Source organism: Flavobacterium pisciphilum (assembly GCF_020905345.1).
In the GTDB taxonomy this organism is placed as follows: Bacteria; Bacteroidota; Bacteroidia; order Flavobacteriales; family Flavobacteriaceae; genus Flavobacterium; species Flavobacterium pisciphilum.
On the sequence record NZ_JAJJMO010000001.1, the window covers coordinates 5,190,437 to 5,305,779 of the forward strand.

The window sequence follows — 115,343 nt, forward strand, 5'->3', positions numbered from 1 at the left end:
TTGCCCAAAATAAAGTCTTCGACATTCTTACTTCCTTTGGTTTTCCATGAGCCGTAACCAACAATAAATAAAAGTGTAACTATGAGTACAATCCAATCAAATAGTTGCATATGTTATGAGTATAATTGCATTATTAAGTAAAAAACTAGAATGTAAATGGCGTTGGCTACAAGCACATAGGTGTAGCTTTTTTTCCATGTTTTTATTTTTTTCGTTGCCATATTAAAAAGCTTTTAATTCTTAATTTTTTTATTTGGGACTTGTACTGGTTGCTTTAAAGAGATTATATTCGAGAATAATCTATAGGCACCAGGAACCCCTTCAGGTAATTCTCTAAAAAAGCTTAAACCAGTGTAAATGTAATATCCTTTTCCGTAAGGAGCGACTAACAAAGCGCCTTTTTTAGCCGATTCTCCTTTGTCATGGGAGGATAGGATAGGAGTGAAGGCTTTATCGTATTCGTTAGGATAATATAATCCTTGTTCTTGTTTCCAACCTTCAAAATCTTTAGATGTGATTTTATTAGGAGTGCTTAAAACGGGGTGATTTGGTGCTAAAAATGTAACTTCAGCATTCTCCTCGGTTACTCTTTCTGCTGAGATTTTTAGAGGATATGGTGCAATACTATCTGTTACAACATCGCCAGCTGTATTGTATTGGACAATCATTGTTTTTCCGTTTTTGACAAAATCAAAAAGTACAACTTGCTTATTGGCTAGTGCCTGAATAGTATTGTAGGCACGTACTCCAGTAATTACCACATCAAAATCATCAAGTCGGGTTGGAGTAATTTCTTCAGGCTTTAAGATAGTAACCTTATAACCCATTTGTGCTAGACTGTTTGGTACTTCGTCACCAGCCCCCATAATATAGGCGATTGAATCTCCTGTTGTCTTTAAGTCTAATCGTATGGATTTGGCTTCAGACGTAGATAAAACTTGTTGTTTGGCGATATGGCTATAATCTATAATTGTTTGGTCTTTATCATAGCGTTTATTGTCCATGATTGCAACGCTTTTTAGTGTGGCATTTTCAGGGTTCACAGGAGGTGTAACTTCAAAATAAACCGTTTGTTCCATCCCCTTTTTAGCTAAGCTAAAAGGAATTTGTTTTGGAGATATCATCCAGCTTTTTGGTAATTCTAATTGTAGATTTCCATTTGCAGTATCTTTTCCTGCTTTAATTTTTACAGCGACAGTTTTGGTTTGAGTATCTTTAAACAACAATACCTTTTCAAGGATTGTAGTAGTTACCTCAGGAACAATGTCTAGAAAATCATACATTTCTCCTTTTACATCATCATTGTATTTATAGACTACAGTGCGCTCAAACGGAATCTCAACATTGTTTATCTTGATATTAAAAATGACTTTTACATTACGAATAATATCTGGAATCCCAATGTTTTCCTGATTAGAAACAGTATACATTCCTGTAGTAGCTTTCTCGGCCAACCAATACGGTTGTGTGTAGGGAATTGTAGTTGGTAATTCGATTTTTAAGTTGAATTTTTGATTTTTATTATTGACTAAATCAATATGCTGAGGTGTGTTTCTTTGATCTGGTAAAGTGGTTACATCTATTAATTGCATAGGAACAGAGCTGCGATTAATAGCTTCTAGCTTAAGGTTTACAGTACCTCCCTGTATTGTTTCTTGCTGTTGTGCAACTGCTTCTAGATATAAACCAGAGCTGGCTGCTATGATTTTTTTTATTTCTTCTGATTTTATGGCTTTCCAATGATTTTCGTCTAATGCTTGAATCATTGTATATGCTTTTACCAAATTAGGAATGCTTGCTGAAGGATTATTAAAATTGTAATGTACTAAGATTGTATTAATTAATTCTCCAATAGGTTTTCCGCCCTTAATACGGTTCCAAGTGGTATCAATTCCATCAAAAATGTTAGTTGGGGCTTTTGGAGTATCACCATTAATAAGTTCTAAATATTCAGTATCCTGACCACGACTTCCAGTACTTCCGAATCCTTGTGATTGGTGGCGACTGCGGCTTAAGGCTGCAATTTCTTGATTAGATTTTCCTATTCCAGCATAATAAACACCAGTTTCTAATGTTGTGAATTTTGATTTATTGGCTGCTTCAAATTTATCTTGACTACCATAAAACCACCATGAAGTATTAAAAAATTGACGTTTAGGTTGCCAAGGAGTTGTGTATTTTAATTGTTCCGGATATATATTAGGATTGTTAGTTAAATTAAAGCTCTCCACACTCAACATCGCCGATGCGGTATGATGCCCGTGAGTTGTGCCAGGAGTGCGATGATCAAAACGATTGATGATTACATCAGGCTGAAATTTGCGAACTGTCCATATTATATCTGCAAGAACTTTTTCTTTATCCCAAATTGTCAATGTTTCATCTGGAGTTTTGGAGTATCCAAAATCATTGGCGCGTGAGAAGAACTGTTCACCACCATCAATTTTTCTAGCTTCAATAAGTTCTTGTGTTCTAATTACTCCTAATAATTCTCTTAGTTGTGGGCCTATTAAATTTTGACCTCCATCGCCTCTAGTTAAAGATAAATATCCTGTTCTCGCATTAACTTCATTAGATAAATAAGAAATTAGTCTCGTATTTTCATCATCAGGATGTGCAGCTATGTAAAGTACCGAGCCTAAGAAATTTACTTTTTTTATCTGATTGTAAATCTCAACCGAATTAGGTTTTTGTGGTTTTTGTGCAAAAATAGCTTGGAAGCTAATAAGAAATAAAAGAATAATTTTTAAACGAAGTTCGTGCATCTGAGAATTATTTAGTTTAAGGATTATTTTCAAAAATAGTAATAATAAAAACTGGTAGTTGTTAATGAGTTGTAAAGATGTTAAAAATTTTATTAAAAAAAAGAGAGTGCCTAATAAAGGCACTCTCTTTCTCAATTATAAAACAGTGTTTAATGTTTTCTATGTCCATTTCCGTGTCCATGTCCTCTACCATGGTCATCATCGTCGTCATCATCGCGGTCACGTCTGTCATGACGTTCGTATCTATCTTTTTTGTAATAATCATGACGATCTTTCTTGTAGTACCCGTATGTTCTTTGAGGTCCACCACGATATCCTTTGCAGTATTTCACTTTGTGTCTATCAAAATAAGCATACGGAGTTCTACCGTGATAATCATTAAGAACTACTTTGTACCCTCCGTACAAATCGTAATTTCTGTATTGTCTAGGCAAACGGCTAGATCTAATCCATTGTCCTCCGCCAAAATATATAAACTGTGTGGCGCGAACATCATAATAAGCTTCAATGTCTGGCAAATAATAATATTCCATTTCTGTATATCCTACAGGTCCCCATTGTGGCGGTGATCCGATGTTTACGTTTATCGAAACTTGTGAATGCATGATACTTGAAATAAATAGAACTATTCCGAAAGTAATAATTTTTAGTGTTTTCATTTTTTCTGGGGGTTTAGGGATTCTTATTCTAATGTTGAAATGATTATGATTTCTACATCTGATTTGTGAAATCCAAAAGTTGTGCCACAAAATATTTTTAAAATATCAAAAAAAGATAAAATTTAATATTTATATAGTAAAAGTGTTTAAAAACAGTGAGTTATGTTTTGTTTATTTTTTATAAAAAAGTATAAAATATTCTACTTGTTTCTATAATCGACTAATCGAGGCTTGGCTAATTCGAAGGTTTGTAATCCAAAATCAGTAGTTTCAAATGTATTTGTTTTAAAAATACGATCTCCTTCAAAAGGAATTGATGGATAATAAGAAATAGAAAGCTGAAATGAGCTAAAAACTAAATAGTCATTGCTTATTAAAAGACCTAAAGTTACTTTAGAATAAACTTTGTTTCTCATCATTGCATCGCCAGGACCTCCTAATACAGCAGCTGTATAATTAAAAAATGGATTTACACGAAATCCCCCTATAGCATGTGGAGCATAAGTCTGTGTTTGCAATGACAATACCATTTTGCTAGTACCATATATTGCACTGTTGAAGCCTTGTAAGCCATTATCTCCGTTTATATTGAGTTTATCTCCAATAGAATTTTCTCGATTAGCACCAATGATTAGTGCTGGTTTTACGAACTGTCTTAATTTCCAGTTTCCTATTTTCATTAGATTCGTAAAATAATTGGCTTCAAATACAAAAGCGCTTTGGTATGTTTTGGATTGATGAAAGAAAGTTCCAAACTCAAAATCGGCACTTAAATATCCCCATTTGTGATAATCTCCAAAAGAGGCTTGGGCACCTATATAAGATCGCCAGAACGTATTTTTATATTGATAACCGGCAGTTATTCCAAATATTCGACCTGTTGCGACATCTTCGGTAGCTCCATTTCTAAATATATAGTTGTCTTTAACAAATTCTCGGGTATTGATTCCGATTCCAGTAAGCAATAACTTTTCATCCGAATAAAAACTAACTGGATCGTATTCAGGAGTAGGAGTTTCCGTATAGTTTATGTTCAAGAGACGACCTGATAGAATTAGATTAGTTTTTCTTTCTTTTTCTTTGAAAATAGGAAATGCTTTCCCCAACCATATATCTTGAGTGTTGGATTTAAAATTTTGAAGACTATATTTTAAATCAGGTCCTTGTAAGCTATCTTTTCTAAAATTTTGACCAAAGTATACTCCGCCAGCCCATTTAGCTAAAGGAGAGTAGAAAGGACGTTCAAAAGCAATGCTTTTATTGTAATTGTTATCTAAATCGTTGTTATACTTAGCTGTTGCATTAACAAAGGAATTTCTAATATTTGGAACTGTATAGGTGAAATTATTTGCGTTTTTTCCATCGCTAATACGGTTGATGAATTTGTATTCTAATTGCTGACCTGTTCCAAAAAAGTTTTTATCTTTTATTCCCACACCAACCTGACTACTCGAAATTGAAAACTTAGGGATATAACTCCAAGAATCAAGAACACGAATAGTAACATCTACCGAATCAGATTCTACACTTGGCAGTTGTCCTCTAATGCTTACTGTATTGATATATTTTTGAGATCGGATGATACGCTCAGATTCTTGTATTTTGTAAGCATCGTATGTTGAGTTTTTCTTGAATAATAACAAATTACGTATTGCGAATTTTTTTGTTTTCAGGTGTAGCCTATTTCCAGTTCTTTCTCCCCAATTTCGTGGTGTAATGGTCGAATCGCTTTCTGAGTATCCAAAAGGATCTAGGACTATAATATTAATTTTACGTATAATTTTCCCATTATAGTTTGTTGTATCTACTTTTTTAATTTGCTCGTCATTATTTCTTGGGCGAGTAGATCTAAAAACAAAACGATGAAAGAAATTGGTGAATTTGTGTTTTTTAGTATATGACTTAATCTTAGAATACATTTCAGTACTATCCGTTTTAGTTTCTTTTACTTGCGAAAAAGAACTTGTATAGCAAAAGCATACCATGATAAGTAATAGATATGTTTTATATTGAAATAGTTTTATTATCAAGGTATAATATTTATGAATTCATTTTAGATAGTATATAAAACGGTATTCTATTCTTTTAATTTTGTTTTTTTTATTTTCCAGTTGAATTTTTTCGGCAAATCATTTCCTATCAAATACCCCCAAGGTTCAAGAGATTCAATTCGGTCAAAAATTATTTTAAGAATAGCCATTAATGGTATTGCTAAAAACATTCCGGATATGCCTGCAACTCCGCCTCCTATAATAATTCCGACTATAGAGAAGAGTGCATTTATTTCTACTTTAGTGTTTATAATTAAAGGTACGAGGATATTATTATCTATTAGCTGAACAATTATATTTACGATAAGGATTCCTAAAATAATTGATATTCCTGGTTCTCCTGTTAATGATGCTAAAACGGTTAATACACCAGCTATAAAAATCCCTATGTATGGAATCATATTTAATATTCCTGTAATGAGTCCTAATAGAATAAAATATTTTACACCAATGATGTAAAGTCCTAAGCTGGTTAATACAGTAACAACAAGCATTTCTATAATAAGCCCAACAATGTAATTGTTTATGGATACTTTTATTTGGGCTAGAATTTCTTTTAATTTATTGTGATCTTCTTTCTTGAATAATTTTGCCAAAAATAGAATGAAATGTTTTTTATATAATAAGAACAAAAAGATAAAAATAGGGATTATGGTGCAATCTAAAAGCACATCTGAAAGTGATCCTAATGCAGTACTTATTTTTTCACCACCATTTTTTACAGAATCAGAAGTAACATTCTCAAGATATTTTTTTTGTTCGCCTGTACTAATATTAAAATTTGCTTTAATGAAGTTTTGAAAATCATTAAAAACGGTGATTGCATTTTTCTTTATTACAGAAAAGTCGTTGGCTATATCACTAATTTGAAAGGATATAAAAGTTAGTATTCCTATTATGATCAATACAAAAATAAGGACGGTAACTATAGAGGCTATAAAATGAGGAAAGCGTAACTTTATGTTTAAAAATGTAAATAAAGGCAGTAGCAACACTGAAAAGATGAAAGCTAACAATATTGTTGTTATAATATCTTTACCAACAAAAAATATAAAACCAATACAAATTAGACTTATTAAAACACAGGTTAGTTTTACGTAAAAAGGCAATTTAATTGATTCCATAACTAATTTATTGAGATTAAAAGCTTTTATTACCACTAATAAAAACTAAGTTAAACAAATGTTACGTTTTATTTACATTTTTGCGTTCTACATTTTTAAAATTAGCTTATATCATTCCCATAAAAGAGTTAGTCAAAAAACTCTTTGTCTTCAAATTGTGCTGGTATAATCGAGATTCCCTTTTGCAAAAGTAAATTATTAGGATAAATTATTTTCTCTCCTTCTTTTGTTTTTAAACTTACGTGAAAAGCATTTATATCTTCAATTTCGGCCTCGATTGGAAAGTCTTTATCATGAATTTTTATAGAATCCCCAATTTTAAACGGAAAAGAGAAAAACAAAATAATTCCAGAGGTAATGTTGCTTAAGATAGACCATTGTGCAAACATTGCTACACCAATAACTGTTGCTATAGAAGATACAGTTAGAAAAATATCTTCCGTTTTGACTCCCCAAACGACAAACAATCCTATTATAAATAAGATATTGGTTAGTAAATGGATATACTTGATTGTTAAATTGGTTCTATGTTCTAGAAAATGCTCTTTTCTAGCATATTTTCGAACGATTTGAGTAACAATGACTCTTGTAGAAATCGTTACAGCAATAAGAATTCCTGTTGCAAGTATTTCTTTGGCATAATCAGTGAATAGAGTCATCATAGAATTTATTATTTTTAATCTAATGTACTTAAATATTCGTAAACTTTGTGTGTAGGTAGCCCCATCACATTGGTATAAGAGCCTTCTACTTTTGCAACTCCTACAAAACCAATCCATTCCTGAATGCCATATGCACCAGCCTTATCGTATGGTTTGTAATTTTTAAGATAATACATAATGGCTTCATCACTCAATACATTAAAGGTGACTTTTGTCGTTTCGCTTATAATTACCGATTTTTCACTGCTTTTAAAACACACAGAAGTGATTACGTCATGAGTTGTATTCGATAGTGATTTTAGTATATTAAATGCATCTTCTTCATCTTTTGGTTTTCCCAAAGCTTTATCATTATGCCAAACAATTGTATCGCTTGTAATTAGAATTTCGTTTGGTTTTAAATTTCCCTCAAAGGCAGCAGCTTTTAGTTCAGACAAATAATCAGTTATTTCTCTTCCTTGTAATTCTGGTGGATATATTTCTTCGACATCTTTTAGTCGGATTTCGAAATCCAAATCTAAGTCTTTAAAAAATTGCTGACGTCTTGGAGAACCTGAAGCCAGTATTAAAGTATATTTTTCTAGTTTTTGCTTAAGCATTGTATTTAATATTAAGATTGATGATTAAAATTGATAGAATTCCGAAGAATAAAATCCATTTTAAAACTGAACTCAAGTGGTGAAACTCTTTTTGTGTTTTAGCAGTTATTATTTTTGCAATAAAATAGAGCAGCGGAGCAAGTACAAATACAAATGCATATAATGTTGCAATGTAAAGATTATGGGCTACAAAATAGTTATTGATATAAATTAATAGAAAAACTACTGGAATAATTGAAAGTGCAAAAACAATTTTTGCAGTTCTGTTAGCGCCAATTGCAATAGGCAATGTATTCATTCCTTGATTATAATCACCATTTACATCTTCAATATCTTTTACAATTTCACGTATAAAATTTATCATAAATGCAAAAATAGCATAATCAAAAAGTATAGAGAACATACTCGCCATTTGTGCTCTGTTTTCAGCATCGGTAGCAGGAAAAATATCGAAAACACCAATTATTATAACGCTAAAAGACAATAATAAGGCTACGACAATATTGCCTAAAATCATAATTTGTTTTAGAGTCGTTGCATAAAAATAAAGGCTGGCAGCAACTAGAATAAAAACAGTTGCAAAACCTGGTCTCATGATTACATTCGATAAATAAAAACCAATGGCAACCCCCGTAATATTAAGAGCAACATATATATTATATGCAGCAGTTTCTGAAATGCTTTTACCAACCACAACATCACTAGGCTTATTGATTAAATCGGTTTCTTGATCAAAAATATTATTAACCACATATCCAGCAGCGGCAATTAATACAGTACTTAAAACCAGTAAACCATATTGCCAATCAGCAAGTGCTAATGGAATATTTTGCAGTTTTAAGAAGCCATAACGAAAAAGGACTTGCATAAAAGCAAGCATTAGTAGGTTTTGGTAACGAATGAGTTTGAGGTATTTCATTTTTTATAAAGGGGGATGAGGTTTTGGACTTAATAAGTTGCTGAGGTTCTGAGTTGCTGAGGTTCAAAGGTTCAAAGGTTCAAAGTTTTTTGATCTTGCGTAAGATGTAAAAAGTAAGATGTAAAAAGTAAGATGTGAAATGTGAGAACTGTAACTGAATACTAATTTTCATATTCATATCTCATATTTTACCTTTCACAACTTCACATCTGGCATTTTTACGAATTAATCGTGTTTCCCATTAAAATGCTCCATCCATTTTCCTTGTACTTTCATAACTTGCTCGATTACATCACGTGCAGAACCTTTTCCTCCTTTTACATGTGAAATATAACGACAAATTGTTTTAATTTCTGGGCTTGCATCCTGTGGGCAAGTAGGTAATCCTACCAATTTCATTACATGATAATCAGGAATGTCATCACCCATGTATAATACTTGCTCAGGGTTAATATTATATAATTCAGTGTATTCTTTAAATGTTTCTACTTTATCAGGGGTTCCTAAATGGATATCAGTAATTCCTAAATTGCGTAATCTTACACGAACGCCTTCATTGCTTCCGCCAGAAATAATACATACATTATAGCCACTTTCTACAGCCGCTTTCATAGCGTAACCATCACGAATATTCATCGTACGAAGAATTTCCCCTTCATTGGTCACAAAAACCGAACTGTCTGTAAGTACACCATCAACATCGAAAATAAAAGTAGTGATGTCGTTCATTATTTCTTTATAACTTTTTGCCATTATTTTGTATAGATTTTGTTAGTAATGCGTAAATATTTTTTTGATTTTCATCTGATAAATAACTCAAATGTGATTCGATTGTTGTAGTATCATTGCGTTTCGCTGGGCCCGTTTGAGCATCGATAGGCGAAAGCGTGTTGATTTTATTAGCTGTTTCGGCGATTAAAGGCTTTAGAATGTCAAATGAAACCTGATGTTCTTCACATATTTCCTGTCCGATTTGGTATAAATGATTCGTGAAATTATTTACAAATACAGCAGCAACATGCAATGCTTTGCGTTGTTCAGAATTAATTGAATATACGGCATCTGAAATGCTTTTGGCAACAGTTTCAAGTACTAAATAGTCACTGCTGTTTTCTGCTTCTAAACATAGTGGAATTGCCTTAAAATCGACTTCTTTATTCTTTGTAAATGTCTGCAAAGGATAAAAAACACCACTTCTATTCTTTTTATTAATTGCCTGTAATGAAGCAGTTCCAGAAGTATGAACTACCAATTTGTTTTTAAAAGGCAATTGCTCAGAAACTGTCGCTATTGCATCATCTGAAACAGCAATAATATACAAATCGGCCTCTTTTAAAAGAGTAAGGTCAGTTACAATTTTATTAGAATTGAGTAGAGGGGAGATGTCTTTTTTGGTTCTAGAATATACCTCAATAAGTTCAATCGCACTGTTTTTTGCGAAAGCATTTATCAAATGTTGTGATACATTTCCAGAGCCAATAAGTGTTATTTTAATCATATTGCAAAATTAGCATTTTTTTTTAAAGAAATTTTCTTTTGGTTTTATAACGAAACATTCCTTGCATAGTATATTATTTGTAATATAAAAACTATAATTAATAGGGAAATGTATAATTGGTTTTAGATTCTGTTTTCTTATGTTTACGCGATTTTAAAAATAATAATATGAAAAAAACTGCATCAATACTTATTGGTTTATTTATCACATCATTAACTTTTTCTCAACAAATAGGAAGTGGATTGGCTGCTGAAATAGCTGATTTTACTATTCCTCTTAAGTCAGGTGTTTATGGGGGTATAGATCCTACTATAGGTGGAACACCTGATATAAGTTCTGGATATCAACATTTATTAGTAATTAGGCATCTTAATCCAGATAATAACTGTCAGCTACAAATAGGCTCATCATATACAGAGAATGATAGATTGTTTTTCAGAAAATTGGCAAGGCCTTTGACACCTTCAAATCCTACATGGATAGAACTTGCAACTAGAGAAACAAATACTTTTACTGGAAACCAAATTATTAATGGTAATGTAGGCATCGGTACAACAAATCCAGATGCTAAATTGGCTGTAAAAGGAACCATTCATTCTCAAGAAGTAAAAGTTGATATGTTAGGCTGGTCCGATTTTGTTTTTAAAAAGGAGTATAATTTGCCAACACTTGCTGAGGTAGAAAAACATATTAATGAAAAAGGACATCTTGAAAACATTCCTAATGAGGAAGAAGTTTTAAAAAACGGGATAAATCTAGGTGAAATGAACGCTAAACTTTTACAGAAAATAGAAGAACTGACGCTTTATATGATTGAAATGAAAAAGAAACAATCTGAATTAGAGAATACTGTTAAAGAACTTAATAATAAACTAAAATAATGAAAAAAAGAATAACATTAATTGCTATTTTGTTTGTTACTTCATATGCTTTTTCTCAGCAAATAGGAGATGAAGGTTATGCTCCAATTATAAAAGATTTTACTATTCCTCTAAAGTCAGGAGTGTATAGTGGGCTAAATGCTACAGGTGAAACCCCTGACTCTAGTCATGATTGGAGTCATTTGTTTGTAGTGAGACATACTAATCAAACTAATAATTATCAATTACAAATTGCATCTTCATATACAGAAAATGATAGATTATTTTTTAGAAAAATAGCTTACAATTGGGGATTATCGCCAAAAAATACTGCTTGGTTTGAACTTGCAACTCGAGGGACTAATAATTTTAAAGGAAACCAAATTATTAATGGTAATGTTGGGATTGGTAATTCAGAACCAGAAGTACCATTATCTGTGTATGGGATTTCTAATTTTTACCCAAGAAGGATAGGTGATGGCGATGCAAGACAATTTTCAATTAATTATTCATTAAAGAATCTAGATTTTATTAATAATCTATATCCAATTATTTTGGGTACAGGAGGAGGAAATCAGCCTTTAATTCTTGATGCTGCTAGAGTTGGTATTGGTACTGCAAATCCAGATGCAAAATTAGCTGTAAATGGAACAATTCATTCTCAAGAAGTAAAAGTTGATATGTTAGGCTGGTCCGATTTTGTTTTTAAAAAGGAGTATAATTTACCAACACTTGCTGAGGTGGAAAAACATATTAAGGAGAATGGACATCTTGAAAACATTCCTAACGAGGAAGAGGTTTTAAAAAATGGGATAAATCTAGGTGAAATGAATGCTAAACTTTTACAGAAAATAGAAGAGCTGACGCTTTATATGATTGAAATGAAGAAAGAGAACTTTGAAATGAAAAAGAGATTGATAAAACTAGAAAATAAATAAAATAATGAAAAAAATTACATCAATAATTATTGCACTTTTTATTACGTCAATAGTATTCTCCCAACAAATAGGAGATGGGCACGCACCAATTATTAATGACTTTACTGGGGCTCTTAAATCGGGTGCGTATACCGGATTTAACGCTATAGGAGGTACTCCTGATGTAAGTAGTAGTGCATGGCAACATTTATTTTTAGTGAGACATAAAGATCAAAACAATAATCATCAATTACAAATTGCATCATCGTATGCAGTAAACGATAGATTGTTTTTCAGAAAAATTGTAGTGAGTAGTTTATTACCTTCAAATCCTATATGGGTAGAATTAGCAACCCGAGGTCCTAATACTTTTACTGGAACTCAAATTATTAATGGTAATGTAGGCATTGGTACAACAAATCCAGATGCTAAATTGGCTGTAAATGGAACAATTCATTCTAAAGAGGTAAAAGTTGATTTGGAAGGTTGGTCTGATTTTGTTTTTAAAAAGGAGTATAATTTGCCAACACTTGCTGAGGTAGAAAGACATATTAATGAAAAAGGGCATCTTGAAAACATTCCTAATGAGGAAGAAGTTTTAAAAAACGGGATAAATCTAGGTGAAATGAATGCTAAACTTTTACAGAAAATAGAAGAGTTGACACTATATATGATTGAAATGAAGAAAGAGAATATTCAAATGAAAAGTAAACAATCAGAATTAGAAAATACTGTTAAAGAACTTAATACTAAACTAAAATAATGAAAAAAGGAATCACATTAATTGCTGTTTTATTTGTTACTTCATATGCTTTTTCTCAACAAATAAGTGATGGATTAGCTACTCAAATTACGAATTTCAATGCTCCAAATAATGGTTCAGGAGCTTACAATGGCTATAATGCTGTAGGGGCAAACCCAGACAAAAGTCATGAAGGAGGTTGGCAGCATTTATTCGTAGTTAGACACCCAAATTTAAATAATAATTTTCAATTACAGCTTTCTTCATCAATGGCAAAAAATGATAAGTTGTATTTTAGGAAATTGGCTTCTTATAACCTATTAGCAACAGACTCAGATTGGATTGAATTAGCAACTAGGGGTTCTAATATTTTTACTGGAACTCAAGGTATTTTTGGGAATTTACTAATTGAAAATACAAGTACCAAAAGTGCACTTGAAATTATTGAAAGTTCTGATAGTACCCCAGAAGGTCAAGTAGCACCAACTAAATCAATTCTTAAATTATCGAGAAATGGAACACCAAATTATTCCTATCCTGAAAATGCTGAATTTCGTATTGGACATGGTGGGAGTAGCGTTTTTGGTAGTAAACTTGATTTATATATCAACGGAAGTGCAAATACGAACACAATACCTGATCAGCATGTAATGACTTGGAATTATGATGGTAATGTAGGCATCGGTACAACAACTCCAAAGAACAAATTAGATGTAAAAGGAACCATTCATTCTCAAGAAGTAAAAGTTGATATGTTAGGCTGGTCCGATTTTGTTTTTAAAAAAGAGTATAATTTACCAACACTTGCTGAGGTAGAAAAACATATTAATGAAAAAGGACATCTTGAAAACATTCCTAATGAGGAAGAAGTTTTAAAAAATGGAATAAATCTAGGTGAAATGAATGCTAAACTTTTACAGAAAATTGAAGAGTTGACACTATATATGATTGAAATGAAGAAAGAGAATATTCAAATGAAAAGTAAACAATCTGAATTAGAGAATACTGTTAAAGAACTTAATAATAAACTAAAATAATGAAAAAAAGAATAACATTAATTGCTATTTTGTTTGTTACTTCATATGCTTTTTCTCAGCAAATAGGAGATGAAGGATATGCTCCAATTATAAAAGATTTTACTATTCCTCTAAAGTCAGGAGTGTATAGTGGTCAAAATGCAGCTGGAGCAACTCCAGATATTAGCCATGGTTGGCAACATTTATTTACAACTAGACATATAGATACTAATAATAATTTTCAATTACAGATATCGTCTTCTTATACAACAAATGATCGATTGTTTTTTAGAAAAATTGGAGTAACAACTTTAGTTCCATCTAACCCTACATGGGTAGAAGTTGCAACTAGGGGTTCTAATATTTTTACTGGAACTCAAGGTGTTTTTGGGAATTTACTAATTGAAAATACAAGTACCAAAAGTGCACTTGAAATTATTGAAAGTTCTGATAGTACCCCACAAGGTCAAGCAGCACCAACTAAATCAATTCTTAAATTATCGAGAAATGGAACACCAAATTATTCCTATCCTGAAAATGCTGAATTTCGTATTGGACATGGTGGGAGTAGCGTTTTTGGTAGTAAACTTGATTTATATATCAACGGAAGTGCAAATACGAACACAATACCTGATCAGCATGTAATGACTTGGAATTATGATGGTAATGTAGGCATCGGTACAACAACTCCAAAGAATAAACTAGATGTAAAAGGAACTATTCATTCTCAAGAAGTAAAAGTTGATATGGAAGGCTGGTCCGATTTTGTTTTTAAAAAGGAGTATAATTTACCAACACTTGCTGAGGTAGAAAAACATATTAATGAAAAAGGGCATCTTGAAAACATTCCTAATGAGGAAGAAGTTTTAAAAAACGGGATAAATCTAGGTGAAATGAATGCTAGACTTTTACAGAAAATAGAAGAGCTGACCTTGTATACAATTCAGCAATCTAAAGAAATAAAAATTTTAAAAGAAGAGAATAATTCTTTTAAATCACTAAATGAAAGAGTCTCTAAAATGGAGAAGTTGCTTAAATAGGGGTAACTATATTTAACTACCATGACTCCAGTTGCTAGGCAAGTTCATTTAGAAAATGATTTTAGCAAGATAAATAGTACTATGTGAGTCGTGGAAGTGCTTTATTTTGGATTTAATTAACAAAATGGCGAATATTTGAGTCAACATTTTTAAGTACTTTTGTGCCACTTTATAAAATGTAATTCCTCAGTAATGGATAAAAAAATATTCTCCTTTTTGTTTTCTACACGATTAATGGCTGTCCTTTTTTTAACATTTGCAATTGCAATGGGAGTCGGGACCTTTATAGAAAGTAAGTACAATACCGACACAGCCAGAATTTTTATATACAACTCATGGTGGTTTGAGGTCATAATGGTCTTTTTCTTAATTAATTTCTTCGGAAACATTAAAAGATATCAACTACACAAAAAAGAAAAATGGGCAACTTTAATATTGCACTTGGCTTTCATTTTTATCCTATTAGGAGCTTTCATAACACGTTATATTAGTTATGAAGGAATGATGCCAATTCGTGAAGGGGCTGCCGAAAATCAAATATATTCAGATAAAACATTCCTTACTGTCTTTGCTGATGGGGAATACAAGGGCGAAATGAAGCGTCGTGTTTTTGAGAAAAACTTATTGTTATCTCCTGTAGCTAATAACGATTTTAGTATTTCAGGTAAATTCAATGAAACTCCATTCGAGGTTGAATATAAGGATTTTATCATGGGAGCGAAAGAGGTTGTGAAACCAGATGCTAACGGAATCTTATATTTAAAATTGGTAGAAGCAGGTGAAGGCGGACGTGAAGAGCATTTTCTTAAAGATGGTGAAGTGCAAAACATTCACAATGTTTTATTTGCATTAAATAAACCTACTGCAGGAGCTATTAATATCAATACAACAGGTGAGGCTTATACGATTCAAACCCCTTTTGAAGGAGACTTTATGCGTATGGCTGATAAACTTAAAGGAAAAGTAACCAAAGATAATGTACAGCCATTAATGATGCGTTCATTATATAGTATTGGAGATATCCGTATTGTTTTTCCAGATCCAGCTGTAAAAGGAGTTATTGCTTACGAATCAAATAATGATTATAAAGCTAAAACTCACGAAGATGCTTTAGTTGTAAAATTAAAGGCTGAAGGTCAGGAAAAAGAAGTAACATTATTGGGGTCTAAAGGTAAAATTGGAGACTTTAAAACAGTTAAGATTGGAAAAATCGATTATACATTCTTCTACGGAAGTAAAGCTTATATATTGCCTTTCAAGGTTAAATTGAATGATTTTATTGCTCAAAAATATCCAGGAACAGAAAAAAGTTATTCTTCTTTTGAAAGTAAAGTTACCGTTATCGATTCAACCAAAACATTCGATGCTAGAATTTTTATGAATAATGTATTGGATTACAGAGGATATAGATTTTTTCAATCTTCATTTGATCCAGACGAGAAAGGAACAGTTTTATCTGTAAACCACGATTTCTGGGGAACATCTATAACTTATTTGGGGTATTTTCTATTGTATTTTGGATTAATGGCTATCATGTTTACTAAACATTCTCGTTTTGCTGACTTAAAACGTAAACTAGAAGTAGTAAAAAATAAAAAAGCAAAACTAATTACTATTTTAGTATTGATGTTGAGCTTTAACGGATTTGCACAAGAACAACATGACCACGATCACGACCATGATCATGCTGCGCATAGCACAGATCCAAATCACGATCATGCAAAAGATCATGAGCACAATCATGCAGCAGAGACAAAGGATCCGAAGAATCATGCCAATCATGTTACTAGACCACCAAGTCAAAAACAACTTGATTCATTAATAAATATATACAAAGCACCAGTGTCACATGCTGCCAAATTTGGTCGTTTGATTATTCAGGATGCAGGAGGAAGAATGAAGCCTATTAATACTTTCTCTTCAGAGTTATTGAGAAAAGTAAGCCATAGTGATACTTATAATGGAATGAATTCTGACCAAGTGTTTTTGTCAATGACACAATACGCTCAAGTTTGGATAGAAATTCCGATTATATACATTAAATCAGGAAATGATAGTATTCGTAAAATCATTGGAATCGATAAAGATGCAGGATCCGCTCCGTTTATTAAGTTTTTTGACGAAAAAGGAAACTACAAATTATCTCCTTATTTAGATGCAGCTTATAAAGCAGCAAATCCAAATCAGTTTGAGAAAGATTTTATCGAAACAGATAAAAAAGTAAATTTAATGGAATCGGCTTTAAGCGGTAGTATCTTAAAGATTTTCCCGATACCAAATGATCCAGGAAATAAATGGATTTCATACTTAGAAATTAGCAATGCTGGTTTAAAAGGAATGGACGAAACGTATGTGAAGCAGGTTTTACCAATGTATTTTGCCGCTTTAAATAATGCTTCGATTACCAAAGATTTTAAACAAGCTGATGAATTGCTTGAAAGTATCAATGGTTTCCAAAAGAAATTTGGAAGTAAAGTTCGTCCTAGCGAAGAGAAAATTACATCAGAGTTATTGTATAACAAATACGATGTATTCAAGAACTTAACTTATTGGTATATTACAGCTTCAATCTTGATGTTTATTTTTGTAATATTAAATATATTCTTTGAGAAAAAAGCATTGCGTATTACGATAAATGTTTTCCATGTAACTATTGGAGCTTTATTTGGTTTACATACTTTAGGATTAATAGCACGTTGGTACATTTCAGGACACGCGCCATGGAGTAATGCTTATGAGTCTATTATATATGTTGCTTGGGCAACAATGTTCTTTGGATTGGCTTTTGATAGAAAATCTAAATTAACCGTTGCATCATCGGCATTTGTAACAGCAATGATTTTAATGGCGGCATATATGAACTGGATTGACCCAGAAATAGCCAATTTACAGCCAGTTCTTAATTCATATTGGTTAATGATCCACGTAGCAGTAATTGTTGCTAGTTACGGACCATTTGCATTAGGAATGATATTAGGTTTTGTGTCATTGTTATTAATTTTCTTTACCAATAAGAATAACAAAGCCAAAATGAATTTAAACATTCAAGAAATTACATACATCAACGAAATGGCATTGACCATTGGATTGATTATGCTTAGTATAGGAAACTTCCTTGGAGGACAATGGGCCAATGAAAGTTGGGGACGTTACTGGGGATGGGATCCAAAAGAAACTTGGGCATTAATTAGTATTATGATTTATGCATTTGTAATTCATGCTCGTTTCGTACCAGCTTTACGCGGAAAATGGATATTTAACCTGATGAGTATGTTTGCCTTTATTTCAATCTTATTTACTTATTACGGAGTAAACTTTCACTTAGTAGGATTACACTCTTATGCAAGTGGAGAAGCACATTCATTAGATTGGATTTGGTATTCATTAGGAGCAATAACCTTAATTGGTGCTGTGACTTACCCAAAATACCGAAAGTATTATAAAAAATAACAGATTATTAATTCACATAAAAAGGTTCAACTTTACGGTTGAACCTTTTTTTATTTAGTCTTAGCGGGAAAGGATTTTGTTTCAAGTCTCAGGTTCCAAGTTTCAAGTTCCAAGTTCCAAGTTTCAAGTTTCAAGTTCCAAGTTCCAAGTTTCAAGTTCCAAGTTTCAAATCCCACTAAACAGTTGCCAGTTTCTGATGTGAAGAATCTTTACGTGTTCTCTTTGTGAATCTTTGCGAAATAACTCCAAAATAGCTCGTTGATTTTATCTTTCTAAGGCACGAATAAAGCCATTGAGTACTCTTTGTGCCTTTGTAACTTAGAACCTTAGATGCCTCTAGATGCTTTTAAAAAGAATTAGCAACAATTACTTCCAGGAGTACAAGAGTTTGATTGATTTGTTACATCAGAAAGAGGAATGTTTTGTTTTACAGGTGGAATACCACATTGATCCATGGCCAAGCAAGCAGTTTGCTTGTTGAGTAAAATAAAATCTTTACCATTAAAGTCTAAATCATATTTTCCGATTGTAGTATCTTGATATTCAACTTCGATTTCAAAATCTTCAATGCCCAAAACTTTCTCAGAAAGTGCTATGATGTGTACTAATTTTTGAGGTTTTAATCGGTGTTCATAATCGTTGGCATTCCAAAGTTGGAAATTTACAACAGTTTCCTTGCGAACAGTTCCGCCACAATCTATAAAGTTTTTAGTAATCAAACCAACTTCGGTTACGTGAAAATACTCAGGAACAAAAGTCCCGTCAGGAAGCTGAAAATTAATAGCTTCAACAGTTTTTAATATGTTTTTAATTTCTGAAAGTTTCATAGTTTTTATTTTTAATAATTAACAACATTCATTGTTTCTTTTCTCCAGATGTGTGGTGACATATTGGAAAAAAACTTTAATTTTTTCAAATCCAGTTTCATCAATACAATAGCAAATAGCGTTTCCTTCAACACTGCCTTTTATCAAACCAGCATTTTTAAGCTCTTTAAGATGTTGAGAAACTGTAGGCTGAGAAAGAGGTAATTCGTTTACTATATCTCCGCAGATACAGGTGTTTACTTTTATTAAATACTCAATAATAGCTATCCTTGCAGGATGTCCTAGTGCTTTAGTGAGAATCGCAAGTTCGTTTTGGCTGTCAGTAAAGAAATCAGTTTTAGTAGCTCCCATAATTTTGATATTTCTATATTGCAATATTACGATATAGATTTTTATGAAAAAAGGAATTTGCAAAATATTTTTGTAACAGATTAGTATTTAGTTGTATGTGCTTTAGATTTTCCAGTTGTAATAGTTCAATTATAGTACAAAAAGGAGATGAGTTACCTAAAGGATTGAAATAAATTATGAATTACCTATTTTTGTTAATATGCTGGAAATAGAAATTAGAGATTAAACTAGGAGTAGGCATGACTAATTAGAAGATTATGATAAAACAGATTGCAGAAAAACTATTAGGGCGACCATTAGTTACTACCGACGGATACGATGTTACTACAATTAAAGAAGTTGAAAACAAACTGGGACAAGAAATACCAACAATATTAAAAGAGTTTTATATAACGATTGGTAAGTTGGATATTTTCATGTCATCATTTCAGCGATTTATTAAACCAGAAGATTTGTTTTACGAAGATGGAAAATTAGTTTTTCTAGAAGAAAATCAGGCAGTCTGTTATTGGGGAATTAATGCAGTAAACAGTGAGGAGAATCCTTTAGTTTATCAAGTTCAAAATTTAGATAATGTGATATGGAATTCAGAAGAAATTTTGCTTTCTGAATTTTTACAAATGATGTTATATGGACAATGTGCAGAAGGTGGTTACCAATTTTCAGGAGCAATATATGATATGGATCGACATGAGTTATTTGAATTTACAGAGCAATTAACAGCAAGTAATTGGAAAAAAGTTGTAGACCATAACAACTGGATTATTTATGAGAATGATAGAAAACTAGTTTGGTATTTTACAGATGATGAAGGAGATTTATCAGAAGATTATCCTTTGTTTGTTTCAACACAAACCAAAGAAGACTTTTTAAAAATGGAAGAAGAGTATGGATTTACTGATTTAGATTAAAAAGATGTAAAAGGTAAGATGTGAAAAGGTAAGATGTGAAAAGGTAAGATGTGAAAAGGTAAGATGTGAAAAAGGGTGAGAAGTAAAAAGTGAAATGTGAGATGTGAAATTGTAATTGACTACTAATTTTCTCATCTCACATTTCGCAGTAAATATTTTACACAGATTCTTTTGCTAATCCTTTTGGAAACATAATAGCTAGTAAAACACAAATTAATAAGAAGTTATATTCCATTCCATTTCTACCACCTCCAACGACAAACCATCCCTCTTTAAAGTGGACTAAAATAATTCCCATAATAAGCACTAAAATAGTAACAATCGCTGCAAAGTTGATGTATTTATTGATAAGTAAAAGAATAGCAGCAACAATGTGTGAAAGCTTTATAGACCAAGCAAGAAAGACCCCAAAAGGAGCAAACCCGATTTGATTTAAATATAGATTTCCAAAATCATTGATCCCGTTATCAAACATTCCGAAAACACTGTGGGTAAGTAAAATAATTGCAACTGCAATTCTTAAGATAAAAGTACTGTTCATAGTTTGGTTTAGTATTGGTTGGTTTAGGTTTTAAAAATAATAAAAAAACGCATATTAAAATAAATTAATATGCGTTTTGATTTTTATAATAGATTGGTTTTTAAACCTTTCCTAAAGTGTACAATTGATCCATTGTTGGACTTGGGCTTCCGCCTTCAGGTTCAAGAGTGATTCCAAAAGCTTCAGCATAGCCAGTATCTTCTACTTTAAAAAGTTTTTGACTATTAGAATCAAAGTCACTCAATAAACCGATACTTGTAGGTGTAAGCACTGGACTTAGTTTAAGAGCCCATACTTGGTATACTTTCCCTTTTGGAGGTTTTGGTAAACCAGCAGCATCAATATAAGTTACTTTGGTGTCTTTATTCCAATATGCTTTGGCAAATGATTGAGGTGCAACTGCTTGACCGCCTAGAGTAACCCCAGTGTTTTTTATATCTCTTACAATGGATAAGCTTTGTTCGGTAACTTTCTTTTCTTGGTCTAAAAGTGCGTAATCATTTTTTAATTTGTCTTTTTCGCTCCCTACAATGGCTATTGCTTGTTTAGTTTGCGTAAGTTGCACATACTGATAAGCAAAACCTAATAAGAAGAGTACAGCAGCAGCCCAGCCTAGATATTGAGACCAATTAGTTGCAGGTTTCATATCAACGACCTTGCCGTGTTTGAGTTCTAGTTTAGCTTTTATTTTCTCAAAATTAGCTACTGAATGAAAGGGAGAAAAACTAGACGATAGTGCTACTATTGCTTTTTCGATGGCTATAATTTCATCGTTAATTTCGTCATGTTTTTTGGCCATTGCGGCTACTTCCATACTTTCAGATTCAGTAAGCAATCCATAAACATAAAGCTCTAAAATACCGGATTCAATATATTCTTTTGTTTCCATTATAATTTCAAATAAATTCGTAAGTCGTTAATACAATTTCTATTTTGCGTTTTTATAGTTCCCAAAGGTATCGCCAACTCTTCTGAAGCTTCTTGTTGGGTATATCCTTTAAAGAATAATAAATCAATTATTGCAATACATTTTGGCTTAAGTTTTTTTACAAACTCATGAATTCCAATAGTATCGATCTTGTTGACGAGTTTATTACTGTCGTCTAGTAGATGTACGAAATTATCTGAAGAAAGGTTTTTTTGGCTATTATTAAAATTTTTAGAACGAAGTTTGTCAATTGACGTATTTCGAGCAATATTAAGGATCCAGGTGTAAAATCGACCTTTACTTTCGTGGTAGGAATCGATGTTTTTCCAGATTTTGACAAATACTTCCTGAAGCACATCTTCGGCTTCCTCTCTGTTTTTTATAAGAACATTGATGACCGCAAATAAGCTTTTAGAATACATATCGTATAGATAGGTAAAAGCCTTCTCGTCTTTCTTATAAATTAATACTAACAACTCGTCTTGACTCATATTCTGTAGATTTAGGGTGAACAAACGTATTATATTTCCGTTTGAAAATTGTGAATATTACTAAAGTTGGTATAAATATAATTCAAAAAATTAAAGAAATTATAATTTTTTTATTACAATAATGGTTTAAAAGTCTAATAAAAAATAAAATATTAACTTTTTTCTATTTTTTAAAACCAAATGTAAACCAATCTCGTATATGTAAATTATGATAGTCTGAATGGGGGATAATTTAGGGTATCATAATTAATTAAAATAGGAGGTAGGTTTCCATTCTAATGTGATTTTAGAAAAGCAAAGACAAATATGGGGGATAATATTTAGTCAGCTTCTAATGGAAAGGATGATGGAACGAATTTGGAAACCTCTTTCCTTATTTTATTATAAAGTATTATACATCTAACCATCCTTTTTAAGGAAAGAATTAAATGATAATAATTTAATTTGTTTGTTGAGGAAGCCTAATGTTTAAAAGCATTAGGCTTCTTTGATTAATTAACAATTGTTCAATCATAAAATAAAGTGAAGAATGAAATCAAGTAAATCAAATTTGATTAATTTTATAAAAAAATAATTATGAAAAAAATATTGTTTTTATTCTGTGGTGTTATGATTTTATTCAGCAGTCAGAATCAGGCACAAACTAAGAAAAATAAAAATAGCAAAAGCGAAAAGGTTATGGAAAAACAAACCATTTATCAGTTTAAAGTAGAAGATTTATCAGGTAATCCATTTGATTTTGCTTCTTTAAAAGGGAAAAAAATAATGATTGTAAATACAGCTTCAAAATGTGGTTTAACTCCACAATACAAAGATTTAGAAGCAATTTATAAAGAATATAAAGACAAGGGGTTTGTAATTGTTGGGTTTCCAGCAAATAACTTTGCATCACAAGAGCCAGGAACAAATGAAGAGATTGGTGCTTTTTGCCAACAAAATTATGGTGTAACCTTTCCTATGATGGACAAAATTTCTGTAAAAGGAGATGATATGAATGAAGTGTATAAGTTTTTGACTCAAAAATCTAAAAACGGATTGCAAGATTCAGAAGTTGAATGGAACTTCCAAAAGTATCTAATTAATGAAAAGGGAGAATTGGTAAAAGTAATTCACCCTAAAACATTGCCAACAGATCCAGAAATAATCAATTGGATTAAGAGTTAATTAATTAAAGAATTAAGTAAAAAGCGATTTTCAAAATCTTGAAAATCGCTTTTTTGTTTTTATTACTAAATTATGTTTTGCAGTAAAATTTGTACTCGCTTATTTATTTTTGTAATACATATTTAGATAATTTTTACATTTACGTAACATAATTTGATTTATGACTTATTAAGACGTATTACACGCTTGACAAAATGTCTTAATCTGATATTTTTTAAACATATTAAGCCATTAAAATTGTTTCATTTTGCACTCTAAAATTTTTTTAGAAAATGAAGCTACAAAACAATACCACTACCAATAATTGAACACTTTTTTGGATTATTTTAATGCACAACAATCTCGTTTTGTATTATGTGAAATACTTGTAAACAATATTTATGAAAAAAATTACACATAATTATGGAGTAGAGCTAGATTGGGTAGAACCCTTAGCGAAGCAACTTGAAGGGAGAGTTGATGGTAATTTCATCTTGGTACCCGATTATATTCATACAGGAGATAGATATTTCTTGAATTGTGACTTTGGCATTTCGGTACTTTATATAGATGTTTTATATCATTCAGAAATTCATTTTAGACAACAAAATAAAACAGATGATTTTATAGGGATTTATTATAACCTCACTGAGGGAGAAGCTTTATTGTCATTAGGAGGCGGACAGAATCCGATTGGCAAATGGAGTTACAATTTGGCTATTATTGATAGTACATTAAGTTCAGATTATATCGTTAAACCAGGAAGTAGGACATTTGCCCTTAATATTTTTATTAAAAAAGAGGTTATTAAAGGGTTCTTTCAAAATAATCCTTCAATAAAAAAGCATGCTGACGAAATTTTAAACTCTAAATTAAACACAATAGTCAAATTCACAAGGATGAGTAATGAGAGTTACAATCTTCTGATGAATCTACGCTCTCAAAAATTAGAAGGCGAGTCTTTTGACCTTTTTCTTAAAGGAGCTGTACAAAATCTTTTAGCAGAATATATTGAAAAAATGGTTCTTGATGAGATTGTGGTAGACACCGTTAATGAAAAAGACTTGGAAGGTATTATAAAATCTCAAGCATATTTAATGGAAAACGTAAATCAAACTTTTCCCAGTATTGGATTTTTGGCACAAGAAGCAAATATGTCTGAATCTAAATATAAAAATCTATTTAAAAAGATTACAGGAATGACTCCAAATTCCTTTTTCTTAAATAATAAACTGATAGAAGCTAAACGACTTCTACAAGAAAAACAGTTAACAATTGCTCAAGTTTCGGATGAATTAAATTTTACAAATAATTCCTATTTTACTGCAAAATTTAGAGATTTCTTTGGGATGTTACCAAAAGAGTTTATTAAACAATTACAATAATGATTGAAATCAGTCACACATATACTTTGACATCTTTATGGCAAAAAGAACTTGCGAAAGAACTTATCGAAAAGCTAGGAGCAGAGTTAATTGGAGATAAGTTTTTGCAGATGCCAAAAAATATTGCAGATGGCGGGTTTTATTATACAGATGTAGTTCCTGGATTATCAGTAGTAATTTGGGATTTAACATTTAAGCAAGACATTCTTATAAAAAGGGTTAAATCGAAAGATGATTTATATATAATTCATTATGATTTTAGTGATGAGATGAATTTGATTCATGTTGAAGGAATAAAACATAAAATTGGATACAAGGCAAATTTAGGACTGGGGGTATTTGATAATGCTATTGATAATGTATTTCAGCCAGTTGTAGGAGAACGCGTGTTTGCTATGCGATTATTAGTTGCTAAAGACTTATTGAAACTTACAGTTGCAAATGGAGTTATAAGAGATTCGAATAAACGCAAAATTAAAAGTGGAAAAAATACTCTTTTCTTTTACGATCATATTGATAGTAAAAGCAAGGTTATTTTGCATGCTATTAAAAGCAAATCCTTTCTAGATCCAGCTTTTGAAATATATTTACGAGGTGTTGCCTTGAGGTTATTAGCAAAATTTATAGATCGTTATTCAAATCTAGCTCCAATGCTTCACCATATAACGGAAAAAGAGGCAGAAATTTTAAATACCACAAAAGATTATTTATTAGAGAACTTATATATAGGGTTTCCAGGTATCGATTTCTTAGCGGATATGGCTGGGATGTCAGTTTCAAAATACATGTCATTGTTTAAAAAAATGTTTATTGGTACGCCTAAAAATTTCTTTTTAAGAGAAAAAATGATTCTAGCCAATGAACTTCTTAAAAGTGAAAAGTTTGATTCGTTGACGGATATTTCGCACGAATTAAACTATACCAAGCTAAGTTATTTTACTTCTATATATTTTCAACAATTCAACAGAAAGCCTTCTGAGGATTTTGTTAAGGCTACATTTTAAATAGCGCATCCCTTTATTTTAGGGCATATAATTCATTTTTGTTTCGATTTTTAATACAGATTATTTAATAAAAAAAATATTGAATAATTTAAATATGTCTTAATCTGTTATTTTTTTGACATATTTTATCATAAGTAACCTTTCTCTTTGTATTCTAAATTATTTAGTAATGGAAAAGAAGAAAATAAGATTCATACTACTAGTATTATTTTTTTATAATGCTTTGTGGAGTCAACAAGATTCACAATACACTCATTACATGTATAATACGACAAGTATAAATCCAGCTTATGCAGGTTCTCGAGGAGTAATGAGTATTTTTGGTTTACACAGAAACCAGTGGGTTGGATTAGATGGTGCGCCTCTTACTAATGTGGTATCTTTTAATACGCCTATTAATAATAGTAATGTAGGTTTAGGGATATCTGTTATCAATGATCAAATAGGGCCAATGGTTGAGAACGATATTGCTGCTGATTTCTCGTATACTATTAATACTTCAGCAAATTATAAATTATCTTTTGGATTAAAAGCAACAGCAGGTTTGCTTAACGTAGATTACACAAAATTAAATGTTTACGATCCTACAGATCCAGAATTTCAAAATAATATCGATAATAAGTTTTCTCCAAATATTGGTGCAGGAGTTTATTTGCACTCAGATAAATTTTACGTTGGATTATCACTCCCTAAAATACTAGAGAACAGCTATTTTGACAAAAGTGCTTATACTTATGTTGCGAGAGAGCGTATAAACTATTATTTAATGGCGGGATATGTTTTTGATTTAGACTACAACTTAAAATTCAAACCTTCATTATTAACAAAAGTGGTTGATGGAGCTCCTTTGCAAATGGATATATCTGCTAATTTTTTATTTGACGATAAATTTACTGCTGGTGTTGCTTATAGATGGAGCGCAGCTTTAAGTGCAATGGTGGGTTTCCAAGTAACTGATGGGTTGTTAATAGGTTATGCTTACGATGCAGAAACAACAAAGTTGGCAAATTATAATTCAGGTTCACATGAGATTTTTCTGCGTTTCGAACTATTTAAAAACTATGATAGAATCATTTCTCCTCGATTCTTTTAGCATTCAGATTACTACAGAATAAACAGTGTGGAATTTTGATACAAACGAGAGTTCCATGTTTTATAAAAATTAATAAGATCAACAAATGAAACTAAAATTACTTTTATTTTTTTTCTTCAGTATTAGTGTTGCTTTTGCTCAAAAAAGAGAAATTAAAGCTGCGGATAAAAATTTCGATCAATTTGCTTATATCAATGCTATAAAAATCTATGAAAATATAGTAGAGAAAGGATATAAATCGACTGACTTATTTCAAAAGTTAGGTGATGGCTATTATTTCAATGGTGAATTAATCAAAGCTGAAAAATGGTACAAGGCACTTTTTGATTTAAACGAAAAAGTACCTACTGAATATTACTATCGTTATGCACAAGCATTGAAAGCAATTGGCGATTATAAAAAGGCAGATGCAATCCTAGAGCAATTTAGCATGAAATCGGGTCAGGATAGTAGAGCTCAATTGTATAATAAACAAAAAGACTACCTAGAGGTGATTAAGAAAAATTCTGGACGATATACTGTTGAGAATGCTGGAATCAATTCAAAGTATTCTGATTATGGAACTAGTTTTCTAGGCAATCAATTGGTTTTTACTTCGGCTAGAGATACGATGGGATTCATAAAACGAAAAGACAAATGGACCAATCAGTCATTTACTAGTTTATATACTTCAATTATAGATGACAACGGGAATTTAAGCACTCCAAAACGATTTTTGGGTGCAGTAACGACAAGAGTCAATGAGTCAACTCCAGTGTTTACCAAAGACGGACAAACGATGTATTTTACCCGAAATAATTTTTTGGATGGGAAAAAACAAAAAAGTAAAGACAAGACAACTCTTTTAAAGATATATAAAGCTGTTTTGAAAAATAATGTATGGGCAGATATTACTGAGTTGCCATTTAATTCTAACGAATATAGTGTGGCGCATCCAGCGCTTAGTCCAGATGAAAAAACGCTTTATTTTGCTTCGAATATGCCAGGAACTAAAGGAACTTCGGATATATTTAAAGTAGCAATCAATACTGATGGAAGTTTTGGAATACCAGAAAACTTAGGAGACAAAATTAATACCGAAGGAAAAGAAACATTTCCTTTTATCTCAGAGACGAATGAATTGTATTTTGCTTCCGATGGGCATCCGGGATTAGGTGGACTAGATATTTTTGTTTCTCCACTAGAAAAAAACAATACCTACCAAAGAGTTTACAATATTGGTGCTCCAGTGAATAGCAATAGTGATGATTTTGCTTTTTGGATTAATACTCAATCTAAACATGGATTTTTCTCTACCAATAGGAAAGAAGCTGTTGGTTATGATGATATCTACAAATTGCAAGAAATTCTTCCTTTACAATTTGGATGTGAGCAAATACTTGTTGGAATCATTACAGATGAGATCAGTACAATGCCATTGGCTAATACACAAGTACAATTATTTGATTCAAAATTCAACTTATTAAAAGAGGTGTCTACCAATGAAAATGGGGCATATACTTTGGAAGTCGTATGTGAAGAAAGTTATTATTTGCGTGCAGTACATAAAGACTATGAAATAAAAGAAGTTAGTCTTACAACTCCAAAAACAACTGGTAAAACCAAGCAAGATATTGCTTTAGGCAAACAAATAAAAACAGTAACGACAGGAGATGATTTAGCTAAAGTTTTTGGTATTTCAAATATTCATTTTGATTTAGATAAATCAAATATTAATGCAAATGCAGCACAAGACTTAGCAAAAATTATAGCAGTTATGGATGAATATCCAACAATGAAAATAGCTATTCAATCCCATACAGATAGCCGAGCAAGTGCACAATATAATCTTAAACTGTCTGAGAAAAGAGCACAGACAACGATACGATTTTTGATTAAAAAAGGTATTGATAAAAACCGATTAACAGCAAAGGGATATGGTGAATCTCAATTAGTAAATGGCTGTACTGATAATGTACCATGTACAGAAGCACAGCATCAAGCCAATAGACGTAGTGAATTCATTATTGATATGGGTAAATAAAAAGAATTTGGTTTTAGAAAATTCAATTTAAAAAACAAGTTATGAAAAATATAAAAATAATAATAACACTTTTTTGCTTCTTACCCTTAGTAGGGTTGGCGCAAACAGCTGATTTTACAGCTGTGAGCACTCCTGCCTATTGTTTTACAGACGGTACTATTACTGTAACTGCTACCAATACAGTTGGAAGAGTACAATATGAATTAGTGAGTTACAGAGCGGTAAGATCAGCAATCGGTGTTCCTCAAGATGATCCTTTTTTCTCGAATCTAGCTCCCGGAACGTATACAGTAGGAATATATGATGATAATAATACTACTACACCCATCACAAAAGAGGTAGTTGTAGAAGATCGTAGACCATCAAATACATTAACCATATCTAATATTTCATCTGCACAGCTTGCTTATTGTACAGGCAGTCCTGATCCAGGGGCAAGGCTATATACTACTATAAATGGTGGTTCAGCCCCTTATGATGTAGCAGTATTAGATGCTAGTGATAATATTGTAGATGAAATAACGAATACTTATAATCTATTTAATAGTTTTCTTGCTATACCTGCTGGAACTTACAAAATAAGAGTAAAGGATAATTGCGGAACTGTTGTTAATAGTAATAGTCCTCATGTAGTTAAACCTAATATAGTCTATGATTTTAACGTTTCAACACCTACATTTTGGTATTGGGATAATAATGTAAAAGTTACTCATAGCGGAGCAGGAACAGTATGCGACCCTGTGACAGATGCGTATTATGATTTTAATTATTCTGGAGGTATACCAGTGATTACAGGAAATGATGTATTTCCTATATCTCAAGGGCCAGGAGTGTCAACTAGAATGTATGCTGTAGAATATGATGGCATAAAAACGCCGTATATGACATACGATGAACTTAGAGCTTATAAACAACCTTTACCAATCGACATTAACGCATGGAAACCAATGACGATGTGGGTTTCAATTTGTGGGGTAGAAAAATCAACAGTTTATAATTTCCCTTCTAGAAAAAATGATTTTTTGCCTAAACTTATTGCAAACGCAGGGATAACATTTTACATTGCCGATGATAAATCAAATACGCTTTGTACACCAACGGGTTATGTGACTTTATCAAGATTTTCGTTGCTTTCTGGTTTTTGTGATCCACTTACTTTAACAGTTACTGAAAAAAATGGAGTAGAACCACCTAAACAATATACTATAACGGGAGCATCTCAAAATGATTTTGAAGCTCAGTTGGCCATAGGAAATACCTATATTTTAAAATTAACAGATGTAAATGGAAGCGAATTAAATAGGTTTTCTTATATAAATGTAACAAGAGGTCAATATCTAAATACAGGATCAAGAACAGAGATATTTTTGGACCCTGTTCTTTTTCGTCCTTCGAATCAAGATGATTTACCATTTGAATTAGTCAGTATGGCCGATTTTAAAAATTTTGGAAAAAGCCAGTTAGGAATTAAGACTGATTATGCAATACCAGTTCCTTATACTATAACTGTGACCGGACCTAATGGATATAATTTTACAAAAACTATTAATACTACAAGTTATAATGGAACACTAATTAGTAATAATTTGGCTGTAGGTGCTTATTCAGTTCGTATTAATTCGGTTACAGGTTGTTATGATAAAACTTTTCCAATTACATTAGATAGAATAATTGATAGAATTGCTGTTACAACTACAATTACGCCAGACCCTGTTGCGTGTGATCGCTATGTGAAAAGTATGAATTATAGAGTTCACAATCAAGGTGAACTAAGACCATATCCAAGTACTAGTTTTGAATCGATGTTTAATGTGCCTTTTGTGAATTTTGTTGTGGCTGATGGTCCAGCGGGTTTAGGTTATCCTTATGCAGTTGTAGGAAATTCTATAGGATGGAATATGTCATCACAAAATGTAACAGCAGTTTTTAGAGGTGATATCACAGGACTTTATAAAATAAATTTGGTTGAAGACAGAGCTCCTGGAAAACCTGTAATCGAGGGGCCATGGGAAGTTGATGTAAAATCAGAATTTCCTGTGTTTGATATGAATGGTTCAGGAGGGGCAATTTGTACAGGATCAACTACTGGTACATTGGGAGTAGTGATTAGAAATGCAACGAATCCAGTTTATTACTTAAAAAAAGCAACAGATAGCAATTACCCAGCAGTAGGACAAAGCTCAGCATACTTTCCTAACCTTGTGGCAGGAGATTATATGGTAAAAGTAGAAACAGCTTGTTACCCTACAGCATTAGAGGCTTCTTTTAAAATGGATTATATTAGTAATATTACTGATATAATTTCGGGAGCTAATGAGCTATGTGATACAGATCAATTAAATTTTTCTATAAAATCATTAGGTGCAGTAACTAATGTAAAATGGAAGCTTCCTGATGGAAGCATACAGACAACAGAAAATTTGGTATTAGATAATCCTCAAGCAGGGGAATATTCGGTAAATGTAACAACCCGTTCAGGATGTATTGTTACCGATAAAATTGAGGTAAAAATAAAAGCAAGAGCTGTTGCTGCCGATATATTAGTGGCTGATAGTGTAATTTGTTCAGGAGAAACAACTACGTTGCAAGCTGCAAGTACTACTATAACAAATCCTTTATTTACTTGGTATAGTGATGCTAGCTTGACAAATGTTTTAGGTACAGGCGCTGATTTTACTACGCCAGTATTAGCGGCAAATAGTATGTATTATGTTACTGCACAAAGTGCTGATTTTTGCGAAAATATCCCAACTGAGGCTAAAGTAGTAACCGTTACGGTTAATTTATCAGCAACTGCAGCAGATATTATTGCCGATTCAGTAGGTACTTGTTCAGGAAGTACAGCAATTTTAAATGCAGATAGTACAACCATTACCAATCCTATATTTACTTGGTATAGTGATGCTAATTTGACAAATGTTTTAGGCACAGGTGCAGATTTTACTACTCCAGTATTAACGGCAGAAGAAATTTATTATGTCACTGTTAAAGGTGATAATGCTTGCGAAAATTTGCCAGGAACTGCTAAAGAAGTGAATGTAACAATTAATCCAGCATTAGTTGTAACTCCACCTGTACCTCAAATTGTAGGGAATCAATGTACTTTGCCAACTATCAATTTTGATAGTAATGATCCGGGAACTTTATATGTTTGGTCAGTTGACGATTGGAGTATAGGTTTAGAAGATAATTGGATTTCAAGTCCTAATATACCTTCTTTTAAAGCAATTAATACAGGAACAACACCAGTAACTGCAACGGTAACAGTACATCCAATAGGAACAGTTTGTGGGGCAGGATCATTTACGTTTACTATTACTGTAAATCCAGATATAGTTTTAACTCAACCAGCAGATCAAAAGATTTGTACAAACACTATCGTTTCAGAAATTGATTTTGTAAGCAATATAACAGGAACTACTTATAGTTGGGTAAACGATAACCCTAATATTGGTTTAGCTGCTGCTGGTACAGGAAATATTCCTGCTTTTACAGCAATTAATAATGATCATTTTACAGCAATTGCGACAATTACTGTGACACCAACTGCAAATGGTTGTATCGGGACTCCCGTTACATTTACAATTGAGGTAAATCCAGAAGGGAAAATAGATATATTAGGTAATCAGACAATCTGCATGGGAGAAACAGCAATGTTAAGTGCAAGCAGTATGAGCGTTATTAATCCAGAGTTTACTTGGTATAGTGATGAAACTTTGACTAATGTTTTATCCACAGATGCTATTTATAGTGTAAAACCATTGGTTACAACTATTTATTATGTAACAATAAAAGGAGATAATGCTTGTGAAGCAAATACAGGTATGCCAGTAACTGTAATAGTGAATGAAATAGTACCTCCAACCGGGAATGCTACACAAGAATTTTGTTTAGCTTCAAATGCTACAGTTGCAGATTTAGTAACTAATGAAAGCAATGTTGTTTGGTATGATGCAGCAATCGCAGGAAACATAGTTTCATCGGGAACCGCTTTAGTAGATGGAGTAATTTATTACGGTTTATTAAATGTTGGAGCTTGTGAGAGCAGTACACGTTTAGCAGTAACAGCAATAATGAATGAAGTAGTACCTCCAACCGGAAATGCTACACAAGAGTTTTGTTTGGCTTCAAATGCTACAGTTGCAGATTTAGTAACTAATGAAAGCAATGTTGTTTGGTATGATGCAGCAATCGCAGGAAACATAGTTTCATCGGGAACCGCTTTAGTAGATGGAGTAATTTACTACGGTTTATTAAATGTTGGAACTTGTGAGAGCAGTACGCGTTTGGCAGTAACAGCAATAATGAATGAAGTAGTGCCTCCAACTGGAAATGCTACACAAGAATTTTGTTTAGCTTCAAATGCTACGGTTGCAGATTTAGTTACTAATGAAAGCAATGTTGTTTGGTATGATGCAGCAATCGCAGGAAACATAGTTTTATCGGGAACCGCTTTAGTAGATGGAGTAATTTATTACGGTTTATTAAATGTTGGAGCTTGTGAGAGCAGTACGCGTTTAGCAGTAACAGCAATAATTAAAGCTGACTTGCCGGGTGAAACTATTGGTTGGAATACTGCAGCTTGTATTGCCGATGAGGTAACTTATAAGACCTCTACAGGAATGTCGGATTACAATTGGATTGTGGCAGGAGGAACTATTAGTGCAGGAGGAAAATTAGATGATGATTTTGTAACAATTAAATGGACAACAGCAGGAAATGGTTCAGTTGGAGTAGCGTTTATTAATGCTTTTAATTGTGATCCGATTGTCACGATTCATTTTCCAGTAACAATAGCTGTTTGTTCAGATATTGCAATAGGAAAAGTGGTAAACAATCCAAAACCATCAGTTGGTGAGAATGTAATATTTACAATAACAGCAAGTAATATAGGAACAGAAAGTTTTCAAAATGTAAGTATTAGCGAAATGTTGCCATCAGGGTATCAGTTTGTAAATGCAACAGCTTCTTCAGGAGATTATAATAATATCAGTGGAATTTGGAATGTCTCAAATATAGCTGCAGGAGCAACCCAAACGTTAACGCTAACAGCAAAAGTAATGGGTACAGGTGATTATCTTAACATAGCTTATTTGATTGATTCAACGCCTACAGATCATAATCCAGATAACAACCGCGCAGAAGCTGCTGTTGTTCCTGTGGGGATAATTATCTATAATGCAGTTTCGGCCAATGGAGATGGGGTAAATGATTACTTTAAGATAGATGGTCTAGAGCATTATCCAGACAATACGGTAGAAATTTATAATCGTTGGGGAGTTAAAATCTATGAAGCTGATGGTTACGGATTAAATGATAATGTATTCCGTGGTATTTCTGCAGGAAGAGCAACTATGAAAAAAGGGCAAGTTGTACCAGCTGGAACTTATTTTTATATACTGCGCTATAGACTAAATGCAGAATCAAGAATTGAAAAAAGCGGCTATTTGTATGTTAAGTAAAGCAAGTTTTAAAATAAAATTGCTAATAGTAAAAAATAGGAATTGTTTGTTTTTGGGTATTAATTGGTGGTAGATTAATACCAAGTTTTTATGAGAAAGGAGGGGAATGTATTTGTAGGTTATTTATTCTACTGCATACTCTCCTTACTCTTTTTAGTAATAGTCAATAAAAAAAACAAGCTAATTGTAAAATTGAGTTTGTGAAAAATAAAATAAAATGGTGACAAAAGAGGTATTAGTATATGATAATCAACATGGTTTTTCCAGATTCTTAAAGAAACAATTTGGAAAGGAGATTAACTTTAGAGTTTACAAAAAGTTCAGTTCAGAAGATACTTTTGATAATATACAAGACGAATATTCATTTATTTTTTTCATCGTTTATTCAGGAGAGGATCTATTTGATTTTATTAAATTACAAAGAAAAGGAGTGCCTATCGTAGTTTGTAGTTTTAATAAAGAGGTACTGTCTAAGTTTAAAGATATTAAAGACATTAGCTTATTAGATATTTCGGCATCACGTGAAGAATTAATAAATAATTTCCAAATGGCGCTTTATACATATTCAGAAACGCATCCTGATTAGCATTCTAAAAAGGAGATTTTAAAAAATAGATTCTTATTTCAGTGTCAATTGCATGAAAACCAAATCAAGCCAGTGATCAAATTTATATCCAACTTCACGAATAGTTCCAGTTGTTACAAAACCAAATTTTTCATGAAAAGCAATACTTCCTGCATTATCTGCATCAATCGCACCAATCATAACATGATACCCTTGCTCTTTGGCCAAGCGAATTAATTCAGTCAATAATTTAGAACCAATGCCTTTACCAATTATATTCTCAGTTACATAAACAGAATGTTCTACCGTGTATTGATATCCAATTTTTTCTCTAAATGGACCATAACTACCAAAGCCTATAACTTTACCATCCAGTTCAGCTACAATAACAGGTAAGTTTTTGGTGTTTTTATCTTCAAACCATTTTTTTTGAACTTCAATAGTTTGGGTTTCATAGCTATAATTAGCAGTAGTATGCAAAATAGAGTAGTTAACAATGTCAAGAATTTTATCTAAATCGTGAGAAGTTGCTGGTCGAATTGTAACAGACATAATGTATTTTTATTGTTAATGGATTGTTGAGTATAATTTTCGAAGAAAAAAAATAAAACAACAACTGCTGTTTCTATGTGCTAAAAACTGTTTCTACGAATTACACACAAAGAGGTTAATAGTTAGTTTATTTAAGTTCAGCCAAGAGAGCATCAGCATCTTTCGAGTCCCAACCCATTTCTTCACAGATAGTTTTTGCTTTTTTTGCATAGACTAAAGCTGATTTTTTATCTTTAATTTTAATATAAAGTCGTGATAATAATAAGTTCCCGTCGTAGGCATCATTTATCTCTAAAGAACGTTTTACCCATTCGATTGATTTTTTTAAGCTTTCTACATCAGTAATATTTTTTAGATAAACCTGTCCAATTTCTTTTAAGGCACTTGGAGTATTCCATACATATTTTTGAGTTCCATCTAAGGCAGTTTTATTATAATACTTCCAATTAGTACTTCTTTCAGCAATTGTTAAATCATAAGAAAAAATAAGAGAGTCTGTTTTTTGGAGACGAATTGATTTAGCAATTTCTCTTTGTTTATAGTAATTAACGGTATCTAAACTTTCGGTGTAAGGACGTAGTAATTCAGTTACTATATTGATTATTTTTTTCTCTACACGATCAGGAGAAGCAACATTTCCAAATTCTTTTTGGTGCTGTAATACATATTGGAATTCATGCGATTTGATATCACTTACACCATTAGCAATAATACGCCAGTTCATTTCGGTAAGTAATTGCGAGTCAGATTGTGTAGCAAGGTAAGTGTGGGTAGCTTTGGATAAATCAACTCTTTCACGACCTTTTCTCAATGTATTTAAATAAGCCAAGCATTTGTTAGCATTACTAGGGTCTGCCAAAAACTGTTTTTCAAGATAAGGCAATTGCATTTTAGGATTTAAAGCATTTTTAATTTCATTTAAAAATTCAGCAGCTTTTATTTCACCTTTCAAATTATATAATATAGTTTCGTTAGAATCAACAATTATAAAACTAGGTAATGATTTGGTGTCAAATTTGGTTTTTAGTGCAAGCCCCTCTGGCTTATCAATATCTTTCCAGACACAAACATAGTTACTTTCTAAAAAAGTCATTACTGTAGCATCTTGAAAAGTACTATTCTTCATTACATTACAATGAGGGCACCAAGTAGCAAATAACATAACGAAGACAGGTTTGTTTTCTTGTTTTGCCTTTACTAAAGCATCTTTATAGCTAATATCATCGTGAACAAATTGATTTTGAGCATTTCCGGCATGTATAAAAAGTATAAGTAGGGATAGATAAATAAAACGCATAATCTTTCAGTTTTTATTAAAGATAATTTTTACAAATATATTTCCTTTTTCTATAATTAAATGGTAATATATCGTTATTTATACCCTAAATCATATCTGAACTCATTAACTTTGTGTTTTATAATTTCGAAAAAATGATTTACCCCAAAATACCACTTGCACAGAGTATCATTCAAATTTGTTTAGAAAAAGGAATAACCAACATTATTATATCTCCCGGGTCACGAAATGCCCCTTTAACCATAGGATTTGTTAGTAACCCTGCATTTCAGTGTTACAGTATTGCTGATGAAAGATGTGCTGCATTTTTTGCATTAGGAATCGCTCAACAAACCCAAGAACCAACAGCCTTAGTTTGTACTTCGGGTTCGGCATTATTAAATTATTATCCCGCTTTTGCAGAAGCATTTTATAGTCAGATTCCACTAATTGTAATCTCAGCTGATCGTCCGCAAAGCAAAATAGACATAGGCGATGGGCAAACCATCCGTCAGGAAAATGTATATATAAATCATTCTCTGTATAATGCGAATTTGCATGAAGATGTTTCGCTAGAAAATGACAAGAAAATAAATGAAGCAATAGATACAGCCAGAGCACAAAAAGGGCCTGTACACATTAATGCTCCATTCGAAGAACCTTTGTATGAAACGGTATCAGAACTTACAGTAACGCCAATAATTAATACTTACGTAAAAGAAAACCAGTCAGAAGCAATAGCTGATTTAGCAACCATGCTTGCAGATTGGAACAAATCGACTCGTAAGATGGTGCTTGTGGGAGTAAATGAGCCTAATAGTATTAGTCAAGAAATAATTGAAAGATTAGCCAATGATGAGTCAGTTGTTGTTTTAACAGAAACAACATCTAATTTGCATCATTCTAGTTTTGTAAATAGTATAGACACATTAATTACACCGTTTACACCAGCTGATTTTGAAGATTTTCAACCAGAAATTTTAGTCACTTTTGGAGGAATGATAGTTTCTAAACGAATCAAGGCATTTTTAAGAAAGTACAAGCCAAAGCAACATTGGCATATAGATACGCTAAGAGCGTATGATACATTTGGAGCTTCACCCAATCATATAAAAACAAAACCAAGCGATTTCTTTGAAACTTTCTTGTCTCAAACAGAATCTATCAAAAGTGATTATTTTTCAAAAATTGAAAAAATTAATGCTTTAAGAAAAGTAAAAGCGCAAGAATACTTAACTAAAATTCCGTTTTCAGACTTTAAAGTCTTCGAAAAAGTAATTGAATCATTGCCTAAAAATAGTCAGTTGCAAATAAGTAATAGTTCAGCTATTCGATATGCACAATTAATTGATATAGATTCGTCAATAGATGTTTTCTGTAATAGAGGTACAAGTGGTATCGATGGTAGTACATCGACAGCTATAGGAGCTGCAGTAGGTAATTTGAAGCCAGCAGTTTTCATCACAGGAGATATTAGTTTTTTGTATGACAGTAATGCTTTATGGAATAGCTACATTCCGAATAATTTTAAAATTATAATTGTAAATAATGGTGGTGGAGGAATCTTCCGCATTTTGCCAGGGCATCAAGAGCAACCAGTTTTTAATACTTTCTTTGAAACATCTCATCATTTAACTGCCGAATATATGGCAGGAATGTTCAAAATGAATTATATAAAAGCCAATGATGAAAGCTCATTACAATTGGGATTACAATCATTATATGAGGTAAATAATGCTCCAGCTATTTTGGAAATTTTTACACCAACAATAGAAAACGATAAAATATTGCTACAGTTTTTTAAAGAATTAGTATGAGTTTATTTTTGTCTTAAATAAAATACAATGTATAGAATAAAAGCTTAAATTTGAGAGTGTGAACAATTATTAATCAACTATTAAATTTTATTTATGAGTGCAAGAGACGAATTAATTGTAAAATATGCTGCTGATTTAAAAGACAAATGTGGCGTAACTCCAGATATGGATTTATTGACAAAAGTAACTATTGGTTGCGGGCCGTCAATATATAATGCAGATGCAGCAACAGTTGCAGGAACGCAAAAAACAGAATTAGATACAGTGAAGAATAATTTCTTAATTAAGAAATTAGGTTTACCAGACACACCAGCTTTAGACGCTGGAATAGATGCTGTACTAGAAAAATATGGACGCTCAAACAAGAACAAATATAGAGCAGTTGTGTATTATTTATTGACAAAACACTTTAAGAAAGAAAGTGTTTATAAATAGTATTTCATTGTAAAATAATAAAAGCGCCTTTTAGGCGCTTTTTTAATGAAAAATAGTAAAATCTTATCGTATAGGAATAGGGAAAACGGCTAAGCTAGAATGCCCTAGAGAGTCTACAGCCTGTACTGCAAAGAAAAAATTATCTTTAGAATAAGGAAGTTCTATTTTTGTGTCATTAGTAAAAAAAGTTTTTTCCCAATGCGAGGATGCTGTTTCACGCATCAAAACTTGATACCCATATACTTTTTTATCTTCAGCAGGATTCCATGACAATGTAGATGAATTAGAGAGTGATTTTACTTCAATACCTACATTAATAGGAGCTTTGGGAGACCAAGCTAAGTTTGATAAGGTAGCCAAGTTAGAACAGGTAATTTTTCTTAAATATTCAAAATCCATAAACTCAGGAAGATCACCATATTTTATATTGTTTTCAGTTCTTAAATCTTGGTGTTGGTGATTGAAGTTTTCGTTCATTTCACAAAAGCGTACTGCAGTAAAACCATTTTGGCTAAATGGTGTATGATCGCCACCACGTAAAAAACGATCATTTCTGTAAATAAGATTAATGCTCAATTGATCAACATATTGATTTGTAACAGTTTTAATATATCTCGCAAATTGTCTAGACGGACTGTCATTGTCTTTGTTTGTGGCTTTTCGGATTTTGGCTTCATCTTCCGTTTCCAGATAAGGAATAGTTTCGCTAAAAACCCTAACCTGAGTATTATCACGAAGGTTTGTACCACTGGATAAGCTGTTTCCAATCATATCATTATTTATCATGGCAATAATATTCCATTTAGATTCTTTGGCTAATTCAGCAAGATGTCTAGCGCCATAAAGTCCTTGTTCTTCGCCTGTAACAGCTACAAAAATGATTGTACAAGGAAAAGATCTTTTGCTCATGATTTTGGCTATTTCCATCATTGCAGCAACTCCAGAACCGTCATCGTTTGCGCCAGGAGCATCATCTTTGATATTCATAACATCAGATACACGTGAATCCAGATGTCCACTAATGATAAGCACACGATTATCAGTAGGGTCGGTTCCTTTTAGAGTAGCCATAACATTCCCTAGTTCGCTGTCTTTTAGGATTCGCTTTCCATCAGCTTTTACAGTAAAGTAATCAATAGTAGCGGTTAGTCTTCCGTTAGATTCTAATGCATATTTATCAAATTCAGATTTCACCCATTTTTGAGCAGCACCAATTCCTCGTGTTTTACTTTTGGTGTCACTCAAAGTGTGTCTGGTTCCAAAAGAAACCAATTTTACAACGGTATTTTCAAGATTTTCGGCTTTAACCTCAGTAATCATTTTTCTTATTTCAGGGTCATCATTGGTTTGGGAATGAATAAATGGGGAGAAAAATAGAAAGGTAAGGGCATAGATAAGGATTTGTGGTTTCATTTGTTTGGAGTTGGTTAATATAATTTCAAATTTAATTAAAAAAGAAAACTATTAGAAGACATAACGTTAAGAATCCTTAATAAATACTTTTCGATGGTAGATTCAAACTTCGTACCTTTGCAACTTAGAAACTTGCTTAGATAGCAATACAGAACATTAAAGAAGATGATTGAAATAGGAAAATACAATACACTAACTATATTACGTGATACTAAAGTAGGATTGTTTTTGGGAAACCCAGAAAAAGATCCAGAAGGAATACACGACATACTTTTACCAAATAAATACGTTCCAAATGAATTTGAAATAGGCGAGGAGCTTATTGTTTTTGTTTATTTAGACCATGAAGAGCGACCAGTTGCTACAACATTACAACCTTATATTTTACTAAATGAGTTTGCTCTTTTACGTGTAAACTATATTAATCAAATAGGGGCTTTTATGGACTGGGGTATGGAAAAAGACATACTTGTTCCGTATAAAGAACAGGCGCGACCTATGGAAAAAGGAAAGCGTTATTTGGTATATTTATATATGGATGAAAAAACCAATCGTTTGGTGGCTTCAAGTAAAACAAACCAATTCTTGAACAATGATAATCTAACGGTTGAAAATGGAGAAGAGGTAGATTTAATTGTTTCGCATATTACCGAAATAGGAATCAATGTAATCATCAATGAAAAACATAAAGGATTGTTGTATAAAGATGAGGTTTATGATGATGCTATTCGTACAGGAGACCGTATGCGTGGTTACATTAAAAACATCCGACCTGACAATAAAATAGATGTTTCATTGCAAGTGCAAGGATATCAAAGTATCGAGCCAAACGCTGAAAAAATCATGGATGAATTAAGAGCAAGTCGTGGATTTTTAAGGCTTACGGATAATTCGCATCCAGAAGATATTAAAACAGTGCTTAAAATGAGTAAAAAAACCTTTAAGAAGGCAATTGGTGCGCTGTACAAAGAGAAACTAATTGAGATCAAAGAAGACGGAATTTACTTAGTTAAAGAGTAATAGAATAAGAAAGGCTAATCATTGTGATTAGCCTTTCTCTTTTTATTCTAGTTTTAAAAAAAATTGTAATTAAAAAAAACAAAAATAAAAATAAATCTACTTTCATCACGAAAAGTGAATAGAACCACACAATATGTAAATACTGTACTTAACCTGTTTGCGTGTGATTTACTACTTTTTCAGATGGGTTTGTCTGGAAATAGGGATAACAAATACGTATATGCTAAAATCAATTTCACGGCAGAACCTTTGGTTTATTTTTTTATATTTTTAAAGATGATTAAGCAATAATAAGTACTCGTCTGTAGAGCTGTTTAATGCATCTTCCTTGTTAACCGTAGGTGTTACTTTCTCTCTTTTGCAATTTCAACAAATGCTATTCTTATTTGCTCGTTGCCTAAAGTTTTTAAATTCAAAACCATAGAAAAATGAGCGACAAATTTTTTAAATTTTCTCAAAAAATCATTTTTTAGGTTAATAAATCAGTGAAAGAAAATCAATCTAAAATGCGTACTTTGAAAAGTGTACTACATTGATTAATAGGTTGTAAAGATAAAAAATAAAAGTTTTAATACACTATAAATAAATATAGTTTTTTGTTTTAAAACAAGTTTTAACATTTGAGCAAAAATATTTTAAGAACGACTTCATTAAAAATGTATAGTCTAAAGTGTAAAAAATGATTTATTTTTACACTATAATTAATTAAAAATAGCATCTAATGGATTGGATTACTGCCAGAGAATTTGAAGATATAACCTATAAGAAATGTAATGGAGTTGCAAGAATAGCCTTTAATAGACCTAATGTACGCAACGCATTCCGACCAAAAACAACATCCGAATTATACCAAGCATTTTATGATGCACAAGAAGATACTTCGATTGGAGTAGTTTTATTATCTGCCGAAGGACCTTCGACTAAAGATGGAGTGTATTCTTTTTGTAGTGGAGGAGATCAAAACGCAAGAGGACATCAAGGATATATAGGAGAAGATGGACAACATCGTTTAAATATTCTAGAAGTACAACGATTAATTCGTTTTATGCCAAAAGTGGTTATAGCTGTAGTTCCAGGATGGGCAGTTGGTGGAGGACATAGTTTGCATGTAGTTTGCGATATGACGTTAGCGAGTAAAGAACACGCAATTTTCAAGCAAACAGATGCTGATGTTACCAGTTTTGATGGAGGATATGGTTCTGCATATTTGGCTAAAATGGTTGGACAGAAAAAAGCACGTGAAATTTTCTTCTTAGGACGCAATTACTCAGCTCAAGAAGCAATGGATATGGGAATGGTAAATGCAGTAATTCCTCATGATGAATTAGAAGACACAGCTTATGAGTGGGCGCAAGAAATATTGCAAAAATCACCTACATCTATAAAAATGTTGAAATTTGCTATGAACCTTACAGATGATGGTATGGTTGGACAACAGGTTTTTGCAGGAGAAGCTACTCGTTTGGCTTATATGACCGAAGAAGCAAAAGAAGGTAGAAATGCTTTCCTAGAGAAAAGAAAGCCTAATTTTGGCGAAAACAAATGGTTACCATAATTAAAGTTTCAAGTTTTTATTTGTGTCAAGTTTCAAGTTTATTGCTTGTAAACAGAAACTAAAATAACAAAACGGAAACTAAAATTTTTTAATTAAAAATAGTTCCAAATTTCAGATCAAGAACTTGTAACCTGAAACTTGAAACAAACAAAACATCAAAACAGAATGAAACATTGGATTGAAGCCGCTAGATTAAGAACATTACCTTTATCAGTTTCAGGGATTATCGTCGGTAGTATGTATGCTTTGGCAAATCCCACAGAAAACGTTTATACGCCTACAGAAGTTTTTAATTGGAAAATTTTTGGTTTTGCACTTTTAACAACGCTAGGGTTACAGGTTTTATCCAATTTTGCCAATGATTATGGCGATGGAGTAAAAGGAACTGATAATGAAGATAGAATAGGGCCTAAACGTGCCATTCAAAGTGGGGTAATAACGCCACAAGCCATGAAAAAGGCTATAATTATTACTGCAATATTAACTTTATTGTCAGCAATAACATTGATTTATTTTGCTTTTGGCGAAACAAACTTTGTGTATTCAATCTTTTTCTTGTTGTTAGGAATTGCAGCTATTGTTTCAGCAATTCGTTATACAGTAGGAAACTCAGCTTATGGATACAAAGGATTTGGAGATCTGTTTGTATTTGTATTCTTTGGTTTAGTAAGTACGTTAGGAGTAAACTTTTTATATTCAAAAGAAGTAGATCCGCTTTTAATCTTACCAGCAGTAGCAATAGGATTATTGAGTGTTGGGGTTTTAAACCTTAACAACATGCGTGACGAAGCCTCAGATAAAAAATCGGGCAAGAATACAATTGTTGTAAAAATGGGAGGTCAAGCAGCAAAAAAATACCATTACTTCTTAATCATAACCGCAATGGTTTCGGTAGTTGTATTTGCTATTTTAAGCGATTATAATTTTGACCAATACTTGTTTTTATTGGCATACATACCTTTAACTAAGCATTTAATTGTAGTTTCTAAAAACAAAGAGCCAAAGCTGTTAGATCCAGAATTAAAAAGAGTAGCACTAAGCACATTTTTACTATCAGTATTATTGACTTTGTGTATGATTTCATTAATATCAGACATTATCGTTAATCTCTTCATGGGCGGAAGATAAATATGTTAAACTTAAAATTTGTATCAATATGAAAATCACATTTTACGGTCATGCGTCATTAGGAATCGAAGTTGGAGGAAAACATGTTTTGGTAGATCCTTTTATTTCAGGTAATCCATTGGCATCACATATCGATAGTAGTACATTAAAAGCAGATTATATTTTACTAACGCATGCACATGGTGATCATATTTTAGATGCCGAAGCAATTGCCAAACGTACTGGAGCAGTAATTGTTTCAAATGCCGAAATTGCAGGTTATTTTGCTCAAAGAGAGTTGAATAGTCATCCCATGAATCACGGAGGAAGCTGGCAATTTGACTTCGGAAAAGTAAAATACGTAAATGCTATACATTCAAGTTCATTTCCTGACGGTAGTAACGGTGGGAACCCAGGAGGGTTTGTAATCGAAGGCGAACATAAAAATATCTATATCGCAGGAGACACTGCCCTTACAATGGATATGAAGTTAATTCCGATGCGTACAAAGCTAGATTTAGCTATTTTGCCAATAGGAGATAACTTTACCATGGATGTTGAAGATGCAATTATAGCTTCAGATTTTATCGAATGTGATAAAATTCTAGGTTATCATTTTGACACATTTGGGTATATTAAAATCAATCATGAAGAAGCAATTAAGAAGTTTTTTGATAAAGGAAAAGACTTAATGCTTCTTGATATCGGAGATTTTATCGAATTATAAATGGAATAGTATTTGTTATCCTAAGTTAACCGAAGGATTAGAAGCTATTTACTTCGTAAGTTTATTTCATATATGTTCAATCATATACTATATCTTTTCCTAGCTTTTTATTAGTTAGGAAAAGAATATAGCCACTGTTAGAGCCAAAAAATACATACATATTCAATCAAGAAAATGAAATCTAGAAAGCTAGTTTTAGTACTTTTAATAAGCTCATTTTATTCAGCTTTTGCTCAAAAAGATGGATACTGGGATAAAGAACGATCAACCACCAAAGAAATTATCGTTCCAGCCCGCGACAGAGTCGTCATTTCAACCGAAGACCTACCATTAGGGACAACCGAAGTAGTTTACAGAATCACTCTATTAGATGAAAACCAACAATTAACAAGTAGTTTGGTGTCGGTATTAAAATCGATTCCAGACCCTACGGGAATTAGTCAGGGGTCAGCAGGAGCAGTATTCTTAATGTCTAAAATATCAGGCGATGATAAGTGTACGTATGCACTTTTTACTGATCAAGCAACAGCAAAAAGCTATGTGCAAAGCGGTAAAACAGATAAAGCATGTTATGCGCAAGGAGAACCAGTAAGTAAAGATGCAAAACGGTTATCCTCAGATAAATTAAGTTGTTTGCAGCCTAATGCAAATACAATTTGGTTTGGATTTGAAAGCAAGAATTGGCTTTTAAAACAAAAAATAGTACTAGAAGTGGTGCCGTGGGTAGATGTGAAATTAAGCCGTGGTTGGAATCAAGAGAATAAGAAAGAAATTATCAGTCAATGCAAAACCTCGAATTTGGCACAGAAAATGGCAAATTCAGATGATTTTTGCGTTTGTATTCTCGAAAAAATCCAAAAACAATATCGCTATACAGAGTTTGATAAACTATTGGCAATGGAAAAAATCAAAGCCTATAAAGACTATGGAAGCACGTGTTACAGCGATACCAACATTTCAAAAAACATTTATAGTGATTTAAGAAATCAAGCCACTAAATTGATTAAAAGTCAGAAGTATGGCGAAGCAATAGCTTTACTCAATACAATAATTGCAGATAAAAAAGCAACAGCACTAGATTATAGTTCGATAGGGTATTGTTATATCGTAACCAAACAATATGAGAAAGCAATAAAGTTTTTAAAAGAAGGCGAGAAACTAGACGAAACGGAGCTACAGCTGAAACTTAATTTAGCGCATGCGTATTTGGCAAATGATAATTATAAAGAAGCAAAAGCGATTTATAAAAAATACCAAACACAAAATGTAACCGATAGTTTAAGTTGGATTCAAAAGATAAAACTAGATTTTGCTATTTTTAAGAAAGCCAATTTACCTTCAGAGAACTTCGAAAGAGTTTTAGCTCTTTTTAATTAATTGTTTTACCATTCATAAGTTATGTAAGTAAATATAAGTTGTTGCATTAAGACTATTTATAGAAACTTACATAACTTATATGTTTAATAAAAAAACAAATCGCATTGAAAGCCACTTATCATAAATACACACTCAATTTCAAACGCCCATCGGGGACTTCACGAGGGATAATGAATGAAAAAGAAACTTGGTTTATTATAATAGAAGAAAATAATAAAAAAGGCATAGGAGAGTGTGGTATTCTTAGAGGATTAAGCGCAGATGATCGCGATGATTACGAAGAAAAACTACAATGGACGTGTGATAACATACATCTTGGTGAAACAGAGCTTTGGGAGGCTTTATTGGCATTTCCATCGATACAGTTTGGTGTAGAAATGGCTTTCCGATCTTTGCATAGTGAAACCCCTTTTTTGTTATTCCCTTCAGGTTTTACTACAGGAAAAGAATCGATAGAAATAAATGGTTTAGTTTGGATGGGAGAACCTGAGTTTATGAAGCAGCAAATAGAAGAGAAACTAGCTGCAGGTTTTCGCTGTATAAAGCTTAAAATAGGCGCTATTGATTTTGATAAAGAACTTGAATTATTAGCGTTTATTCGCAGTCATTTTAGTCCAGAACAAGTTGAAATACGAGTAGATGCTAATGGAGCTTTTAGTTTAGATTCAGCTTTAGACAAGTTGTTGCAACTTAATAAATATAAATTACATAGCATAGAACAGCCAATAAAGCAAAATAATATTCAAGCTATGGTAGATTTATGTCAAACGACTCCATTTCCTATAGCACTAGACGAAGAGTTAATAGGAGTATTTTCTCTGCAAGAAAAAGAAGAATTGTTACAACAGATAAAGCCACAATATATTATTTTAAAGCCTAGCTTTATAGGTGGTTTTCGAGGCACACAAGAATGGATTACACTAGCTGATAAGTACAATATAGGTTGGTGGATAACATCGGCACTAGAGAGCAATGTTGGTCTTAACGCAATTGCACAATGGACTTTTTTACAAAACAGTACCATGCCACAAGGATTAGGCACAGGAGCATTGTATACTAATAATTTTGATTGTCCGCTAGAAGTTACTCAAGGGCAATTATGGTATAACCCAGATTTAAATTGGGAAATGGATTTTGATTCTCTTTAATCAATTAGTTATAAATCAAAAACATTTTATAAAGAGAGTAAGAAGATAATTAGCCTATGTAATGGTGAAATAAGAAATAAAAAAACTGGCTTAATAGCCAGTTTTTTAAGTTTAGGGATTGAAAATTATTCTTTTCCACCATCTAAGGCATCTTGCCATTCTTTTAATTCTTGCCATTTTCCTTCGTAAGCCAACTTAGCTTGTCTAGCCCAAGTTCCAGGATTATGAATCGCATAATTTTCACCAGCTTCATCTAAGATAGCTTGCGATTTAGATGTTGGTGTTTCAGATAAAGCAAACCATGTTTTGATTCCAGCTTTATGGTATAGTTCTTCAATTTTAGGACCAATTCCTTCAATTATTTTTAAATCGTCTTTCTTTATTTTTTTACCAAGCACAGTGGCAGCCAATGCAGCATCAAAGGCAATTTCTGGAGCAGTTTTGCCCACAAATGATTGTGCAGATGCCGAAGCGTTTAATTTAGCAGCTAAATCGGCTTCCAAAGAAGCTATTTTAGTGTTTAAGTTCTTCGTGTTTGCTCTGCAAGCGTCTAAATCTGCTTGTAATGAAAGTAAATCAGAATCATTTCCTTTCGAAGCCATTTTTCCTATTAAGTAACCTAAAATTCCACAGATTAACCCAACAAGTGCTGGTATTAAGATACAAGGTATATTCATAATGTTATTTTTTTGGATTAATTATTTTATTGTGACTACAGTTCTACGATTGTTTGCTTTACCATCGGCAGTTGAATTATCGCCTACAGGTTCATCAGGTCCTTTAGATTGGGTTTCAATTTTGCCACTATCAATACCATTTTTAGATAAATAGTTTTTAGTAAAATCAGCACGTTTTTGACCTAAAACAACATTTGACTCCCGTTTTCCAACATTATCAGAATGCCCAACAACTAGTAAGGTACCATCATTTACATGAAGAATGTAATACGTGATATCTTTAATTTTCTGACGTTCTGCATCATTTAGATTATTATTAGACTTGTTGGTATTAAAATGAAGAACTAAAGGATCAGCATTTATTTTGGCTTTTAAAGCAGCAAAATCTTCACCATCAGTCTTAGTCGCAACAGAATCTGTTAAGGTGTTTATTTGAAATGAAACAGGACCTAAAAGCGTATCTGCATTTGTTTTCCAACTATCAATGATCTCTCCTTTGGTGTCAAAATTTCCAGCAGGTAAACCTTTTGATACAAAATAATTTTTAACATCATTTGCCCTCGCTAATCCTAGATTAGGATAGGTTGTAGTGTTTTTTTCCTCAGTAGTGGCGTATCCAGTAATAGTAACCTTTTGTTTAGGTTTGCCATCCAAAAACATTTTTAGTTTTTCAATGCCAATGGTAACAGAGTCCTTTACTGGTAAGATAACCGAAGCACTGTTCTTCAGGAATTTGATATTGTCGCTACTGCGGTAGTCAATACCATCACCATTAATTACAAAAGGAACAATCTCCGTGACGGTTTCTTTTACAATAACTACTTTTTCGATATTGTCTGCAGGTTCTTTCATACAGCAATTGCAGCAGAATTTTAAATACAAAAATGTACCTAAAATAATTGTGACTACAATGCCTAATAGATAAAGTGTTTTTTTAGACATAATATTTATGAGTTAAATTCTCTCAAATTTAACAAAAAAATAAATGCAAAACATTACTAATCAGTTATTTTAATATTATTGCTACGATTATTTGACCTTTATGTTTAAGAAAGAACATGCTTTTTTAAGAGCAAATAATTTAAGAAGTACCAAATGGAATTACAAAATCTTGATTTATGAATTAATTAAAATGAGTAACTTGCTAACTGAATTTAGTTATGGAAAAGATGGTTGAAATAGAAAGAAAGTTTTTGGTTAAATCGACCGATTTTAAAGAGCAAGCCTACGCTCAAAATCGGATTGCGCAAGGTTATTTATGTTCAGAACCAAAACGTACAGTACGCATTCGTATAAAAGGGGAAAAAGGATATATCACAATAAAAGGAATAGGGAGTGAGAGTGGAATGTCGCGATTTGAATGGGAAAATGAAATTCCGCTAGAAGAAGCACAGGAATTATTAAAATTATGCGAAAAAGGTAAAATTGAGAAAACCAGATTCGAAATAAAATCAGGAAACCATGTTTTTGAAGTAGATGAATTTTACGGAGAAAACGAAGGATTGATAATTGCCGAAATAGAGCTTCAATCAGAAACAGATACATTTGATAAGCCAGATTGGTTGGGAGAAGAAGTAACCAATGACCCAAGGTATTACAATGCTTATCTAAGTAAAAATCCATTTTCAGAATGGAAAAATAAATAGTATTTATGGCAGTTGAACAATACGATTTGATAATTGTGGGAGGTGGACCAATAGGTTTGGCTTGTGCAATCGAAGCACAAAAGAAAAAATTAAAGTATTTGATTATAGAAAAAGGAGCAATTGTAAATAGTATTTTCAATTATCCACTGTATATGACATTCTTTTCTACAGCCGAAAGACTTGAAATAGGAGATATACCCTTTAATTGTCTTGCTCCAAAGCCAGGACGACAAGAAGCATTAGAGTACTATCGCAATATTCATCGTTATTTTAATTTTAGAATTCACTTATTCGAAAAGGTGATGCAAGTTATCAAACAAGAAAACTCTCTTTTTAAAATAACGACCAATAAAGGGTTGTATGAAGCTAAGCATGTTGTTATTGCAACGGGCTTTTATGATATTCCAATCCACATGGATGTAAAAGGGGAAGAGTTGCCACAGGTACGTCATTATTATAAAGAGGCGCATGAATACGCTTTTAGAAATGTTGTGGTGGTTGGCGCAAACAATTCATCAGTTGATGCAGCTTTAGAATGTTGGCGAAAAGGAGCCAATGTGACAATGGTAATTCGCAAAAGCGAAATAAACAACCGTGTGAAATATTGGGTAAAACCAGACATAGAGAATAGAATAGCCGAAGGAAGTATAAAAGCTTATTTTGAGTCAAATATTACCGAAATCAGAGAAGATGAGGTAGTAATTGATACTCCAAACGGAAAAGTAACTCTTGAAAATGATTTTGTTTTGGCGCTTACGGGCTATAAACCAGATTTGACATTTCTGGAGAAAATGGGAATTGAATTGTCAGATGACAAAAGAAGAGTACCAACATACAATCCCGAAACAATGGAAACCAATGTTGCAGGATTGTTTTTGGCAGGTGTTGTTTGTGGCGGAATGGAAACTCATAAATGGTTTATAGAGAATTCACGTGTTCATGCCAACTTGATATTGGATTGTATTTCTTCTAAATAATTTTAAGAACTGCAAGAAAGCATAGAACAGCCTACTTTGTCTCTTGCCCAATCAGGTCGTTTAGCAAACCATTTTTCATATTCAGGTTGCTCATCATAAGGTTTTTTAAGTAATTGATGCAACTCATCTACTAGTGAGTAATCGCCTTTATCGGCTGCATCAATGCTTAATTGTGCCATATAGTTGCGTAATACGTACTTCGGATTTACTTTGTTTAGATTTACTGCTCGTTCATCGTCAGAGATTTTTTCAGAGCCCAAACGCTTTAAATAATCTGAGAACCATTGTAGCCAAGTGTTTAAAACAGAACTTTTAATTTCTTCAGGTTTATAAAAAGCATCTTGAATGCATGCAAATGCTTGTTCAGCAGATTCTTCTTTTTTGATTTTATTTAAGTTTCTAAAAAAGAGAGTCATATCAGTTTCAGACAATTGCAAATTAGCCTCTAAATCCGAAATGATTTTAGTATCAGCTTCTTTAGGAGTTGAAATTCCCAGTTTGTTAAGCATCATTTCTTTATATTCCTCATCATATAAATCAGAGAAAGATTCTAAAATGCTTTCTAATCCTTCAGCCTCATTAATCAAAGGATACAACGCATTTGCTAATTGAAATAAGTTCCATTTTGCAACATTTGCTTGATTACCATAACGGTATCTTTTATGTTGTCTGTCGGTTGTATTAGGCGTCCAGTTAGGATCGTAATCTTCTAGCCATCCATAAGGACCAAAATCGATTGTTAGTCCATGAATCGACATATTATCAGTATTCATTACACCATGAACAAAGCCTACACGTTGCCAGTCAAGAATCATCTTTCGAGTTTTATCGGCAACGGCTTTAAAAAACTGGATGTAGGTCTTTTTATCATCCTCTTCTTTTATCTCAGGATAATAATACTTGATAGTGTAATCAGCAAAAGATTTCAGGTTTTTAAGCTCATTTCTTGCTGTTAACATCTCGAAGCTTCCAAAACGTATAAACGATGGCGCTACACGGCATACAATAGCTCCTTTTTCATAAGCAGGATTGCCATCATACAACATATCACGCAATACTTCATCACCAGATAATAACAAAGCAAGGGAGCGTGTGGTTGGAGCCCCTAAGTAAAACATGGCTTCGCTACATAAATGCTCACGAATAGAAGAACGCAATACAGCCAATCCGTCAGCAGTTCTGGAATAAGGTGTTTTTCCAGCTCCTTTTAGCTGTAAAGTGTAAAATTGGTCGTTGTGCTCTACCTCGGTCAAATTTATAGCTCTACCGTCGCCTAATTGTCCTGCCCAGTTTCCAAATTGATGCCCTGCATAACACATGGCATAAGGATGGGTATTGGGTAATACTTCTTTCCCAGAAAAAACATTCAAGAATGATTCAGATTGAATATCTCCAGGCAAAAGCCCGATTAACTCAGCGACTGCTTCAGAAGCGTGGATTAATTTTGGTTCAGAAGGAATTCGTGGGTTAACATAAGAAAAACAAGTGTTTAAAACCTGCCTTGTTTCATTCGTGTTTAGTGGGTCCTCAGGAAGCTCGGCTGTAAACCGATTATGTATATTTAATTTTTTCATTTTATTCAATTTCAATAACAGTAATTCGTGCTTGCTTATGCGAGTTTATCGGCATACATTTTTCTTAATTTTTGCACTTTGGGGTCAATTACCATTCGGCAATAACCAGCTTCCTGATTATTGTTGTAATAATTTTGATGATCTTCTTCGGCTTCGTAAAATACTTCAAAAGGCTTTAACTCGGTTACGATAGGATCAGCGTAATAAGGCTGTACTGCTTCAAGTACTTGTTCTGCGATTGCTTTTTGCTCATCATCATGATATAAAATAACTGAACGATACTGTGTCCCTTTGTCAGCTCCTTGTTGATTCAAAGTCGTAGGGTCATGACTTGTCATAAAAATAGCTATTAAGTCCTGATAGGGAATAATTTCAGGATCGAAAGTTACTTGAACGACCTCGGCATGTCCTGTTCTTCCGGTGCAAACCTCACGATAAGCAGGGTTTTTTATATGACCATCAGCATAGCCTGATTTTATTGATACAATGCCTTTTAAACGTTGAATAACTGCTTCAATACACCAGAAACAGCCTCCTCCAAAAGTTGCTATAGATACGTTTTTCATGTATATAATTTTAAAATAATTATTGTTCTTTAATTGATAAAGAGTAGAAAATTTTAATCTTTTCACCCCAAATTTAATTCTAATATGTAGCTTTTGCTAAAAAGATGCCTGCTAAAGAGGTATTTAATTATAAATAAAGGAAATTGTATTATAGTTTTAACTTCAGTATTAACAAATTCACAATTATATAAAAAATATATACCTTTGGCATCAAATCAGTTTATAATGAATATCAAAAACAATACCACGGCTTTAGAAGCTTATTTCCAAGATTTTCGCAAAAATATTATTGGAATCGATCAGGAATTTACCTCTCCTTATGGTAAAAAACAGATAATTTATACCGACTGGACTGCAAGCGGACGTTTGTATAGACCAATTGAAGAGAAAATTATAAACCAATTTGGACCTTTTGTCGCAAATACGCACACAGAAACAACTGTGTCAGGTACTGCCATGACAAAAGCGTACCATCATGCCAGAAATATTATTAAACGTCATGTCAATGCCAACCAAGATGATATTTTAATTACTGATGGAACAGGAATGACAGGTGTTGTTAATAAATTTCAACGTATTTTAGGCTTAAAAGTTCCTGAGAACTTAAAAGACTTCACAGCAATTCCTGCAGATAAAAAACCAGTTGTTTTTATCTCACATATGGAACACCACTCAAACCAAACTAGTTGGTTGGAGACTATTGCTGATGTTGAGATTATTCCAGCTTGCGAAAAAGGACTTTTTAGCCTTGAAAAATTAGAGATTTTATTAGATAAATATAAAGACAGAGCTTATAAAATAGCTTCAATCACTTCTTGTTCAAACGTTACAGGAATAAAAACACCATACTATGAGGCTGCTAAATTAATGCACCAACATAATGGGGTTTGTTTTGTGGATTTTGCTTGCTCAGGTCCTTATGTGAAAATAAATATGCACCCAGAAGATCCAGAGGCCTATTTGGACGCGATTTTCTTTTCTCCACATAAATTTTTAGGAGGCCCAGGAACATCAGGAGTTTTAATTTTTAATAAAAAATTATATAAGAACATGATTCCAGATTGCCCAGGAGGAGGAACCGTAAGTTGGACAAATCCTTGGGGTGAGCATAAATACATCGATAATATCGAAGATCGTGAAGATGGTGGAACTCCAGGCTTTTTACAAGTAATCAAAACTGCTTTGGCAATCGAGCTAAAAGAGCAAATGGGAGTTGATAATATGTTGCAACGTGAACATGAAATCGTAGATTTTGTTTTCAATGAATTGAACGACATTTCGAATATTAAAATCTTAGCAGCACAACATCAGGAGCGTTTAGGTGTAATTTCATTTTTTATCGAAGATTTGCATTTTAATCTAGGAGTAAAAATATTGAATGATAGATTCGGTATTCAAACTAGAGGAGGTTGTAGTTGTGCAGGTACCTACGGGCACTTTTTATTGCATGTTGATCAAGAAACTTCTAATAAACTGATAAACGAAATCACTATTGGAGATTTAATACGCAAACCGGGTTGGATAAGAATGTCAATTCATCCAACAACAACTAGCGAAGAAATTGCTTTTGTTTGTAATAGTATTAAAGAACTAGCTCAAAATCACAAAACATGGGCTTTAGATTATGAGTATAATAAAGAAACCAACGAATTTATTCATGAAAATGTAAATTCATTCGAAGACGAATTAGTCGCAGGTTGGTTTGCTTCATAAAACAAAAAATGGCTTCTTAATTTTTAAGAAGCCATTTTTTATATATACTGCCTGAAGTTTTGTTATTTTCCAATGAGTACATTGTATTCTTTTGGTATGGCTACTCCTTTGCGTTTGGTGTTTCAGGTTTCAAGTTTTCAGATTAAAATAAACCTTCGCGAACTTTACAGTTAATATAAAGCGTGCTCAAAATTTTTAGTATTCTTTTGTTGTTCATCGCAAAATAACTCCAATATAGCTCTCCAATCTTGTCTTTCTGAGGAACGAAGAAACCCCGTATGTCGCTCTTCATACTATGTCGAGTTGCTTTATGAGACCTTTCCTTCGTCAAGGTGACAAGATTGTAGATAATAAATCCGTGTGTTAAGAAAGTTTGCAGTCTCAATATTCAGTTTAAAATAAACCTTTGCATCCCTTGCGGTTAGTGTTCAGTGTTTAGTCGCTGCTTCAAGTTTTCAGTATTCAGTCTCAGTATTCAGTTTAAAATAAATCTTTGCATCCCTTGCGGTTAGTGTTCAGTGTTTAGTCGCAGTTTCAAGTTTTTAGTACTCAGTCTCAGTATTCAGTTTAAAATAAACCTTTGCGTCCTTGCGGTTAGTGTTCAGTGTTTAGTCGCAGTTTCAAGTTTTCAGTACTCAGTCTCAGCATTCAGTTTAAAATAAACCTTTGCATCCCTTGCGGTTAGTGTTCAGCGTTTAGTCGCTGTTTCAAGTTTTCAGTACTCAGTCTCAGTATTCAGTTTAAAATAAACCTTTGCGTTCCTTGCGTTAGTGTTCAGTGTTTAGTTGTAGTTTCAAGTTTTAACTGTAAACCGAGACCGCAACTGCAAACTGATTAAATATCCAATAACCGTCGGTGATAGTTTATTTGACCTAAATGATAAGCAAGATGAGTGGTTAGATGAGTTAAAATAAATCCTGTTGAATCTTTACCTTCAAAAACGATAATTGGAAATTCGTGTTCCAGTTGGTCTTCAGATAAATTACTCAAAGTGGTATCGATAACAATAATAGTTTCGTCAATTTTGGTAATTAATTCAGTTCTCGGGATGTTTTTTAATGAAAATTCCAATTCTCGATGTCTGATATATCCAGAACTACCCAATGCGGCTCCAATATAGGTGTTTAAATTACCAATTAAGTGTAAACATAGATTTCCTGCCGAATTTAAAATTTGTTCGTCTACAGTCCAAATTTTAGCTTCATTTTGATAGGATTGAATTTCGAGTTTTAATTTATTGAGATCACGATTAAAGAGCATTCTCAATGTCTCGCAATGTGCCATTATTATTTAGTTTGATATTTATGTAGAGAAGATAAGGCTTGTTCCTGTATTTTTTTCTGAAAAAAACCTGTCCAGCCTAATAAATAACCTGTAATGCCAAATGCTTGCTTGGACCATTTCCAAACATCAAAAGTATCAGTGTGCTTGATGATTAATCCATCTTGAAATTGAAATTCAGCAAAAATACGGTTCACAACTTTTCTATTTGTTTTGCTAAAATTATAAGTAGCAACCCAATGGGCAGAGCCTACAAAGTCATCAGCTTTAACATCTGAGAATTCTATTTTTATGTTCCCTTTGCTTTTTTTAAGAAGCATCTCCCACATTTTAGAAACCTGATCCTCTTTTAGTAAGCCAAAAGCTGGATCACGAAATTGTACTTTCGGATGGTAACATTCGCTCATCTTGGCTGCGTCAGTATTGGCAAATGCAGTATAGAATTTCGTAATGGTGGCTTCGTTTGCTGTCATTTTGAATGTGAATTAGAGTATAAAAGTACAGAATTATTGATTTCTTACTGAGAAATAAACTTACAAAATCTGAATTTCTGCAGCGGTATTAAAACTATTTTTTGATTTATCAAATTTGGTAGCATAGTAAGACTTCTTGTTAACCGCTGTAAAATTGCCAATTTGACTACTAAATTTATTCGTAGTTCCTGATATATTAAATCGGATAGATTGTATGTCAGTTTTCTTTAGTTTATTCATTTCAATAGTCGAAAGATTGAAATAAGTTGCCGTTTTATTCTCGGCTGCTTCAGTATTCTTTTTATCGATACAGACAATAATAGTGTTATCTGTTAAGTAGATATAAGTAGTGCCGGTAATTTGTAATTTAGGATCAGTTGTTGCCACACTAATTTTTAAAAGCCCTCCAGTTTCAGTTTTTGCAATTTGAATATTGGCTTCGCCAGATAAAGCATAATTTTCGCAGATAAAATCCCAAGCCGGTGTGGCTGGATATGTTTTTCCTTTAAAACTAAGCGACTCCTGAGCATTAACCAAAATAGATAAGAAAAAAAAGGATAAAATCAGTAGTGTTTTATGATTCATAGTGTTTTATTTATCAATTAATTTTGACTCGAATGTTTCGTCCCAGTCTAACGATTTAATGGCTGAAATCAAATTATCTTCATTAACATACACTCGAAGTTCTTTGTTCGCAACCTTTTTTTCGTATAAAGCTCTATATCTGTAGATGGTTTCATGTTTGGTTTTATAAACCCCATCCAGTTTAAGATCCTTAAAGGCTCCGTACCATTGTCGGAATTTCTGACATGTTTTTGTTAATCGCTCTTCAGTAGTATTTGTCATAACTGATGGCGTGACTTCGGTTTCGTTAAAAGGTTTGAATTTAGAAGTGTTACAAGTCAATAAAACTCGTTTTCCTAATTCATAGGCTTTTTTTTGCTGGCTATTGTTTATTTCAACAGGTAAAACTTTTGATATTTTTAAATCTTCGGTATTACTTCCGCCAGTTTTTGATTTGCAACCAATCAACAGTAGCAAACTTAAAATAAATAGTACTTTCTTCATTGTTCTTTATGTTATTTTTAATACTAAATTGGGATTTGGGCAGTTGTTAGTGTAATAATCTAAATCGATTTTACTGCAAACACCAGGATAATCACCAAAATTGTCTCCAATATTTTTTATAATTTGAAAATGTAAGTGAGGTGCATAATCGCCATTTACACTTGGTTCTCCTAAAGTGCCCAAAATTTGTTCTCTTAGAAAAACAGCTCCAACTTTAAGATTAACTATACTTTCTAACGACAAATGCCCGTATAAAGTATAGAAAATATGATTTTTGATAGTATGCTTCAAGATGATTGTAGGGCCGTAATCGCCTAAACCGGTATTGTTTTTAAAACTATGGACAATTCCATCAAACGCTGCAAAAACTGGAGTACCAGCTTTAATCCATAAATCTAAACCGAGATGTATGTTGCGCTCTGCTGTTGTTGAGTTATTAAAGTTTTCACTTCGTTTGTATATATTCCGTTCTTCTAGATAACCGCCAAAAGCAACTTTTGCTTTTGCTTGAGCTAGTAAATTCTCGATATAGACTTCAAAATCAGTAGCAGTTTTAGGTTTGCTTTTAGCTAGTTCCTGATTTGAGATTGATAAATCCAAAGGTATATATTGAGAGTAATCAATTGTTGGGTTAATTACTTTTACAGGAGGTACGTTTTTTAAAACAGTTTCTAAAGAAGGCATATATAATTAGTTTTTTTAAACATGAAATGAAACTAGGCTAATTTTTCGATGATAATTAATTCATTGTGCTCTTCAATGCGAGGAAGCATTTTAACTACATGTTGGTTGTTTATTTCCGAAATGTATTTTTGATTTCTAATATTATGTGTTTCATTTAATATCATAGTATTAAAAAGCACAAAGCCATTCTTTTTTAAAAGATCACAAACTCTATTACTAAAGAAACTTTCGAATAAAAAGTTAGGCATTGTGGTATCTTCGAAAACATCGATTATGATTAGATCATATTTTTTATTTGTCTTTAAAACAAATTCGAATGCATCATCAATAATAATCTCAAGTTGTTTTATTTTATTTAGGTTGAAATATTTATTAGCGATTTCCAAGATGTCGGGGTCAATTTCGACTCCTGTTATTTTGCCTTCATATTTTATTTCATCAACCAGAGTTTTGATAACGCTACCACCAGCTACACCTAGAAGTAGAATCTCTTTCATGGAGATGATTTTTTTGAAGCCAATATTTTTTAAACCATATCTCAGGATGCGCTGTAAACTTCCGTAGGAATAATTGGTATTTTCTGAGTCTAAAACTAATTCACCGTTTGCCCATGTGACTTCTATGGCTTTGCTACGGCTCGATTTCTTTTCAAATATTTTTATAGGAACAAGGTAACTGAACATTTTCTTAATCATTGGTATGCGTTTTTACCAAATTTAAGATTTAAATTATTTATTTTGCAGGTTAAAATAAAATTAATGAAGAAACAATTATATAAATTCATCTTTTTGAAACTCATGGGATGGAAAATTGTGGGGATTGAAAATGCGGAAGTGAAAAAATGTGTATTGATGGTGATGCCGCATACAAGTAATCATGATTTTTATTTAGGAATTTTTACTCGAGGTATTTCTGGATTAGAAATGAATTGGGTAGGAAAGAAAGAGTTATTTAAATTTCCTTTTGGATATTATTTTAGAAGTGCAGGAGGAGAGCCATTGGATAGGTCAGGTGGTTTGAATAAAGTAGATTCGATTGCAGCTATTTTTGAAAGAAAGGAAACTTTTCGTTTGGCAGTTGCTCCAGAAGGAACTCGTAAAAAAGTTACAGAAATTAGAACCGGATTTTATTACATCGCTTTAAAAGCAAATGTGCCAATTGTTCCTGTAGCTTTTGACTGGGGTAAAAAAGAAGTTAATCTAGGGAGGCCATTTCATCCAACAGGAAATTATGAAGCCGACATGGAAATTCTAAAACAACACTATAAAGGGGTGGTGGGTAAAATTCCAGCTAACGGATTTCCGTTTTAAAAATTTCAGAATGGTGCAAATGAAAAGAACTCAAAATTTTCAAAAGCACACAAAATATAATTTTAGGGAGTATATACCTTAAAAGTTCCATTTTTATAAAAAAGCACAATTTTTTCTATTTCTTCAAAAGAGGTATTGGGAATTGTGTTTTTTATTTCAGGAGTATTTTTTTCAATCACATTTTTCTCATTCGGATTTTCTATTTCTAAGAAATCCTCAGGAATGAAATTCTTATTTGGGAAAATAGGAGTAATGGGTTTTTCAATTTCTTGCGGAATTGGATTTATAACAACTTCGTTATTTTCACTTTTAGGAAAAGATCCTTTTCCGTTCAAAACCCAATACAAATCTATATCGGGGAAAACCTCTATAATCTTTAATATAAAATCTAAGCTAGGTTTGTTTCTGCCAGAAAGTAGGTGAGACATACTAGAGCGTTGTACTCCGATTTTATCTGCAAACGAAGAGGCGTTTAAACCATAGTAATCTAGTATGGTTTCTAATCTTTTTATAAAATCCTCGATGTTTACCATTGTAACTTGTTTTTAAAATTGAGGTGGTTTACAAATGTAATTAAAATATAGTAGAATACCAATGATACAATTGTAAATAGCGAAATCAGAGCGTTTTTACTGCTATTTTAACTTTACATGATTTGATTTAAGTTGTTAGTAATTAGTATTTTGATTGTTGTTTTGTAAGAGATTAACAAATGTCACTAAAAAATAGATTAATCGGCATTATTCAGGGGAAATTGGCGTTTACAAATGTAGATTATCGAATATTTTAATTGTTTACAATTGTAAAAATAAAGATGTTTACTTTTGTAAACCAAACAATATGACATGAATTTAGAAGAATTATTTAGCTTACATAAAGAACAAAGTATAGAAGGAAGGTATCTTACATTAGATGCAATAACTCCTTTATTGGAGAAATTAAATACTAATAATCAGGTTGAGGTTATTGGTAAATCTGTTTTAGGAGAACCTATTTATAGTTACAAAATTGGTGTTGGTGAAACCCGAATTTACCTTTGGTCTCAAATGCACGGAAACGAAAGTACAACGACAAAAGCTTTGTTTGACTTTATTAATGTACTAAATAGTGGTTCAGATTTTGCAATTAAGATGCTTGAAAAGTTTACTTTTTATAGTATTCCAATGTTGAATCCAGATGGAGCAAAGTTATATACTCGAGAAAATGCGAATAAAGTTGACCTGAACCGTGATTCACAAGAGTTAACACAACCAGAAAGTAACGTTTTAAGAACGGCTTTTGAGGCGTTCAAACCTCATTATTGTTATAATTTGCATGATCAACGTACAATTTTTGGTGCTGGAGATACAGGAAAGCCAGCTACAGTATCGTTTTTGGCACCAGCGTATAATGATGCGAGAGATATAAATGAGTCACGTACAAAAGCTATAGATTTAATTGTTGCTATGAACGATGTCTTGCAGCAATATATTCCGGGGCAAGTAGGGCGTTTTGATGACTCTTTTAATATTAATTGCATAGGAGATACGTTTCAGTATCTTGGAGTGCCTACTGTCCTGTTTGAAGCGGGTCATTTTCCTAATGATTATGAAAGAGAAATCACAAGGAAGTATATCTTTTTTGCTTTAATCTCTGGGTTTAAAGCATTAAGCGAAAACGATATAGTTGTCAATGGAATTAATAAATATTTGAATATTTCACAAAATAAAGTCGTTTTTTATGATTTTATGTATAAAAACATCAAAATAAATTATGATGGTATCGAAATAATCACGAATTTTGCCGCACAATACAAAGAAGAATTGATTGAAAATAAAATCTGTTTCACTGCTTATGTTACCGAAGTTGGTGAGTTAGAAAATTATTATGGTCATTTTGAATATGATGCAAAAGGAGCAGAATATACTGATGATTTTGATAATTTTCCGAAAACAGGTCAGAAAGCAGATTTTTATTTAAATAAAAACATAAAATTTGTTAATGGACTGATAAAAAGCTAGTTTTTTTGTCGATTTGTTATTTTTTATATATATTTTTATACTTTGTAATAGTAATTAGTAATATTAATTAAAGAACTATGAGTAAATTTCGTTTGGATGAAGTAGATCACCAGATTTTAGACATGTTGATAGACAACACAAGAGTACCGTTTACTGACATTGCAAAAAAACTATTGATATCTGCAGGAACAGTACATGTGAGAGTGAAAAAAATGGAAGATGCCGGAATAATAATGGGATCTTCATTAGCATTGGATTATGATAAATTAGGATATTCATTTATAGCTTATGTAGGTGTTTTTCTAAATAATACGTCGCAAACTAAATTTGTTTTAGAGCGTATTAATCAAATTCCTTTTGTAACTGTTGCATCAGTAACTACAGGTAAATTTAATATTTTCTGTAAAATTAGAGCTAAAGATACTAAACATGCTAAAGAAGTTATCTTTATGATTGACGATATCGAAGGAGTATATAGAACAGAAACTATGATTTCGTTAGAAGAAAGTATTAATGATAAAAAACGATTGATGCATACTATTTTTAAAAATATGTAATTGATCTTGAATGCTATATTAAATATAACCTCAAGTTTTTCTTGGGGTTTTTTTATGAAAAATTAACTAACAACCAACCAACTATAACACATTATGTATACGCTTCCAAAAATTGAACGTTTCAATCAAGACGTTCTTTCTAAATACCATATTTATAATAGTGTCTTTATTACCTTACCTTTTGACTCTATTGATAATACAGGGGTTTTGCTTCCTTTGTTTACAGAGGTTTGTGAAACAGGCTTTAAAAAACAAGAAACACCTAAAGAGATAGTAAATTTTTTCTCAGGAAAATATTTAAATGATGCTTCAGAAAAAGATAAAATCGACCTAATGTTTCGATTTATTCAATATATTGAACGTCAAATTGTATTGTTTGATGCGATAGAAGATGCTGCATTTCCAACTGTAAACAATATGGAAGGAAGAGGTTCGCTTCGTGATATCAAAGAAAAAACAGATGCTAAAGAGATGGAAGATGAATTAGTAGAGTTTTTAGAAAGCTTTAATGTTCGTACCGTCTTAACAGCGCACCCTACGCAGTTTTATCCAGGGCCAGTATTGGGTATTATTAATGATTTAACAGAGGCAATTCGTTCAAATGATTTGCTTAAAATCAAAAAATTACTAGCGCAGCTAGGGAAAACTCCATTTATACAAAACGAAAAGCCTAATCCTTATGATGAGGCAGTAAGCTTAATTTGGTATTTGGAGAATGTATTTTATGAAACTTCAGGTGAAATAGTACATTATCTACAAAAAAACATCTTTCACGGGAAATCGATTCAAAATCCTTTGGTAAAACTAGGGTTCTGGCCAGGAGGAGATCGTGATGGAAATCCATTCGTAACAACAGCTATTACATTAAAAGTAGCAGAACGTTTAAGAACTTCGATTCTAAAATGCTACTATGTTGAGATGCGTAACTTAAAAAGAAAATTGACATTTGCAGGAGTAGATACTTTGGTTTCTGATCTTGAATATAAATTATATCGTTCGGTTTTTTATTCTAAAGGAGAGATTTATATCACTTTGGATGAATTTAAAACACAATTAAACAAGATTAAAGATATAATAGTTGAGAAGCATCAATCATTGTATTTAGATGAATTAGAGGCGTTGCTTATAAAAATAAACTTGTTTGGTTTTTACTTTGCAACGTTAGATATCCGCCAGAATAGTAAGATACATGATGCTGTTTTTAAAGATGTTGTCACATATTATCTAAAGTCAGATCCTTCTGTTTTTCCAGCTAATTATTATGATTTATCTGAGAAAGAAAAAATAGCAGTTCTTTCTAAAGTAAAAGGAAATCTTAATCCAAGTGTCTTTGAAAACGAAATTACTAAATCGACTGTTGAGTCTATACAAGCTATTAAAACCATTCAGGAGAATAATGGTGAGTATGGAGCAAATCGTTATATAATTAGTAATAACGAAAGCGCACTGAATGTAATGGAGACTTTTGCTTTAATACGATTGAATAATTGGGACAGTCCAACTGTTGATATTATTCCGCTTTTTGAATCAGTTGATGATTTACAAAAAGCTCATGAAATTATGGAGCAATTATATACAAATCCAGAATATGCAAAACACCTAACCGAAAGAGGGAATAAGCAAACTATAATGCTAGGTTTCTCGGATGGGACAAAAGATGGTGGGTATTTAATGGCAAACTGGAGTATTTACAGAGCTAAAGAAGCGCTTACAGAAATTTCAAGAAAATACGGAATTAAAGCTATTTTCTTTGATGGACGTGGTGGACCACCAGCTCGTGGAGGAGGAAAAACGCATAAGTTTTATGCGTCATTAGGGCCAAAAATCGAAAATAACGAAATTCAGATTACAGTTCAGGGGCAGACTATTAGTTCTAATTTTGGAACATTAGACTCTTGTCGATATAATTTAGAGAACTTATTAAGTGCAGGAGTTACCAATCAGGTGTTTAGTAAAGCTAAAAATGAATTAACAGTAGATGAGAAAGATGTTTTGGATCAATTGGCAGAACTTGGATATCAAGAATACCTAAGTTTTAAAAATCATCCTAAATTCATTCCATATTTGGAGAAGATGAGTACTTTAAAATATTACTCAAAAACAAATATTGGAAGTAGACCATCAAAAAGAAGTAAGTCAGAGCATTTAGATTTTGCAGATTTACGTGCCATTCCGTTTGTAGGGTCTTGGAGTCAATTAAAGCAAAATGTACCAGGTTTCTTTGGTGTGGGTTCTGCTCTAAGACATTTTGAAGAAACGAACCAATGGGAGAAAGTTCAGAATTTATATGATAATTCATTATTCTTTAAAACTTTATTAGAAAACAGTATGATGTCGTTGGCAAAATCATTTTTACCATTGACTGCATACATGAGAAAAGATCCTGAATTTGGAGAGTTTTGGCAAATTATATATGATGAATTTTCAGAAACGAAACGCTTGCTATTGAAAATTGCAGGTCATAAAGAGTTAATGGAGAATTATCCTGATGGTAAAGCATCTATTCAAATAAGAGAGCGTATAGTATTGCCATTGTTAACAATACAGCAATATGCTTTGTTAAGAATTAATGAATTAAACAAACAAGATAAAGTCGATGAGGACTTGATTAAGGTATACGAGAAAATAGTAACTCGTTCTCTTTTCGGAAATACTAATGCTAGTAGAAACTCAGCTTAAATTTAATTATTATGATGGCATCACAATTATTAGAAAATGAATATTCAGGCGGATTTAGGACTTATGTTCAAGAAGCTGGGAATGTAAATCTAATTGAAGAATTAGAAATTTCATTGCATGATTTTATAAAGTTTGTTCAAGATATTCCGATGGATAAATTTGATTATCGTTATGCAGAAGGGAAATGGACTATCAAAGAGATTATTCAGCATATAATCGATACAGAACGTATTTTTGCATACCGTGCATTACGATTTTCTAGAAACGATACAACAGCTTTACCTAGTTTTGATGAAAATAGCTATGTAGATAATACAAATGCTAATAGAAGAGGTCTTCAGGATTTATTGACTGAACTTTCTGCTGTAAGGCATTCTAACTTATTATTCTATAAAAGCCTATCTGAGGAACAGCTTAAAAGAATTGGTACTGCTTCAAATAATCAGATATCTGTTAGAGCTTTAGGTTTTGTTATTATTGGACATCAAAAACACCATCAAAAAGTTTTTCAAGAGAGATATTTGTAGTTTTTAAGGCGCTATATTATAAAAACAAAACCTGTGAAGTAGTTATTTCACAGGTTTTTTTATACTTGTTACTTTCTTTCCCTAATAATTCTTCTCGATTACAGCGAGACCTAATCGGATTTTATCATAAGAAATTTGCTCTTCAAGAAAATCATAATATGGTTTTAGGGTATCAGGATTTTCAAGTTTTACTTGTGCAGCTCTGATTTTTAAAATTTCAGCATCAGAAACATAATCAGATAAATCAAGGTCATGTCCATCAACGTATAACTTCGCTAAGTGTGATGCTATTGTTGAAATTCCTAACTTTCTCTTTGCGGCAATTGCTTCAATAGAAACTCCTTCTTGGAATAATTCTAGTGTTACTTTATAGGTGCTACTTTCTTTTTTTGCTTTTGCTTGTGGTTTTTTTTTGTTTTTTTGAAACTCAATTATGGCGTTCACAAAATCAGGACCGTATTTTTCAAGTTTAGCTTTTCCAACTCCATCGATTACTATAAGTTCATCATCACTAATTGGGCGTAAAGTTTCCATTTGCCTTAAAACGGCATCACTAAAAATGACATAAGCAGGAACTTCTTCTTCTTTGGCAATATTATATCGCAATTGACGAAGTACTTCAAAAAGAGAATTTGGCTTGGCTTTGGTAGCTTTTTCTTTTATTTCTATTTTTTCAATAGATTTTTTAACTACAGTTGTTAGTTTTACTTTTTCGCCTTCAAAGAGAACTTTTTTTGCAAAAGGAGTCAATAAAATTCTATTATGCTGATGAAATGCAATTTCGCAATACCCCAGATTTATTAGTTGGATTAGATATTGGTTCCAATCGTACCACGAAATATCAGCTCCAATTCCGTAGGTTTTTAAATTTTGATATTCGTTTTCGTATATGTATGCATTTTTTGAACCTTTAAGAAAATCTACAATTACTGGCAACGTTTCTTTTTCTTGTAAACGAGTGATTGCTGACAATGCTTTCTGCGCAATAAGCGTTCCGTCAAAAAATACTGGAGGATTTTTGCAAATATCGCAGTTGCCACAATTTTCATTTACTAATTCGCCAAAATAAGAAAGCAATATTTTTCTGCGACAGCTTAAAGCATCTGCATATTGTTTCATTCGTTCTAGTTTTGCAAGTTGTACTTCGGCGTTTAATCCTTCTGAAGCAAATTTCTGCAGTTGAATTACATCGCTGTAACTTTCGAATAATATTGTTTCTGAAGGCAAACCATCACGACCAGCTCTTCCGATTTCTTGATAATAACCTTCAATGTTTTTAGGTAGATTGTAATGAATTACCCAGCGCACATTTGATTTATCGATTCCCATTCCGAAAGCTATCGTAGCGCAGACTACCTGACAATCATCATTGATGAAATCATCTTGAGTTCTAGAGCGTAATTTGCTTTCTAGGCCTGCATGATATGCTTTGGCATTAATTCCTTTTTTCTTTAATTTGCCTGCAAGCTCTTCGGTTGTTTTTCTGCTAAGGCAATATACAATTCCAGATTCATTGGGTTTGGTTTCAATAAAATCTATTATTTGTTTTACTCTATCAAGTGCAGGGCGAACTTCTAAGCTTAAATTCTTTCTGTCAAAAGAAGCAACAACCGTTTTTGGGTTGTTTAAATTTAATTGTTTTGTAATGTCAGTTCTAGTTGCTTTATCAGCAGTGGCTGTTAGCGCTAAAACTGGAGTAGAAGGGAAGCGATTTTTTAGATATCCTAAATTAGTATATGCTGGGCGGAAATCATGGCCCCAAGACGAGATACAATGCGCTTCGTCTATTGCTATTAAACTTACTGTTAATTGATTAAATAGGATGTCAAGATAGGATAAGCTTTCGGGAGCTACATAGACCAATTTTATAGTATTGGATCTTAAGCTTTCCATGTAAAACTGCTGCTCTTGTTCCGTTTGACTACTGTTTATATAGCAGGCAGTAATTCCGTTTGCTTTTAAACTGTCAACTTGATCCTTCATTAAAGCAATAAGAGGAGAAATAACTATTGTAATTCCTGGTAACAATAAGGCTGGTAATTGAAAACAGATTGATTTTCCTCCACCAGTTGGCATAATGGCTAAAGTATCCTGACCAGAAAGTATTGTATTTATAATATCTTCTTGGTTTGGTCTAAATTTTTCGAATCCAAAATTTTCCTTTAGTTTGGCATGTAACAGCTTAGTGTCCATCGGCTCGTATTTTTTTTTGTAGGTAATTTACTAAATAAAAAAGGAACCCATGTATGAGTTCCTTTTTTATTTTGAAATATTCAGATTAATTAATCTTCATCATCTTCGTCATCATCCTCATCGGCGATGTCTTTATCATGGTCATCATCATCGTCGTCATCACCGTCAAGATCTGGTTTGTCCAGATTCTCATCTTCATCTTCATCGTCTGCTTCGTCTTCTAAATCAAGACCTTTTATTGGCTCGATTGTATCAACGTCAGCATCGATTTCATCATCTTCATCGTAATTTTCAATTCTATCAGCAAGTTTAGTACTAATTTTTACTAAATAAATAGTATCTTCTGTACGTACTTCAACAGCTTCTATCAATTCGTTTTTAGCATTTCTAAAACGGATAACATCCGAATCATCATAACCATCAGGAAATTTCTCAACTAGTAAGTTTAAAATTTCATTGGTAAGTTTAGCGTAATCAACTATTACTCTTTTCATAAAGTTATTCTATAAATCTAATAAATATGCAAAAATTAGTGGTGCTACAATGGTAGCGTCTGATTCAATGATGAATTTTGGAGTTTTGATATCTAATTTACCCCAAGTAATTTTTTCATTAGGAACAGCTCCAGAATATGAACCATAACTGGTTGTTGAATCTGAAATTTGGCAGAAATAGCTCCAAAACGGAACATCATGCATTTCCATATCTTGGTATAACATTGGTACCACACAAATTGGGAAATCTCCAGCAATACCACCACCAATTTGGAAGAATCCAATTCCGTTAGTGCTATTTTTAGGGTACCAATCAGATAAGAAAACCATGTATTCGATTCCAGATTTCATCGTAGATGCTTTTAAGTCACCTTTGATTACGTATGAAGCGAAAATATTCCCCATTGTACTATCTTCCCATCCTGGTACAATAATAGGTAAATTTTTCTCTGCTGCAGCATACATCCAGCTATCTTTTAAGTCAATTTCGTAATATTCTTCTAATACTCCAGAAAGCAACATTTTGTACATGAATTCATGTGGGAAATAACGCTCTCCTTTATCATCTGCATCTTTCCATATTTTGTAAATATGTTTTTGCAAACGACGGAATGCTTCATGCTCAGGAATACAAGTATCAGTAACTCTGTTTAATCCTCTTTCTAATAATTCCCACTCATCTTGTGGAGTTAAGTCACGGTAGTTTGGTACTCTCTCGTAGTGAGAGTGTGCTACTAGGTTCATGATATCTTCTTCAAGATTTGCTCCTGTACAAGAAATGATTTGAACTTTATCCTGACGAATTATTTCAGCAAAAATTTTTCCAATTTCGGCAGTACTCATTGCACCAGCCATACTTACCATCATTTTGGCACCGTTAGCCAATTGTTGTTCGTATGCTTTTGCAGCATCAACTAGAGATGCAGAGTTAAAGTGTAAATAATGTTTCTCAATAAACTGACTAATTGGTCCTTTCATTTTTTCTTTTTTTTTGTGATTTTAAAGACTAGAAATCTTTAAAGATTGTTATGCAAATTAATAAATTTTATAAATATTTAGTACAATTTGCGATTTTTTTTATTGTTTTTTACTGTACCCTAATATCTTCAATACTTCATCTGATGTTTGCTCTTGAGAGAATACCTCAGTTGCCAAAAATCCATTCTCGTCTCTATCAATTAAAATGTGTTTTGGTTGTGGAATCAGACAGTGGTGTAATCCTCCATAACCTCCAATTGTTTCTTGATATGCTCCTGTATTGAAGAAACCAATATATAAAGGTTTTTCTTTATTGTATTTAGGTAAATAAATAGCATTCATATTTTGCTCAGAATTGTAATAATCGTCACTATCACAAGTAAGTCCGCCTAATAGAACCCGTTCGTAAGTATCATTCCACCGGTTTACGGCTAGCATAATAAATCGTTTGTTGATTGCCCATGTGTCAGGTAAAGTAGTAATGAAAGACGAGTCAATCATATTCCATTTTTCTCTGTCATTTTGTTGTTTTTGGTACAAAATCTGATAGATAGCACCTCCACTTTCACCTACAGTAAATGAACCAAATTCAGTAAAGATATTAGGAACATCTACTTCAGCCTCATCACAAGCAATTTTAATTTGATTGATGATTTCGTCAATCATGTATTGGTAATCGTACTCAAAAGCTAATGAATTTTTAATTGGGAATCCACCACCGATATTTAAACCGTCAAGTGAAGGGCATTCCTTTTTTAAAGCTACATATACTTTAATACATTTTACCAACTCATTCCAGTAATAGGCATTGTCGTTGATACCAGTATTAATAAAGAAGTGTAACATTTTCACTTCTAAATTTTTATTTTCTTTGATCTCTTTTTTGTAAAAAGGAACAATGTTTTTGTATCCAATTCCTAATCTAGAAGTATAGAACTCAAATTTTGGTTCTTCTTCAGCAGCAATTCGGATTCCGATTTTGAATTTTCCTTTGATTTCTGCTTGAAGCAAATCAAGTTCTTCGTAGTTATCAATAATCGGAATGGTGTTTTTATGACCATTATTTATAAGTCTCGCAATATTTGTAACATATTGGTCTCTTTTGAAACCGTTACATATAATATAAGTGTTTTTGTTAATCTTGCCATTCTCTAATAAATTCTCAGCAATATTAATATCAAACGCAGACGAAGTTTCTATATGGATATTGTTCTTGAAAGCTTCATTCATTATAAATTCAAAATGAGAACTTTTAGTACAATAGCAGTAATAGTATTTTGCTTCGTATTTATTCTTTTCCATCGATTTTCTAAACCAACTTTTTGCTTTGTTGATGTTGTTAGAAATTTGAGGTAAATAAGTAAATTTTAATGGCGTACCATATTTCTCTACCAATTTCATCAAATCGATGTTGTGGAAATGAAGGTTATCTTTGTTTAAAGTGAATTCCTCTTGAGGAAAGTAATAAGTTTGATTTATTAAATCAGAATATTTTGTATTCATTGAGATAGATGTATTTTAAATTAAATTAGTTGTAAACAATAAGATAATTTAAAATTCAAACCCTAATATTTGCAAACACGATCTGTAGTTTCTCGTGCTCAGCTTTTGAACATTGAAAGATATCAAAACAAAAGTTTCCTTTTATGTTGTAAAAACGGTTCAATACCCTCAAAAATGAAGTATTGGCGTAGCTCCTGAAAGAACTAAATTGTTTTTGTTTTTGATTTTTTTTCACGGTGCAAATGTAAAAAATATTATATACGTAAAGCAAAGCTTTTTTATTAAAAAATAAGTTAAGATTTGTAATCTTGAAAGGCATCAAGAATCAATTCATTTTCAACCGATTGATTGATCTTGATTTTTCCGATTCCTTCTATCAATGCAAACTGAATTGTACCATACTCATTTTTCTTATCATGAATTAATAATTCTAAGATTGGTTCAATATCATTTTCCTCAATAATCACATCGTCATAAATTGATTTTATAGCCGATTTTATTTGAGAGTATTCCTCTTTAGTAAGTAAGTTTTTGTGTAATGAGATATAACTTTCTAGAATCATACCAATAGCAATTGCTTCACCATGCAGTAATGTTTTCTTATTTTCATTCTCCAAAAAGTAACTTTCGATTGCGTGTCCTAGTGTATGTCCGAAGTTTAAAGCCTTACGAATGTGCTTTTCAGTCGGATCTTGCATTACGATTTCGTTTTTAATCTCCACAGAACGATATATCAATGCATCAAGGAAAGTAAAGTCTATCGCCTTTAGATCTAAAAACTGCTCCCAATAGGCAGCATCATAAATTAAACCATGTTTTAGCATTTCGGCTAGACCAGAACGCATTTCGCTTTGTGATAAAGTTTCTAAGTATTGTGTGTCAATTAATACCATTTTAGGAACATTAATAACACCAATCTGATTTTTAAGATTACCTAAGTCAACGCCATTTTTTCCCCCTACAGAAGCATCAACCATAGATAATAAGGTTGTTGGTATGTGGATAAAATCAACTCCACGTTTAAATGTAGAAGCTACAAAACCACCTAAATCGGTAACAACACCACCACCAAGATTAATAACCAATGTTTTTCTGTCGGCACCAAGTTCAGTTAGTACTTTCCATATTTCAATGCAAGTCTCAATATTTTTATTGATTTCACCTGATTCAAACTCAATAATTTCTATAGTAAGATCAGTTTCTAATAAAGGTAGAAACTTAGGCAAGCAATACTCATTTGTATCAGTATCTACAATGATAAACAAATTAGAATACTTGTTTTCTTTCAAGTGATTATTTAAAGCTTCGTATGCATTTTCATTAAAATGAATAGGGTAATTATTAGCGAGAATTGATTGCATGTTGTTTGTAGTTAATTGAAAGCGCAAAATAAGGCATTTTTAAGTAAATAATATTCAAACTCTCTCTATATTTGCACAAAAAAAATCCCTACATAATGGAAAAAATATTTAATAATACACAAGTTGCATTTTCGTTAAAAAGTGATACTGAGCTTGAAAGAGCTTATTTTCTTTTTAAAATGATTGCTAATCAACCATTAGTTCGTATTGGAACTGCGGTTACTAACTTTGCTTTAAAAGCAAATTTACCTGTAGAAAAATTAATTCGTGCCACAGTTTTTGACCATTTTTGTGGTGGTGTAAATGAGGATGATTGTATTTCTGTTGTTGACAAAATGTACACTAAAGGTGTTTGTTCAGTATTAGATTATTCAGTAGAGGGAAAAGAAGAAGAGGAGCAATTTGATGCTGCTTTAAAAATGACATTAAAAACTATTGAGTTTGCAAAAGAACGTGAAGCTATTCCGTTTGCAGTTTTTAAACCAACAGGTTTAGGTCGTTTTGAATTGTATGAGAAGTTAGGAGAGAAACAAACATTGACTCCTGCAGAACAAACAGAATGGAATAGAGTAGTAGAGCGTTTTGATATAGTATGTAAGGAAGCGTATCAAAATGATGTTGCTTTACTTATTGATGGTGAAGAAAGTTGGATGCAGGATGCAGCTGATGATTTGGTTACCGAGATGATGCGTAAGTATAATAAAGAGAAAGCAATTATATTTAATACATTACAAATGTACCGTTGGGATCGTTTGGATTATTTGAAAAAATTGCATGAACAAGCTAAAACAGAAGGTTTTTTCATTGGAATGAAACTGGTTCGTGGTGCTTATATGGAAAAAGAAAACAAAAGAGCGGAAGAGAAAAATTATGTTTCTCCAATCTGTGTTTCTAAAGAAGCGACTGATGATAATTATGACGCAGCTGTTTTATATATGTTAGATCATTTAGAAACGATGTCTATTTTTGCTGGAACGCATAATGAAAATAGTTCTTATACTTTAATGGAACTGATGCAAGCAAGAGGAATAAAAAATAACGATCACCGCATCTTTTTCGGTCAGTTATATGGTATGAGTGATAACATTAGTTACAATCTAGCTGAAAATGGCTATAATGTTGCTAAATACTTGCCATTTGGACCTGTAAAAGATGTTATGCCTTACCTTATTCGTAGAGCAGAAGAGAATACTTCGGTTGCAGGACAAACAAATAGAGAGTTAACACTTTTAAAAACAGAGCGTAAGAGAAGAAAAGGATAGTAATTCTAGTCTCAGTTTACAGTTTTCTGTATTCACTCTCAGTTTGCAGTGTTTAGTCTGCAGTTTATATAAAAAAACTCCAATCAATTTTGATTGGAGTTTTTTTATGAATTTGAATTTTAAAATCTAAGAATTACTAAACTGTAAATTGCTTAAGTTTTTATATGTTCCGTTTTCTAAAGCAATTAATTCTTGGTGTGTTCCTTGTTCCGAGATTACTCCATTATCAAGAACTAAGATTTGATCGGCACTACGAATGGTTGATAATCGATGTGCAATGATAATACTTGTTCTTCCTTGCATCAAAATTTCTAATGCTTCCTGAACTAATTTTTCACTTTCACTATCTAATGAAGATGTTGCTTCATCAAGAATCAAGATACTTGGGTTTTTAAGCAAGGCACGAGCAATTGCTATACGCTGACGTTGTCCTCCTGAAAGCTTAATTCCCCTTTCTCCAACCAGTGTATCGAATTTCTCAGGGAATCCTTCGATAAAATTAAATGCATTGGCTTGTTTGGCAGCCAATAAAATTTCTTCTTCACTTGCTTCTGGTTTACCATAAGCGATATTTTCTCTGATTGTTCCACCAAACAAAATAACGTCTTGAGGAACAATACTCATGTTTCCTCTTAAGTTTTCTAAGTCATAATCGTAGATGTTTTTTCCATCAACAATAATTTCTCCTGCATCAATATCGTAAAAACGCAATAATAAAGAAGATATAGTCGATTTTCCAGCTCCACTAGGTCCAACAATCGCAATTTTCTGACCAAATTTGGCAGTGAAATTAACGTCTTTTAAAACCATAATTTCTTTTCTTGACGGATAGCTGAATTGTACATTCTTGAAAGTAACATTTCCTTGTATTTTTTCGATTGCAGTCGATTTTTGATGTGAGTTTATCTTCTCTGGAGATTCATCTAACAATTCAAAAACACGTTCGGTAGCTCCAATTGCTTTTTGTATTTGAGCATATAATTCGGCGATTCCACCAAACGAAGCTCCAACAAAAGTAGAGTAGAGTACAAACGAAATTAATTGTCCTACACTCATTTCGCCAGCAATACTCAATCGTACACCATACCAAACCACTGCTACGATTGCTCCAAACAAACAGAAAATAATAAATGAAGCAAAATAACCACGGTATTTGCCACCTTTGATTGCTAGTTTTACTACTTCTTTGATTTTTCCGTTATAACGGGCAATTTCATACCATTCATTAGCGAATGCTTTTACTATGCTAATTCCTTGCATTGTTTCTTCAACAATTACCTGACTTTCGGCAACCTGATCTTGTACTTTTTTAGAGTATTTACGAATGAATCGACCAAAAATAACTGCTGCGAATGCCACAAGCGGTACAACTGAAAGCATTAATAAAGTTAGTTTTAAACTTTCGGTAGCCAATAAAATAACCCCTCCTATAATTAGTATAAACTGACGAAGGAATTCGGCGATTGTCGATGTTAATGTATCTTGTATTTGAGTAATGTCAGCACTGATTCGGCTATTTAGTTCTCCCACACGCTTTTGAGAAAAGAAAGACATTGGCAGTTTTACCAAATTGCTATATAGTGCCGAACGTAAGTTAGCTAGTGTGTTTTCAGTAAAATTTACAAATAATGATAATCTGAAGAAAGAACAGATGGATTGTAAAAAAAGGATAACAACCAATCCTAGTGCGATCGTATTGGCTTCGGAGTTGTCTTTGTTTTTAACACAATCAATTAACATTCCCATTAATTTAGGAAAAGCCAATGCTGTTGCTCCTGTAAAGAGTAGAAAAACCAAACCAACATAAAATTTCCATTGGTGGTTTCCTGCATATTTAAATATAATTGTTGCTTTATTGAGTGAAGTAGCTGTTATTTTTGATTTTGGTAAATCATCTTCTTTGAATCTTGCCATTGGATTGTATATATAAATGCAAATGTATGACTATAGAGAGTTATTACAAAAGAATTATAGAATTTCATGATGTAATTAAAGTATTGTAAAAGAGTAGAATAAAAAAAACTTTAAATTTATTTTTAAAAAACACTTGCAAATACGAATTCTAGCTGTATATTTGCACTCGCAATACGGGTTAAGAAATTAATTAATTGCTAAGGGCGATTAGCTCAGCTGGTTCAGAGCACCTCGTTTACACCGAGGGGGTCGGGGGTTCGAACCCCTCATCGCCCACAGAATTTTAAAACTCCAAAGTCATTTGATTTTGGAGTTTTTTTTTTGCTAAAATACTTCATAAATTGCTTAGCCAAATTTTTACCAAAAAAACGTCGATTATAGTGTTTTTTTTACATAGTATTGTAAACCTTTATGAAACATTACGTATATACATCTCTATTTTTAAACAGCCAATAATTGCCCAGTATATTTTTAAATTTTAATTAATTGAAAGAAGTCCTAAATTCTAACGGAGAGAGTTTTGTTTTGGTCTTAAAAAATTTGTTGAATGATTGTGAATGTTCAAAGCCTAATTCATATGCAATCTCGCCAACAGATAAATTCGTAGTAGAGAGTTTTTCCTTTGCTTTTTCTAAAATTTTGTTTTGAATGTGCTGTTGCGTACTTTGACCAGTCAGTAATTTTAGCAAACCGCTCATATAACTGGGTGAAATATTCAGACTTTCGGCAATAAATTTCACTGTTGGCAAACCTTTGTTTGATAAATCATCGTCAAAGTAAGTGTCGAGTAAATTTTCTATGCGTTCTAATATCTTGTGATTCGCTGTTTTTCGGGTAATAAATTGTCTTTGGTAAAACCGCTCAGAATAATTCAATAAAGTTTCTAACTGGGAAATAATGATGTTCTGACTGAAAGTATCAATATTCGAATGATATTCGAGCTGAATATTTTGAATGATATTGATAATCATTCCTTCTTCTTTTTCTGAAAGAAATAAAGCTTCATGCATTGAATAATTAAAGAATTCGTACTTTTTAATGGTTTTGGCCAAAGGTGAATTCCAAAGAAAATCTGGATGTATCAATAAAATCCAACCTGAGTGATTAGTCGTATTTCTTATTTCTTTCTCAATTTTAAACACTTGATTTGGTGCCATAAAAAACATCAAGCCTTCATCAAAATCGAAAGATTCCTGTCCGTAAATTATCTTCACACCCAAATCGCGTTTGATTGTGATGGAATAATAATCCATTATCAGAGCCTGATCAGAGCCTACCAGCGAATGGTTGATTTGTTTATAATCGACAACACTAATCAATGGATGTTCTAGTTTTGGCAATTCCCAAAGTTTGTGAAACTCTGTGATTGTTTTTAATCGGATGGGTGGTTTATTTTCCATTTTACCTCTTTATTTCTATTACAAAAGTACGGATAAGCAGCAGTTTGAATTTAGCTCAATCGACTTTTGTTGTAGTTAGATTTGAATCTTCACTTTCCTGGAAACCGATGGAGTACTTAGTCCTAAAGATTTGGCTACAACAAAAGTCGATTTAGATACCTATTCATTTTGTTTTTCTCTGAACTTTGCACAATTAAAAATTAGATATAAGATGAAAAAGACAATAACAATCGGAGCAAGCACCAATAATTCTATTACTATTAATCGACTGGGTTATGGTACGATGCGACTACCTGGCGACTTTGTTTGGGGAGAACCAAAAAACAAAGACGAAGCTTTAGAAATATTAAGAACTGCAAGTAGCAAAGGCATTAACTTTCTGGACACTGCAGATTTTTATGGTGATGACATCACAAACAAACTCATTGCAGAAGCACTCTATCCGTACAATGATGATTTATTGATTTGTACTAAAGTGGGGGCTGGAAGAACTCCAGATAAAGGCTGGTGCGTATTTGATACTCCGGAAAATTTAAGAACAAGCATCGAAAGAAATTTAAAAACATTGAAGTTAGAACAGCTTCCATTGGTTCATTTTAGAGTAATGCCTAATTCTGAAACCCCTTTTAAAGAGTCTTTACAAACCATGTTTGATATGCAAAAAGAAGGGAAAATTCTGCATATTGGATTAAGTAATGTGAGCCCTGAAGAATTAGAAATTGGATTATCTATGGGAAATATTGTAAGTGTGGAAAATGCTTTTGGTTACTGGCAAAGGACAAGTTTCGAGTCGCACGGCATGCAAATCAGAGGACTGCAGGAAGTGATGCCTTTGTGTATTGCCAATAATATTACGATGGTTCCGTTTTGGTCTCTGCTAAACTCTTTGCCAAAAAACGATGATAAAATAGCTGTAATTGCCGAAAAATATAAGGTAAGTACTGCTCAGTTAAATATTGCATGGCTGTTGCATTTTAACGATTTGATTCTGCCAATTCCGGGGACTTCTCAATTGAAACATTTTGAAGAAAACATAGCTGCCCTTGACATTCAAATAACAGAAGAGGATATGGCTTTTTTAGCATAGTTAAAAGGAAAAAAGATAAATATCAGTTTATAATAGTGGGACTTAACCTCTAGTATCGAATATTTTGATATATTTAAACCATTGGCTTGTCAATTCATTAGTTGTGCAAAAAAACTAAAGAATCGTCAAGCCATAAACTGTTAGCAATAAAAGTAGCACTATGAAAACAGAAAATTTTGAAACCATTTGTAAAGACGGAACACAACTCAATGGTACTTTGTTCATACCAGATAGCCCTAAAGCGGTAGTGCAGTTTAATTGCGGAACTGGTACTTCAGAAAAAATTTATCTGTCATTTTTGACTTACTTAGCTGAAAACGGATATTTGTGTTGCCTTTGGAATTATCGAGGAACCAAAAAAACGGATAATCTCAAAAACAGCAATATTAAATTTTCAGATTATGGAACAAAAGATATACCTGCCATAAAAGCATTTTTAGACAATAGATTTCCAAATTTGCCTTTCCTCTTTATTGGACACAGCGCTGGCGGACAGCAAATAGGTTTCGTCAATGATTTGACTAATGTAATAGGAAACATCAATATTGCAGTTTCATCAGGTTATTATCCCAATATGCCTTTTGGGTACAGGATGAAAGCGTATTTTTTCTTCTATATTTTTTCGCCAATTAGTGCTTTACTTACTGGTTTTGTAAAGGCAAAACCATATGGATTAATGGAAAATCTCCCTAAAAAGGTAGTGTCTGAATGGCGTGATTGGTTAGAAAAGCAAGATTATTTCTTCGACAAAAACTTTTACGGTAAAACGGTTCCAACAGGAAATTTCAAGAATTTCAAGTTTCCTATACACGTTTATTATGCAACAGACGATACGATTTCGAATGCAAAAAATATAAATGCATTTTGGAGGAATGTAAAGAGTGAAAAAGAAATAAGCTTTACTGAACTCACGCCCGGTGAGTTTGGACTGAAAAAGATTGACCATTTTGGATATTTTAGAAAAACGATGAAAGACAAACTTTGGACAGATGTGGTCAGACGATTAGATAATTTATTGCTATTACAAAAAGAAAATGACAAACAATTTTAATTAAATCAATAATATATAAATGGATGGGGGTCTCAATAGGGTTTAAAACATCACATAAGCTACTTTAAGTCACTAAAAAACGTCAAAATTGGCACTAAGTGTTCGACTACAGTCCCTGACACTCCACCAAAAAACTCCTTAAGAAATTAAGGAGTTTTTTTTATGTCTTTTTTTGAAAAATCTTTCAATTTGTGTCTCACTGCTGCGGGCACGGATTACAAATCCGTGCTATCGGGTTAAAACTAAAGTTCCTTTGCCTTTTTTGAATACAATAATTTCAAAATAATCCGTGTTGAATGCTTCTGAATCAACGTAAGTTTCTTTAACCTCTTCATAAAGCAATACGTTTAGAAGAAAGTCAACACCACATCTGTTTTATGAAATTTAATTATTTTCATTTCTATTTATTGTTCTTAAAGTTTCTTTCATTTAAAAATAAGTTTTTCTTCCTAAATTTATTTATAATTAGGTCTTTTTAAGTCAGAAATCGTTAAAGTAAATTTTCTAGACCAAATTGAGCCAATTGATCTACAATTGGTAACGTTTTTTTTCCTAGTTCAGTCAGCTGATATTCTACTTTTGGCGGAATTTGGGGATACACTTTTTTACTGACCAATTTGTGTTCAACAAGCATATTTAACTCTTGTATAAGCATCTTTTCACTGATGCCTATAACTGCTCTTTTCAGTTCACCATACCTTATGACATTTTCATTAATTTGAAACAGTATCATCAACGTCCATTTACCACTTAACAGTGACAAAGACGCTCTTACAGGACAACTTTCATCAGAAGCTGGAATTGTTTTTAAATTATTTTCCATAGTATTTAATTAATTCTAACCATTTGGTAAGTACTAGACTATTAGGTAAGTACTTGTGCAAAGGTAAGTTCTTGTGTAGTTTTGTACAATAATAATCTTAAATATAAATAATATATGACACCAATAGAAGTAGTAGAAGGGTATGCAATAGCACTTTCAAAAGGAGATATACCTACAGTATTCTCTTATTTTAATCCTGATGCAAAATGGCATCAGCCGGGAAATAATCAGTTTTCTGGAACAAAAAATGGTCTAGAAGCCATTGGTAAAATGCTTTCTGATATGATGGGAGCAACTCAAGGAAGTTTGGTCATTAAACCTACTGGAGCAATGATGGTTAATGGCAACTTAGTATCTTTCCCTATACAATTTAGTGCTGAAAGCGGGAATAAAACTGTCGATATGAAAGGTATCGATTTGTTTGAAGTTGTAGATGGCAAAATAATTAATGTATGGTTGTTTTCAGAAAATCAACACCTAGAAGATGAATTTTGGAAATAATGGTTTAAAAGAAGAACTCTCGTAATGGAGAGCTCTTCTTTGCTTTTAATTTTGTGAAGAATAAATAATATTATTGTAGTTATAATTATTAAATACCTAATGCCTCACCATAATCATTAAACATAGACTATTTTAGGCTTTCGAAAAATGTCAAAATAGAGATAAGGTGTTCGATTGTAAACCCTGACAGCCCACCAAGAAACTCCTTAAGAAATTAAAGAGTTTTTTTATGTCTTTAGTTTTTGAAAAATCTTTCAACTTGTGTCTCATTGTTGTGGGGGCGGATTATAAATTCGCTCTGTCAGCTTTTAACGTTTTCATTGCATCAAAAATTGTAGATAACGCTTTGTTGACTGGTTTTGAATATGCTGATAGTGGCATTAAGCTAAGTGACTTATTAGAAGAATCAATCGATTTGCATAACTATAGAAAAGATTCATTTGTATGGATATACAAGCAATATCAAGAATTGATAATAAAATATAAATTAGAAGAATAAAATTAATCCGTTTAATAATTAAGTAGAAAAAAGTAGACCTCGCTTAAAATAGCTAAGCGAGGTCTACTTTTTTAAGCAAAATTTATTTTTTAGATTCTTCTACAGAAACTTTTCTAAACTCTTTTAATAGTTTTTCAATCTCTAAAGTTGATTTACGTGCTCTTGGCCCAGCAGCTTTCACACCTTTTTCAATTAGTGATTCTGATTCTGTTTTAAATGTTTCGAATTCTGCATTGATTTTTGATACTAAATCTTTCATGATGTCTTTTTTAATTAAGGTTTCAAAATTAAGTTTTTGTTCTGTAACCTATAAATGGGCTGTAGTTAATTTTTACTTATATTTTATAATTCTTGAATTTCTAATTCACTAATAAAAAAAGTAGGCGAGACTTCGAATTTTTGATAAAAAGCATTTGTGAACGCTGAGTAGAATTAAAATCAGTTTCCTCTGTAAATGCATTACAACGACATTCGTATTTTTGACAAAGAAACCAGTCTGTTACAGCTGTTTGAAGAGATTTGGGGGTTAGGCTGAATTTAAAAATGGTTTTGTACTTGGGAAATTTGTGTATAATTGAAAAATCTCGCATCTTTAATCCCAAATCTCTTGTGGCGCCATGACGTTGGCAGACATTGTACCGCAGAATCTGAGAATATAACACCAAAAATTATGAATAGAATATTATTAATTATTATATTATTTATCACTTTATCCTCTTGTAATTCACAAAAGGAATTTTATGAAAACGGAAATTTAAAGGCTAAAGGAAAAGTTACCAATAATGAGAGAAATGGAAAGTGGAAACTTTTCTATGAGAACGGAAAAACGTATCAAATTGGAGCATATTTAAACGGAAAAGAAATTGGCGAATGGAAAATATTTCACGAAAACGGAAAAATAAACCAAATCGGAAAATTTAATGATGGAAAACAAACTGGCGAATGGCTTTTTTTTCATTCCAATGGTTATCGAGAAGGAATTGGAACTTTAAATAATGGTAAGAAAATTGGAGTTTGGAAATGGTATTTTAATAATGGCCAAATTCAAACAGAAAGAAAATGGAATGACGGAAAACTAATTGAAATTATTAGTTGTTATGACGGAAAAGGAAATATAATGGATAAAGGTACTTTTGCAAATGGAAATGGAACGATGAAATTATATGATATTGACGGAAAATTATTAGAAACAATAAAATACAAAAATGGAGAATACGTAAAATAACGATCTGCTAACAGTCGTTACAAGAGATTTGGGCATTTGGCTGAATTTAAAAATAATTTCTGTTGTTTCTCAGATTTATCCCTGCTAATTAGGGTAGATAATTCTAGTTTTGTCAGACTAATGAGTCAGCAGAAACGCTAAAAAAAACGTATCCCAAAAAACATAGAATAAAAAATGGTATATATCGACAAAAAAACAGTTCCACATTGTTATGTTGAAGAAAAAAAGTTTGAATGGGGAGAACCATACACAATTTCAATACCGATTTTCAATTTATCTGTTAATCCAGAGTTGTCTAATATCGAATTTACAATTGAAGTACTTGGCAAAAATAATTTTAAAAATAACTTAGGTAAATTATATAATATTTTAATTAATAAAGAAGAAAAACATCGTATAAATAATCTCAATGAACCTATTTTGAATCGAGAATTTCTTGTTAAGAAAATAATCGATTTTATTGATGAAAATATAAATAATATTGCTCCTTGGGAGAATGAATTCACTTCAGCAGCTGAAGAATTTTATTTGGAATGGATTGAAGATGATCTGAAAAGAGAGTTATTATTTGAGAAAAAAATATACTAACAAAAATTGTAATAATTGAATTAAAAATTAACTTGAACTGAATAAAATGACCTCTGTTAAACTTGCTATAAGAGATTTGGAAAATATTTCAACTTATGCCTTATTGTTATAGGCATGGTTACAAACCCACGCTGTCGCTAAACGTGTCTTTTGGTTACACTTTAGTAATAATTTTGTTTTTTGTATTTCTGTTTTTCGTTAAAATAAAAAGTTATGAACTACCATTGTAATTCCAAGTATTATAGAATTCCAAGTACATCCTAAAAAAAGATAACACTATAAGCTACTTGTTGCTGAAAGAAACTTTTATGCAAATTTTAGGATAATCCACAAAATAGTAAGTAAATCTTACCTTTGTCAGAATTATATATAAGTGCGCAGTAATTTTGTCTCCGAAAACTTAAAACTGAACAAAAAAACATGAAAAAAACTATTTATTTCTTGATTATTAGTACTCTTTTGTTATTATTATTTTTAGACAGATGTACGACCCATAATATATCAACAAATGATTTTTTTAAGCCAAAATGGTATAAAAATTTTAAAAGCCTAATAGGAAAACCGCAATCTAAAAATTATGAAATTTTACCTTTGAAAGGTACTTTTCCAATATTGTATGATAGCATTAATAATGATTATTACGTTTCTAATTATCAGGGTTTAACAAAATACAATTATTTAGGAAACATTATTATATCAGATGATTTAGCAAAAGAAAAATATACATCTGTTTTTGATTTTGCAAATTTTATACCGTATGTATTTGCGGAAAATGGAGTGTATGATTTTTCAGGGAAAAAGCTAGTTTATACTAAGTTTTCGCAAATACTAAATTCTCAAAATGAAATTAAGGACGCCGACTTTAAAATACTTTTTGAAAAATATTACAATGATGCTGAAATGGTAGTTTATGATACCAATAGGAATTTTGATTATCTAGCTGAAAATTATCCAATGTATTTTAAAATAAAAAATAATTGGATTTTATTATTCTCACAAAAAGGAGATACTAGGTTTACGCATTCTGGAAGTAACGAAATAGAAAATGATACCATTGGTCAGATTGATTTTTTAAATTTTCCTGCAAAATTTGCTGATAAAAGGTTAATTGTTTTAAAAGACCCCAAAAGTGGAATTTATTCTACCCAACAGATTGGCAAAAAAATAGATGATGATTATCTAACAAGGTATTCTTCACAACTGTTAAAGGAGCAAAAGTTTGATTACCAAAGTTCAAATTCAATCCAATTGCTTTCTCGCAAAAAAGACGAGTATTATTTTACAGGCAGTTTCTTTGATTTTCCAGATTGGGTTTCTCCATCGTTTATTAACACTGCCTATTATCAAGTTACTTATAACAACGAAAGTTTGTTTTTTAAAGAGAAGGCAGTAAAGTATTTTAAGGATTCCAAATGTAAAAATGATTTATATTTATATGAATTACCCAAGCATTTGAGAACAAAATCAAAAGTAGCTTTTTTAGATTATGCAATTAATATTGGTGGCTATACAAACGATAGCACAGGCATTGTAGAGCCTATTATAAAAAATGGAGGATTGTATATATTGAGACAAAAAAAATAGCGTTAAAACCCATATCAAGTGTTCGGTTATATTCTTTGACGCTCCATTGAATTTTAAAACTCCAAAGTGATTCGACTTTGGAGTTTTTTATTTTATTCAATTCTCAGAAGTAAAATACGTTTATGATACTTCTGACTCACTTTTTATTTTTTTAAATTTTAGATGTGTTTCATGAAGTTCATCAAGCAATTCAAGTTCGTTTGGCATTAACTGAAGCGACAGTTCAAGAAGTCTTATAATATTTATTTCGGGATTAGGAATTAAGGAGGAGATGTGTGGGCTTTCGGTATCTAGCGCTAGTATGCAGACTTTCAATATATCACAGACCATTAAGTTTAATTCATTATAACTAGATGTATTTATAGCAACAGTATAATGATTCTGATTTCCTTCAACTTCTTTGAGTTTATCAAAATAGCTGACTTTGGAGATGTGTTTAAAAAGGCTGTTCAATAATTCTTTCTCTTCCGTTTTCATAATTTTACTTTTTTAATTGATACTTGTCTAGAAAATTGTATTTTTGTTTAACACCTACAAAGTAAGTAATTGCTTACTTTGTACGATATCAACTTAGCCCGTACAGTACATAACTAATTATGTATCATACAGACTTACTTTTTTATTCGTAATTATTATCTTTGAGCTATGAGTACATTAACAAAACCGAATCACATAGGGCGAAAAATTAGCCGTATTCGTGAATTAAAAGACATGAAACAAGAAGCATTAGCACAAGCTATGGGTACAAACCAGCAGGCTGTTTCAATTATAGAAAATAGCGAAACTATTGATGAAGAGAAATTAATCGAAGTGGCAAAAGCCTTAGGTGTGACTGTAGAAGCAATTAAGAATTTTTCTGAAGAAAGTATGATTAACTATTTTAATAATTATTATGACAATAAGGGGCATATATTAAATTCTTGTAGCCAACTTACTTTCAATCCTCTTGATAAAGTAGTTGAGCTTTATGAGCGTTTGGTTCAAGCGGAAAAAGATAAAGTTGATTATTTGGAGAAGTTACTAAAAGGGAAGTAGTTTTTTTTATATAAAATTATAAACCTCCAAAATCAAATGATTTTGGAGGTTTTTTTGATTTGAAACAGGATCATTCGTATTTTCGACCAAATATCCAGTCTGATACAGCTGGTTTTGTGCTTGGGAAATTTGTATTTATTTGGAAAAAACGTGTATCTTTAATTCCCAACCTCTCCTAATAGACAGAATATTAGCTGTAACCTTTTAAAAAAAAATCCGAATTAAATGAACAAACTTTTCCACATATTTAAGGTTGATGAATTGGATACAAAAAAAATTTCGGAGCAGCCAAACGAACCACATAATCACGATTTTGAAGAATTATTGATAGGAATAGAAGGAGAAGTGGAACATTTCATTGATTTTAATTCTACCAAAACCCAAGCACCGTTTGTAAGTTTTGTTACCAAAGGCAAAGTCCATCGCTTGATACCAAGGGTTTATAATGGCAAATGCGATATTTGGGCTATTCGCTTCAAAAGTGAATTTATTCCTGAAACCATTTTTCAGCTGTATTCTCTTTATCACGACCGAGCTAATATAAAATTGGAAAGAGATTTTTGCTTTCAAAGATTGGTGGATGTATGTAAAATGATGTATGATGAATCGATACAAGAAAGTCCTAATTATACCATAATCAAACAGTTGTTGAGTGCAGTATTAACAATGATTGAAGCGGAAAGAAAAAAAACAATTACGACAAGTGTTTCGCAACAAAAAACACAAAATATTTCGTTCAGTAATTTTCTTGCTATTCTTGAAGAGAATTATCAAAGACCTGTTGGTGTTGAATTTTATGCCGAAAAATTGTTTATGTCATCAAGAAATCTAAATCTTATTTGTAAAAATATTGTAGAGCAAAGTGTTTCTGAAATCATAGAAACCCGGAAACTTATTGAAGCAAAAAAACTTTTGATTACTACCAATAAAGCTATTTCTGAAATTGCCTACGAATTGGGTTACAATGAAAACTCCTATTTCTCTAATGTATTCAAAAAGAAGTCAGGACAATCTCCAAGTGAATTTAGGGAAGAAATGAAAAATGACTTGATTTCCTAAAATTACATCTCTATTTCCGAAAAGTGTAACAACTTAACGTTCATTTGTTTTGATCTTTGCATTGTTAATGTATTTATTTATAGATAATTAAAAGAAAATAAAATGAAAAAAATCTTCACACCCGCAATCGTACTAATGGCTTCTGTAGCAATTTTAACAAGCTGTTCTAATAAGAACACTTCTGAACTTCAAGCCAAAGTTGACTCTTTAGAAGCTGAACTAAAATCTTTTAAAGCTGAAAAAGCACTAACTGAACAACGATTAAAATCTTTTGATGAACTTGATTTTGATTTTTACAGCAATCAAAAATGGGATAAATTTAATCATAGCCATGCAGACGATATCTTGGTTGTTTATCCAGATGGAAGCACAACAAAAGGTTTAGCACCAGCACATATTGATGCTTTAAAACCAATGTTTGTTTTTGCTCCTGACACAAAAATTAAAAAACACCCAGTAAGTTTTGGAAGTGGTGAATGGACTACAGTAATCGGGGAGTTGGAAGGTACTTTTACAAAACCAATGCCTATTGGTAATGGAAAAACAATAGCACCTACTGGTAAAAAATTCAAATTGCTTATGGCAACAGTAGGGAAATGGAAAGATGGAAAAATGACTGAAGAGTATTTGTTTTGGGATAATCAATCATTTATGAAGCAAATTGGTTTAGCTCAATAAAAACAGTACAGAGAAACATTTTGATGGATACATTTCATATTCTTTAAAGAAATGGATAGAAAAAATTTTATAAAATCAATGGCATTATTGCCGTTAATAGGCGCATCTATGAATTTGAGAGATTTAAATAAAATGACTTCAACAATGAGTAACACAGGTACAATGCCTGTGTTATTTCTTGGTCACGGAAGTCCAATGAATGCTATAGAGGAAAACGAATTTGTTTCTGCATTCAAAAAATTAGGGCAAGAATTGATTCGACCTAATGCTATACTTTGTATTTCGGCACATTGGGAAACCAAAGGAACATTTGTAACGGCAATGCAAAATCCACGTACGATTCACGATTTTGGTGGATTTCCGCAAGCATTGTTTGATGTGCAATATCCCGCACCTGGAAGCCCTGAATTGGCTCTAGAAACAAAAAGTATTGTTACGAAAACTGAAGTTGGATTAGACGATAAATGGGGAATTGATCACGGAGCTTGGAGTGTCATTAGACACTTATACCCAAATGCAGACATTCCAGTAATACAAATGAGTATTGATTATTCTCAGCCAGCAAGATATCATTATGAATTGGCAAGAGAAATAAGTAGTCTTCGTAAAAAAGGAGTTTTGATTATTGGAAGTGGTAATATGGTTCATAATCTACGTATGGTCGCTTGGGATAAACTAAACGATCAATACGCTTTTGATTGGGCAACGGAAGCAAACGAAAAGATGAAAAGTTATATTTTAAGTGGAGACCATCAAAAACTTATAGACTTTAAGTCACAAGGCAGGGCATTTGATTTAGCGATTCCAACACCTGAACACTACATGCCTTTACTTTATACTTTGGCATTGAAGGAAGAAAATGAAAAAATTACAATATTTAATGACAAACCAGTTGGAGGATCATTAACGATGACTTCTATAAAAATTGAAACTATTTGATAATCTGATAAAAAGAAAAATTTATCCTTTATTGAAAATTTGTGTTTTGGTAGGAGCACTCAATATTTTTAATTAAAATCTAAACTCTTTGATATTTAATATTATAGCAGGTAAAAACGAGTGTTTTTACCTGTTTTTTTATGTACGAATACTTCTATATTTGATATATAACCTACTAACCTATATTGATTATGGAAACATTAAATTTTGAAGATCGTTTTGAAGAAGTGTGGAAACACTGTCAGAGAGGATTAGTTTACCCATCTCCTTTTGCTATTTTTACTACTTTCTGGATGGATAAGCCATTTAGCAGTAAAGAATTAGCCCTTTTGATGGCTTCCTTGCGTTTAAAGATTAACACAGACAAAGCGCTTAGTGGTAAAAACACATCGGTTGTTTTAGGAGTGTCTTTTGAAAATTGGGAAAGAATTTGCGAAGAGGAAGGAAAAACTATTCCTAAAGGGATGAAGTTAAATTATCCTAGAAAATCCAATCCCAACCAATCTAGGGTTTTTAGGGAATCTAATGGTGTTTTTAATGATTCAGAAGCAGACATTTGGTTTCATATTAAAAGTGATAATGAAGAAGCTTGCGAAATAGTATTAAATCTCATTCTGCATCATTTAGAATCGAATACTGAAAGATATTATGCACAGGCAGCGGCTTCAAAATCAAGTGAAGAAGATGGACATGCTGGAAAAGTGTTAGGATGTCGTTTCTCTGAAAATTTAAACAATCCTTCAGATCCAGTAACCATTGCCAAACACACTATAATTGGATGTGAAGATATTGAGCATTTTGGAGGATCATTTGTACTAGCCCAGCGTTTTTTAATCAATTGGAATCAGATTCATGCTATGAGTGAAGATCAAATTGAAGATTTGATTGGAAGAAAAACAGACGATACTATTATTCCTGATCGCGATTCTCGTTCGCATATTAAATCGGCTAGAATACAGGATGAAAACGGAAATACAACACCGGTACTTCGTTTGGGATTGCCTTTTGGGAGAGCTAAACAATCGAAAGCAGGTTTTAGAGCACCAAAATCGGTAACTGTTTCTGATGAGGAAGGAATTTATTTTGCTGGCTTTTGCAAAGAAATTGGTATTCTCGAAAACATTATAAGAAACCAAATTGGTTCAGATAAAGGATTTATGAATGATCGTTTGTTCAACAATCTAAAATCAGATTTAGGAGGCTTTTTTTATATACCAAGCGTAGATGATTTGGAGTTGGATGAAATGGAGAATTATTCAAATGATTTCTCTTATATGGAAGGTGGAAATTGGTCTCGATTTCCAGGCGTAGATTGGACTCGATTGGATCGACATTTTAAAAACGCTTCTGAAAATGGGTTGATGTATTATAATCATCAGAATTATCTTTTTACAATGGCAACTGGCATACACAAAGACAATGATTTCTTTGCCAAACCTTCTAAAAGGATTCTGAGTTTACTAGAAAACATATTTTCTTTATGGCAGGACAATTGGTACTTTAACAGAAAACAGGAAGAAATTAAGGAAGATATTCAACATTATATCAACCAATATAAAGGGCAGGACAAACCTTCGGATATTATGAAGGAATCTATTATGGTTCGAAAAGGTTGGGCGATTCGTTTGAGTTTGCAACTTTTTAGTTCTGCAGATTATGGTTTTAGAGGCAGAAGAATAAAACTGAAAGACGGTTCGTTGGTTCCTTATTCTTCTTATTTAGAAAATAAAGGGGAAATTATTTATGGTTCTGATACTTTTAGAATTTCACCAGAAGAGATTATCGTGGGTGCAATGCCTAATTTAACATTGGGTGAAGGACGTTATGTGATGAAATATCTTTCAGAAGCCGAACGTCTTGAAGGATTTTTAAGTAATCTTAGTGAAGCTTCGGGAGTAGGGCATGTAATTCCAGATTTTGAAAAAGCATTAAAAAAAGGATTAAAGGGATTAAAAGAAGAAGTTCTTGATTATGAATCTAAAGCAGTAACGCAGGAGAAAAAAGATTTGTATCGCTCTGCTTATTTGTCATTAGAAGGGATTTCTGAATATTTCCTAAACTATGCCGAATTGGCTCGAAATACAGCTGATAAAATGAGCGTAGGACAACAATGGGAAAAAGAAAACCTAGATTCTATTGCGTACCGAATGACAAAGTTGGCTACAGAAAAACCAGATAGTTTAATTGAAGCTACTCAGTTAATTTTTACGCTACACAGCTGTCTTCATTTAAATGGTGAGCCAACAGCAATAGGTAGAATGGATCAATTGCTACAACCTTTTTACAGTAGTGATACTATCTCTAATGCTATCTCTGAGGATGATGCACAAGAAATTATTGATGCTTTTTATATCAAGCTTGATGAAAAAGTACAACAGAACCGAATCTTTATGGAAGATCATCAACCTTTTGGTAATTTGGCGATGGGAGGAAGTTCAGGACCTTATCCTCAAGGAGCTTCTTTAGGACAATGGATTCAGCAAATTACTGTAGGAGGAACAATTGCAGATGGTGAAACTGATTATGAGTCTACAAAACCTGCCTACAATGATATGACTAAATTGTTTATTCGTTCCTCAGGTCGTTTGCCATTAAATGCACCTTGTTTATCTCTTAGAACCCGAAAAGACATACCTGAAGAGCTTTTGGTAGCAGCCGCGCATGCTGTACTTTCTGGAGGAGCACATCCAATTTTATTAAATGATGAAAAGATTATAAAGGGATTGTATCATAGTGGGGATAAGATTGGTGGACCATTGAGCGAGGAAACTAAGAGTTGGAATCCGTCTGTTAGTATGAAATCTGCACAAAATTATGCTTGCGATGGTTGTTACGAACCTCAATTTCCTGGTGAAAACTGGTTCTCATTAGGTGGTTTTTCTACCTTGCAACCCTTAGAATGCGCTTTGAATCAAGGAAGAACTTATTCTTCGGCAGGAGAGACTTATCTTTTTGGACAAACGGTTTCTTTAAATTCAAAACCAGCCGATCAGATTAAAAGTTTTGATGAGCTTGTGAAAATTTATTTCCAACACTTCGAATTATTGAACCGAAAAGCATTTGATGGACAATTGAGAGGTTATGGTAACAATACTAAATTCTGCCCTTCTCCAATTTTAAATGTTCTTATGGATGATTGCTTGGCTAAAGGACAGGATTTTTATAGTGGAGGGACTAAATACAATATTTATGGACCTTGTTATATTTCGTTGAGTTCTACTATCAATTCGCTGTATGCCATAAAAACAATGGTATTTGATGAAAAAAATGCAGTAACAACATTAACCGAATTATTGGAATGCTTGTGTTGCGATTGGGGGCATAAAATGACGGAACCTTTTATTAGTAACTTGGCAGGTGAATCTAGAATTACATCTCGTTCTGAGCGATTCAAGCAGCTTAGAGATATTGCCTTGTCATTGCCTCGTTATGGAAGAGGTCATGAGGAGATTGATGCTTTTGGAGATACTATTGTAGGTAATGTTGCCAAAATTTCGATGGAAACCTTTACGGCGCCTTGGTCACAATTGTATGCTACGTTAAAGGATATGACTTCTCGTTTTGGTTCAGAAGAATTTCCTTTTGGAATTCAAATCCAGCCGGGTGTAGGAACATTTGAAAATCATGTTGAAATGGGAGCTTGGAATGGAGCTAGTGCGGATGGAAGACGATTAGGAACAACAGTAGCCTCTGATTTGAGTCCAACACCTAGTTCTTCTGATTTGCCGATTGAACATCAACATGCTGGTTTTGAAGAATCACTCGCTGGTTATGAAGGTGTAGGAAACGAAATGATGACAGATGGTGCGCCTACAGACTTTAATATTGACGAAAATTTCCCAGTAGAAAAACTCATTAAAGTAATGAAACAATTCAGCCAAGGACATTCTTCGAATATATTGACTGTTACAGTGGCTAATCCAGCAACCTTTAGTGTGGCGGTAGATTCGCCTGAGCAGTTTGATTTATTGCGTGTGCGTACTGGTGGATGGACAAACTTTTTTACTTCTGTTTTCCCAGTTGTACAAGAGCAACATCAAAGAAGACCAGTATCTATCCCTGTGAATATTCATAAAGAAAAGAAAGTTACAACAGGATGCCCTTTTCATCATAAAAAAGAACAAGCCGAAATGATTGAGGGAGAAGAATAAATGCTTTAGCTATACAAGTGTGGAATTCAAAACCTATACTTATTATTATTAAAAAAAGGAAACCATCTCAAATTATTGAGATGGTTTTTTATTTATATATTTTTCCATAATTTGTAGAGTAGGTTAGTAGAATGCTGATTATGTGTATTTTGTTTTCATAAAATGCGTATCTTTAATAGAGTGTAAAATGTTCTTTAATAGGTACTTACCAAGTGCTTGTAAGGTTACGATACTGCTTTGTTAACTAGGTTAAATTAAAGATAACCTTTCATTTGATAACAAATTAAAAATGAACAAAATGGAAAAACAATTTCAAGAAATTAGTGAACAGCAAAAAGCATCTTGGAATAAATTTTCTTCTGGTTGGAAGAAATGGGATTCTGAAATTCGAGATTTTATGCAGCCATTTGCTAATGAGATTATTATTTTATTGAAACCAAAAGGTTCAGAAATGATTTTAGATGTTGCAGCAGGTACTGGTGAACCTGGTTTGAGTATTGCATCTATGCTTACAGGAGGGAAAGTTATTATTACTGACCTCGCTGACGATATGCTTAATATTGCTCGTGAAAATGCTTCTAAAAAAAGAATAACAAATGTTGAATTTCATGCTTGCGATGTAAGTGAACTTCCTTTTGCTGAGAATACATTTGACTCAATAAGCTGCCGAATGGGTTTTATGTTTTTCCCTGATATGCTTTTAGCTGCCAAAGAAATGTTGCGAGTTTTAAAACCCGGTGGTAAGATAGCAATTGCTGTTTGGAGTGGCCCTGATAAAAATTTTTGGATAACTGCAATTGGAGATACTATCAATAGAAATATGCAGCTACCTGCTCTTCCGTTTGGAGCACCAGGGATGTTTCGCTGTGCGAAAAGTGGTTTAATGATGGATATTTTTAAACAAGCAGGTTTTAAAAATACTTCTGAAAAAGAAGTGATAGGTAAATTAAAATGTGGAACTGCTGATGTTTATTGGGCAATGATGACTGAAATTGCGGCTCCTTTTGTTGGAGCGCTTAGCAAAGCTGACGATGCTATGAAACAAAAAATAAAGAAAGAAGTTTACAGATTGGTACATGAAAAATTTCCAGTTGGAAATGTAATAATAGATGGAAGTTCTCTTATCGTTTATGGCGAGAAATAATAGGTAAATGGGCAGGTAATGTTTTTGTATTAATGATTCTAATTAGGGGTAGAGGTAATTTCATTTTAATTAAAAAGAGAATAGCTTAGGCATCTTTTTTCTTCATGCAGCGTCCTCTTGGCGCATCACCTTCATGAAGCACAATTTCAGAATGAAGGAACTCTGCAGCTTTTGCTGAATCTTTTACTTTGATAGCACTGCGTTCTAGCATTTCTGTTTCAAATTCAGTTAATACATTTTTTCTTATCCCAGATTTTCTCCATTCAGAAGCTGTTTTACATCCTTTTGCGATTCCTCGAGCTAGCATGAGTGCATCTAACAGTGCTTGATTTGCTCCCTGTCCTTTAAACGGACTCATAGGATGAGCTGCATCTCCAATTAGGGTTACTTGTCCTGCTTTTTCTAACAACTTTGTACTAAGTAATTCTCGGTCATACACAGGATAACCTGAGATTTGAGTTTCTGGAGTTGCTGCTAAAATCTGCGGAATCGGTTCATGCCACTGCGTTCTACGACAAGCTTCTTCTTTGAGTGCTTGAGTTCCTTGTATACTTAATGTTTTAGCTTCTTCTTCTGACATTGGAAAGCTAAGTTGCCACATTACTGATTCGGATGTATAAGGCATCATATAAATTCGCTCATTCCCATTGGCGGTTTGAAATACAGTAGCAGAGTCCAATAGGGGGCTATTAATGTTTTCAAGAGACTTTAATGAACAAATACCTAATATTACAATGCAACCTAGATAACGTAAAGGTGTGACATCCTCCCCAATTAGTAATTTTCGTACTGAGCTTCGAATACCATCAGCTCCAACTACAAGGTCTGCTTTGAAGCTCTTTATTTCTCCGTTTACTTGAAAGTTTAGTTCAACACCTTCGTTTTCCGATTCCTTAAAATCGATTAACTGATGTCCCCATTGGACTGCATCGTGTCCGCCAAGCTGTTTGAGTAGAGCTAAGCGCAAAGATTGTCTCGCAATATGGATATTTGAACGTTTAGGTGGTGTTTTTGCATCTAACTGCATCCACTTTCTGATTCCCCATTCCCCAATTACTTTTCCTTCTGTAGTATGAACTATATGTTTTGTTGAAACAACTCCTTCTTCTAATGAGTGAATGCCTAATCCCTCGATTGCTTTACTGGCTTGTTGCAAAGTGAGTCCGTAGCCCTGAGACCGTGCCTCGAAGTTGTTGTCACGTTCATAAAGGGTAAAAGGAATCTGACGGTGCAAACAAGCTATAGCTAGAGCAACTCCACCAATACCACCACCAATAATAGCAACATGTGGGTAGTTCTCTTTATCTGCTATAGGATGGTTGTTTGCATGAAGTAATCCTGATCCAGAACAGCTTGCACAGGGATAGAGATGGCCTTTAGGTAGAACTGGTGCTGTTCCTTCTTTTTTTGTTTTCTCAAATTGATCTAAAGCTATTTGGTAGTTGAGTCGTGCTTTTTTGCTGAGTCCTCGACTTTTTTTACCGCGACCTTGACATTCTTGGCAAATCGTCCAGCTTGTTTCTTCCTTTTTCACTTTTTTCTTTTTTTAACTTGATCTTAAATCCCCTCTATAAGAAAAAAATTAGTCGATACAATTGATGCTGAACCTAATAATGAAGTAGAGTTTTGATTTTTACTACTTCTAATATAATTTAATCTGAAAAACTTACAATATTCAATGCTTTGCCACTTATGGCAAGGTGCAAATTTATGACAAAAGATTGCTAGTACAAAAAAATGTTTATTTATTCCTGTTTCTGAGGTTCAAAATAGTTGCTTTTAGTAAGAAAGTGGTTTTGTTAAATAAACAGGAAAAAATAAGTTTCTTTATTCTGCATTTAAAATTTTATTTTTTTTGAATGTAAGAGCAAATAGATAAAAATAAATGTATTTTTTTTAGATAGTTATTTGACTATAAATAGTTTAAAAAAACCTTTGGAATATCAAGTAAATACTACCTTTTTATGTGTTATTGTGTTTTTTGTAGGGCATATTCTGTTATTTTTTTTGAAAAAAAATCTATAAAATAATTTGGATATAAAAAATGTAGTTGTATATTCGTACATAATTGATTGCGAATCTCCTTCACCTTCCTACAAGAAGCAAATCAAAAAAGCACTTTATAGTGCAAAAAAGGGGTATTCTAAAATCAGTTGGAATATCCCTTTTTTGTTTATACTAGTCAAACAATAAAAGGGAATTCTAAAAAAACAATTTTTAACAACTTAATTATTTTTATTATGGCATTTAAAGCAATTTTAGAATTCGAAGGAAACGAGTACCAAGTATTATTCTCAAAAGTAGATATGTTAAGACATACTGATGGTAAAGGAGCTGTTTCATCTGAGATTAAAGGAGGTAGATTAAACTTAAGAGTAAAATCTACAGACAACACTACAGTTATTGAGCAAGCAGTAAACAGTCAGCACAAGCCAGTAAGCGGAAAAGTAAAGTATTTTAAAGCTGATTCTGAGCAAGTAATGAAAGAACTTTCTTTTGAAAATGCTTTTATTGTATTCTTCAGTGAGCAATTAGATGCTTTAGCAGAAACTCCAATGGTAACTGAGATCACTTTCTCAGCAGAAAAAATCACATTAGGAAATGCAACATTAGATAACAATTGGGCTAAAATTTAATTTTCCCTTATTGATAAGTAAGAAGCGGTATTATGCCGCTTCTTGTTTTTTTATTTACATTTTTTTTCAAAAAAACATTCAATAATATCACTTCTATTTTCAGAACATGATATCTTTTAGCTTAAAATTGAATTCAGCATAAAGAACTTTAGAAAGAAGAACTTTAGACTATACATTTTTAAGTTAAAAAAATAAACTTAAAACTAGTCATATTATGGTCATTCCTAAAATAATTCTTGGTATCGATGGTAAAGAAATCTCTCATTTTACTAAAATAGATTTAAAACAAACCATCAATACTCACCACGAGTTTACTATCAGCATTCCGCATTCAGTAATAGAACGTTCTAGAGCATATACAATGGAAAGTGCACAAGAATGTCTTGGAAAAGTACTACACATTAGACTAAGCGCTGCAAATAATTTTTTAGGGATTATAACAAACGTGCGTTACCAACAAGAATTAGGACATGTAGGTAGTCAAATAGTTATTTCAGGATATTCCAAAACTATTTTATTAGAATCAGGCCAAAAGTTAAACTCTTGGGAAGATTTTAATTTAAAAGATATGGTACGTGATGTGATACAAACTGCAGCAGGTGAGCAATTGCAATTTGAAATAGAACCTGAATTTACTTCTAAAATAGAATACCAAACACAATATCTAGAATCAGATTTTAGATATATTCAGCGATTGGCAAAACAATATAATGAATGGTTATTTTATGATGGAGAAAAATTATTTTTGGGAAAACCCCAAACAGCAAGTTCACCTATAAAATTGATTTATAACAAAGATTTATACAATTTAAGCATAGCTGTACAAGCAAGGCCTAATCAGTATAGTGGATTTACCTACAATGAAAATAATGATCAATTATATCAAGCCAAAACGGATGATGATATTGTAGAGGGACTACCAAAATTAGGAAAAAATGCATTTGAGGCTTCAAAAAAAATATATAAAACTTCTTCTTATGAATTTGGTGAATTTAGTACTGGTGATGATGTCTATTTTGAAACTATCTTAAAGAAGAAACAAGAAAGTGCTGCTGCTGATGGTAATTATATTACAGCAATAAGTGGAAACCCTAAGCTTCGAATAGGTTCTATCATTAATATTGAATCACAACAAATACAAGATAAATCAGAAGTTCATCGAAAAGGACTAGATAGTACTAAAGTTCATTATGATTCTAATGAAATAGGAACTTATATAATTACTGAAATTCAGCACCTAGCTTCAGATATTGGGGAATATGAAAATAGTTTTAAAGCACTTCCTGCTAAAATAAAAAAAATACCAGAACCTGAAGTAGCCATGCCAATGGCGCAAGAACAAAGAGCTGTGATTGTAGCCAATGATGATCCAAGTGGAAATGGAAGGGTTCGTGTACAATTATTATGGCAGAAAAAACAACAATCTCGTACTCCGTGGTTATATGTATTGACTCCTAATGCTGGAATGAGTGATGTTGTAAATAAAAACCGTGGTTGGGTTACTATACCTGAGGTGGGTGATCATGTCATGGTAAGTTTCCGATACAATGATCCTAACAGACCCTATGTGATTGGAAGTATATTTAATGGAAAAACCGGAGAAGGTGGTAAGCTAGACAATCATATCAAAAGTTTTTTCACACGTAGTGGCTGTACGATTACTTTTGATGATAAACAGAGAAGTATCTTAATCAAAGACCCATCTGAGAATAGTATCTATATGGATGGTGAAGGTAATATTACTGTAAACGCTCCTAAAAACATGACCATAAATGTAGGAGATAATCTAGATATTACGGTTGGAAAAGACATGACGGTAGCTGTAAGTGGTAACAAAAGAACAACCATTGATGGGAATAATGACTTAAAAGTAAATAAAAACAATACAGTAAACACAACCGAACTTTATAAACTTATTACTCATATGTATGAGCAAAAAGTTGCAGCAGATAAAACAGTAACGATAAATGGTGATTTAAAGAAAACTACTGCTACAACTACTCACAAAGCTATTGGAGGCGATATTTTGATAAAAAGTTCAGGAATTTCAAAAGTACTAGGAGCTATTGATGCGAAAGTTAATAAGGGATAAAAAGTAAAAATAGATTTAGCTTTTAGAAATAGTCGTACATGGATACCAAAAAGGATTATGCAAATTTTACAGCCCTAATAATTTCACTTGTAATTTCATGGATTACGTATCAATATTTTATGGAAGGTAACTATATTTCTTTCATAGCTGTTATTTTGGTGGGTGTAATTTTTTTAGGAATAAGTCTTTTGTATTTTATCATTATTAGAATCTTAATTTATATGATAAAATATGAATATATATATTCAAGTTTCATTTTTATAACATTGTTGATATTTTTCAGTTTTGTATTGATTTCTTTGTTTTTTTATAATGCTAGTTATTTAGAGCCTATTGGGAGTATGGTAGAGTATGTACAACTATTGAGGTATTATTTTGTAAAAATCATTCCTTTTATAGCCATTTGTAGTGTTGTAATAGGAGTTGGTTTGGCATTATTTTTCTATGAAATTGAAGTTGAAAAAAAGGATTTGCGTAAGTCTAATATCTTTCATTTGATAATTCTTTTTGTCCTTATTATAGCTACTTTTTTTCTGTTTTATAGTAGTTATAAAATAGATGATCCAAAATTAAATAAAGAATATTCGCATTATAAAATTATTAATTGACACAAATGAACTTATGTGATATCTTAGTAAATATTAGATAATTAAACGAAAGATAATTTGTTAGTACGTGTAAACAATAAAAACATGAAGAAAACAACTCTTAATTTACTACTGCTCTTGGTGATAAGTGGCTTAACAAGCTCTTGTCAAGAAAAAAAAGAAACTAATAAATTAGCTAATACGCTTACTATGCAAGACACTCTTACTACTATGGAGACAAATTTTAAATGGCAAGAGGGCTTGAGTTGCCCGTTGGGATACCCGATACAAGTATATAGAGGCTGGCTCGAAGGACCAAAAGTATCAAATGGAGTTACGGAAGAACCTAATAGTAGTACTAGTATCTTTGGTTTTGGAACTACGACAGGTGTTGGATATTGGGGAGAAAATTCCTCAGGGATGAGCCAGGGAGTAAAACCTATACCTCAAAGCCTTAATTGTATTTGGTACTCTTATGTAGAAGACGTTATGTATCAAATAAATACAGAACTTGATTATCCCAAAATGGTCAAGCTGTTTAACGAAGGGTTTCAGAGTAGTGTTAGAAAAAGAGGGAAAGTAATGATTACTTATACTCATATCACAGTAGGGTTTGCTCCTGGTGGCGTAGTGGTGGTATGGTTGCAAGGAGGGGGAAGACAAGTAGAAATAGGGCGTTATCAGGGAAGTAAAACTACGATATCTGAAAAAGAGATAGCTAGGTTGGACAGCCACGAACGTCTGTTGTTTGATCCTGAAGATAGGGCACGTACTTTAAAAAACCCTATGATTATAGCACCAGAGGTTCAGGAAGCCAATAAAAATAAACCCATTCCGTACGGACTTTGGGACAGTTACCGTATAAAATACAACTGGCGACCTACATTTGTATTTGTGAGAGAAGGAAAAGTACAAGATGAACTAGGAATATATATGTTTAATGGAGAAAGTGAGACTTTATTAGATGAGGTATTTATTAATAATGAGTATCAAGAAAGAGCAGTGCCTAAAGGTTTTGTTATTGGTTATTGGGACAAGAAGGGACAAGGTTATGGAGGTGGAATTGATTTTGATGAAAAAGAGATTTTTGCAGCATTCAAGGAATTGCATCAGAAAAATCCTGAGACAAAAATTGATTTAGAAATCAAAATTAACCCTGGTAGTGCTTATTCATCAGTAACATTAAAAAATGGTATTAATGCTATTCCATTAAAGAAAATTAAAGTAGAGGTTTTTGAATCAAGAATGGTTACTAGAGAGTATAAAAAAGAATAATTGTTATGGGAAAAACATTTGTATACAATACGGGAACAAGTAAGGATGACATAAAAGAGGATGAATTACAACTTACTTTTGGGATATTTATAGACGGTACCTTAAACAATAAGAACAATACTGATAGGCGTACTGAGCATAGTCGTACAGATAAAAAAACTGATAAAATAGATTATTCTAAAGGCAACAAGGAATTGGAAGACGAGGATAATGATCACTATAAAAATATAAAGAATAAAAAACGGATAGAAGAGCTTCTTTCTAAGAAAGACAAAACCCCTGCCGAGGAAATCGAGTTTAAAGCTATTGATGAAAAAGAAAAATATCTTGTTGCCTCACACAGAGTAGCCTTAAATGAGTTTGGTTTGGATCGCATGGGTACTGACAACAGTTACAGTAACGACTATACCAATGTAGCACGAATGTGGACATGTTGTGAGCAAAAAAAATACGCTATTTATGTACCAGGAATGGGTACTGATAACTTAATGCGAGACAGCCAAGATGGTTTTGCTTTTGGATCCGGACAAACTGGGATACGTGCCAGAGTCCGCAATGCTTGTGAACAAATAGCAGATAAAATATTTGAAGTAATAGAAAAGAAAGAACAGGAAAAAAAATCTCAGAAAGCGTTAACCCAAATTACGCTAGATGTTTTTGGATTTAGTCGTGGAGCTGCCACAGCAAGAAATTTGGTTTATGAGGTAAACCTAGACTCAGGTTATGGAAAAGCCGTACAAAAAGAGATTCCTGATGGGGTAGAATATCGTGAATCTCCAAATTCTGAATCGGGTAGAGTGCGCATCCAAAATATGCGTACCGCTTTTGTTGATGTTGATAATTACGAAATCGATAGTAGTTATTTAATGGATGAGCAATTGCCTAAAATGGGTCATTTGGGGTATAGCTTGCTTAAAAAAACTAAGCTTGAATTTAATGATTTAAAAGATATAGAGATAATTGTACGGTTTGTAGGGATTTACGATACTGTTTCGTCTTACTTTGAGGTAGGAGGTGTTCGAGATCATTATGATGATTATGGAAAGCTAAAAGATGAAGATTTCAAGCTATTTAAATTTGGCCAATCAGATTTTGAGGATGATATAAAAGACTTACATCTTAATGATTTAACGAAGGAAAAAGACATTGATGATATAAATAAGCCCCTGCTTAACAATTTATACAGTCAAAAAGTAGTTCATTTTACAGCAAAAGATGAGCATCGTGAAAATTTCGCACTCACCCGAATCAATCAAATTTCAGGAAAATATATTGAAAAAAATTTTCCTGGAGTCCATTGCGATATTGGAGGAGCATATATGACAGAAGAAGAGACTATAGATGAAATAGGAACCAGTCTAAAAGATGAACAGGGTACTTTTTCTTTTCTAGCTGGGCTTCTTCCTAGTAGTCTACCAGGATTAAGTGCCCTTAGGAACGATTTGATAAGACAATATTGGTATAAGGAGGATCAAATAAAAATAAAAAGGCAGTGGGTGAGTTTACTTCCTTATTATAAATTAACTGGAACTCGTGATAGAAAATTAACTGGAATTCATGAGGGATATAAGGGATTGAAAAAGGAGTACAGCTATATCTTTTTACACTTTATGGAGACCTATGCTAGAGGGACCGAAATGAAAAAGAATTTTGTAGATGAATCGAGTTTAAAATTTCCGTTGGATGATTTTTTAATAACTGTAAAAAATCATTTAACAGATTATGCTTTTGATGAAACCAATCAAATTAAAGAATGGGATTTTATTAGTGATGAAGAGATTGAGAAGAAAATAAAAGATAGAATAGAAAAACAGAAATTAGAAACAGAATTAAAAAATATAGAGGAAAAGTTAAAATATAAGACCTATGAAATGGAAGGTCTAAAAAAAGTAACTGATAATTTGAGGGTAGAGCAATATCAGCCTAAAATAGATTTCGGCACTCTTAAAATACCACAAGAAGTTGCAACAGAAGAGCTCGAAATAGTTGTTGAATTAGACGAAGTTGTTGTTTATTCACCACAAAAAATGTTGAGGAAATTAAGAAATGAATATTTGCATTGGTCCTCGACTAGAGACTGGTTTGGTATGCAACCCAACGAAGGTAGAAAAAGACAAATATATTAAGTATGAATTATTTAGATTACCAAATTATTCTCCCAGAGCTTGATAAAATAAATGATTTTACATTTGAAACTATAACAACAGATTTTTCGAATCCTAAAAAGATAAAAAAAATAAATTATATAAGGAAGATTACTATTACTAGATACAAACTCAATGGGAATGATATGTTGTTTCAGTTGTTTCTTTCTGAGATTGAAATCACAAGTAATGTATCTATAGAAAATGTTTTTTTTCTTAAAAAAATAGGATCTGCATTTGATGAAATTGAGTTAGAAATTAATAAGTATGGTAAAATTATCAAAATATTAAATTTAGAAGAACTCGGTAAACGATGGGAAATCATACGTGCCAAATTAGCTATTGATAATGTAGGTTTTGTTGCAGAATCGTTTATGCAAAATATTACAAGTTTATTAAAAGAGGAACAAAAGTTAATTTCCTTTTTCTCAGATAATAAAATGTTTGGTTTGTATTTTTTGAGTTTTCATAGAAAAACGTATCCTATCGAGCAAAAAAGAAAAATAATAGATTGTGGAAATACTTTGATAACAGAAAGTTTATATCCAAAAGATGAAAAATTTGATGCTTATCTAATAACTGGAATACCCGTTGAGAATAATGAAGATAGCGATTTTATAAAATATGATGGTACTATTGAATATAGGGAAAATCAAATAGAATTGGCAACATTAGAAATAGAAAAAGAAGAATCGACCATTTTGTATAACATTAATAAAACATCACTTTAATGGCAAAACCAGATAATACTTTAAAACGAAAAGAACGTGAGGAAAAAGAAGATGCTGAGGATGGATTAAAATTTGTAATTGATGGAGCCAAACTTAAATGTGATTTATGTATTGTTCCAGAAGGTGATTTAAAAGTAAATTATGATACTCCGAGCACACAAGATAAGCGGACAGCTACCGTAGTTGAAAAAGACAAAAAGAGTGTAATCTTCAAAGGCAATTGCAAAAAAAGCCCTCAGAGTGCCAGTCCTTGTGCCTCAGTAATGAAACTTGCAGATTGGAAAGATGTGGGAACCGTATATTTTCAGGACGAGTTTCCTTTACTTCTAAAAAGTACTATAAAATGTGAATATGGAGGTATTCCAGTTGAAATTACAGATAGCGCACAACGCAACGTAATTGAAAAAATTGATGCCACAGGAGCGCCAGTGCCTGATATTGAAAAAGTTGATGTCGATTTAATTGTGGAATTTGAGTTATTGCCTACATATGATGGTGAATTTGGTTTTGATTGGTTAATATGCGATGATTCTGATAATATTTTAAAGATTCAAACAGATGATATTAGTAATTTAGAATATGTTTTTGATGATTCAAAATTAGAATATGTATCTGTGGCTACTGTTCCAAGTGTTAAAGATAAAATTAAAAAAGATTATAAAAAAACACCATTAAATCTACATTATTATGGATACTGGTTAAGTCTATTACAAATTAATCAAGAGATCAAATTAAATATGATTTGTAAGCCTCTTAAGGTGGGAGAAGATATAACTAAAGGGGAAGTTTCTTTTGTGAAAAATGATTTTTATGAAGTTACAATAGATGGTCAAAAAAATGAAAATATTAAATATAACCCAGATGGGAAACCAAAAGAAATTACTGTAAAATGTGTACAACCGTCTAAACAAGTGGATATTATACCAACAGATAAAAACAAAAATCAAGTTGGAAAAATTATTGCAGTAGAAAATGCCAAGGTTTTTGATTTACCTGTTAGGTTAGTTTGTGTCGTAAAGGATACACCTAATAAAGAAGCTGAAATTTCACAGCTAATATCCGACTTCAAAACTAATAAAATTGAAGATTATTTAAATAAAAATTCACTTAATCAAGCTTTAATAAAGACCACAGTAGAAATTGACAATAAATATCGTATAGCTTTTGATGAAACATCTTGGGATGGAACATTCTATAATAAGGCAGGAAATTATTTTACCAACAGAAAAGACCCAGCTGGAGGAAAAGTATCTTATATAGATGATGATGGACAGGAACAAAAAAATGCTAAGCAAGAACATATTCTGGATAAATTTTTAAGAGAGTATAAAAATACTTTTGAGACAGATGGAAAAAAATTTAGAGGTATTTTATTATTTATTAGTAACATCAATAAAGATTCTAATGATCACGAAGGGGGAGTAAGTAGAACACAACCTGTGAATTTTAGAGAAGCAATTGTTTTTGCATCCAATCTCAAAAACAAAGCTACTTATGCTCATGAGATTGCACATGCTTTAGGGTTGGAACACTTTTTCTGGAGAGATATTGAGTATAAGCCAGAATTAGATGGATTAAAGAATAGTATAAAATCTAATGAAGAGGCTAAGAAGTCAAATAATGAGACTATAGAGAAAAACAAAAAGGCAAAAAAAACTAATAGTGATATAATAAAGACAAGAAATGAAGAGATAAAAAAATGGAAGACAGAAAAAGCAAAACCTGATTATCCATATAAAAAAGCAGCTCAAGAAAGAATAGACTATTTAGAGAAAGAAAACGCCAATACAGCTAAAATAAATGAAAAAATAGATGAGTATATTAAGAAGAGTGAAAATTATAATGTAGATATTGATAAGACATTAAAAAAACAACGAGAAAATTTAGATGTATATAAAAATAATAAATATAAATTTAAAGAAAAATCGACCTTAAACATTATGGATTATTCGTCTAAAACAAATATTTATACTCAATGGCAATGGAAGATTATGCAAAATGATGTGAGATCATATTATGGCTCTATAAACGAAAACAAATAATAGTATGAAAACATCAATTAGTTTAATTTTTTACTTTTTATTTTTTCTTAATTCTTTTGCACAGCAAAAATTTGAGAAACCACCAAAACCAGGTAAAGATAAAACAGATAAAATAAAAAATGTTTTACCTAATAAAAAAGGGTCTCTTATATTGAACTTAGGAGAGTTAAAACAAAATGGAGACAATTTGTATTGTTGGGAAATTGATAATAATTGCAATGTTATTGATGGAAAAATAAAACTTTTAGGGCATTATTCAAGAATAGGGGATAATCAAAGTTTAATTGCATATACATATGCAGAGGGAGAATTTTTGGAGGGAAAATACCAAGGAATTTGGGCGTATTATAACAAGAATGGGAAGGTCACAAAAAAAGAAAAATGGGATAATGGTAAACTTATTTATAGAAAGGAATATAAACTTGATACCTGTGATAATTTTGAAGAATATAAATTTTCTAGTATAAGCCTCTCAGGATACAATTCGATAAAGCAGTTTAAAGAAGATTTTTTATTGAAATCAGGAAAATTAGCTTGTAAAAATGGAGTCATTAAAAGAATGAGATTAGTATTTCAAGATGAAACAACCATTCAATTTATATATATAAATAACGGACTTGTAGAAAGTCATGAGATTCAAATTAATAATGATCCTATCCCATCAGGGAAAAGTTACTATTATGACAAAGAGGGGAATATAAATAGGATATCTGAAGTGAAAAATGAGTTTTTAAAAGGAAATGGCCATTATATAGATTATTATTATCCTAAAAATGAAAAGAGTACTGGAGTTATAACGAAGCCCATTTTGAAATCTGAAGGTGAGGTTAAAAATAACTTTAAGTTCGGAGAATGGAAAAATTATAATAAAAATGGATCAAAAGACAGTACGAAAACATATACTTTAAAAGATTCAGTAGATGTTCGTTTTCCGCATTGTATTTTTAATAAAAAAGAACCTTGTTGTTCTGAAAATAAATAATTTACTGTTTTTTAAAATAATATATTAATCATGTAAGGCAACTTGTTGCCACATAATTGTAAAATTGGAATAATCATTTCTGCTTTTATGCTATATTATATTTATGATTGTATTTCTCCACCAATAACTTTAGATGGTCATGGCTATATGCTAACAAGTAATAACAAACAAATAAAATATTAAAATGAAAAACTTTTTTTTAATAGTCGGTTTAGTTTGTTTTTATAGTTGTAATGCTCAAATTAAAAAACCTAATAAACCAATTGCGAAAGTAGTAACACCTGTGCAGAGTAAACAAGCTTGTGGCGGTGATAGCAATATTTCTTTCAAAGAAAAAGATTATTGGCGATCGAATAGTTATTATGATGGGAAACAAAGCTATTATAATTTGAATAATGCTAAAAATATTTTAACCATAAGAAAAGAATATTCCATTAAAAATGGTTTTCTTTTTTTCAATAAAAAAATAGTTGATAGTCTTGAAATATATTTTGGAGCTTCTAATGGGGTTTTTTATAATGTTGGTATTATAAAAGGTCTGCCTGTAAGTCAAAATATTATTATAGCTAATAATCCATATCCTAGTATGTATGGTATTCGATATAGCCAAAATGAAACCGTTTTTAGATTTTTAAATTACAATAGTACTCTTATAAATGGAGCGGGTAATTTAAAGAAATATTATTATAGTCAATGGAATGGGAAGACTCAGGCTTATTCAAAAGAAATTTTAAAAGAAGAAGGTGAGGTTAAAAATAACTTTAAGTTCGGAGAATGGAAATATTATAATAAAAATGGATCAATAGACAGTACGAAAACATATACTTTAAAAGATTCAGTAGATGTTCGCTTTCCGCATTGTATTTTTAATAAAAATGAACCTTGTTATTCTGAAGATAAATAAGTTACTGTTTTTTAAAATACTATTTAAGCATACAAAACAGAAAAATAAGAATAAAAAAACCTCTAAAATCAAATGGCTTTAGAGGTTTTTATGGTTTAATAATATAATTTGTTTTTGGAAACTTTTGCTAAGTCTTGCTTTAAAATAAGGCAATTCTAAAGTATTTTGAATTTATTCTTTAACTAATATAATGGTAGCTTTATAGCCTGTACCTACATTCCATTGACTTGATTCTATGGCAACTCCTTTATCATCATAAACCTGAAATTCGGCTGTATTAGGGGAGGCAAAACCTTCATTTAGAGCTTCAAAATCAATTTTGTTAATGCCTTCTACTAAATTTATTTTGAACTCTTGAAACTCTCCATTCAAACTAACTTCGGGTACAATTATTTTATCATTTAGATATACTTTTATCTTATCACCATCTACAAATGCAGCATCTCGATAACGTATTGTAGATGTTAATGATTTCGTTTTAAAGCTTCCTAAATATTGATTTCGTCTATAAAAAATGCCTTCAACATTCGCTTCTTTTTTATACAAATTACTATCTTTAAAAAGCTCCTCTGGGTTTACTTGCAAAGGATCTGGTTTTTCTATAATAGGTGGTGGGTCAATTTTTGGTGTAATTTCTTTAGGAGGAATAGCTTTTTTTATTTTTGATTCTTTAGGCGGAATCGGTTTAAATTTATTATTGAGCTCATCCTGCGCATAACCTTGTAAGGATACACCAATCATGATTATTAAAAATAATATCCTTTTCATATCTCTAAAATATTAATATATAAATGTGAATTAATGTTAAAATTAAATACAGTAATACCTACTTAATAAACATTTAATAATGTTTTTTATTGTATTTAAAGAGCATTAATTATCAAATAAAAGAAAGTAACTCAATATAATAGTACATTCAATTACTGCCTTAATTTGTATCTTTGGTTATTGGTTTTTTTTAATTTCCTAAAATCTATAATGCTCGAACTTTTCTCTCTAGACCCAAAAACTGTTTTCCTTCTTTATTTTTGGGCAAACTTATTTATCTGTATTCTTATTTTTTGTTATTCGTTTTCATATGCTACCACTGAAAATAGGAAAACATTAAAAAATTTCGGCTATGGAAAACTATTGCTGACCATCGGCTGGATATTTATTTTATTAAGAGGGGTAATCTCAGATATGATTTCTATTAATATCGCTAACACAATCATTTTTACAGCCTGTTATTATGAAACGATTGCTATGCTATCGATGCTTAAGACTAAATCGGAGAGACCATATAAGATACAAATAGGAATAACCATTGTAGCAATATTAGTTTTTAATACGGCAGTAGCAATAGGAAGTACAATTAACACTCGTATTTTAATTATATCTATGGGAATATTTGCTATTTATTTACCTCCTACGATTAGTTATTTTACAGGAAAGGGCCATAATTTTTTCCGAACTTTTTATGTGCTTTGTTATGTTGGATTTGAAGTTTTAATTGTTTTGCGAATGTTTTATAATTATTTGTATCCACAAAAAGATTTTTTCTCTTACACTATCTTTGATAGTTTGTATAGTATCAGTTTATTTCTGCTTACACTCATCGGAACTGTTGGTTTTTTATTACTAGTTAAAGAAAGACAAGATTTTAAAATAAAGAAACTTTTTGACGACAAGAATCAGTTCTTTTCTATCATAGCTCATGACTTAAGGGGACCACTAGGTTCATCGGCTGGGCTTTCAGAAATATTGACACAAAATATTGAAGAATATAGCCGTGAAGAGATTAAGGATATTATAGAAATGCTACATGAGTCGAATAAGAATAGTTATAAGCTGTTAGAAAACCTTCTAGACTGGTCGAAAGTACAAACAGGAATGATTGAATTTAGCCCTAGAAGAATCCTATTAAATACTTTGATTAAGGAAAATGTTGAGCTTAATAAGAATGCTGCTTTAAATAAAAATATAAGCCTTTCGTTTGAATCATCTGAACTTATTGAAGTGGAGGCTGACAAAAATATGATTGATACTATTGTGCGTAACTTATTAACTAATGCAATTAAATTTACTGATAAGCATGGTGAGATTACTGTTAAATTCAAAAAAAAGCATCAAAAAGTAGAAATATCTATAGCTGATAATGGTATTGGAATTCCGGATAATATAAAAGATAAATTATTTAAAATTAATGGAAAAGTAACTCAAAGAGGAACTGAAAATGAAAGTGGGAGTGGACTTGGATTGTTACTTTGCAGTGAGTTTATAAAAATGCATCAAGGTAAAATTTGGACTGAAAGCGAACACGGAAAAGGCAGTACATTCAAGTTTACTTTGCCTTTGGAGATTATGAAAAATTAAACTATTTTTTTTAGAACTTATAGGAAGAAGTAAGCATATAACTATAATTAGTTGGCGATTATATCGAAAAAGGGAATCATAAAAATAGGTTTAGTTTCTCCGTTTTTAAGTTTATAGAAATAAAATACCAAACCTCTTTTTTTCATTTTTGTAATAAATTAACAAGAATAATTCATTTTTTGGATTAAAAGAAGAATTAACAGTGTGAAAAGTCTAATTAAATTATAAATTCTATAAATTAGCAATTCCATTATATAATTCAATAAAATATGCTTTTTAGATTACCCTTCTTTACTTTATTCAGTATCATGATTTTTTTGTTTAGCACAACCCTGAGTGCACAAACGCAAAATACTTTTAGTGGTTGGAATGCTGCATTTTTTACTTATAAACTAGATAATAAATTCAGTATCCATTTTGATGGGCAGGTGAGAAGTACTGATAAATTGGAAGATACTCAATCTTTTATTATGCGAGCAGGATTGAATTATCATGTAAAAAACAATATGATTGCCACGATTGGTTATGCTTATATAGGAAACAATAGGTCTGTTATGGATATTGATGGTTGGATTCCTGAGCATAGAATATGGGAACAGTTTATCTTTAACCAACAGTTTACATTGTATAATCGTCCTGTTGCCTTACAACACCGTTTTAGACTAGAACAGCGTTTTATGGGACAGCCTACAATTGATGAAAACGAACTTGTAACTGATAATTATGATTTTGCACAGCGATTACGTTATTTTACCCGTTCAGTTTTTCCACTTTCAGAGACAACAAGCTTTACAAATGGTGCTTTTATAGCTTTGCAAAATGAAGTATTTGTGAATTTAGAAAATGCTCCTAATGGTCGTTTTTTTGATCAAAACAGAGCTTATTTGGCGTTAGGATGGAGAGTAAGTCCGAAATTTGATATTGAAGCAGGATATATGAATCAATTTGTTCTTGGTAGAAATAATAATTCTGTTAATAATATAGTACAATTAGCAGCTTATGTAAGGTTGTAAACGATTCCTTTCTTAAGGATTCGATAGTATTGTTACTTTAAATCTATTATTTTAAGATTATATGTGTGTTAAAGCTAACTTTTTTATTTCGTGATATTTGACTTTTTTTTTGAAATTTTTTTCTTTCAAAATAAAGGTGTATCTTGCGAGGAATTAATAGCATATTATATAATGACTACTTCAAATTTTTATTTAACAGATAATCACTTGATGTGCCTCATGGGTACGTTATTATACTTGCATGACGATACTTTCTTAAGAAGCTCAAAAGAGTTTATTCTTTAAGCCCTGTCAAAACTCTAGACGGGGATCCTTTATTTAGACAGCTCATTTATTTTAATCTTCAATTTTCATTTAGGACCATGGTATCATTGGATCCAAAACTATAGAGCTATACGATATTTAATGATGAGTTATTTATCATGCCTAATGAGAAATGGAGCAAACAAGAAAGTTATGTCACAAAATATCATTTTAACAACAGGAATATACGATTTAATTAAAGATCACTTAAGAAGAAAGAAAGTAACAATAGAAGAAGAAAAATTATTGACTCTTGAACTTAAAAAAGCATCACAGGTATTAAGAAGAAATTTACCAGAAGATATTGTTTCAGTAAATAGAAAAGTAACTTATAAAGACCATACAAACAACGAAGAAAAAACAGTTGTATTTGTAGGTCCTGAAAAAACGAAGACAAGTAAAAATAGAATTTCTATTCTTTCAGATGAAGGTATTGCAATGGTAGGGTATAAGGTAGGTAAACTTATAGAATGGCCTTCTAAAAAAGGCGATTTAAAACTAGAAATATTAAAAGTTGAAGAACTAGAATTGGCTTAACAGCTTTTTAAAATTAAAAACATCCCAAAAGAGACCTTTCTTTATGGGATGTTTTTTGTTTAAGATGTTTTTTACTAGGAACAAATACAAAATAGGAGCAGTATACTCTTAAAAGAGGATTTTAAAGCCCGTTGCAGGTCACTACTAGTTTTTATATGTTCTAGATGTCATAAGCGCTTTTGATGGCTTAATAGGTTATTGCTGCAAATATGGGATTCCCTTTTATTTTTTCTCTTCCGTTTAAAAAAGAAAGCTCCATTAAAAAATTACATTGTACAATTTCGCCTCCCAATTCATTTACTAAATCACACATTGCTTTGGCAGTTCCACCAGTGGCAAGAACATCATCATGAATTAATACTTTGTCTCCTTTTTTAATAGCATCAACATGCATTTCTAATGAATCAGTTCCATATTCTAAGTCATACGAAGCCGAAATAGTCTCAAAAGGAAGCTTTTTAGGTTTCCTTACAGGTACAAAACCTGCGTTTAGCTTTTGGGCAAGTAGCATTCCGAAGAAAAAGCCGCGACTTTCAGCTCCAATTACCTTGTCAATTTTTTGTCCTTCTAAAGAGTCTAATAAAATTTTTAGTGATTCTTTCCGCGCAATTGGGTCGTTTAGGAGCGGAGTGATGTCTTTAAATAAAATTCCTTCTTTTGGAAAGTCTTGAATATCACGTATATAATTTTTTATCTGCATTTTTTTTAAATTTTCTGTTATTTTTTGCTTGTATATCTCACATTTATTCCTATCTTTGCACCCGCAATAAGCACTCAACAAAACTACAAAAAATAGTTGAATTGAGAAATAAAAAAGGCCTCGTGGCGCAACTGAATAGCGCACTTGATTACGGCTCAAGAGGTTACTGGTTTGAATCCAGTCGAGGTCACAAGCTGAAAAGCCCATTTCGTAAGAAATGGGCTTTTTTTTATATCTTTTATTCTATTTTTTACAATTTAGCCATACAGAAAAAGGTCATATTCAGTCTACAGATAGGCCGTATTCTATTTTTTTCCTTCATTTATACCTCTAAAGAAAGTGTAAATTTATACACAAGCGTTGAATCGTAGCATGATCAACTGCTATTCCTCGCATTTTTATTATTTCCTCAACATCCCGATAACTCAATGTAAATAGCAATTTGAAATAAACAGCCTGCAAAATAATGACTTTGGGAAAACAATGACCTTTCGTATTCATAAAATATATTTCGAAGATCTAAAGATAATAGTTATTAAACAGATGCGACAGAAACATTAATTCAGTCAACCTTTTTCAGGATAACTCAATGCTATTCTTTATTTTCGATCACATTATCTTTACGAGCAAATGCCATAGGGACCACCAACTACGCCCAGCACCTACTTTTTAACAAACCGCATCACACCATCGCCCAGTTCCGTCCTCACCCGCATTAAATAGCTTCCAGTAGCAAGTGTTGTAACATTCACATCGCCTTGGGGTCCAGGTCTTACATTTTCAAGTACCGACTGCCCTAAAAGATTATACACTGTTACCGACTGAACATTAACTTGTTTGGGAATACTGATGAATACCATATCGCCCGCAGGAACAGGATAAAGCGCCAATTTAATCGTTTCAAATGATATAGTATGCAAAGACGTCTGCACCGTCACGACCGAAGTATTTGTCACAACAGGGAGATTGTAGTCAAAATAAATCGAAGCTGTATTCTCTAGCACAGCACCTTCTGTAAGCGAATTCAATGAACGAATTTTAAAAACCAAATAGCCATCATTATTCTCATCAGCAAACCCAAGCTGTATGTTGTTGAACATAAACTCGACCTGATTACCTTGTATCACGCGGGTAGTAAAAGGATGGCTACCGTCTACTGGACTCAAACTAGCGATATCAAATTTAGTGGTATCAATCATATCGGTCACCTTAATGTTTTGCGCCGATGCCGTACCCAAATTCTCGAATCGGATGCGGTAATACATATAATCACCTACATGTTCCGGACGCACATAGTCACCTCCGAGGCAAATCTTATCATTAGGATCAAACGAATTTACTACCGTTTGCTCCAATGTCGCTTCATCATTTGTCGCAACTTCGTCTTGAGCAATGTTTGCTACTGCTGAAAATTTCAATACATCATTAGCATTTAGTGGTGGCGTATCGGTAGGGGTGTTTAAGTTTAGTTTTACAATATATTTAACTTCAGATAACGGCAATAAACCCTCAATATTCCATGTCACCGAGCCAAAACCTGCGCCTGCGGCCAAAGGGGTACTTTGGATATATTCCGCCGTAGCGGCATCGTACGTAAATCCTACAGTACCTGTTGCCGTTTGATTACCATTGTTCCTAACCAAAACTTCATAATAGGCGTCAAAACCTGGTGTCGCTCGGTTAATTGGCACTATTGAAACCGACAAATCATGGTGGCTTCCGACTGCGGTCACACAGAAATTCTGGTTTGCATAATTCGTTGCCGATGGCATATTCAGACTGATACTTGATGGCGAAACGCTGAACCAAGTCGGATTGTCAAGTATAGGCGTGATAACACTTGTGCCATTTTTGAGCATTACGCCATGGTAACCATTGGAAGTGGAATAATAAGAACTTTGGGTCGTACCGTTCACCAGTTTGTACTTAAGGTACGGAAATCCGGGATCGACATCGGTACACCCATTATTTTGCATGTCAAGTCGGGTATAGCCGTTTACAAGGTAGCTATCAGTACCGAGCAAGCGAATCATGTTGGTCTTATATAACTGACCTCCAATATTTCCATAATCACCACAGTGCAAGATCATACCGTTAGGTTGCTGCAAGACCCTGCGCACTTCCGAGTATTCCGTAATCGTAACGCTAGTACCAGCCATCGATGGCGAAAAAGAATATGTTACTGAACCGTTTGGTAACAGCATAGCAATACCATAAATACTGCTCGCGCTAAAATTACCTCCAATCAGGATATTACCGTTAGGTCGCACCAAAATGTCATTTACCACAGGTTCTGTGTCATATATTGGGGATGTAAACGTGTTGTCATAACTTCCGTCGGGGTGCAGCCGTGCTAAGCTCTTAGAATTGTTGCCGTCGCAAGTATCGAACCTTCCGCCCACCAGTATTTTTCCGTCAGGCTGTAATGCCAATGAAGACGTATAACCATTCCGACCTATAAAACTTGTGCTGATATCAAATGCTGGATCTATTGTGCCGTTGGCATTTAGTTTTTCAATATTGTAGTACGTAACCGCCCCTCCTGGATCTAACATTGAGCCCGCTACAATCAACTTGCCATCTGGCAATACCAATACGGCCCTGCAAGACTGTATTTCGGGATGCTCATCATAAAAAGTGGTATCTAAAGCACCATCGGCGGTCAGGCGAAGCAGTTTTTTAGAAGAGTCATTTCCAACCAGTAGCTTCCCATCTGGCAACAAGGTCAAACAGTAGATATAAGAAGATGTTGGCAAAGCTGGTGTGTCGAAGGTTGTATCAATAGTACCGTCGGTGTTCAGCCGAATCATAGGTTTGATTACACCTGCTACAGTAAATTGGGAGCCCAATATAATTTTACCATCGGACTGTATCACTATCTGACATTCATGCGAATTTGCCGTATTATCGGTCAATACCTTAAAAGCAGCATCACTCGAACCGTCTGCATTGAGTCGTTCTATGGTTCGCGTCCATCCCGTATCGTAATCATATTGGGTAGCCTCAATGACAATTTTGCCGTCGGACTGAAGTGCCATATCGTTGACTTGTTTTTCATAATTATTCCAAACCGTAGCAGGAATAAATCCCGGATCGGCACTAGCTGCATTTTGCGCTTGAAATAAAGAAGGAAGCAATAACAGTGAAAGTAATAGTTTTCGCATATTTCAGATTTTGACTAAAGATAGTAAAGTAATGATAAGAAACGCTTTTAAATTGCAAGTGATGTGGAAGTTTAATGTGTAGTTATAGAACTTTCGGGGTTTCCTTTCTTTATCTTTATCGCTACTCTTTGTGACACATTTTGAATACCATCATTGCGCCACCAAATTCCATCACATCAACATTAAACAATGTAAGAACAAAGACATATTCCTGATTAATATTATACTTGAATCTTATCAAAAATTTATATTACAAAATAAACAGGTATAAATTGGACTTGATACCATTTCTGCAACAAACAATTAAGGCGCTCTTATTTAATTTTTTGATTTAATCTTATTTTTATCTCAAAATTTTGGTGTAATTTTACACCATTCAGACAACTTTTATAATTATGACACGACAAAGTATATCATTAACTGCTCCCAATGAAGAGTGGTTAAAAAATCAGATCAACTCAGAAGAGTTTAGCAGTAAAAGTGAAGCTATTAACTTTTTAATTAAAAAAGCACGTTCTCAAGAGGAATTTTATGACTTTGTAAGAGCTAAAATAGATAAGGGAGAAAAAAGTGGCTTTGCAGAAAAGCAGACCAGAGAAGAAGTGTTAGCCGAGTTTAAAAAAGATTTGAGAAATGTATAGCTATTTTATTAGTAGCGAGGCCAAAGAAGATTTAAAGAGAATTTATTACTACGGTGTCACTAAGTTTGGGATGAATCAAGCTGATCACTATTTCAATATGTTTTATGACTGTTTTTCCAAAATAGAACAAAATCCATTTTTATTTCCATCTGCGGACCACATAAGAAAAGGATACCGTTATTGTGTTTGTGGTGTTGATACAATTTACTATCGAATAAATGGAGATAAACGCGTAGAGATTACTACCATTATTGGCAGGCAAGATTTTTAAAGTGCTGTTGCCTACGCTCAGCCAACAATATAATGTCTCCATAATAGATTAAACAGCTTAAACTATTTTATTACAAGGTTTTTCAGGAATAGAAGAATGTGAAGGAATATTTCATGTATCCATGCTCAAAAGAAAAACAAATCAATACTTAATTACTTCGAGATAGAATACAGATAAAAAATAGGACAAAACAATCAATCCAACAAAACAATCAGTAAATTTACATCAAAAAGAATTATAGCGATAAAAAATACAATAAACAATTAATAATCAAAACATTAACACGTAAAAACCATCAGTTTTATTTTTATG

Annotated in this window: 101 protein-coding genes and 2 tRNA genes (1 of these 103 cut by a window edge); 60 read left to right on the forward strand and 43 right to left on the reverse strand. The window is 32.3% G+C overall.

Annotated elements, in window-relative coordinates:
- The 10 genes from LNQ49_RS22185 to LNQ49_RS22230 all read right to left on the reverse strand — a co-directional run.
- On the reverse strand, window positions 1-110 hold the start of the coding sequence (locus LNQ49_RS22185) for a sodium:solute symporter family protein (protein WP_229991123.1). 1,621 nt of this gene lie to the left of the window's left edge; 110 of the gene's 1,731 nt are visible here — the first part of the coding sequence; its start codon is at window positions 108-110; its stop codon lies beyond the left edge, outside the window.
- A 123-nt stretch (window positions 111-233) separates the two neighbouring features.
- The gene (locus tag LNQ49_RS22190) at window positions 234-2,765 is read right to left on the reverse strand and encodes a PIG-L family deacetylase (protein WP_229991124.1); all 2,532 of its coding nucleotides are present in this window, start codon (window positions 2,763-2,765) and stop codon (window positions 234-236) included.
- Window positions 2,766-2,914: 149 nt separating this feature from the next.
- On the reverse strand, window positions 2,915-3,424 hold the full coding sequence (locus LNQ49_RS22195) for a hypothetical protein (protein WP_229991125.1): 510 nt from the start codon (window positions 3,422-3,424) through the stop codon (window positions 2,915-2,917).
- 200 nt (window positions 3,425-3,624) lie between these two features.
- On the reverse strand, window positions 3,625-5,454 hold the full coding sequence (locus LNQ49_RS22200; protein WP_346432478.1) for a BamA/TamA family outer membrane protein: 1,830 nt from the start codon (window positions 5,452-5,454) through the stop codon (window positions 3,625-3,627).
- 47 nt (window positions 5,455-5,501) lie between these two features.
- Window positions 5,502-6,599: an AI-2E family transporter gene (locus LNQ49_RS22205; protein ID WP_229991126.1), complete on the reverse strand. Its 1,098-nt coding sequence runs from the start codon at window positions 6,597-6,599 to the stop codon at window positions 5,502-5,504.
- A gap of 128 nt (window positions 6,600-6,727) precedes the next feature.
- Window positions 6,728-7,258, reverse strand: coding sequence for a mechanosensitive ion channel domain-containing protein (locus tag LNQ49_RS22210; protein WP_229991363.1), 531 nt, complete (start codon window positions 7,256-7,258; stop codon window positions 6,728-6,730).
- 17 nt (window positions 7,259-7,275) lie between these two features.
- Window positions 7,276-7,860: a Maf-like protein gene (locus tag LNQ49_RS22215; protein WP_229991127.1), complete on the reverse strand. Its 585-nt coding sequence runs from the start codon at window positions 7,858-7,860 to the stop codon at window positions 7,276-7,278.
- Window positions 7,853-8,779: a geranylgeranylglycerol-phosphate geranylgeranyltransferase gene (locus tag LNQ49_RS22220; protein ID WP_229991128.1), complete on the reverse strand. Its 927-nt coding sequence runs from the start codon at window positions 8,777-8,779 to the stop codon at window positions 7,853-7,855. The genes LNQ49_RS22215 and LNQ49_RS22220 overlap by 8 nt, the downstream gene beginning before the upstream one ends.
- 225 nt (window positions 8,780-9,004) lie before the next feature.
- Window positions 9,005-9,532 (reverse strand): KdsC family phosphatase, encoded by a 528-nt coding sequence (locus LNQ49_RS22225; RefSeq protein WP_035625076.1) that lies wholly within the window; start codon window positions 9,530-9,532, stop codon window positions 9,005-9,007.
- Entirely contained in the window at window positions 9,516-10,277 is a 762-nt protein-coding gene (locus LNQ49_RS22230; RefSeq protein ID WP_229991129.1) for a Rossmann-like and DUF2520 domain-containing protein, read from the reverse strand. The genes LNQ49_RS22225 and LNQ49_RS22230 overlap by 17 nt, the downstream gene beginning before the upstream one ends.
- A gap of 167 nt (window positions 10,278-10,444) precedes the next feature.
- On the opposite strand from LNQ49_RS22230, the gene LNQ49_RS22235 reads away from it, so the two are divergent.
- The 6 genes from LNQ49_RS22235 (at window position 10,445) to LNQ49_RS22260 (ending at window position 18,302) form a co-directional block, all read left to right on the forward strand.
- On the forward strand, window positions 10,445-11,158 hold the full coding sequence (locus LNQ49_RS22235; protein WP_229991130.1) for a hypothetical protein: 714 nt from the start codon (window positions 10,445-10,447) through the stop codon (window positions 11,156-11,158).
- On the forward strand, window positions 11,158-12,075 hold the full coding sequence (locus LNQ49_RS22240) for a hypothetical protein (protein ID WP_229991131.1): 918 nt from the start codon (window positions 11,158-11,160) through the stop codon (window positions 12,073-12,075). Before LNQ49_RS22235 ends, LNQ49_RS22240 begins: the two co-directional genes overlap by 1 nt.
- Window positions 12,076-12,079: 4 nt before the next feature.
- The gene (locus LNQ49_RS22245; protein ID WP_229991132.1) at window positions 12,080-12,817 is read left to right on the forward strand and encodes a hypothetical protein; all 738 of its coding nucleotides are present in this window, start codon (window positions 12,080-12,082) and stop codon (window positions 12,815-12,817) included.
- Window positions 12,817-13,833 (forward strand): hypothetical protein, encoded by a 1,017-nt coding sequence (locus LNQ49_RS22250; protein WP_229991133.1) that lies wholly within the window; start codon window positions 12,817-12,819, stop codon window positions 13,831-13,833. The genes LNQ49_RS22245 and LNQ49_RS22250 overlap by 1 nt, the downstream gene beginning before the upstream one ends.
- Window positions 13,833-14,852, forward strand: coding sequence for a tail fiber protein (locus tag LNQ49_RS22255; RefSeq protein WP_229991134.1), 1,020 nt, complete (start codon window positions 13,833-13,835; stop codon window positions 14,850-14,852). The genes LNQ49_RS22250 and LNQ49_RS22255 overlap by 1 nt, the downstream gene beginning before the upstream one ends.
- Window positions 14,853-15,044: 192 nt before the next feature.
- Window positions 15,045-18,302, forward strand: a complete 3,258-nt coding sequence (locus LNQ49_RS22260; RefSeq protein ID WP_229991135.1) for a cytochrome c biogenesis protein CcsA — start codon at window positions 15,045-15,047, stop codon at window positions 18,300-18,302.
- Window positions 18,303-18,658: 356 nt separating this feature from the next.
- Here the strand turns inward: LNQ49_RS22260 and LNQ49_RS22265 are convergent, their stop codons facing one another.
- Both LNQ49_RS22265 and LNQ49_RS22270 read right to left on the reverse strand, forming a co-directional pair.
- Window positions 18,659-19,129 carry a DUF6428 family protein gene (locus LNQ49_RS22265; protein WP_229991136.1) on the reverse strand — a complete coding sequence of 157 codons (471 nt, stop codon included), beginning with the start codon at window positions 19,127-19,129 and terminating at the stop codon, window positions 18,659-18,661.
- A gap of 18 nt (window positions 19,130-19,147) precedes the next feature.
- Window positions 19,148-19,480, reverse strand: a complete 333-nt coding sequence (locus tag LNQ49_RS22270; RefSeq protein ID WP_229991137.1) for an ArsR/SmtB family transcription factor — start codon at window positions 19,478-19,480, stop codon at window positions 19,148-19,150.
- A 257-nt stretch (window positions 19,481-19,737) separates the two neighbouring features.
- Between LNQ49_RS22270 and LNQ49_RS22275 the strand changes: the two genes are divergently transcribed.
- A complete protein-coding gene (locus tag LNQ49_RS22275) occupies window positions 19,738-20,391 on the forward strand; it encodes a hypothetical protein (RefSeq protein ID WP_229991138.1) in 654 nt (217 codons plus the stop codon).
- A 157-nt stretch (window positions 20,392-20,548) separates the two neighbouring features.
- On the opposite strand, the gene LNQ49_RS22280 is transcribed toward LNQ49_RS22275, so the two are convergent.
- The 3 genes from LNQ49_RS22280 to LNQ49_RS22290 all read right to left on the reverse strand — a co-directional run bounded on the left by LNQ49_RS22280 (window position 20,549) and on the right by LNQ49_RS22290 (window position 22,351).
- Window positions 20,549-20,932, reverse strand: a complete 384-nt coding sequence (locus tag LNQ49_RS22280; RefSeq protein WP_229991139.1) for a DoxX family protein — start codon at window positions 20,930-20,932, stop codon at window positions 20,549-20,551.
- 100 nt (window positions 20,933-21,032) lie between these two features.
- On the reverse strand, window positions 21,033-21,821 hold the full coding sequence (locus LNQ49_RS22285; protein WP_229991140.1) for an anti-sigma factor: 789 nt from the start codon (window positions 21,819-21,821) through the stop codon (window positions 21,033-21,035).
- Window positions 21,821-22,351: an RNA polymerase sigma factor gene (locus LNQ49_RS22290; RefSeq protein WP_229991141.1), complete on the reverse strand. Its 531-nt coding sequence runs from the start codon at window positions 22,349-22,351 to the stop codon at window positions 21,821-21,823. The genes LNQ49_RS22285 and LNQ49_RS22290 overlap by 1 nt, the downstream gene beginning before the upstream one ends.
- Before the next feature lie 576 nt (window positions 22,352-22,927).
- Here LNQ49_RS22290 and LNQ49_RS22295 point away from each other — a divergent pair.
- The 7 genes from LNQ49_RS22295 to LNQ49_RS22325 all read left to right on the forward strand — a co-directional run bounded on the left by LNQ49_RS22295 (window position 22,928) and on the right by LNQ49_RS22325 (window position 35,047).
- Complete coding sequence (locus tag LNQ49_RS22295; protein ID WP_229991142.1) at window positions 22,928-23,515, forward strand: glutathione peroxidase; 588 nt, start codon at window positions 22,928-22,930, stop codon at window positions 23,513-23,515.
- A 380-nt stretch (window positions 23,516-23,895) separates the two neighbouring features.
- Window positions 23,896-24,879 (forward strand): helix-turn-helix domain-containing protein, encoded by a 984-nt coding sequence (locus LNQ49_RS22300; protein ID WP_229991143.1) that lies wholly within the window; start codon window positions 23,896-23,898, stop codon window positions 24,877-24,879.
- Window positions 24,879-25,883, forward strand: coding sequence for a helix-turn-helix transcriptional regulator (locus LNQ49_RS22305; protein ID WP_229991144.1), 1,005 nt, complete (start codon window positions 24,879-24,881; stop codon window positions 25,881-25,883). The genes LNQ49_RS22300 and LNQ49_RS22305 overlap by 1 nt, the downstream gene beginning before the upstream one ends.
- Window positions 25,884-26,052: 169 nt before the next feature.
- Window positions 26,053-26,976, forward strand: a complete 924-nt coding sequence (locus LNQ49_RS22310) for a PorP/SprF family type IX secretion system membrane protein (protein WP_229991145.1) — start codon at window positions 26,053-26,055, stop codon at window positions 26,974-26,976.
- 85 nt (window positions 26,977-27,061) lie between these two features.
- Window positions 27,062-28,999, forward strand: a complete 1,938-nt coding sequence (locus tag LNQ49_RS22315) for an OmpA family protein (RefSeq protein WP_229991146.1) — start codon at window positions 27,062-27,064, stop codon at window positions 28,997-28,999.
- A 41-nt stretch (window positions 29,000-29,040) separates the two neighbouring features.
- Window positions 29,041-34,461: an Ig-like domain-containing protein gene (locus LNQ49_RS22320; RefSeq protein WP_229991147.1), complete on the forward strand. Its 5,421-nt coding sequence runs from the start codon at window positions 29,041-29,043 to the stop codon at window positions 34,459-34,461.
- A 217-nt stretch (window positions 34,462-34,678) separates the two neighbouring features.
- Window positions 34,679-35,047 carry a hypothetical protein gene (locus tag LNQ49_RS22325; RefSeq protein ID WP_229991148.1) on the forward strand — a complete coding sequence of 123 codons (369 nt, stop codon included), beginning with the start codon at window positions 34,679-34,681 and terminating at the stop codon, window positions 35,045-35,047.
- 33 nt (window positions 35,048-35,080) lie between these two features.
- Here LNQ49_RS22325 and LNQ49_RS22330 read toward each other — a convergent pair whose 3' ends face one another.
- Both LNQ49_RS22330 and LNQ49_RS22335 read right to left on the reverse strand, forming a co-directional pair.
- Window positions 35,081-35,578 (reverse strand): GNAT family N-acetyltransferase, encoded by a 498-nt coding sequence (locus tag LNQ49_RS22330; RefSeq protein WP_229991149.1) that lies wholly within the window; start codon window positions 35,576-35,578, stop codon window positions 35,081-35,083.
- Between the two features lie 127 nt (window positions 35,579-35,705).
- Window positions 35,706-36,875 carry a thioredoxin family protein gene (locus LNQ49_RS22335; protein WP_229991150.1) on the reverse strand — a complete coding sequence of 390 codons (1,170 nt, stop codon included), beginning with the start codon at window positions 36,873-36,875 and terminating at the stop codon, window positions 35,706-35,708.
- A 134-nt stretch (window positions 36,876-37,009) separates the two neighbouring features.
- On the opposite strand from LNQ49_RS22335, the gene menD reads away from it, so the two are divergent.
- Together menD and LNQ49_RS22345 are read left to right on the forward strand one after the other, a co-directional pair.
- The gene (gene menD, locus LNQ49_RS22340; protein ID WP_229991151.1) at window positions 37,010-38,671 is read left to right on the forward strand and encodes a 2-succinyl-5-enolpyruvyl-6-hydroxy-3-cyclohexene-1-carboxylic-acid synthase; all 1,662 of its coding nucleotides are present in this window, start codon (window positions 37,010-37,012) and stop codon (window positions 38,669-38,671) included.
- Window positions 38,672-38,764: 93 nt separating this feature from the next.
- Window positions 38,765-39,106 (forward strand): DUF2853 family protein, encoded by a 342-nt coding sequence (locus tag LNQ49_RS22345; RefSeq protein WP_229991152.1) that lies wholly within the window; start codon window positions 38,765-38,767, stop codon window positions 39,104-39,106.
- Between the two features lie 63 nt (window positions 39,107-39,169).
- On the opposite strand, the gene LNQ49_RS22350 is transcribed toward LNQ49_RS22345, so the two are convergent.
- Window positions 39,170-40,519, reverse strand: a complete 1,350-nt coding sequence (locus LNQ49_RS22350; protein WP_229991153.1) for a M20/M25/M40 family metallo-hydrolase — start codon at window positions 40,517-40,519, stop codon at window positions 39,170-39,172.
- A 165-nt stretch (window positions 40,520-40,684) separates the two neighbouring features.
- Between LNQ49_RS22350 and LNQ49_RS22355 the strand changes: the two genes are divergently transcribed.
- The 6 genes from LNQ49_RS22355 to LNQ49_RS22380 all read left to right on the forward strand — a co-directional run bounded on the left by LNQ49_RS22355 (window position 40,685) and on the right by LNQ49_RS22380 (window position 47,453).
- On the forward strand, window positions 40,685-41,539 hold the full coding sequence (locus tag LNQ49_RS22355) for a CvfB family protein (RefSeq protein ID WP_229991154.1): 855 nt from the start codon (window positions 40,685-40,687) through the stop codon (window positions 41,537-41,539).
- Between the two features lie 721 nt (window positions 41,540-42,260).
- The gene (locus LNQ49_RS22360) at window positions 42,261-43,094 is read left to right on the forward strand and encodes a 1,4-dihydroxy-2-naphthoyl-CoA synthase (protein ID WP_229991155.1); all 834 of its coding nucleotides are present in this window, start codon (window positions 42,261-42,263) and stop codon (window positions 43,092-43,094) included.
- A 165-nt stretch (window positions 43,095-43,259) separates the two neighbouring features.
- The gene (gene menA / locus LNQ49_RS22365) at window positions 43,260-44,222 is read left to right on the forward strand and encodes a 1,4-dihydroxy-2-naphthoate octaprenyltransferase (protein ID WP_229991156.1); all 963 of its coding nucleotides are present in this window, start codon (window positions 43,260-43,262) and stop codon (window positions 44,220-44,222) included.
- Between the two features lie 28 nt (window positions 44,223-44,250).
- The gene (locus LNQ49_RS22370; RefSeq protein WP_229991157.1) at window positions 44,251-44,928 is read left to right on the forward strand and encodes a metal-dependent hydrolase; all 678 of its coding nucleotides are present in this window, start codon (window positions 44,251-44,253) and stop codon (window positions 44,926-44,928) included.
- A 174-nt stretch (window positions 44,929-45,102) separates the two neighbouring features.
- Entirely contained in the window at window positions 45,103-46,305 is a 1,203-nt protein-coding gene (locus LNQ49_RS22375) for a tetratricopeptide repeat protein (protein WP_229991158.1), read from the forward strand.
- Between the two features lie 104 nt (window positions 46,306-46,409).
- Window positions 46,410-47,453: an o-succinylbenzoate synthase gene (locus tag LNQ49_RS22380; protein ID WP_229991159.1), complete on the forward strand. Its 1,044-nt coding sequence runs from the start codon at window positions 46,410-46,412 to the stop codon at window positions 47,451-47,453.
- 125 nt (window positions 47,454-47,578) lie between these two features.
- On the opposite strand, the gene LNQ49_RS22385 is transcribed toward LNQ49_RS22380, so the two are convergent.
- Both LNQ49_RS22385 and LNQ49_RS22390 read right to left on the reverse strand, forming a co-directional pair.
- The gene (locus tag LNQ49_RS22385; RefSeq protein WP_229991160.1) at window positions 47,579-48,130 is read right to left on the reverse strand and encodes a hypothetical protein; all 552 of its coding nucleotides are present in this window, start codon (window positions 48,128-48,130) and stop codon (window positions 47,579-47,581) included.
- Between the two features lie 21 nt (window positions 48,131-48,151).
- Complete coding sequence (locus LNQ49_RS22390) at window positions 48,152-48,982, reverse strand: OmpA family protein (protein WP_229991161.1); 831 nt, start codon at window positions 48,980-48,982, stop codon at window positions 48,152-48,154.
- Between the two features lie 317 nt (window positions 48,983-49,299).
- Here LNQ49_RS22390 and LNQ49_RS22395 point away from each other — a divergent pair, with 317 nt between their 5' ends.
- Window positions 49,300-49,776, forward strand: coding sequence for a CYTH domain-containing protein (locus LNQ49_RS22395; RefSeq protein ID WP_229991364.1), 477 nt, complete (start codon window positions 49,300-49,302; stop codon window positions 49,774-49,776).
- Window positions 49,777-49,781: 5 nt separating this feature from the next.
- Window positions 49,782-50,753: a YpdA family putative bacillithiol disulfide reductase gene (locus tag LNQ49_RS22400; RefSeq protein ID WP_229991162.1), complete on the forward strand. Its 972-nt coding sequence runs from the start codon at window positions 49,782-49,784 to the stop codon at window positions 50,751-50,753.
- 2 nt (window positions 50,754-50,755) lie between these two features.
- Here LNQ49_RS22400 and LNQ49_RS22405 read toward each other — a convergent pair whose 3' ends face one another.
- Window positions 50,756-52,327, reverse strand: a complete 1,572-nt coding sequence (locus LNQ49_RS22405; RefSeq protein ID WP_229991163.1) for a protein adenylyltransferase SelO — start codon at window positions 52,325-52,327, stop codon at window positions 50,756-50,758.
- A gap of 35 nt (window positions 52,328-52,362) precedes the next feature.
- Window positions 52,363-52,893 carry a peptide-methionine (S)-S-oxide reductase MsrA gene (gene msrA / locus LNQ49_RS22410; RefSeq protein ID WP_229991164.1) on the reverse strand — a complete coding sequence of 177 codons (531 nt, stop codon included), beginning with the start codon at window positions 52,891-52,893 and terminating at the stop codon, window positions 52,363-52,365.
- A 225-nt stretch (window positions 52,894-53,118) separates the two neighbouring features.
- Between msrA and LNQ49_RS22415 the strand changes: the two genes are divergently transcribed.
- Complete coding sequence (locus tag LNQ49_RS22415) at window positions 53,119-54,606, forward strand: aminotransferase class V-fold PLP-dependent enzyme (RefSeq protein ID WP_229991165.1); 1,488 nt, start codon at window positions 53,119-53,121, stop codon at window positions 54,604-54,606.
- An 834-nt stretch (window positions 54,607-55,440) separates the two neighbouring features.
- Here LNQ49_RS22415 and LNQ49_RS22420 read toward each other — a convergent pair.
- Genes LNQ49_RS22420 through LNQ49_RS22445 form a run of 6 tightly spaced genes read right to left on the reverse strand, consistent with a single transcriptional unit; the run spans window position 55,441 to window position 58,807 of the window.
- Entirely contained in the window at window positions 55,441-55,890 is a 450-nt protein-coding gene (locus tag LNQ49_RS22420; protein WP_229991166.1) for a DinB family protein, read from the reverse strand.
- A gap of 2 nt (window positions 55,891-55,892) precedes the next feature.
- Entirely contained in the window at window positions 55,893-56,360 is a 468-nt protein-coding gene (locus LNQ49_RS22425) for a nuclear transport factor 2 family protein (RefSeq protein WP_229991167.1), read from the reverse strand.
- A 60-nt stretch (window positions 56,361-56,420) separates the two neighbouring features.
- Window positions 56,421-56,945 (reverse strand): hypothetical protein, encoded by a 525-nt coding sequence (locus tag LNQ49_RS22430; RefSeq protein ID WP_229991168.1) that lies wholly within the window; start codon window positions 56,943-56,945, stop codon window positions 56,421-56,423.
- A gap of 6 nt (window positions 56,946-56,951) precedes the next feature.
- A complete protein-coding gene (locus LNQ49_RS22435) occupies window positions 56,952-57,428 on the reverse strand; it encodes a hypothetical protein (RefSeq protein WP_229991169.1) in 477 nt (158 codons plus the stop codon).
- A gap of 6 nt (window positions 57,429-57,434) precedes the next feature.
- A complete protein-coding gene (locus tag LNQ49_RS22440) occupies window positions 57,435-58,112 on the reverse strand; it encodes a peptidoglycan DD-metalloendopeptidase family protein (protein WP_229991170.1) in 678 nt (225 codons plus the stop codon).
- Between the two features lie 32 nt (window positions 58,113-58,144).
- Window positions 58,145-58,807, reverse strand: a complete 663-nt coding sequence (locus LNQ49_RS22445) for a spermidine synthase (protein ID WP_229991171.1) — start codon at window positions 58,805-58,807, stop codon at window positions 58,145-58,147.
- Between the two features lie 63 nt (window positions 58,808-58,870).
- Here LNQ49_RS22445 and LNQ49_RS22450 point away from each other — a divergent pair, with 63 nt between their 5' ends.
- Window positions 58,871-59,422, forward strand: a complete 552-nt coding sequence (locus LNQ49_RS22450; RefSeq protein WP_229991172.1) for a 1-acyl-sn-glycerol-3-phosphate acyltransferase — start codon at window positions 58,871-58,873, stop codon at window positions 59,420-59,422.
- A gap of 62 nt (window positions 59,423-59,484) precedes the next feature.
- On the opposite strand, the gene LNQ49_RS22455 is transcribed toward LNQ49_RS22450, so the two are convergent.
- The gene (locus LNQ49_RS22455) at window positions 59,485-59,955 is read right to left on the reverse strand and encodes a helix-turn-helix domain-containing protein (protein WP_229991173.1); all 471 of its coding nucleotides are present in this window, start codon (window positions 59,953-59,955) and stop codon (window positions 59,485-59,487) included.
- A 312-nt stretch (window positions 59,956-60,267) separates the two neighbouring features.
- On the opposite strand from LNQ49_RS22455, the gene LNQ49_RS22460 reads away from it, so the two are divergent.
- The 4 genes from LNQ49_RS22460 to LNQ49_RS22475 all read left to right on the forward strand — a co-directional run bounded on the left by LNQ49_RS22460 (window position 60,268) and on the right by LNQ49_RS22475 (window position 65,185).
- A complete protein-coding gene (locus LNQ49_RS22460; protein ID WP_229991174.1) occupies window positions 60,268-61,422 on the forward strand; it encodes a M14 family metallopeptidase in 1,155 nt (384 codons plus the stop codon).
- A 77-nt stretch (window positions 61,423-61,499) separates the two neighbouring features.
- On the forward strand, window positions 61,500-61,979 hold the full coding sequence (locus LNQ49_RS22465) for an Lrp/AsnC family transcriptional regulator (protein WP_007805990.1): 480 nt from the start codon (window positions 61,500-61,502) through the stop codon (window positions 61,977-61,979).
- A 93-nt stretch (window positions 61,980-62,072) separates the two neighbouring features.
- Window positions 62,073-64,658, forward strand: a complete 2,586-nt coding sequence (locus LNQ49_RS22470; RefSeq protein ID WP_229991175.1) for a phosphoenolpyruvate carboxylase — start codon at window positions 62,073-62,075, stop codon at window positions 64,656-64,658.
- A gap of 11 nt (window positions 64,659-64,669) precedes the next feature.
- Window positions 64,670-65,185: a DinB family protein gene (locus tag LNQ49_RS22475; RefSeq protein ID WP_229991176.1), complete on the forward strand. Its 516-nt coding sequence runs from the start codon at window positions 64,670-64,672 to the stop codon at window positions 65,183-65,185.
- Window positions 65,186-65,266: 81 nt separating this feature from the next.
- On the opposite strand, the gene recQ is transcribed toward LNQ49_RS22475, so the two are convergent.
- From recQ to aroB, 5 genes are all read right to left on the reverse strand, one after another.
- Window positions 65,267-67,378: a DNA helicase RecQ gene (gene recQ / locus LNQ49_RS22480; RefSeq protein WP_229991177.1), complete on the reverse strand. Its 2,112-nt coding sequence runs from the start codon at window positions 67,376-67,378 to the stop codon at window positions 65,267-65,269.
- 89 nt (window positions 67,379-67,467) lie between these two features.
- Window positions 67,468-67,872, reverse strand: coding sequence for a DNA primase (locus tag LNQ49_RS22485; protein ID WP_229991178.1), 405 nt, complete (start codon window positions 67,870-67,872; stop codon window positions 67,468-67,470).
- A gap of 9 nt (window positions 67,873-67,881) precedes the next feature.
- A complete protein-coding gene (locus LNQ49_RS22490) occupies window positions 67,882-68,850 on the reverse strand; it encodes a deoxyhypusine synthase family protein (protein ID WP_229991179.1) in 969 nt (322 codons plus the stop codon).
- A 99-nt stretch (window positions 68,851-68,949) separates the two neighbouring features.
- Complete coding sequence (locus LNQ49_RS22495) at window positions 68,950-70,353, reverse strand: type III PLP-dependent enzyme domain-containing protein (protein WP_229991180.1); 1,404 nt, start codon at window positions 70,351-70,353, stop codon at window positions 68,950-68,952.
- A gap of 293 nt (window positions 70,354-70,646) precedes the next feature.
- Window positions 70,647-71,714 (reverse strand): 3-dehydroquinate synthase, encoded by a 1,068-nt coding sequence (gene aroB / locus LNQ49_RS22500; RefSeq protein ID WP_229991181.1) that lies wholly within the window; start codon window positions 71,712-71,714, stop codon window positions 70,647-70,649.
- A gap of 95 nt (window positions 71,715-71,809) precedes the next feature.
- Between aroB and LNQ49_RS22505 the strand changes: the two genes are divergently transcribed.
- The gene (locus LNQ49_RS22505; protein WP_229991182.1) at window positions 71,810-72,976 is read left to right on the forward strand and encodes a proline dehydrogenase family protein; all 1,167 of its coding nucleotides are present in this window, start codon (window positions 71,810-71,812) and stop codon (window positions 72,974-72,976) included.
- 126 nt (window positions 72,977-73,102) lie between these two features.
- Here the strand turns inward: LNQ49_RS22505 and LNQ49_RS22510 are convergent, their stop codons facing one another.
- Window positions 73,103-74,890, reverse strand: coding sequence for an ABC transporter ATP-binding protein (locus LNQ49_RS22510; RefSeq protein WP_229991183.1), 1,788 nt, complete (start codon window positions 74,888-74,890; stop codon window positions 73,103-73,105).
- A gap of 201 nt (window positions 74,891-75,091) precedes the next feature.
- Between LNQ49_RS22510 and LNQ49_RS22515 the strand changes: the two genes are divergently transcribed.
- A tRNA-Val gene (locus LNQ49_RS22515) sits at window positions 75,092-75,166 on the forward strand.
- A gap of 206 nt (window positions 75,167-75,372) precedes the next feature.
- On the opposite strand, the gene LNQ49_RS22520 is transcribed toward LNQ49_RS22515, so the two are convergent.
- A complete protein-coding gene (locus LNQ49_RS22520) occupies window positions 75,373-76,290 on the reverse strand; it encodes a helix-turn-helix domain-containing protein (RefSeq protein ID WP_229991184.1) in 918 nt (305 codons plus the stop codon).
- Between the two features lie 211 nt (window positions 76,291-76,501).
- Between LNQ49_RS22520 and LNQ49_RS22525 the strand changes: the two genes are divergently transcribed.
- Both LNQ49_RS22525 and LNQ49_RS22530 read left to right on the forward strand, forming a co-directional pair.
- Window positions 76,502-77,377, forward strand: a complete 876-nt coding sequence (locus tag LNQ49_RS22525) for an aldo/keto reductase (protein WP_229991185.1) — start codon at window positions 76,502-76,504, stop codon at window positions 77,375-77,377.
- Window positions 77,378-77,537: 160 nt separating this feature from the next.
- Window positions 77,538-78,428, forward strand: coding sequence for an alpha/beta hydrolase family protein (locus tag LNQ49_RS22530; RefSeq protein WP_229991186.1), 891 nt, complete (start codon window positions 77,538-77,540; stop codon window positions 78,426-78,428).
- 490 nt (window positions 78,429-78,918) lie between these two features.
- Here LNQ49_RS22530 and LNQ49_RS22535 read toward each other — a convergent pair whose 3' ends face one another.
- On the reverse strand, window positions 78,919-79,251 hold the full coding sequence (locus LNQ49_RS22535) for a winged helix-turn-helix transcriptional regulator (protein ID WP_229991187.1): 333 nt from the start codon (window positions 79,249-79,251) through the stop codon (window positions 78,919-78,921).
- Between the two features lie 114 nt (window positions 79,252-79,365).
- Here LNQ49_RS22535 and LNQ49_RS22540 point away from each other — a divergent pair, with 114 nt between their 5' ends.
- Both LNQ49_RS22540 and LNQ49_RS22545 read left to right on the forward strand, forming a co-directional pair.
- Window positions 79,366-79,752: a nuclear transport factor 2 family protein gene (locus LNQ49_RS22540; protein WP_229991188.1), complete on the forward strand. Its 387-nt coding sequence runs from the start codon at window positions 79,366-79,368 to the stop codon at window positions 79,750-79,752.
- Between the two features lie 229 nt (window positions 79,753-79,981).
- Window positions 79,982-80,251, forward strand: coding sequence for a hypothetical protein (locus LNQ49_RS22545; protein ID WP_229991189.1), 270 nt, complete (start codon window positions 79,982-79,984; stop codon window positions 80,249-80,251).
- Between the two features lie 82 nt (window positions 80,252-80,333).
- On the opposite strand, the gene LNQ49_RS22550 is transcribed toward LNQ49_RS22545, so the two are convergent.
- The gene (locus LNQ49_RS22550) at window positions 80,334-80,510 is read right to left on the reverse strand and encodes a histone H1 (protein WP_035621526.1); all 177 of its coding nucleotides are present in this window, start codon (window positions 80,508-80,510) and stop codon (window positions 80,334-80,336) included.
- Between the two features lie 411 nt (window positions 80,511-80,921).
- Between LNQ49_RS22550 and LNQ49_RS22555 the strand changes: the two genes are divergently transcribed.
- The 3 genes from LNQ49_RS22555 (at window position 80,922) to LNQ49_RS22565 (ending at window position 83,648) form a co-directional block, all read left to right on the forward strand.
- A complete protein-coding gene (locus tag LNQ49_RS22555) occupies window positions 80,922-81,476 on the forward strand; it encodes a toxin-antitoxin system YwqK family antitoxin (protein WP_229991190.1) in 555 nt (184 codons plus the stop codon).
- A gap of 174 nt (window positions 81,477-81,650) precedes the next feature.
- A complete protein-coding gene (locus LNQ49_RS22560) occupies window positions 81,651-82,064 on the forward strand; it encodes a hypothetical protein (protein ID WP_229991191.1) in 414 nt (137 codons plus the stop codon).
- A 420-nt stretch (window positions 82,065-82,484) separates the two neighbouring features.
- Window positions 82,485-83,648 carry a hypothetical protein gene (locus tag LNQ49_RS22565; RefSeq protein ID WP_229991192.1) on the forward strand — a complete coding sequence of 388 codons (1,164 nt, stop codon included), beginning with the start codon at window positions 82,485-82,487 and terminating at the stop codon, window positions 83,646-83,648.
- Window positions 83,649-83,768: 120 nt separating this feature from the next.
- Here LNQ49_RS22565 and LNQ49_RS22570 read toward each other — a convergent pair whose 3' ends face one another.
- A complete protein-coding gene (locus LNQ49_RS22570; protein WP_229991193.1) occupies window positions 83,769-84,125 on the reverse strand; it encodes a hypothetical protein in 357 nt (118 codons plus the stop codon).
- A 168-nt stretch (window positions 84,126-84,293) separates the two neighbouring features.
- Here LNQ49_RS22570 and LNQ49_RS22575 point away from each other — a divergent pair, with 168 nt between their 5' ends.
- From LNQ49_RS22575 to LNQ49_RS22600, 6 genes are all read left to right on the forward strand, one after another.
- Complete coding sequence (locus LNQ49_RS22575) at window positions 84,294-84,683, forward strand: helix-turn-helix domain-containing protein (RefSeq protein ID WP_229991194.1); 390 nt, start codon at window positions 84,294-84,296, stop codon at window positions 84,681-84,683.
- A gap of 225 nt (window positions 84,684-84,908) precedes the next feature.
- A complete protein-coding gene (locus LNQ49_RS22580; protein WP_229991195.1) occupies window positions 84,909-85,742 on the forward strand; it encodes a helix-turn-helix transcriptional regulator in 834 nt (277 codons plus the stop codon).
- Between the two features lie 102 nt (window positions 85,743-85,844).
- On the forward strand, window positions 85,845-86,420 hold the full coding sequence (locus LNQ49_RS22585; RefSeq protein ID WP_229991196.1) for an ester cyclase: 576 nt from the start codon (window positions 85,845-85,847) through the stop codon (window positions 86,418-86,420).
- Window positions 86,421-86,528: 108 nt separating this feature from the next.
- On the forward strand, window positions 86,529-87,359 hold the full coding sequence (ygiD, locus tag LNQ49_RS22590; RefSeq protein WP_487313313.1) for a 4,5-DOPA-extradiol-dioxygenase: 831 nt from the start codon (window positions 86,529-86,531) through the stop codon (window positions 87,357-87,359).
- Window positions 87,360-87,550: 191 nt separating this feature from the next.
- Window positions 87,551-91,510 (forward strand): Dyp-type peroxidase, encoded by a 3,960-nt coding sequence (locus LNQ49_RS22595; protein WP_229991198.1) that lies wholly within the window; start codon window positions 87,551-87,553, stop codon window positions 91,508-91,510.
- A gap of 298 nt (window positions 91,511-91,808) precedes the next feature.
- Window positions 91,809-92,654, forward strand: a complete 846-nt coding sequence (locus LNQ49_RS22600; RefSeq protein WP_229991199.1) for a class I SAM-dependent methyltransferase — start codon at window positions 91,809-91,811, stop codon at window positions 92,652-92,654.
- A gap of 85 nt (window positions 92,655-92,739) precedes the next feature.
- Here LNQ49_RS22600 and LNQ49_RS22605 read toward each other — a convergent pair whose 3' ends face one another.
- Entirely contained in the window at window positions 92,740-94,188 is a 1,449-nt protein-coding gene (locus LNQ49_RS22605) for an FAD-dependent oxidoreductase (RefSeq protein WP_229991200.1), read from the reverse strand.
- 706 nt (window positions 94,189-94,894) lie between these two features.
- On the opposite strand from LNQ49_RS22605, the gene tssD reads away from it, so the two are divergent.
- From tssD to LNQ49_RS22650, 9 genes are all read left to right on the forward strand, one after another.
- Window positions 94,895-95,290, forward strand: coding sequence for a type VI secretion system tube protein TssD (gene tssD / locus LNQ49_RS22610; RefSeq protein ID WP_229991201.1), 396 nt, complete (start codon window positions 94,895-94,897; stop codon window positions 95,288-95,290).
- A 214-nt stretch (window positions 95,291-95,504) separates the two neighbouring features.
- On the forward strand, window positions 95,505-97,382 hold the full coding sequence (locus LNQ49_RS22615; RefSeq protein WP_229991202.1) for a type VI secretion system Vgr family protein: 1,878 nt from the start codon (window positions 95,505-95,507) through the stop codon (window positions 97,380-97,382).
- A 38-nt stretch (window positions 97,383-97,420) separates the two neighbouring features.
- Window positions 97,421-97,990 (forward strand): hypothetical protein, encoded by a 570-nt coding sequence (locus LNQ49_RS22620; protein WP_229991203.1) that lies wholly within the window; start codon window positions 97,421-97,423, stop codon window positions 97,988-97,990.
- 84 nt (window positions 97,991-98,074) lie between these two features.
- The gene (locus tag LNQ49_RS22625; protein WP_229991204.1) at window positions 98,075-99,244 is read left to right on the forward strand and encodes a DUF2931 family protein; all 1,170 of its coding nucleotides are present in this window, start codon (window positions 98,075-98,077) and stop codon (window positions 99,242-99,244) included.
- Window positions 99,245-99,249: 5 nt separating this feature from the next.
- Window positions 99,250-101,370, forward strand: a complete 2,121-nt coding sequence (locus LNQ49_RS22630) for a phospholipase effector Tle1 domain-containing protein (protein WP_229991205.1) — start codon at window positions 99,250-99,252, stop codon at window positions 101,368-101,370.
- 2 nt (window positions 101,371-101,372) lie between these two features.
- Complete coding sequence (locus LNQ49_RS22635; RefSeq protein ID WP_229991206.1) at window positions 101,373-102,119, forward strand: hypothetical protein; 747 nt, start codon at window positions 101,373-101,375, stop codon at window positions 102,117-102,119.
- Window positions 102,119-104,161 (forward strand): PAAR-like protein, encoded by a 2,043-nt coding sequence (locus LNQ49_RS22640; protein ID WP_229991207.1) that lies wholly within the window; start codon window positions 102,119-102,121, stop codon window positions 104,159-104,161. Before LNQ49_RS22635 ends, LNQ49_RS22640 begins: the two co-directional genes overlap by 1 nt.
- 4 nt (window positions 104,162-104,165) lie before the next feature.
- Window positions 104,166-105,143: a hypothetical protein gene (locus tag LNQ49_RS22645; RefSeq protein WP_229991208.1), complete on the forward strand. Its 978-nt coding sequence runs from the start codon at window positions 104,166-104,168 to the stop codon at window positions 105,141-105,143.
- 184 nt (window positions 105,144-105,327) lie between these two features.
- On the forward strand, window positions 105,328-106,047 hold the full coding sequence (locus tag LNQ49_RS22650) for a hypothetical protein (RefSeq protein ID WP_229991209.1): 720 nt from the start codon (window positions 105,328-105,330) through the stop codon (window positions 106,045-106,047).
- Between the two features lie 171 nt (window positions 106,048-106,218).
- Here LNQ49_RS22650 and LNQ49_RS22655 read toward each other — a convergent pair whose 3' ends face one another.
- On the reverse strand, window positions 106,219-106,815 hold the full coding sequence (locus LNQ49_RS22655) for a hypothetical protein (RefSeq protein WP_229991210.1): 597 nt from the start codon (window positions 106,813-106,815) through the stop codon (window positions 106,219-106,221).
- Window positions 106,816-107,025: 210 nt separating this feature from the next.
- Between LNQ49_RS22655 and LNQ49_RS22660 the strand changes: the two genes are divergently transcribed.
- The 3 genes from LNQ49_RS22660 (at window position 107,026) to LNQ49_RS22670 (ending at window position 110,255) form a co-directional block, all read left to right on the forward strand.
- Window positions 107,026-108,402 carry a sensor histidine kinase gene (locus LNQ49_RS22660; protein ID WP_229991211.1) on the forward strand — a complete coding sequence of 459 codons (1,377 nt, stop codon included), beginning with the start codon at window positions 107,026-107,028 and terminating at the stop codon, window positions 108,400-108,402.
- A 269-nt stretch (window positions 108,403-108,671) separates the two neighbouring features.
- Window positions 108,672-109,415: a DUF2490 domain-containing protein gene (locus LNQ49_RS22665; RefSeq protein ID WP_229991212.1), complete on the forward strand. Its 744-nt coding sequence runs from the start codon at window positions 108,672-108,674 to the stop codon at window positions 109,413-109,415.
- Between the two features lie 456 nt (window positions 109,416-109,871).
- Complete coding sequence (locus LNQ49_RS22670; RefSeq protein ID WP_229991213.1) at window positions 109,872-110,255, forward strand: GreA/GreB family elongation factor; 384 nt, start codon at window positions 109,872-109,874, stop codon at window positions 110,253-110,255.
- 187 nt (window positions 110,256-110,442) lie between these two features.
- Here LNQ49_RS22670 and LNQ49_RS22675 read toward each other — a convergent pair whose 3' ends face one another.
- On the reverse strand, window positions 110,443-110,955 hold the full coding sequence (locus LNQ49_RS22675) for an adenine phosphoribosyltransferase (RefSeq protein WP_229991214.1): 513 nt from the start codon (window positions 110,953-110,955) through the stop codon (window positions 110,443-110,445).
- A 116-nt stretch (window positions 110,956-111,071) separates the two neighbouring features.
- Here LNQ49_RS22675 and LNQ49_RS22680 point away from each other — a divergent pair.
- A tRNA-Arg gene (locus LNQ49_RS22680) sits at window positions 111,072-111,145 on the forward strand.
- 472 nt (window positions 111,146-111,617) lie between these two features.
- On the opposite strand, the gene LNQ49_RS22685 is transcribed toward LNQ49_RS22680, so the two are convergent.
- Entirely contained in the window at window positions 111,618-114,119 is a 2,502-nt protein-coding gene (locus LNQ49_RS22685) for a DUF7619 domain-containing protein (RefSeq protein WP_229991215.1), read from the reverse strand.
- A 395-nt stretch (window positions 114,120-114,514) separates the two neighbouring features.
- Between LNQ49_RS22685 and LNQ49_RS22690 the strand changes: the two genes are divergently transcribed.
- Together LNQ49_RS22690 and LNQ49_RS22695 are read left to right on the forward strand one after the other, a co-directional pair.
- Window positions 114,515-114,760, forward strand: coding sequence for a ribbon-helix-helix domain-containing protein (locus LNQ49_RS22690; protein WP_229991216.1), 246 nt, complete (start codon window positions 114,515-114,517; stop codon window positions 114,758-114,760).
- The gene (locus LNQ49_RS22695) at window positions 114,753-115,031 is read left to right on the forward strand and encodes a type II toxin-antitoxin system RelE/ParE family toxin (protein WP_229991217.1); all 279 of its coding nucleotides are present in this window, start codon (window positions 114,753-114,755) and stop codon (window positions 115,029-115,031) included. The genes LNQ49_RS22690 and LNQ49_RS22695 overlap by 8 nt, the downstream gene beginning before the upstream one ends.
- Window positions 115,032-115,343: the final 312 nt, after the last annotated feature.

Bases quoted from the DNA above. Each gene is read 5' to 3' on its own strand.
- LNQ49_RS22190 (WP_229991124.1), bottom strand. From the start codon at position 2,765: ATGCACGAACTTCGTTTAAAAATTATTCTTTTATTTCTTATTAGCTTC.
- LNQ49_RS22195 (WP_229991125.1), bottom strand. From the start codon at position 3,424: ATGAAAACACTAAAAATTATTACTTTCGGAATAGTTCTATTTATTTCA.
- LNQ49_RS22205 (WP_229991126.1), bottom strand. From the start codon at position 6,599: ATGGAATCAATTAAATTGCCTTTTTACGTAAAACTAACCTGTGTTTTA.
- LNQ49_RS22210 (WP_229991363.1), bottom strand. From the start codon at position 7,258: ATGACTCTATTCACTGATTATGCCAAAGAAATACTTGCAACAGGAATT.
- LNQ49_RS22215 (WP_229991127.1), bottom strand. From the start codon at position 7,860: ATGCTTAAGCAAAAACTAGAAAAATATACTTTAATACTGGCTTCAGGT.
- LNQ49_RS22220 (WP_229991128.1), bottom strand. From the start codon at position 8,779: ATGAAATACCTCAAACTCATTCGTTACCAAAACCTACTAATGCTTGCT.
- LNQ49_RS22225 (WP_035625076.1), bottom strand. From the start codon at position 9,532: ATGGCAAAAAGTTATAAAGAAATAATGAACGACATCACTACTTTTATT.
- LNQ49_RS22230 (WP_229991129.1), bottom strand. From the start codon at position 10,277: ATGATTAAAATAACACTTATTGGCTCTGGAAATGTATCACAACATTTG.
- LNQ49_RS22235 (WP_229991130.1), top strand. From the start codon at position 10,445: ATGAAAAAAACTGCATCAATACTTATTGGTTTATTTATCACATCATTA.
- LNQ49_RS22240 (WP_229991131.1), top strand. From the start codon at position 11,158: ATGAAAAAAAGAATAACATTAATTGCTATTTTGTTTGTTACTTCATAT.
- LNQ49_RS22245 (WP_229991132.1), top strand. From the start codon at position 12,080: ATGAAAAAAATTACATCAATAATTATTGCACTTTTTATTACGTCAATA.
- LNQ49_RS22250 (WP_229991133.1), top strand. From the start codon at position 12,817: ATGAAAAAAGGAATCACATTAATTGCTGTTTTATTTGTTACTTCATAT.
- LNQ49_RS22255 (WP_229991134.1), top strand. From the start codon at position 13,833: ATGAAAAAAAGAATAACATTAATTGCTATTTTGTTTGTTACTTCATAT.
- LNQ49_RS22260 (WP_229991135.1), top strand. From the start codon at position 15,045: ATGGATAAAAAAATATTCTCCTTTTTGTTTTCTACACGATTAATGGCT.
- LNQ49_RS22265 (WP_229991136.1), bottom strand. From the start codon at position 19,129: ATGAAACTTTCAGAAATTAAAAACATATTAAAAACTGTTGAAGCTATT.
- LNQ49_RS22270 (WP_229991137.1), bottom strand. From the start codon at position 19,480: ATGGGAGCTACTAAAACTGATTTCTTTACTGACAGCCAAAACGAACTT.
- LNQ49_RS22275 (WP_229991138.1), top strand. From the start codon at position 19,738: ATGATAAAACAGATTGCAGAAAAACTATTAGGGCGACCATTAGTTACT.
- LNQ49_RS22280 (WP_229991139.1), bottom strand. From the start codon at position 20,932: ATGAACAGTACTTTTATCTTAAGAATTGCAGTTGCAATTATTTTACTT.
- LNQ49_RS22285 (WP_229991140.1), bottom strand. From the start codon at position 21,821: ATGGAAACAAAAGAATATATTGAATCCGGTATTTTAGAGCTTTATGTT.
- LNQ49_RS22290 (WP_229991141.1), bottom strand. From the start codon at position 22,351: ATGAGTCAAGACGAGTTGTTAGTATTAATTTATAAGAAAGACGAGAAG.
- LNQ49_RS22295 (WP_229991142.1), top strand. From the start codon at position 22,928: ATGAAAAAAATATTGTTTTTATTCTGTGGTGTTATGATTTTATTCAGC.
- LNQ49_RS22300 (WP_229991143.1), top strand. From the start codon at position 23,896: ATGAAAAAAATTACACATAATTATGGAGTAGAGCTAGATTGGGTAGAA.
- LNQ49_RS22305 (WP_229991144.1), top strand. From the start codon at position 24,879: ATGATTGAAATCAGTCACACATATACTTTGACATCTTTATGGCAAAAA.
- LNQ49_RS22310 (WP_229991145.1), top strand. From the start codon at position 26,053: ATGGAAAAGAAGAAAATAAGATTCATACTACTAGTATTATTTTTTTAT.
- LNQ49_RS22315 (WP_229991146.1), top strand. From the start codon at position 27,062: ATGAAACTAAAATTACTTTTATTTTTTTTCTTCAGTATTAGTGTTGCT.
- LNQ49_RS22320 (WP_229991147.1), top strand. From the start codon at position 29,041: ATGAAAAATATAAAAATAATAATAACACTTTTTTGCTTCTTACCCTTA.
- LNQ49_RS22325 (WP_229991148.1), top strand. From the start codon at position 34,679: ATGGTGACAAAAGAGGTATTAGTATATGATAATCAACATGGTTTTTCC.
- LNQ49_RS22330 (WP_229991149.1), bottom strand. From the start codon at position 35,578: ATGTCTGTTACAATTCGACCAGCAACTTCTCACGATTTAGATAAAATT.
- LNQ49_RS22335 (WP_229991150.1), bottom strand. From the start codon at position 36,875: ATGCGTTTTATTTATCTATCCCTACTTATACTTTTTATACATGCCGGA.
- menD (WP_229991151.1), top strand. From the start codon at position 37,010: ATGATTTACCCCAAAATACCACTTGCACAGAGTATCATTCAAATTTGT.
- LNQ49_RS22345 (WP_229991152.1), top strand. From the start codon at position 38,765: ATGAGTGCAAGAGACGAATTAATTGTAAAATATGCTGCTGATTTAAAA.
- LNQ49_RS22350 (WP_229991153.1), bottom strand. From the start codon at position 40,519: ATGAAACCACAAATCCTTATCTATGCCCTTACCTTTCTATTTTTCTCC.
- LNQ49_RS22355 (WP_229991154.1), top strand. From the start codon at position 40,685: ATGATTGAAATAGGAAAATACAATACACTAACTATATTACGTGATACT.
- LNQ49_RS22360 (WP_229991155.1), top strand. From the start codon at position 42,261: ATGGATTGGATTACTGCCAGAGAATTTGAAGATATAACCTATAAGAAA.
- menA (WP_229991156.1), top strand. From the start codon at position 43,260: ATGAAACATTGGATTGAAGCCGCTAGATTAAGAACATTACCTTTATCA.
- LNQ49_RS22370 (WP_229991157.1), top strand. From the start codon at position 44,251: ATGAAAATCACATTTTACGGTCATGCGTCATTAGGAATCGAAGTTGGA.
- LNQ49_RS22375 (WP_229991158.1), top strand. From the start codon at position 45,103: ATGAAATCTAGAAAGCTAGTTTTAGTACTTTTAATAAGCTCATTTTAT.
- LNQ49_RS22385 (WP_229991160.1), bottom strand. From the start codon at position 48,130: ATGAATATACCTTGTATCTTAATACCAGCACTTGTTGGGTTAATCTGT.
- LNQ49_RS22390 (WP_229991161.1), bottom strand. From the start codon at position 48,982: ATGAAAGAACCTGCAGACAATATCGAAAAAGTAGTTATTGTAAAAGAA.
- LNQ49_RS22395 (WP_229991364.1), top strand. From the start codon at position 49,300: ATGGTTGAAATAGAAAGAAAGTTTTTGGTTAAATCGACCGATTTTAAA.
- LNQ49_RS22400 (WP_229991162.1), top strand. From the start codon at position 49,782: ATGGCAGTTGAACAATACGATTTGATAATTGTGGGAGGTGGACCAATA.
- LNQ49_RS22405 (WP_229991163.1), bottom strand. From the start codon at position 52,327: ATGAAAAAATTAAATATACATAATCGGTTTACAGCCGAGCTTCCTGAG.
- msrA (WP_229991164.1), bottom strand. From the start codon at position 52,893: ATGAAAAACGTATCTATAGCAACTTTTGGAGGAGGCTGTTTCTGGTGT.
- LNQ49_RS22415 (WP_229991165.1), top strand. From the start codon at position 53,119: ATGAATATCAAAAACAATACCACGGCTTTAGAAGCTTATTTCCAAGAT.
- LNQ49_RS22420 (WP_229991166.1), bottom strand. From the start codon at position 55,890: ATGGCACATTGCGAGACATTGAGAATGCTCTTTAATCGTGATCTCAAT.
- LNQ49_RS22425 (WP_229991167.1), bottom strand. From the start codon at position 56,360: ATGACAGCAAACGAAGCCACCATTACGAAATTCTATACTGCATTTGCC.
- LNQ49_RS22430 (WP_229991168.1), bottom strand. From the start codon at position 56,945: ATGAATCATAAAACACTACTGATTTTATCCTTTTTTTTCTTATCTATT.
- LNQ49_RS22435 (WP_229991169.1), bottom strand. From the start codon at position 57,428: ATGAAGAAAGTACTATTTATTTTAAGTTTGCTACTGTTGATTGGTTGC.
- LNQ49_RS22440 (WP_229991170.1), bottom strand. From the start codon at position 58,112: ATGCCTTCTTTAGAAACTGTTTTAAAAAACGTACCTCCTGTAAAAGTA.
- LNQ49_RS22445 (WP_229991171.1), bottom strand. From the start codon at position 58,807: ATGATTAAGAAAATGTTCAGTTACCTTGTTCCTATAAAAATATTTGAA.
- LNQ49_RS22450 (WP_229991172.1), top strand. From the start codon at position 58,871: ATGAAGAAACAATTATATAAATTCATCTTTTTGAAACTCATGGGATGG.
- LNQ49_RS22455 (WP_229991173.1), bottom strand. From the start codon at position 59,955: ATGGTAAACATCGAGGATTTTATAAAAAGATTAGAAACCATACTAGAT.
- LNQ49_RS22460 (WP_229991174.1), top strand. From the start codon at position 60,268: ATGAATTTAGAAGAATTATTTAGCTTACATAAAGAACAAAGTATAGAA.
- LNQ49_RS22465 (WP_007805990.1), top strand. From the start codon at position 61,500: ATGAGTAAATTTCGTTTGGATGAAGTAGATCACCAGATTTTAGACATG.
- LNQ49_RS22470 (WP_229991175.1), top strand. From the start codon at position 62,073: ATGTATACGCTTCCAAAAATTGAACGTTTCAATCAAGACGTTCTTTCT.
- LNQ49_RS22475 (WP_229991176.1), top strand. From the start codon at position 64,670: ATGATGGCATCACAATTATTAGAAAATGAATATTCAGGCGGATTTAGG.
- recQ (WP_229991177.1), bottom strand. From the start codon at position 67,378: ATGGACACTAAGCTGTTACATGCCAAACTAAAGGAAAATTTTGGATTC.
- LNQ49_RS22485 (WP_229991178.1), bottom strand. From the start codon at position 67,872: ATGAAAAGAGTAATAGTTGATTACGCTAAACTTACCAATGAAATTTTA.
- LNQ49_RS22490 (WP_229991179.1), bottom strand. From the start codon at position 68,850: ATGAAAGGACCAATTAGTCAGTTTATTGAGAAACATTATTTACACTTT.
- LNQ49_RS22495 (WP_229991180.1), bottom strand. From the start codon at position 70,353: ATGAATACAAAATATTCTGATTTAATAAATCAAACTTATTACTTTCCT.
- aroB (WP_229991181.1), bottom strand. From the start codon at position 71,714: ATGCAATCAATTCTCGCTAATAATTACCCTATTCATTTTAATGAAAAT.
- LNQ49_RS22505 (WP_229991182.1), top strand. From the start codon at position 71,810: ATGGAAAAAATATTTAATAATACACAAGTTGCATTTTCGTTAAAAAGT.
- LNQ49_RS22510 (WP_229991183.1), bottom strand. From the start codon at position 74,890: ATGGCAAGATTCAAAGAAGATGATTTACCAAAATCAAAAATAACAGCT.
- LNQ49_RS22520 (WP_229991184.1), bottom strand. From the start codon at position 76,290: ATGGAAAATAAACCACCCATCCGATTAAAAACAATCACAGAGTTTCAC.
- LNQ49_RS22525 (WP_229991185.1), top strand. From the start codon at position 76,502: ATGAAAAAGACAATAACAATCGGAGCAAGCACCAATAATTCTATTACT.
- LNQ49_RS22530 (WP_229991186.1), top strand. From the start codon at position 77,538: ATGAAAACAGAAAATTTTGAAACCATTTGTAAAGACGGAACACAACTC.
- LNQ49_RS22535 (WP_229991187.1), bottom strand. From the start codon at position 79,251: ATGGAAAATAATTTAAAAACAATTCCAGCTTCTGATGAAAGTTGTCCT.
- LNQ49_RS22540 (WP_229991188.1), top strand. From the start codon at position 79,366: ATGACACCAATAGAAGTAGTAGAAGGGTATGCAATAGCACTTTCAAAA.
- LNQ49_RS22545 (WP_229991189.1), top strand. From the start codon at position 79,982: ATGTCTTTAGTTTTTGAAAAATCTTTCAACTTGTGTCTCATTGTTGTG.
- LNQ49_RS22550 (WP_035621526.1), bottom strand. From the start codon at position 80,510: ATGAAAGATTTAGTATCAAAAATCAATGCAGAATTCGAAACATTTAAA.
- LNQ49_RS22555 (WP_229991190.1), top strand. From the start codon at position 80,922: ATGAATAGAATATTATTAATTATTATATTATTTATCACTTTATCCTCT.
- LNQ49_RS22560 (WP_229991191.1), top strand. From the start codon at position 81,651: ATGGTATATATCGACAAAAAAACAGTTCCACATTGTTATGTTGAAGAA.
- LNQ49_RS22565 (WP_229991192.1), top strand. From the start codon at position 82,485: ATGAAAAAAACTATTTATTTCTTGATTATTAGTACTCTTTTGTTATTA.
- LNQ49_RS22570 (WP_229991193.1), bottom strand. From the start codon at position 84,125: ATGAAAACGGAAGAGAAAGAATTATTGAACAGCCTTTTTAAACACATC.
- LNQ49_RS22575 (WP_229991194.1), top strand. From the start codon at position 84,294: ATGAGTACATTAACAAAACCGAATCACATAGGGCGAAAAATTAGCCGT.
- LNQ49_RS22580 (WP_229991195.1), top strand. From the start codon at position 84,909: ATGAACAAACTTTTCCACATATTTAAGGTTGATGAATTGGATACAAAA.
- LNQ49_RS22585 (WP_229991196.1), top strand. From the start codon at position 85,845: ATGAAAAAAATCTTCACACCCGCAATCGTACTAATGGCTTCTGTAGCA.
- ygiD (WP_487313313.1), top strand. From the start codon at position 86,529: ATGAATTTGAGAGATTTAAATAAAATGACTTCAACAATGAGTAACACA.
- LNQ49_RS22595 (WP_229991198.1), top strand. From the start codon at position 87,551: ATGGAAACATTAAATTTTGAAGATCGTTTTGAAGAAGTGTGGAAACAC.
- LNQ49_RS22600 (WP_229991199.1), top strand. From the start codon at position 91,809: ATGGAAAAACAATTTCAAGAAATTAGTGAACAGCAAAAAGCATCTTGG.
- tssD (WP_229991201.1), top strand. From the start codon at position 94,895: ATGGCATTTAAAGCAATTTTAGAATTCGAAGGAAACGAGTACCAAGTA.
- LNQ49_RS22615 (WP_229991202.1), top strand. From the start codon at position 95,505: ATGGTCATTCCTAAAATAATTCTTGGTATCGATGGTAAAGAAATCTCT.
- LNQ49_RS22620 (WP_229991203.1), top strand. From the start codon at position 97,421: ATGGATACCAAAAAGGATTATGCAAATTTTACAGCCCTAATAATTTCA.
- LNQ49_RS22625 (WP_229991204.1), top strand. From the start codon at position 98,075: ATGAAGAAAACAACTCTTAATTTACTACTGCTCTTGGTGATAAGTGGC.
- LNQ49_RS22630 (WP_229991205.1), top strand. From the start codon at position 99,250: ATGGGAAAAACATTTGTATACAATACGGGAACAAGTAAGGATGACATA.
- LNQ49_RS22635 (WP_229991206.1), top strand. From the start codon at position 101,373: ATGAATTATTTAGATTACCAAATTATTCTCCCAGAGCTTGATAAAATA.
- LNQ49_RS22640 (WP_229991207.1), top strand. From the start codon at position 102,119: ATGGCAAAACCAGATAATACTTTAAAACGAAAAGAACGTGAGGAAAAA.
- LNQ49_RS22645 (WP_229991208.1), top strand. From the start codon at position 104,166: ATGAAAACATCAATTAGTTTAATTTTTTACTTTTTATTTTTTCTTAAT.
- LNQ49_RS22650 (WP_229991209.1), top strand. From the start codon at position 105,328: ATGAAAAACTTTTTTTTAATAGTCGGTTTAGTTTGTTTTTATAGTTGT.
- LNQ49_RS22655 (WP_229991210.1), bottom strand. From the start codon at position 106,815: ATGAAAAGGATATTATTTTTAATAATCATGATTGGTGTATCCTTACAA.
- LNQ49_RS22660 (WP_229991211.1), top strand. From the start codon at position 107,026: ATGCTCGAACTTTTCTCTCTAGACCCAAAAACTGTTTTCCTTCTTTAT.
- LNQ49_RS22665 (WP_229991212.1), top strand. From the start codon at position 108,672: ATGCTTTTTAGATTACCCTTCTTTACTTTATTCAGTATCATGATTTTT.
- LNQ49_RS22670 (WP_229991213.1), top strand. From the start codon at position 109,872: ATGTCACAAAATATCATTTTAACAACAGGAATATACGATTTAATTAAA.
- LNQ49_RS22675 (WP_229991214.1), bottom strand. From the start codon at position 110,955: ATGCAGATAAAAAATTATATACGTGATATTCAAGACTTTCCAAAAGAA.
- LNQ49_RS22685 (WP_229991215.1), bottom strand. From the start codon at position 114,119: ATGCGAAAACTATTACTTTCACTGTTATTGCTTCCTTCTTTATTTCAA.
- LNQ49_RS22690 (WP_229991216.1), top strand. From the start codon at position 114,515: ATGACACGACAAAGTATATCATTAACTGCTCCCAATGAAGAGTGGTTA.
- LNQ49_RS22695 (WP_229991217.1), top strand. From the start codon at position 114,753: ATGTATAGCTATTTTATTAGTAGCGAGGCCAAAGAAGATTTAAAGAGA.